The sequence below is a fragment of the Clostridium sp. JS66 genome (genome assembly GCF_033561535.1).
Lineage (GTDB): Bacteria > Bacillota > Clostridia > Clostridiales > Clostridiaceae > Clostridium_AM > Clostridium_AM carboxidivorans.
In genome coordinates this window covers 6,170,851-6,286,193 of record NZ_CP131467.1, presented here as the reverse complement: position 1 = coordinate 6,286,193, position 115,343 = coordinate 6,170,851, and the positions used below count along the sequence as shown (strand labels likewise).

Below are 115,343 nucleotides of genomic sequence, written 5' to 3'. Positions count from 1 at the left end.
AAAATAAAACTTATACTAAAAAACCTACTGGTACAGGATTGGGACTTTGTATATGCAAAGGGCTAGTAGAATTAATGAATGGAAAAATAGAAGTAAAAAGTAGAAAAGATGTTGGAACTTTATTTTCATTTAATTTATTTTTACAAAAGTGTGGAAAGTCTACAATTATAAATATAGATGATAGAAAAGATAAAGTTAAAAGAATAAATAAAAAGTTAAATATTTTAATTGTAGAGGATGATAAAGCTAGTCAAATTGTAATGTATAATTTATTTAAAAAATATGGGCATATATGTGATATTACAAATAATGGACAAGAAGCATTAAATGTATTAAAAACAAAACAGTATGATTTAATTCTTATGGATATACAGATGCCTATAATGGATGGTGTTCAGGCAACTAAATTTATAAGAAAATCTGAGGAAGGTAATGATAAACATATACCAATTATAGCTCTTACAGCTTATGCACTAAAAGGAGATAAAGAACACTTTTTAGGGTTAGGTATGGATGAATATATATCAAAACCTTTTAATGTAGAAGAATTGCTGCAAACCGTGTATAAAATAGTTAAAAAAGATGAAAGTGATTTAAATATTGTAAATAGGCAAAATAATATAGATAGGGAAGCATTATTTTTATATCTATTATAGTGCTTAAAGATAACAATATTATTAAAAATGAGGTGTTTTATATGACAGGAATTATTGACAGATTTGAAGGGGAATTTGCAGTAGTAGAGCTAGAAAATATGAAAATGATAAATATAGAGAAAAACAAAATTCCTAAAGAAGCTGAAGAAGGATATGTAATAAATATAGAAGATGTAATAACAGTAAATTATGTTGAAACAGAAAAAAGAAAAAGTAACATAGAAAGCTTGACAGAAGATTTATGGAAGTAGAAAATTAGAAGGGATTTCATTCCCTTCTAATTTTTTTATAATGTAAAGTTAAATATGTTTTGGAAGAATATAATTGATAAATTAGAAAAGTTAGAACGAATTTTATTAAGTTTTAAAGTTAAAATATTCGTATTTGTTGTTGACTGAAACTTATACTTTTGATACCATAAGATAGTAGGATTAGCCTTAGAAAATCAGTAATCTTATTTTTAATTGTCATAAATACATTTATATAGTAAAGCTGAGTATTAGTTAAATAATGTTTAGCTTAATTAAAAGAGGAGGAAACTTTTATGTCAGCATTTATTGTTTTAGGAGCTCAATGGGGAGACGAAGGAAAAGGTAAGATGACAGATTACCTTGCTGAAGATGCAAATGTGGTAGTAAGATTTCAAGGAGGAAACAATGCAGGTCATACTGTAGAGGTTGGTGATAAACAATATAAACTTCATTTAATACCTTCAGGTATACTTTATAAGGATAAATTAAATGTAATAGGAAATGGTGTTGTACTTGATCCTAAAGCATTATTTGAAGAAATAGATTATTTGAAAGGTGTTGGGGTTAATGTCACTCCAGAAAACTTAATAATAAGTGACAGAACACAACTTATAATGCCATATCATAGAGTTTTAGATGGAATAAAGGAAAAGTGCAGAGGTAAAAAGGATATTGGAACTACAGGAAAAGGAATAGGTCCTTGTTACACAGATAAAATGGAGAGAAGTGGAATAAGGGTAAGTGACCTTATGCATAAGGAAGTCTTTATAGAAAAATTAAAAGAAAATGTTGAAATGAAAAATGATATAATAACAAAGGTTTTTAATGGAGAAGCATTAAGTTTTGATGATATATGTGCTGAATATTTAGGATATGCTGAAAAGATGAGAGCTTTTGTAAAGGACACATCAGTAATAGTATATGATAATATTAAAGCTGGAAAAAAGGTATTATTTGAAGGGGCTCAAGGTACATTACTTGATATAGACTATGGAACATATCCATATGTTACATCATCAAATACAATTGCTGGAGGAGTATGTATTGGAGCTGGTATTGGACCTACTTTAATAAATAGTGCAGTAGGTATAGCTAAAGCTTATACAACAAGAGTTGGTAAAGGTCCATTTCCAACAGAGTTATTTGATGAAACTGGAGATTGGATAAGAGAGAACGGTCATGAATATGGTGTAACTACAGGAAGAGCTAGAAGATGTGGATGGCTTGATCTTGTAATACTTAAAACTAGTGCTAGAGTTTCAGGTCTTACAAGCTTTGCTGTAACTAAAATAGACACTATAGCTGGCCTTGAAAAAGTTAAAATGTGTGTAGGCTACAAGCTTGATGGAAAAGTTATAGATTATTTCCCAGCAAGTTTAGAGGATTTAGCTAGATGTGAACCTGTATATGAGGAATTTGATGGTTGGGATAAAGGTATAGAAAATGCAAGAAGTTACAATGAGATTCCTGAAAATGCAAAAAAATACCTCAAAAAAATAGAGGAATTTACAGGAACAAAAATATCTATAGTTTCAGTAGGACCAAGAAGAGATCAGACTATAAATGTAACAGATATATAATTAGTAAAAATTAAGTAAATAATGAACATTATGAAAAACCTTATGCTTTGCATAGGGTTTTTTTATAATTTACGATATAATGTTATTAGATTAAAATGCAGCTTATTGTAAAGAAAGGTTAAATGGTAAATGATCTTTAATAAGTAGGTTACTAGGAGAAGCTGGTAGGATTGACTATTCCATGTTGCAACTCAAAGGAGGAATGTGAAATGAAAAAAGTAGAGACAGAAAAACAATATGAAATTCAATATTACGAAATAGATTGTAATAAGAAATTATTATTAACAAGTCTTATGAACTATTTAGAAGATGTTTGTACTATGCAATCTGAAGATATTGGTATAGGTTTAGATTACATGAAGAGTAAAAAGGTTGCTTGGGTACTGTATAAATGGAATATACATATTTATAGGTATCCTTTATACAGGGAAAAAGTAAAAGTTAAAACTATTCCTGAATCTTTTAGAAAGTTTTATGCCTATAGAAGTTTTCAAGTATTTGATTCAAGGGGAAATGTTATAGCTGATGCTAATTCTATATGGTTTTTAATAAATACAGAAAGAAGAAAGGCTATGACAGTAACAGAGGATATGTATGAGGCTTTTGGACTTACTAAAGAGGATAATAAACCTTTAACTGTAAAGAAAATTCGAAAACAAGAAAGGGTAGATAACGAAAAAATATTTAGTGTAAGATATAGTGATATAGATACAAATAGGCATGTAAACAATGTAAAGTATGTAGATTGGGCAGTTGAAACAGTACCTTTAGATATAGTTACTAACTGTTACATTGTGGATGTAATCATAGCTTATGAAAAAGAAACAACTTATGGTGATATGATAAAAGTATTAACCCAAATAGATAAAAAAGAAGAAGGTTTTGTATGCTTGCATAGAATAGTAGATGAAGAAGATAAGGAATTAGCTTTAATAGAAACACTTTGGGAAAATGAAAAATAAGCTGCTGATTTTTTACTCAGCAGCACTTTTAGCAGCTATAAAACCTGAACTCCAACACCATTGAAGATTAAAACCGCCACAATCTCCATCAACATCTAGTATTTCACCAGCAAAAAATAAGTTGCTAACTATTTTAGATTCTAAAGTTTTTGAATTTACTTCTTCTGTATTTATGCCTCCAGAGGTTACCTGAGAGTTTTTAAATGAATTGGTATCATATACCACAAAGTCCCAATTTTTCAGAAGAAAAAATATTTTGTCTTTCTCTTTCCATGTAAGTTCGCAGCAAGGTTTATGTATATTAGTTATGGATGCTTCTTTCAAAAGAGTAGGAATAATTTTTTTGTTTATTAGGCCTATAAACGAATCTAATATACTTCTGTAGCTAAATAATGCCCAATGGTTTTCTAAAAATTCTATTAAGGCTTCTTTATTCAAGTTTGGCATCATATCTATAGTAAGCCTTACTTCTTTCCCTTTAGCTAGTGCACGTGAAGCAATACCACTTATTTGAAGAATAGGGGGACCAGATATTCCGTAGTCGGTAAATAATATTTCTCCAAATTCTTTTCTCTTAGGAGCGTCATCTACATATATTTCCGCAAAACTATTAAATTTTACTCCTGATAAAGCTTTTAGGTGATTATACTTTAATTTAAGCTGTACAAGCGATGGAACAGGAGTAATTATGTTATGGTGCAATCTTTGGGCTAATTCAAAGCCAGAGCCATCAGAACCCGTATTAGGGGCAGATTTTCCACCACAACATAAAATAAGTTTTTTACATTCATAAGTGTCACCAGATTGTAAAAGTACTTTAAAACCTGAGGACAACTTTTTTATGGTATTTACTTTTTGATTTAGATAAATAGGAACACTACGATCGTCTAATGCCATTCGCAATATATCAAGAACTGAAGATGCTTGAAGAGACAATGGATAAAGTTTACCATCATCTAATTCAGTAAGTGGAAGACCTAAGGAGTAAAAGAAATTTATGGTATCATCTACTGTGAATTTATTTAAAACATGGTTGTAAAATTCCGGATTTTTACTATGGTACCTTGAATAATTAATGTTTTTGTTAGCTATATTACATCTGCCATTTCCCGTAGTTAATATTTTAGAACCTATTCTATTAGAACCTTCTATTAGTCCTATGTCTTTTCCCATGTCTTTTAAGGCAATAGAAGCCATAATCCCAGAAGCCCCACCGCCAATTACTAGTATTTCATGAAACAATTTTAACAACTCCCCTTAAAAGATACTATATACTATTTTACCTTAAATATAATATTTTAAAATAGAATTTTTTATATTTAAGATTATTTTGTATATAATATTATTATAAATTGATGAAAGGAGAAAAAAATTATGATAGCTCATGAATTATTAAATTATAAAAATTGGGTGGTAGTAGGTGATGTGTTAAAGGAGGAGAAGTATGCCTTTAAAATATTGAATCAATTAAAGAATGCGGGGTTTAATGTGGAAGGTGTTAATCCTAGGGATACTACAGGTAAGGTTTACAAGTCTCTTGGCGAAGTACCTTTTGACATAGATGTAATAGATTTATGTATAAATCCTGTAGCTGGATTAAGAATAGTACAAGATGCAGAAAGTTTAAATATTAAAAAAATATTAATACAACCTGGAGCTGGTAGTACTGACATATTGAGTTTATGTAAAAATAAAGGTATTATAGCTATAGAGGGATGTGCACTTGTGGAACTTGGAAATTTATAAGTGTTAAAAGGGGGAAAATTAATTTATGTTGACAATATATGCGGTGTCTGATTCTATAGGAGAGACAGCTGAGCAAGTTGCAAAAGCAACTTCAAGTTTATTTTCTGAAGATGTAAAGGTTAAAAGGGTACCTTATATAAAAAGCTTTGAGCATGTAAATGAGTTTATAAATAATTTAGAAGACAAAAAAAATATTATGATAATATCTACTATAGTTTTAGTAGATGTTAGGGAGTTTCTTGTACAAAGGTGTATAGAAGAAGGTATACATATAACCAATGTATTGGGCCCTTGTATAAGTATGGCATCAATGATATTAAACAAAATACCTAATTATAGACCTGGAGCTATTTGGGAAATGGATTCTGAGTATTATAAAAAAATAAGGGCTATGGAATTTGCCATGCAATATGACGATAGTAAAGATAATGCAGGTATAAAACATGCTGATGTAATTTTAATAGGGCTTTCTAGAACTTCAAAAACTCCTTTATGTATGTATTTAGCTAATAAAGGAATAAAGGCTTTAAATGTTCCATTGATGCCAGAAGTACCTATACCAGAAGAATTATTCGAAGTAGATAGAAGGAAAATAATAGGTCTTACTATAGATCCTATGCAGCTTATTGAAATTCGAAAACATAGATTAGATAAGTTTTCTTCAGCTTCAAGGGAAATACAGTATGCTAATGCAGAAAGAGTGCTTCAAGAATTAGAATTTGCAGATAAACTTATGAGTAGATTTAATTGTAAAATAATAGATGTTACAAAGAGAGCAATAGAAGATACTGCACTTATAATTATGGAGCATATAGGACATATTGGTTCAAAAGATTATTAGTATTAAAAAATTAAAATGACTTAAAGTGTTGATATATAAGGGATTTTAACAAAAATATAAAAAAAATAAAAAAAGTTTTAAAAAATATGTTGACACTTTCGTGAAAATCTTGTATTATAGTCTATGTCGGGTCGCTAAGTAATAGCGAATGACTGATAAAAATATGAATAAGGCCCCTTGGTCAAGCGGTTAAGACACCACCCTTTCACGGTGGTAACAGGAGTTCGAGTCTCCTAGGGGTCACCATATATGGGCGCATAGCTCAGCTGGGAGAGCATCTGCCTTACAAGCAGAGGGTCACAGGTTCGAGCCCTGTTGTGCCCACCATATATGGCCTAGTGGCTCAGTTGGTTAGAGTGTCGGCCTGTCACGCCGAAGGTCGAGGGTTCGAGTCCCTTCTAGGTCGCCATATATTCGCTGGCATAGCTCAGTTGGTAGAGCAACTGACTTGTAATCAGTAGGTCGAGGGTTCGAAGCCTTCTGCCAGCACCAAAAAATTTAATAAGGCCCCTTGGTCAAGCGGTTAAGACACCACCCTTTCACGGTGGTAACATGGGTTCGAATCCCGTAGGGGTCACCATATATGGGCGCATAGCTCAGCTGGGAGAGCATCTGCCTTACAAGCAGAGGGTCACAGGTTCGAGCCCTGTTGTGCCCACCATATATGGCCTAGTGGCTCAGTTGGTTAGAGTGTCGGCCTGTCACGCCGAAGGTCGAGGGTTCGAGTCCCTTCTAGGTCGCCATATAGTTTGCTGGCATAGCTCAGTTGGTAGAGCAACTGACTTGTAATCAGTAGGTCGAGGGTTCGAAGCCTTCTGCCAGCACCAAAACATTGAATGTCGTATGATATTCAATGTTTTTTTTGTTATAATAACTTTAATATATTAAAGCAATAATAAAAAATATCTTTTGCCATTAAAGCAAAAGATATTTTAAAATTAATATTTTCTATTTTTAATATTTTGACCTATTCTTATATCATCACCATAAAATTTGCATAGTGTGAATTCTCCTAAAAGTCTTGACGAAATTCTTTCTGAATAATTTTTTAATAGTTCTTCTAAACCACAGTTTGTGGAAATTAGCATTTTGCGATTTTTAAGCAATTTTATATTTAGAAGATTAAATAACTCTGTTTTAGAAAAATCAGTAATTTGTTCAGAACCTAAATCATCAATTATAAGAAGATCACAATTTATAAGCAAATCTTCAAGTTCATCAGAATTGTTAAACCTAATCTGCTTTAAGTCATGAATTAATGTTTCAGCAGTTCTATATACTACTAAATGGCCTCTATCTAAAAGTTCTTTAGCAATACAATAGGATAAGAAACTCTTTCCAGTGCCCGAGTTACCCAAAAACAGCAAATTTTCATTGGCAGAAGAAAAGCTTTCTATGAAACTCCAGGATTTTGAAACTATATCTTCAAGGTTTTTTCTAGGGCTTTTACGTACATCATCACTTTTATGAGGTGAATAAAGTTCAAAATTAAAATTGCTAAAATTATTTTTTTCAAGTATAGTTTTTAATTCAGAGTTTTCATAGTACAGTTCTACAAGTTTGTGCTTATAGCAGCTGCATTTTTCAGTTCCAATAAATCCAGTATCCTTACATTTATTGCACATGTAATGCATGTCTAAGTAGTCTAAAGGATAGTTATTACTTACTAACATTTCAGATTTTTTTATCCTAAGATCAGTAATTTTTTCTTTTAATTGCTTTAATTCATTCTCTTTATTTTCTGAATTGTTAAGTATAGTTATTGAAAGCCTAACACATAGTTTTCCTATTTCACGCTCTATATCTATAATTTGAGGAATTTTATTTTGAATTTCTTCTCTTCTTTTATTGAGAGATTTTTCTTCAAATTTACGTATATTTTCATATACCTTAATTATGTTGCTTTGATATCCTTTAACCATTATTTATCCCATCCTAGCAGTTTTTTTTCTAAATCCTCAAAATCATAGTTCCTTTGTTCGAAATTATTAAATGTACTATTAGAAGAATTATTTTTATAAGTTGGATTATTTTTATGGTAAATTCTTTTAGTGTTTTTTTTGTTTACATCATCTACAGTTTTAATATTATCTTTGTTCCAACTTGTAAGTATACCATCAATATATTTAAAGTCTGTCTTATTTATACGCTGAAAGCATATTTCACAGGCTTTATATATAACATCAATAGGAAACTTATAAGTGCTAATCCACTTGTTTAACATATCTTCTTGTGGCTTCATAATTTCTGCATCCTTTATCCCTAAGTAGTTCAATATTTTTCTTATATTAATCCACTTGTCTTCATGCTTTTTTATAAAGGCTTGGGCGTCATCTATGTTTTTAATTTTTGAATCAAACCAAGCTAGAGCAATTTTTTCAATATATCTACAATCTGTTTTTCCCTTTGATGCACAATATTGAATAAGTAAAAGTATAATTTCAGGAGAAAAATTAAAATCTTTTAGCCATCCTATGTACATGGTCATTTCCTTTGAGGATAGAGGTCTTCCAAGGAGTTTTTCTATATCTTGAAGCATATCCTTTGTGGAATTTTTATTTAATTCCTCCAGTAAATTTATGTTTTCTGGATTTTCCTCAGGAGAATCAGATAAATTAATAAATTCAATATTGTAATTGCCCATGTTGTCTATAGGGACCATCCTAATTACATTTTCATCATTCCAATAGTTCCATGCATTTAATACATCTGTTTCAAGGAGATGCAAAGCACCTGCCATTATTTGTGAACTAACCCCTAATTCACCAGATACGCAATACTTTAGCCCTAGAAGATATACTTTTACAAATTCTCCTCGGGCCTTTGGCATAAATTTATCTATAAAAATATTACTTACAGGAGTGTAATTAGAGTTCTTACTTTTAAATACAAAAGTACTCATATTTGCTATAACCTACCTTCAATATGGTTTAATTTTAAAAAAGTTCTTCTAATAAATAATTATAACAAAATAAAATTTGTATAACAATGAAAAAACTTTTTTAAATTAGGTAATATTTTTTACAATTTTAGGAACAATAAATAGGTAAGGGTAAAAATATAATGTCTAAGAAAGGAATGATAACTTTGCATTCAAGTACTAGAAGTAAAATATATTTAAGCTTACTAATAATTATTATTACTTCAGCAGTGGTAATCAGATATTCATATAATAATAAGCCTAATTGTTATGAAATACATATTAATGGTAAGGTGGTAGGTTATGTTACAGATAAAGAAGAGTTTTACAGCATGGAAGGTAATGTAAAAAAGGACCTAGAAAAGAGATTTGGAAAGGTGAATTTTAAAGATGATATAAAATTTATAAAAAAACATTTTGATAATATTAAGAGTCTACAGAGCTCTGCAGATATTAAGAAGCTTATTTTGGAAAATAGCAATACAAAGGTAAATGCAGTTTTAATGAAATCTGATGGAAAAGAAGTTGCTGTGCTTGCTAATGAAGCAGAGATTAGGAAGACATTAGATGAAATAAAGAATTCATATAAAGAAGAAAAAGATGACCTAAAACTTGTAAATCATATAACATATATAAATGAAAGTATAGAAATAGGAAGAGTAAATACTGTAGAACAAACTATTAAAAAAATAGAGACTAATTCTAAAAATCCAATTATAAAATTTTCAAACAATATAGAACAAAGTTCATTAGAAAGTGATGAAAGTAATTCAACTCTTTCAAGAGGTGTTTCTAGTAAAGCTAGTCTTATGGGTATACCCTCTCAAGGTACTATAACATCACCTTTTGGTGCAAGATGGGGAACTGTGCATGAGGGGATAGATATAGGTGCATCTATGGGAGCACCTATTTATGCCGCTATGGACGGCAAAGTTTTTTGTACAGAATGGGAAGATGGATATGGTAATGTAATAAAAATAGATCATGGTAATGGCATGCAAACTGTTTATGCTCATTGCAGTAAAATATGTTCTAATGTAGGGGAATATGTAAAGCGTGGAGAAAAGATAGGAGAAGTTGGAAGTACGGGAAGGAGTACAGGACCTCATGTACATTTTGAAGTTAGGGTAAATGGAAAACCTGAGAATCCATTAAAATACTTGCAGTAAACAGTTAATTTTTAAACAAAATAAGCATATTGTAGATGATATGCTTATTTTAATTTTTTCATGTTGAAATAAATTCCATAAAGTTAATTTTATGTAAAAAACGTTGACAGTTAAATTGTTTTAATATATACTTTGACTATCAAAATATTTGATAGTGAAAAATCATTTTAAAGGAGACGATTAGATGAAATTACCACCATTAGTCATAGGAGAACTAAAAGCTGAAGTACCTATTATTCAAGGCGGTATGGGAGTAGGTATTTCCGGTTACAAACTTTCATCAGCAGTAGCAAATGAAGGTGGTATCGGTGTAATATCTTCAGTTCAGATAGGATATAGAGAACCAGATTTTCAAACAAATACAAAAGAAGCTAATATTAGAGCTTTAAGGCAGGAAATAAAAAAGGCAAAAGAAATAAGTCCAAAGGGTATTATAGGAGTCAACATAATGGTAGCCATTAACAATTATGATGAAATGGTAAAAGCTTGTGTGGATGAGAAAGTAGATGTAATTATATCTGGTGCAGGACTACCTTTATTATTGCCTAAGCTTGTTGAAGGAAGTAATGTAAAAATAGCGCCTATTGCTTCTTCAGGAAAATCAGCTTCAGTTATTATAAAGCATTGGAGTAAAAAATATAATAGAATTCCTGACATGGTTGTAGTTGAAGGGCCTGAAGCTGGAGGACATTTAGGATTCCATCCAGAACAGTTGCTAGAAGAAAATAAAAGATCTCTTGAGGAGATTGTAACTGAGGTAATAGAGGCAGTAAAACCTTTTGAAGAGGAATGTGGAAAACATATACCTGTAATAGCAGCAGGTGGAGTGTACACTGGAGCCGATATTGCTAAATTTTTAGAACTAGGAGCTTCAGGAGTTCAAATGGGCACACGTTTTGTAGCAACAGAGGAATGTGATGCTGATGAAAGGTTTAAAAAAGCCTATGTGGATTCAAAAAAAGATGATATTAAAGTTATACAAAGTCCTGTAGGTCTTCCAGGAAGAGCTATAAGAAATGAACTAATAAAGCGAGTTGAAAAAGGTAGAATAGCACCTACAAGCTGCTTTAATTGCTTAAAAAAGTGTAATCCTAGGAGTACTCCTTATTGTATATCAAAGGCATTAGTTCAAGCAGTAAGAGGAAACCTTGAAGAAGGACTTATTTTTACGGGTAGTAATGCTTATAGAATAGATAAAATTGTTACTGTAAAAGAATTAATAGATGAATTGGTAACAGAAGCTGAAAAAAATTATAAAGGCTAATTAAAATTAGATTTATAGGGTGATAAAATCATTAAAATGGCCCAAGTTATTTAAGAGCTTTTTATAAATATAAATTTAAAGTGGTGATTTAATTGAATAGGAGAATAGATGTCTTGAATGAACTTTTAGTAGATACTTTTAATGATATACTAGAAATAGAACAAAAAGCTCTTCAGTCTGGTGTTTTTAAGGATTTATCTGTTACAGAAATTCATACTATTGAGGCCATAGGAATGTATAAGCCTAGAACTATGACAGAAGTAGCAGTTGAATTAAATATAACTTTAGGCACGCTAACGACAGCTATAAGTCACTTAGTTAGAAAGGGTTATGTTGAAAGAAAAAGAAGTGAACAGGATAGAAGAATAGTTTTTATTAGATTAAATAAAAGAGGAAAATTAGCTTATAGAATCCATGGAAAATTTCATCATGACATGGTAAAACAAGCGATAGAAGGACTTAATGAAGAAGAAGAAGAAATTTTGATTAAATCCTTAGAAAAGCTTAATGTTTTTTTTAAATCTAAGTATAATTTAAAAACTAGCTATAAGGAGAAAATTAATGAATAAGGTACAAATTATAGGTACAGGAAGTTATGTACCACCAAGGATTGTAACTAATGATGATTTATCTTGTATTGTAGATACAAGTGATGAATGGATAAGTAGTAGAACAGGTATAAAAGAGAGAAGAATATCTGAAGGTGAGGATACTTCAGAAATGGCATCTAAAGCTGCTTCAAAAGCGTTAGAAGAATCAAAAGTAAAGCCAGAAGAAATTGATCTAATTATTGTGGCTACATCTACTCCAGATAATTTTATTCCTTCTACAGCATGTTTGGTTCAGAAAAATATATTAGCAGTAAATGCTACTTGTTTTGATATATCAGCGGCTTGTTCTGGATTTGTTTATGGAATTAATATAGCTACTCAATTTATAAGAACAGGAAGTGTAAAGAAGGTTTTAGTTATAGGAGCAGAAACACTTTCCAAAGTATTAAATTGGGAAGATAGGAGCACTTGTGTATTATTTGGTGATGGAGCGGCAGCTGCTGTGTTAAGTGAATCAGATAGAGAAAGTATACTGGCTATATGTAATGGATCTGATGGCAGCAAAGGTCAGTATCTAGTTTCAAAAGCCGTACCAGTGGTAAATCCATACACTGATAAAAAGGATATAGATGTTAATGTAAATAGCTATGTGGAAATGAACGGAAGAGAAATATTTAAATTTGCAGTTAAAACTATATTGCAATCAACAGAAGAACTTTTAGAAAAGATAAATTGTTCAATGGATGAAATAAAATATATAGTTCTTCATCAAGCAAATTATAGAATAATAGAATTTGCAGCTAAAAAATTAGGAGTAAGTGAAGATAAATTTTATGTTAATTTAGACAAATTTGGAAATACTTCTGCAGCTACTATTGGAATTGCTTTAGATGAAATGAATCAGAAAAACTTATTAAAAACAGGAGATAAAATTTTACTTATAGGCTTTGGCGGTGGACTCACCTATGGAGGAATAGCAATTGAATGGTAGCATAAAATTGGGAGAGAATTAAATGGTATTTGACAAAATAAAAAAGATAATAGAGGAACAACTGGGAATGCAGCAAGATAAAATTACAATGAATACATCTTTTGAGGAATTAGGAGTAGATTCATTGGAATTTTTTCAAATAGTAATAGAGATAGAAGAACAATTTGGAGTACAGATAGAAGATGCAGAAGATATAACAACTGTAAGTGAAGCTGTAAGGTTTGTTGAAGAAAAAACAAAAGTTATGTAACGTAATAAAAAATTATTGATGTTTAGGAGGAAAAACTATGATTAATTCCAAATTTGCGCAAATGGTGAAGATAAAATATCCTATTATTCAAGGTGGTATGGCTCGAATTGCTGATAGTTCTTTGGCAGCAGCAGTGTCTAATGCTGGAGGTCTAGGAATTATTACAGGTAATGCACCAGTAGAATGGGTGAGAGAAGAGATACGTAAAGCAAAGAAGCTTACAGATAAACCATTTGGAGTAAATATAATGTTACTTGGAGAAACTGCAGAGGCAGTAGCTAAAATGGTTTGTGAAGAAGGCGTTAAAGTAGTAACTACTGGAGCTGGAAACCCCGGAAAGTATATAGATATGTGGAAAGAATATAATATAAAAGTTATACCTGTAGTTGCATCTGTAGCATTAGCTAAAAGAATGGAGAGAGCTGGTGTAGATGCTGTTATAGCAGAAGGATGTGAATCAGGAGGTCATGTAGGTGAACTTACTACTATGGCGTTAGTTCCACAAGTTGTAGATGCTGTAAGCATACCAGTAATTGCAGCAGGAGGAATAGGAGATGGAAGAGGAGTAGCAGCAGCATTTATGCTTGGAGTTGATGGAATACAAGTGGGAACAAGATTTTTAGTTGCTCATGAATGTATAGTTCCAGAAGCTTATAAGCAAAAAGTATTACATGCAAAAGATATAGATACTCAAGTTACAGGAAGGCCTACTGGACATCCTGTTCGTGTTTTAAGAAACAAACTTACAAGACAATTTCAGTTGCTTGAAAAAGAAGGAGCTCCACTTGAAAAGTATGAAGAATTAGGAAGAGGAGCACTTTCAAGAGCGGTAGTAGATGGAGATGTAGATAATGGTTCTGTAATGGCAGGACAAATATCAGGCCTAGTATGCAAAGAACAAAGTTGTGAAGAAATAATACAGGAAATGTTTAGTGAAGCAGAAAAACATATATCAAGAGTAGAAAAGATGTTTGGAATTGAATAAAAGAGGTGGAAAAAATGAATAAAGTAGCTTTTTTATTCTCTGGACAAGGAGCACAATATGTAGGAATGGGCAAAGAGTTATATGATAACTTTGATGTTTGCAAGGATATATTTAATAATGCAGACAAAGCACTAGGATTTTCTATAAGTAATATGTGTTTTGAAGGACCAGAAGAAGAATTAAATAAAACAGAAAATACACAGCCAGCAATTTTAACTACAAGCATAGCTGCTTTGAGAATATTAGAAAGCAATGGAATAAAGGCAGATGTTACTGCAGGACTAAGTTTAGGAGAGTATTCAGCACTTGTTGCTAGTGGTGTATTAGAGTTTATAGAGGCAGTAAGCTTAGTAAAAAAAAGAGGAAAGTATATGCAGGAAGCAGTACCAGAAGGTGTAGGTGCCATGGCTGCTATTATAGGATTAGATGAAGATGCCATAAGAAAAGTATGTAATGATTGTAGAAGTATGGGTATAGTTGAAATAGCTAATTTAAATTGTCCTGGTCAGGTAGTAATTGCGGGAGAAGCAAAGCCATTAGAAATTGCCTGCGAAAAGTTAAAAGAAGCAGGAGCTAGAAAAGCTATAATGCTTTCTGTAAGTGGACCTTTCCATACATCTATGTTAAAGCCAGCAGCAGAAAAATTGGAAAAGGAATTACAAGATGTATCTATAGGAAACTTTTCTATTCCTGTTATAACTAATGTTACAGGAGAAGTTGTAGATAATAAGGATGAAGTAAAAGGTTATTTAAAGAAACAAGTTATGAGTACAGTGTTTTTTGAAAAAAGTATAAAAAGAATGATAGATATGGGTGTAGATACTTTTATAGAAATTGGACCTGGAAAAGTATTAAGTGGCTTTGTTAAGAAAATAGATAGAAAAGCTACAATTTTAAACGTTCAGGATGTAAAATCACTAGAAAGTACTATTGAAAAGTTAAAGGAGAATAGCTAATGGAAGATTTAAAGGGTAAAACTGTAGTAGTTACAGGTGCAAGCCGAGGCATTGGTAAAGCTATAGCACTTAAATTAGCTGGGCTTGGAGCTAATATAGTAATTAACTATAGAAGTGAGTCAAAGTCAGCAGAAGATTTAGTTGAAGAAATAAGAGCTCTAGGTGTTAAAGCTGAAGCAGTTCAGGCAGATATTAGTTCCTTTGAAGGAGCTAAAAGCCTTATGGAGAAGGCTGTTGAAGTTTTTGGGAGAATAGATGTTCTTGTAAATAATGCAGGAATAACTAAAGATGGATTACTTCTTAGAATGAAAGAAGAAGACTTTGATAAAGTAATAGAAGTAAACTTAAAAGGCGCATTTAATTGTATAAGGCATGTTAGTTCTGTAATGTTGAAACAAAAATGTGGTAAAATAATAAATATATCTTCTGTAGTAGGAATAGCAGGTAATGCTGGTCAAGTAAATTATTCTGCTGCAAAGGCAGGAATAATAGGAATGACTAAATCTGTAGCAAGAGAGCTTGCCTCAAGAAATATAACTGTGAATGCTGTAGCACCAGGGTTTATTAAAACCAATATGACAGAAGTTTTATCTGATAAAGCAAAAGAAACAACATTAAAAGGTATACCACTAAAACGATTTGGAACTGCTGAAGATGTAGCAAATGTAGTAGCATTTTTATCACTGCCATATTCAGATTATATTACTGGTCATGTGATAAATGTAGATGGCGGAATGGTTATGTAAATTAAATTAGAGGTTGGTGAATTAATTATGAAAAGAAGAGTAGTAGTTACAGGAATTGGAGCAATAACTCCAGTTGGAAATGATGCAAATACATTCTGGGATAATATAAAAAATGGTGTTTCAGGTATAGATTTCATAAAATGTTTTGATGCAGAAAATTATAAAGCAAAAGTTGCAGCAGAAGTTAAAGATTTTGACCCAAGTGAACATTTAGACAGAAAAGAATCAAAAAGATTTGATAGATTTTGTCAATTTGCTATGGTTTCAGCAATGGAAGCTGTAGAAGATTCTAAACTTGATATTGAAAGTGTAGAGAAAGAAAGATTTGGAGTAGTTATTGGTTCAGGTATAGGTGGAATAGGAACTATAGAAAAACAACATTCTGTGTTAGAGGAAAAAGGACCTAACAGAATAACTCCTTTATTTATACCAATGATTATAAGTAATATGGCTGCTGGAAATATAGCTATAAAATTTGGAGCTATGGGACCATGCAGTAATATAGTTACAGCCTGTGCTACAGGTACAAATTGTGTGGGTGAAGCTTTTAGAATGATTAAAAATAATCTTGCAGATGTAATGATAGCAGGTGGAACCGAAGCATGTATTACACCATTGTCTATGGCTGGATTTGCTGCAGCAACTACTTTAACTAAGAGTACAGATCCTAAAAGAGCATCTGTTCCTTTTGATAAGGAAAGGGATGGATTTGTAATGGGAGAAGGTTCTGGTATATTAATATTAGAATCTTTAGAGCATGCTCAAAAAAGAGGAGCTAAAATATATGCAGAATTAGTTGGATATGGTTTTACATGTGATGCATATCATATGACATCACCAGCACCAGGTGGTGAAGGTGCAGCAAGGGCTATGAGCCTTGCTATAGAAGAAGCTGGAATTGAAAAAGAAGAAGTATCTTATATAAATGCTCATGGAACAAGTACAAAAATAAATGATAAAGTTGAAACAGAGGCAATTAAAAAAGCTTTTGGAGATTATGCTAAGAATGTACCTATAAGTTCTACAAAATCAATGACTGGACATTTATTAGGAGCAGCTGGAGCAATAGAAGCTGTAATAAGTGTTAAAGCTTTAGAAGAAGGAATCATACCTCCTACAGTAGGATATGAAGTTCAAGATGAGGAATGTGATTTAGATTATGTTCCAAATAAAGCAAGAAAAGCTGATCTTAAATATGTCATGTCCAATTCTTTAGGTTTTGGTGGACATAATGCAGTAATTTTATTAAAAAAGTGGAGTGAGTAAGATGGACTTTAAAGCAATTGAAGAAATGGTTAAAACTATGGATAATTCTAAATTAGGTTATTTAGAAGTTAACTGGCATGGAATTTCTATAGTTATGAGAAAACAGGGAGAACCTGATTGTACAAGACACACAGAAAACAGTAATACATTAGTGGAAGAAAAAAAATTAGCTGTAGATGAAGTTGTAGAAGAAAAAAAATCAGAAGAAAAAGTTAAAAGTGAAACTGAAAAGTTAAAGGAAAACAAAGAGGATGAAATTGTAATAAAGGAAGACTTAAATGTAAAAGAAGTTGTATCACCTATAGTAGGAACTTTTTACAGATCATCAAGTCCAGATAAACCAGCTTTTGTAGAAGTAGGAACTAAAGTTAAGAAGGGAGATACTCTTTGCATTGTAGAAGCTATGAAACTTATGAATGAAATTCAAAGTGAAGTAGATGGCGAAGTTGTTGAAATTTTAGTAGAAAATAATCAAATGGTTGAATACGGTCAGCCTATGTTTAAAATAAAGGCTAATTAGTTCCTAAAAAATCGCTAGGAGGAAAAATAATGGACAATAACATAGAGTTTAATGTTAATCTAGGAATAAAAGAAATAAAAGAAATTATTCCACATAGATATCCTTTTTTATTAATAGATAAGGTAACGTATATGGAGCCAGGTAAAAAGGTAGTAGCTTATAAGAATGTGACTATGAATGAATACTTTTTTCAGGGACACTTTCCACAAGAACCTGTAATGCCTGGGGTACTTATTGTGGAATCATTGGCTCAAGCAGGAGCAGTTGCTATATTGAGCCAAGAGAATTTTAAGGGTAAAATTGCTTACTTTGGAGGAATAAATAAGGCTAAGTTTAGAAAAAAGGTAGTGCCAGGAGATATACTAAGATTAGAAGTAGAAATGATAAAAATTAAAGGACCTGCAGGTATAGCTAAAGGCATAGCATATGTGGATGATAAGAAGGCTTGTGAAGCTGAAGTAATGTTTATGATAGGTGATGCAAGTGTTTAGTAAGATATTAATTGCAAATAGAGGCGAAATAGCGGTTAGAATTATAAGAGCTTGCAGAGAGATGGGTATAGAAACTGTAGCGGTTTATTCTGAAGCAGATAGAGATGCACTACATACTCAACTAGCAGATGAAGCTGTATGTATAGGTCCTGCTGCAGCAAAGGATAGCTACCTAAACATACAGAATATTATAAGTGCTACAGTACTCACAGGAGCAGAAGCCATTCATCCAGGCTTCGGGTTTCTATCTGAAAACAGTAAGTTTGCAAAAATGTGTGAAGAGTGTAATATTACATTTATAGGACCAAATGCTGATTGTATAGATGATATGGGAAATAAGTCTAATGCTAGAGATATTATGATAAAGGCAAAGGTACCTATAGTTCCAGGATCTAAAGGTGCAATAAAAGATGAAAAGCAATTGTTAAAGGTTGCGAAAGAAATAGGATATCCAGTAATGGTAAAAGCATCTGCTGGAGGTGGAGGAAGAGGCATAAGAGTAGTCTATGAAGAAAAAGATCTTATAAAAGATTATGAAAATGCTAAGGCTGAAGCAGAAGCTTCATTTGGTGATGGTACTATATATGTTGAAAAGTTTATAGAAAAACCAAGACATGTAGAGATTCAAATATTAGGAGATAATCATGGTAATGTAGTATATCTTGGAGAAAGAGATTGCTCTATGCAAAGAAGAAATCAAAAGGTACTAGAAGAAGCACCATGTCCTATAATGACAAAAGAACTTAGAGCAAAAATGGGAGAAACAGCAGTCAGAGCAGCAAAAACAGTAAAATATAATAGTGCAGGTACTATAGAATTTTTGCTTGATAAAAATATGGATTTTTACTTTATGGAAATGAACACTAGAATACAAGTGGAGCATCCTATAACAGAAATGGTAACTGGAGTGGATTTAATAAAAGAACAGATTAAAATTGCAGCAGGTGAACCATTAAGCTTTTCTCAAGAAGATATAGAGATAAAAGGCCATGCTATAGAGTGTAGAATAAATGCTGAAGATGCTTCCAGGAACTTTATGCCATCTCCAGGAAAAATTGAAGGTTTATATTTACCAGGTGGCTTTAATGTTAGGATTGATAGTGCGGTATATTCAGGATATAAAATACCTCCATACTATGATTCTATGATAGCAAAACTCATTGTATATGGTAAGGATAGAGAAGAAGCTATATGGAAAATGAGAAGAGCTTTGGGAGAATTTATTATAGAGGGAGTTAAAACAAATATTGATTTTCAGTTTGAACTTATAAATGATGAAAATTTTATAAAAGGAACTTATGATACAAGATTTATTGAGAATAAAGTTAAGAGTTCATAGCAATTTTTTTGCTATGAACTTCTAACTGGAGGTGACTAACTTGTTAAATAATCTATTTAAGAAGACAAAATATATTACTGTAAGTCAACAGTCATTAAGAAAAGCAGATGAAGAAACTAAGCCTAGTATTCCTAATGGTATGTGGGTAAAGTGTGATGGTTGTGGAAAAGTTTTGTACAAAAATGATCTTGAAGATAGCAACCAAGTATGTAAGCAATGTGGGCACCATTTTAGGATGGATGCAAGGGAAAGAATAAAATTTATAATAGATAGAAATACATTTGAAGAATTTGATAAGAATATAACTTCAGCAAACCCATTAAATTTTAAAGGATATGAAGAGAAAATAAAAAAAATGCAAAATGCTACAGAATTAAATGAAGCTGTGGTTACAGGCAAAGGAACTATTTTTGGTGAAGAAGTAGTTATTTGTGTTATGGATAGTCATTTTATGATGGGAAGTATGGGGTCTGTAGTTGGTGAAAAAATTGCAAGAGCTGTAGAAATGGCGATAGAACTTAAACGACCTATAATAATTTTTACTACTTCTGGTGGTGCTAGAATGCAAGAAGGTATGTTTTCACTTATGCAAATGGCTAAAGTAAGTGCAGCACTAGGTAAATTAAGTGAAGCAGGACTTTTATATATAACTGTACTTACAGATCCAACTACAGGAGGTGTAACAGCTAGCTTTGCTATGCTTGGAGATATTATACTTTCTGAACCAGGGGCTTTAATTGGTTTTGCAGGTAAAAGAGTTATAGAGCAAACTATAGGTCAAAAATTGCCGGAGGGTTTCCAAAGAGCAGAATTTTTATTGGAACATGGATTTATAGATAGTATAGTTCATAGAAATGATTTAAAGGGAACTCTTAAAAAAATACTTATGATTCATGATAAGAATAGGTAGTTTTAGAAAAGTTATATTTTCTAAGGAAAGGAAGCTTGCTTTATGGAGAAATTAGAAAAAGTACAGCGTATTTTAAGTAAAAAACTTGATAATAAAACTGCTTGGGAAAAACTATCTTTAGCTAGGATGATAGAAAGACCTACAGCGCTAGACTATATAGAAAGAATATTTGATTCCTTTATAGAATTTCATGGAGATAGATGTTTTGCAGATGATGCATCAGTAGTTGGAGGTATAGCATTATTAGATGGAATGGCTGTAACTATAGTAGCACACCAAAAAGGAAGAAATACAGCAGAAAATATAAAACGAAATTTTGGATCTCCACAGCCTGAAGGGTATAGAAAAGGTTTAAGGCTCATGAAACAAGCTGAAAAGTTTGGAAGACCAATAATATGTATGGTGGATACTCAAGGGGCTTATTGTGGAAAAGGAGCAGAAGAAAGAGGTCAGGGAGAAGCTATAGCTAAAAATCTTTTGGAAATGTCAAAATTAAAAACTCCCGTAATTTCAATTGTAATTGGAGAAGGTGGAAGTGGTGGTGCATTAGCATTTGCAGTAGCAGATGATGTATGGATGCTAGAAAATTCAGTGTACTCTGTACTATCTCCAGAAGGATTTGCAAGTATATTATGGAAAGATGCTTCACGTGCTAAGGAAGCAGCAGAAGTTATGAAAATAACAGCTAAGGATTTAAAAGAATATGGTATTATAGATAAAGTAATAAAAGAACCTTCAGGAGGAGCACATAAAGATGTAGAAAAAATGGCTACATCTATAAAAGAAGAGTTGGTGGAAAAGATTGGTGTACTAAAAAAGCAATCTATAGAAGAACTATTAGATAAAAGGTACAGCAAATTTAGAAATATGGGAAAATACGTGGAGTAGTAATTAACTAATTAACTAATTAAACTATTTAAAATAATTTATTTGTTTAGAGTGGCTTTTGGTAGAAAAGGCTACTTTATTTTTAAAATTGGGGTGTAATTATGAAAAATAAGGTTCTATTTACTTATGATTATGGTACAGATAAAATGGAAGAAATCAGGGGCTTAGGTTATGATGTAAAAATAATTAATGAAAAAGATGCAAAGTATAGTAACGATTTAGAAGATGTTGAAATTTTAGTTTGTTATAACCCATTTAAAACATTAGATATATGTAAAATGAAGAAATTAAAGTGGATTCAACTTTCTAGTGCAGGAATAGATCAGCTACCAATTGACTATATAATAAATAGTTCCATTAGTATAAGTAATAATAGAGGCGGATATAGTATTCCTATGGGTGAGTGGATTGTATTAAAGGCGTTGGAATTGCTAAAGCGCAGTAGCAAATTTTATGAAAATCAGAAAAATAAAGTATGGAAAATAGATACTACGGTATTAGAGTTATTTAGTAAAACAATTGGATTTATAGGTACAGGTAGTATTGCCCGGGAAGCAGCAAAAAGATTCTCAGGATTTGGTGTGAAAATATTAGGATTAAATACTAATGGCAGACCTGTTGATAATTTTCATAAATGCTTTTCAAACAAGAATATTGATGAAATGTTAGGATTATGTGATGTAGTGGTTATTACAATACCGTATACTGATGAAACTCATCACCTTATTAATGAAGATAAGTTTAATAAAATGAAGAATGGAGTATATTTAATAAATGTAGCAAGAGGTTCTATAATAGATGAAAATGCGTTAATAAAAAATATTGATAAAGGCAAGATAGGTGGAGCTGCATTAGATGTAGTAGAAAAAGAGCCTTTAGATATAAATAATCCTTTATGGAATTTTGATAATGTTATAATAACTCCACATAATTCATGGATATCGGAAATGAGAAATGCTAGAAGATTTAATTTAATATACGAAAATTTAAAAAGATATAAAAATAATGAAAAGCTAATAAATTTAGTTGACTTGAATAAAGGATATTAGTATTGCTTAAATAAGCATACTTAGATTGTAATTTTAAAATCAGTCTAAATATGCTTATTTTAATTTTTTACAAGTTAACATTGCAAAAGTTTTAAGATAACAGTCTATCTAGATCTAGTATTCCAGCTCCTTGAAGCCATTTAGGTAATTCTAAAAGATTACAGCATGTTTTTATAAGAGAAATTAAATCTTTAAAAGTTAAGTTAGGATTGCTTTCGTATAGTAGAGCGCAAATGCCACTTATATAAGCAGCTGCACAGGATGTGCCAGTATAGCAAGTGTAAGGAGTTTCTAAAGATTGAGGATATACTTTCGATCCATTTCTTTCTGATATATAAATTTTATTTGTATTTAATGAGCATATATTTACAGCTGCTGCACATGTATCAGGTTTTTCTAATTTAGAAAATGGTCCACTAGATGAATATTTATATGGTTTAAAGTTATGTTTAGTGGTATCTATACCACCTACTGTAATACAGTTATCTAAAGTAGCGATACCTGAAATACTGCATTCTGAATTACCATTATGACCTGATGGAACTACAATTGTTAAATTGTAATTATTAGATGCTATCATAAAAAGTTGTTGAAATAAGGAAAGCTTAAAATAATCATTTGATGTTAGTTCAAATGGAAGGCATAGTACTTTTATATTATATTCCTCACTTTCAGAAATAATAGTTGCTATAGAAAATAAGATATCAGATATATAACCTTTACCTAGTCCATTAAAAGCCTTGATACAATATAAATGGCTATTTTCAGCTATTCCTTTATAAACACCTTTTGATAAATAACCACTGCCAGATATTATACCGCTCATGAAGGTTCCATGTCCATTATCATCATACGGATAATTATAATTATTTAAAAGATCTGTGAATTTTTTGATTTTATTATTAGGGGTCAATAGATCAGTATGAGGATAAACACCACTATCAACTAATCCTATGCCTATATTCTTACCAGTTAATTTATATTTTTTTTGAAATGATATTTTATTAGAAGAAGCTATGTCATTACCACACAATAGTGCATAGTCATCAAAAGTTACATAATCTACTTCAGGATATTCTATAATTCTCTCTATAGCATTAGATGAGAGAATAGTAGAAATACAATTGATGTAAGGAATAAAGTGAATTAGATTCCCTTTATATGTTCTTATTTTCTTTTCAATAACTTCTGGTAGAGATTTACAATGTATTATGATTCTATAATTTTTATAATGTTTATTGGCTATGGCAACTTTTAGGTTTTTATCTAATTTATTTTTTATAGAAAACATCTAAAGCTCCTTAAAAATTAATTCCATATATATATTATAATGTTAACATTAAATATGTGTGCTTAAGAATAATTAATTTTTAGGAGCATATGTGCTAATCAAATTTAAAGTAGTTTTTACATAAATTAAAGAAAGCTTTAGATGTTGGAGTAAGTGTTCTTTTAGAACTTAATATTAAATAAATGTATCTTTTTAAATATAAATTTTCTATAGAGGTTTCTTTTATAAGGCCATAGGATATATAATCTCTAAACACTTGGCTAGATACTACAGATATACCTAAACCTTGCTTAACAAATTGAAGTAAGCTATCCAAATTATTAACTTCAAAGCATATGTCCATGCTAGATGTATCAAATCCTTGTTTTTGCAGAGCATCTTCAAAGGTTTTTCTTGTAGCAGAACCTTCTTCTCTTAAAACAAATTGATACTTTAACAGTTCTTCTATTTTCATACAACTTGGTAAGTTAAATTCTGGTGCTGATATTACGATTAAATCATCTTCAATTAGTTTATAGCTTTTAATTTTTTCATCATTAACTAATTCACCAATAATGCCTAATTCACAGTCAAATTTAATAATGTTTTCAATTATTTCTCTAGAGCTTCTTTCCATTACATCAAAAGAGACCTCAGGATACAAAGTGTGAAATTTTTTTATTAAAATAGGTACTATTGTATTACAAGGAGTAGTACTAGAAGCTAATTTAAGTTTTCCGCTAACTGTTTCATTGAATTTGGCTAGATTAGAAATAGCTTTATCACGTGCATTTAAAATGTCTATAGCATAATTTAGAAATGAGCTTCCAGCTGGTGTTAAAAGCACTTCTTTTGAAGTTCTATCAAAAAGCTGTATTTTAAGTTGCTTTTCTAAACTAGATATATGCGAGCTAATAGCAGGTTGTGATAAAAAACAAGCATTTGCAGCTTTAGAGAAGCTTTTAAATTTTGCCACATTTATAAAAGCTTCTATTTGTTTAAAATCCATATAGATTATCCCCCCGTAATAGATGTTGTCTTAATATAATAATATTGAGTAAGATTTATTAATTGGTATAGAATGTATCATCACTACTTTTAGAAGTGGGAAAATCATTATAATACCAATTACATTATACATTATATCCTTATATTTCGTTTAAGTCTAATATATTTAACCTTTCCATTTAAATATTACAATACCTAAAATCATTATACAAATTCCAATTATTTTAGTAATGTGAAATTTAACTTGAGGTGCACCAAAGAATCCAAAAGCATCTATTAAGGCGGCAGCAGTTAATTGGGCTACTAGTATTGTTGCAATGGAGTAAGTAGCACCTAAGCTTGCAATACCCTCCATTACGGTAAAAGTAATAATAACTCCGAGAAAACCACCTAATAAGTATATTTTATTACAATGCTTTATGTTGCTAAGGCTTCCATTACCTAAAAGAAATAAAGTAATTAAAGTTAAAGCAAAACCTGTGCCTTGAACTATGGCATTTGTTTCCCATAATCCTATTTTTTCTCCGAGTCTTGTATTGAAAACTCCTTGAAGACTCATAGATATACCTGCTATTATTGAAAATATTATACCAAGCATTTTAAAATCACCACCCTAAGATTATTTTAACCATAATTAATTAGCATTATTAATTATGGTTAAAATAAAAGACCTATAATACTTATAGGTCTTAATAGAGATATATTAATATCCCTTATCCTGTCTTTTGTGATTAATAGAATTTTTAATAAGGTAAGCATTTTCTATATCTTCTATGTTAAAATCAAGGCTTTTTCCTAGAGCAAGAAAGTCTTCAAATAAAGTTATGTAATTATCTTTAGAAGAACAAATAAAAAAATCATTTATATCTACATAGAGATTTAAAAATTGAGCAACTATATCATATTGAGAGTCTTTAATAGCTATATTGTTTATGTTTTCAAAGCTTTTTTCCAACCCTAGGCTTAGTATAAAATGAAGACAATCAACAAATTCTTCTAAAACAATGTTCCGATTTGAGGCAGATTTAGAGCTCCAATATTTAAAACATTTAGTTTCATTAGCAAGTTCTGCAAGTTCTACTTGAAGTGCTAATACTTTTTTCGACAACAAAGAAGTTTGATCAAGTTCATGTTCTTTTTCTATACGTTCATTTAAATTTTGTTGTAAGTGAAATAGTTTTTCCAGATTCATATAATAAGGCCGCCTTTCCATATCCTTATAATTAAGTATAATAACATTAAGTTACCTTTAGATAAATACTTCCTACTTATATATTTTATCGAAAATTAATAAATATTGAAATGACCAGCAAACGGTTACATGAAATTTTTTTTAAATTGTTAAAAAAATTTGATTTTTTAGGATAATTAGACTCAATATTCAAGTAAAATGAAAGAGAGAGCTGCCTAATTTATACAGAAAACTCTCTCTTTAAACTTAATTATATATTAAATTTCATTTTATTTAAACAATACTTTCATAGTATTGATATAAATTCCATAAGGCAATTTCAACTTTTAGTTTTTTAACAAACCTTATCTTAGTTATTTTAACAATAATGAATTATCTTGCTTTTCTCCAAAATGAAGATTTATTTCCTTGTTATAGCAGACTTTACATTAACGCCTTCAATTTTACCTAGTTTACCAGTCATAGCACTTATGTTGTCTGACGTACCATCAACAATTAATGATATAACTGATATGTTCTTTTCCTTATAAGGAATTCCCATTCTTCCAACGATTATGCTTGCAAAAGAATGAAGTATGCTATTAACTTTTGATGCGTTTTCAAGATCTTCTATAACTATGCCTACAACACCAATTCTTTTTTCCATGTTATTACCTCCGAGTTTATTAGAACTCAGCAGAACCTGTTGTTCTTGGGAATGGAATTACATCTCTTATGTTAGACATTCCAGTTATATACATTAAAATTCTTTCAAATCCTAAACCAAAGCCTGAGTGTTTTGTTTCACCATACTTTCTTAATTCAAGGTACCACCAGTAGTCTTCCTTGCTAAGTCCCATTTCATCAATTCTCTTTTCTAATATATCTAATCTTTCCTCTCTTTGACTTCCACCTACTATTTCACCAACACCAGGTACAAGTAAGTCAGCAGCAGCAACTGTTTTTCCATCCTCATTTGCTCTCATATAAAATGCCTTTATATCTTTTGGATAATCTGTTACAAATATAGGCTTCTTAAATACTTTTTCAGTTAAATATCTTTCATGTTCAGTCTGAAGGTCAATTCCCCATTCTACTGGGTATTGGAATTCATGACCAGATTTTTTCAATATATCTACAGCTTCTGTATATGAAATTCTACCAAAGTCTGAATTTGCAACGTTATCTAATCTATCAAACAATCCTTTGTCAATAAATGAGTTAAAGAATTCCATTTCTTCAGGTGCATTTGCAAGCACATATTTTATTATGTACTTAACCAAGTCTTCAGCTATGTCCATATAATCTTTTAATTCAGCAAAGGCCATTTCAGGTTCTATCATCCAGAATTCAGCAGCATGTCTTGCTGTATTTGAATTTTCAGCTCTAAATGTTGGTCCGAAAGTGTAAACATTTCTAAATGCAAGAGCAAAAGTTTCTGCAGATAATTGGCCGCTTACTGTAAGATTTGTCTCTTTTCCAAAGAAATCTTTTGAATAATCTACTTTGCCATTTTCGTCTTTTGGCACGTTTTCTAAATCTAAAGTGGTTAATCTGAACATTTCTCCAGCACCTTCACAGTCACTTCCAGTTATTAATGGCGTATTAGCGTATACGAAACCTTTTTCTTGAAAGAACTTATGAACAGCAAATGCAGATACAGAACGAACTCTAAATACTGCTGAAAAAGTATTACTTCTAGGTCTTAAATGAGCTATAGTTCTTAAATATTCAAGTGAATGTCTTTTCTTTTGTAATGGGTAATCTGAAGAAGATTTTCCTTCTACAGTTATTTTAGTAGCTTTCATTTCAAAAGGTTGTTTTGATCCAGGTGTAAGTACTATAGTGCCTTCAACTGACAAAGAAGAACTAATAGCAAGTTTTGTTATATCCTTAAAGTTTTCAAGACTATCATCAAAAACTACTTGGATATTCTTAAAAAATGATCCATCATTTATCTCTATAAAACCAAATGATTTAGAATCTCTTACGGTTCTTATCCAACCAGATATTTTTACAGGGTTATTGGCAAATTTTTCAGTTTCCCTATATAAGGATTTTACTAATGTTATTTTCATAAATTAAATTCCTCCTAAAAATATAAAATTTAATTATTATTTAAATAAATACATGTAAAAAACCTTCCATCCATAAAGGGACGAAAGGCTTCAATTTAGCAGTAACACCTAATTTGTCAAAAATGACTAACTTAAACAGTAAAGAAAATTTCTTTACTTACCAGTAGTAAGGCATTGACTACTTCTAAGCCTACTATCCAATGAGGAGTTAGATCAGAAACTTAAGGTTGTTATTAAATGTAAACTAAATATTTATGATTTAACTTAATAAACTGCTAAAAATAAAGGCTACATTTGCTAGTCTCGTCATTACTTTTTATTATACACTTTATTCTAAAATTATAATATCTATACAATTATATGTCAACGTTTATATTATAGATACTTAAACCAATATGTAGGTCTAAAGGCTATAGCATGTTCCTTTAATTTCTATTATTGCCAGTGGGTGTTATAATATGCTTTAAATAAAGTGATTTTCACTTTTTTATTAAAGTACATAGTTTGAAAAATGTATGTAGTATTATTGCCCTGTAAATATTAATTTTCTTTTTCAAGGTTAGTATATCATAGAACAGAAGAATTGGCTATTAAGTGGATTAATGTATAAATATAATTAGTTAAATTGCATGGATTTACATAATTGTATCTATAACGTAGATATAGTGTATCTACAAAATAAGCTTATGAAAATAATTTTTTACAATATTTGCATAAAAAGTAATTGATTTGCACCTACATTTAGAGTACAATGTAGATACGAAAATAATTTAGAGGAGTGATGAAAATGGCTGAATACATAATGGCATTAGATGCTGGAAAATATGCTGTTAAGGCTGTTGGAAGAAATTCTAAGGGGTTAACTTCTGATATAAAGAAGGTGAACATTAGAACTAAGATATACGAGCTAAAAAATGGATATATAGATGCAGAGGGAAAATCATATAAGGTAGTGTTTAATGGTGAAGAATTAATTGTAGGTGAACAAGGTGAAACTAAAAGCTATGAGACATCAAAGACGTTGTTCATACATAAAGTGTGCACTTATACAGCCATTACTCAATTTTTAGAACCCGATACTAAGGATAACAAAATAAGTATGGTTCTTGCGTGTCCTATAAGTGTGTTGAAGGTTGAAAAGGCTAAACAAGAATATAAAGATTTCATAAAGGGTAGCGGAATTATAGAAATAAATGTAGATGATAAGGATTATAGCTTTGAAATTTCTAATGTAATGATAAAGGCTGAGGGGTCTGGAATAGTTTATTTATCTCCTCATTTGTTTAAGAACAAAAAAATAGGAGTAGTGGATTTTGGAGGATTAAATTTTACATTTTCCCTTTATACTGATGGTATTTGTATGTCGCCTTCATCTGATCGTTTTGTGGAGGAGTTTGGTGCAATAAAACTAATTAATTATGTAGCTGATGATTTAACAGGTTATAAGAGAGGTAATATAGTTAAATTCGAGGTGGCAGAAAGAGCACTTAATGTTGGATATTTATCTAATTTTGGACAGATAGATAAGGGAAGTCAGGAAGTTATTGAGGAGAGCAAAAATCGTTTTTTTGATGAAGCTTGTGATCAGATTAGTAGGCATGGATTTCGTATTGAAGAATTAGATGGTTTAGTATTTATAGGTGGTACTACCCAGAAGTTAGTTGAAGCTATAACAAAGAAAATTCCTAATTCATTTATAACAGCTGATCCACAATGGTCAACTGTAGAAGGTTTATATAAAGTGGCATACAAGAAATATATTACCTAGGGAATAATAGGGGGGATATATTATGGCAAAACGACCTGGATCATTGGTTCTCACATTTTCTAAGAAAAACATGGATATAAGGAGGTTACTAGAAAATAAAAAGCTTAATAATGAAAGCTTTGTAACAACTGATTATATTTGTGAATCTATAAGATTTTATGAAAAATATAAGGATTCTATTGGAAACAATAATTTAGAATCTATAAAAAAATTAATAGATGACAGACTGAAAAAGTTCATTCAAGCTAATAGTACTGTGACACTTGGATTAGCAGAAACTAAAAATGATGTAGAAAATGAGAAAACAATTATAAATGAAATAAAAACAAACATAAGTGCTTTAGAAAGTGATTTAGATGATATACCTATTGATGAGGATTAGAAGAATTCAAATAAAAAGTTAAATGTTACTTATGGTATGGTTCACCACTAATGATTCTATAGCTTCTGTATATTTGTTCTAATAAAATTACCCTCATAAGTTGATGAGGAAATGTCATTTTAGAAAAACAAAGCTTAAAATCAGCTCGCGATAATACTTGACTTGAAAGGCCAAGGGAACCACCAATTATAAAAGCTAAGTTGCTATTTCCATTAATACCAGCATCTTTTATAAAAGACGCTAATTGTTCAGAGGAAAGCATAGAACCTTTTAGGTCTAAAGCAGTAACAAACATATTACTTTTTATGTGTTTTAGAATACTTAAGCCTTCTTTGTCTTTTATTTGAAGTTCTTCTTTTTCAGAAGCATTATCAGGTGTCTTTTCATCAGGAACTTCTATTATATCTAATTTACAATATCTGCTTAAACGTTTAGAGTATTCATTTATAGCTTCCTTTAAGTACTTTTCTTTAAGTTTACCAACGCATATTATGGATATGTTCATTATAAAATCTCCTAATCATTATATATAGTGTATTTTAACAAAGAAAAAAATCCTTACACTGAAGTGTAGGGATTTAATTTCAAACTAAGCATTTTTTCCACAGCAGTGTTTATATTTCTTTCCACTGCCACATGGACATGGGTCATTTCTGCCTACTTTGTTTTTGTTTACTACAGTTTTAGAGTTAGCCCAATCTTTATGTATTTCTTTTCTCTTTTCTTTAGAGAATATAGATTCCCATTGAGGAAGAGTGTAAAGATAATCAGCTTTAGCATCTAACATATTAAAATATAATTTTTCAAAATCTATTTTTATTTCAATGTTAGAATCCTCTTCTAGAGTATTAAGATCAAAAGATTCAACAAGACTGTCATTAATTCCATCTAGAAAACCCATAAAAAATATTGTTGAAGTTTCAAATTTATCTGCCAAATCTTTAATGCTTCCACTTATAGTATGATTATGTTCTGCCAAAACTTTTGTATAAATACTTTTTTCAATAGAACCATATTCTTTCCAGAATGCAGCTTCTCCTCTAGTTTTAACAAAATCTACAACCATATCTGTCCAACTTTTATACAAACTCATAGTTTTATCTCCTTTTGAAAATATATTACTAACTTAAAAATGCATACTACTTCAAATATTATAATAAAAAACCTAATATTTTTCAATAATCTTTTTATACCACTTTTTATTATAATTTACTTTTTCTTAGTATTTGATATAGTATCTTTTCCAAGTGGGGATGTTAAGTTAAAATTATTTCCCCACATATTAGTATCCTTGTTGTCTATAAAAATTTTAACCTTTTGTATTGAAGGCAATTCAGTTAAAGAAAAAATGATGCTTTTTAAGCAAGTTTCTTCTTTATATGCATTCATAGATATATTTGCCTCTTTACTAAAATTTACATAAGCAGTATTGTCTTTAATGGAAAAACTTAAAAGCTTTGTATCTTTAGGTAAAACCGGGTTTAAATTACTTTTTACACCGGGACCTTTTATAATCTCATTAATAATGGTTTCGCCTAATAATTCATCTTTTTTTATAACGCGTTGTTCTTTAGATAAATCAGTAGAATTATTAGAAGATCCAAAATATATATTTAAATCCAAAGCATTTTCCTTTTCCTTTGATAGAGCAATTTGCTTTTCTTTATCACCAGAACTTATAGTGTCCTTGTTTTTACACCCTGTTAAGCCTACCATAGAAAATATAGTCATGGAACATATGAATATCGAAAGAGTTTTTTTCATATCCCTCACCTTTTTATTAAAATTCTATATAATTACTAGGCATATCCCTTTTAGCTACAGAAACAGTTAAATCTTTATTCAGATCAATTTTAGCTTCATTTAGTATGTTTAATACTGTTTGATATGCAAGTTCAGGGTAATTATTTGTTTTACTTAAATGTCCTAAAATAATTTTCTTAAATTTACCATTTGCTATATTAACAATAGCTTTGCCACAATCATCATTAGATAAATGGCCTATATTACTTAAAATTCGCTTCTTTAAATTATAAGGATAAGGACCGAATTTTAACATTTCAACATCATGATTGCTCTCTAATAGAACTACATCTGCATCTTCTAGAGTTTTGCGAATCTCTGTAGAAAAAAATCCTAAATCAGTTGCTATACAAGCTTTTTTATCTTCACAACTCAGAGAATATCCAGAAGGAGCAGCTGCATCATGAGAGATTTTGTAACTAGTTATATCCATATCTTTAATGCTTATGCAATTGCTTTGCAATACTTTAATATTTTTATCTTTTATCTTACCAATGGTTTTTGACATAGAATCCCATGTAGGAGCATTTGTGTATATAGGTATATCATATTTTCTAGATAATACACCTACTCCCTTTGTATGATCTATATGTTCATGAGTAACAAATATGCCATCAATGTCAGCAGGATTTTCTCCAATACGCTCAAGTGCTTTTTCTATGCTTTTTCCTGGAAGTCCTGCATCTACTAAAACTTTAGTGTTATTAGAAGATACAAATATACTATTTCCACTACTGCCACTATACAAAGGACAGAAAATCATAATAATTCTCCTATCTTAAATTAATACTATTCTGAGCAACTAACTCTTTTTATATCTGCACCTAGAGCCTTGAATTTATCTTCAATATTTGGGTAACCTCTATCAATATGTTCAATACTTAGAACTTCCGTAACTCCATCAGCAATAAGACCAGCAATAACCATGGCAGCACCTGCCCTTAAATCAGTTGCTTTAACTACTGCCCCTGTAAGTTTATCAACACCATCTATTATAGCAGTTCTACCTTCTACTTTTATATTGGCACCCATTTTTTTTAGTTCATCAACATGCTTGAATCTACTTTCCCATATGCTTTCAGATATAATGCTTCTACCTTTAGCCACTGTTAATAGGGTACTCATAGGTTGCTGTACATCTGTTGGAAACCCTGGATAAGGTTGAGTTTTTATGTTTACTCCTTTAAGCTTTCCGTTAGATTTTACAGTAATACAGTCACCATCTTCAATTATTTCAGTACCTGATTCTATGAGCTTTGCTGAAATAGATTCTAAATGTTTGGGTATAATATTTTCTAAACGCACTTCACCACCACATGAAGCAGCAGCAATCATATAAGTTCCAGCTTCTATTTGATCAGGTATTACACTGTAGGAGCATCCTTGAAGTTCTTTTACACCTACAACTCTTATTACATCAGTACCTGCACCTTTTATATTAGCACCCATACTATTTAAAAAGTTTGCTACATCTACAATGTGAGGTTCTTTTGCTACATTTTCTAAAGTAGTTACACCTTCAGCAAGAGTTGCTGCAAGCATGACATTTATAGTAGCTCCTACACTAACTACATCAAAGAAAATATTAGTTCCTATTAATCGATCAGCTTCTACTACAACACAGCCATGTGTTATATCTACTTTAGCACCTAAAGCTTCAAAACCCTTTATATGTTGATCAATAGGCCTAACTCCAATAGGACATCCTCCAGGAAGTTCTACTCTGGCTTTTTTAAATCTACCTAAAAGAGCACCTATAAGATAGTAAGAAGCTCTCATTTTTCTTACGTCTTCAGTATTAGCATTTACATTATTTATAGTAGTGCTATCTATAACAACTGAATTTTTTCCTACTTCTATTTTACAACCTAAGCTTTCAATTATTCTTTCTAAACAGTGAACATCCTCAATGTTAGGTATATTATCTATATTGCAAACATTTTTACTTGCGAGTATAGCAGCAGGAAGTATTGCTACAGCAGCGTTCTTAGCACCATTTATTTCTATAGAACCAAAAAGAGGTTTTCCTCCGTTAATTACCAATTTATCCATTCCCGATCCATCCTTATCATATTAATAAAATTTATATTAAATTAAAAATCTTAAATTCATATTACTACACAAAGTTTATTATAACATAATTCTATAATATTTTAACATTAATTTTAAAAATGTGAAGAGGATGTTTTATGTAATTTAATTGAAAAAGTTGAGAAAACATTATATTATTAAAAATATAGATTATATTTATATCAAAAAATCACATTTTATACTATTTTATTAAGATTAATTTGGGGGATTGAACAAATATGAAATATTACTTAGTGGCGCTATTTAACAAGGATTCTTATTCTTCTATTGAAGAAATACAAAAAAATATATGTAGAAAGTACAAATTATACAAAAATATGCCTGTTTTACATATAACATTAGAAGTTATAGGGGATCCGGATATTGAAAAGTTAAATAAAATAGTCGGAGATATATTAAAGCCTTATAAAAAATTTAAAGTAAAGATAAATGGAGCTATATGTTTTGACCCTCCATATAAGTCTGTTAATTTAAAAATAGAAAATAAGGGTTATATTATTAGAATTGCAAGACAGGTAAATGAAAGTTTAAAGCTGCATGGATTTGATGTTAGAGAAAATATAGATAACTGGGACTTACATGTAGCAGTAGCTAATACTAATTTTGCATCAAGACAATGGAGTAGCAAGGAATATGTTACAGCGTGTGAAAATACTAAAAACTTGAACTTCCATAAGATGGGCATAATAGATAGAATAGAACTTTGGAAACCTATAAATAATAAAAAAGATATGGTAATAAAAACTTTTCAATTAAGAGAATTTTAAAAGTAAGGACCTTATATAAACTTTATTAGTAAATATAAGGTCCTTATTTTTTTGCGTGTGAAAAAGTTTACAGAAAATTATTGACATATATTAAAAGATAATATAAAATGAGATTAACCGGTTAACTAAACCGGTTAACTAAAAAAGAGGTGATATTTAGATGCAAAATATTTGTATTTTAGGAAGCATAAATATGGATTTAGTTTTAAGAGTAGATAGAATGGTAAAATCAGGAGAAACTATTTTATCAAAGGGTTTTCAAAAAATACCAGGTGGCAAAGGAGCTAATCAAGCTGTAGCAGCAAAAAGGTTAGGTGCTAATGTATGTATGCTAGCTAGTGTGGGTAATGATGAAAACGGTTTCTCATTAGTGGAAGCTTTAAAAAAAGATGATATAGATGTAAGTAATATAAGTTACAGTGACACTAATCCTACAGGAATGGCTATTATAACTGTAGATGATCTTGGAAATAACTCTATCATAGTAGTTCCAGGAGCTAATATGGAGATAGATACAAAATATGTTGAAGAATTAGAAAAGGTTATAAAAAATTCAAAAATATTAGTAGCTCAATTTGAAACACCAATAGAAGCTACTATACAAGCTTTCAGAATAGCAAAAGAAAATGGAGTACTTACAGTTCTAAACCCTGCACCAGCAAAGGATATACCAGAAGAACTACTAAAGAGTACAGATATTATAGCACCAAATGAAACTGAGGCATTTGAACTTACTAATATAGAAGTTAAGGATGAAGAAAGTATAAGAAAAGCTTCAAATAAATTCTTAGAAAAAGGTGTAAAGTTTGTAATAATAACTTTAGGAGAAAAAGGTGCGGCTATACTAGATAAGGATAGATTGAGCATTGTACCTGCTTATAAGGTAAAGGCGATAGATACTACAGCTGCAGGAGATAGCTTTATAGGAGCACTTACAAGTAAGTTAGTAAACAGCGATGTAATTAATTTTAACTCTATTGAGAATTCTATAAAATTTGCAAATAAAGTTTCATCTATAGTAGTACAAAAATCAGGTGCACAGCCTTCACTTCCTTATTTAGAAGAGGTAAAGGAAACATATGGGGAGGAATAAACAATGAAAAAGATTGGTATGTTAAATTCTAATATTTCAAGTATTATATCACAAATGGGTCATACAGAGACTCTAGCTATTGGAGATTGTGGACTACCTATTCCAAAGGAAACAGAAAGAATAGATATAGCACTTATAAAGGATGTACCTACTTTTATACAAACACTAAAAGTAGTATTGCAAGAACTACAAATTGAAGAGGTTGAAATAGCTAAGGAAACAGTAGATGTTAGTCCTAAATTATATGAAGAAATAAAAAATGAAATTGGAGATGTAAAAATAACATTTATTACTCATGAAGAGCTTAAAGTTAAGCTAAAGGAGTGCAAGGCAGTTATAAGAACAGGAGAACAGACTCCTTATGCAAATATAATTTTAAAATCAGGAGTTATATTCTAATAAAGTATTAGGAGGATAAAGTATGGAAAGTAAAAAGCCTATTTTGGAAATGGTGGGTATATCTAAATCATTTCCAGGAGTAAAGGCGTTACAAGATGTGCATATAAAAGCTTACGGTGGAAAAGTACTGGCCTTACTTGGAGAAAATGGAGCTGGAAAGTCCACATTAATGAAGATAGTAAGTGGTGTATATAAAAAAGATGAAGGAAAAATTATTGTAGATGGTGATGAAATAGAAATCCATGGAATAAAACATGCTGAAAGTTTAGGAATAACAATCATACATCAAGAACTTAGTGTTCTTCCTAATTTAACAGTAGCTCAAAATATATTTTTAGGTAATGAAAAATTTAGCAAAGGTACCAGAAAAATAAATAAAGTTTGGATGAAAGAAAGAAGTAAATATTTCTTAGATCAAATCGGATGCAACATAAATCCCAATACATTAGTCAAGGATATAAATCTTGGAGATATGCAAATGATTGAAATTGCAAAGGCATTAACTAAGAATTCTAGTGTTATTATTATGGATGAACCTACTACAGCACTAACGGATGTGGAAACTCAAAAGTTATTTGAAGTAATTAGAAAACTAAAAGAAAAGGGAATAGCAATTATATATATATCTCATAGAATGGATGAAATATTCCAAATTTGTGATTCCATAACTGTTTTAAGAGATGGTAAGTATATAGGTTCTGTTGAAACTAAAGATGTAACTAAAGATGATTTAATTACCATGATGGTAGGAAGGAAACTTGAAGAACAGTTTCCTTATAAAGAAGTAGAAAAAGAAAATGTTTTACTTAAAGTTGAAAACCTATCCATGAAGGATAAAGTAAAGAATGTAAGTTTTGAGATTAGATCAGGAGAAATATTAGGTGTTTCAGGTCTTATGGGAGCAGGAAGAACTGAGCTTGCCAAAACTATATTTGGAGATTATAAGAAGGATTCTGGAGAAATATATGTAGATGGCGAAAAAGTAAACATTACTTCACCTAAAGATGCCATTAAATATGGTATATGTTATTTATCAGAGGATAGAAAACAAGAAGGTCTTATTTTAAATATGTCTGTAGCTGAGAATATGACACTTCCTAATCTGACTAGTTATGAAAACAAAATGAAAAGAATAGATAAAAAGTCAGAAAAAAAGGAAGTAGAAGAGTATATTAAAAGGTTGTCCATAAAGACACCTAATCAGCAACAATTAGTTAAAAACCTTAGTGGAGGAAATCAACAAAAGGTAATTTTAGCTAAATGGCTAATGCGTTCACCTAAAGTATTAATAGTTGATGAACCTACAAAGGGTATAGATGTAGGTGCAAAAAAGGAAATTTATGAAGTATTAAACAAGCTAAAAAGTATGGGAAAAGCTGTTATAATGATTTCTTCTGATATGGCAGAAATATTGGGAGTTAGTGATAGAGTAATGGTAATGCATGAAGGAAAAGTAACAGGAGAATTAAAGAGAGAGGAAGCAACTCAGGAAAGCATAATGAAGTATGCTATTGGAGTTTAAAGTATCAATTAGATACAGGAGGAGAGGGAAAAATGGAAAAAGATATTAAAAGTTTGCTGTTTAAATACAAGTCTTTAATAGGATTATTAATATTATGTATAGTTATATCGCTTGTAACACCTAGATTTTTAACTGTTCCAAACATATTAAATGTATTTACTCAGGTTTCAGTTAATGCAATTATTGCGGTAGGTATGTGTTTTGTAATACTAACAGGTGGAATAGATTTATCAGTTGGATCTACTCTTGCAATAGCAGGTGCAATTGCCGCATCTTTAGCGCAAAAGAATGTTAATATAGTTTTGATTTTAGTTTTAACTGTAATAATTGGAGGATTAATTGGATTAGTTAATGGAATAATAGTTGCAAAGGGAAAAATTCAAGCTTTTATAGTAACATTAGCTACTATGACGGTGTTTAGAGGAGTAACTTATGTCTATACTAATGGAACTCCAATATCTGGACTTGGAACTAACTTTACTTTCATTGGAAATGGAACCATACTTGGAATACCTTTACCAGTTATTATAATAGCCATTGTAGCTTTAATAGCTTGGTATGTATTGACTCAAACTAGATATGGTAGATATGTATATGCTGTTGGAGGAAACGAAGATTCATCAAGATTATCAGGTATAAATACAGATAAAATTAAAGCTTTAGTTTATGTTTTATCTGGAGCAGCAGCAGCATTAAGTGCTATTGTAGTAACCAGCAGAATTGGTTCTGCATCACCTAATGCAGGAAGTGGTTTTGAATTAGATGCTATCGCAGCAGTTGTACTTGGAGGAACTAGTCTTTCAGGTGGAGAAGGTTCTCTTACTGGAACAATAATAGGTGCAATGATAATAGGAGTATTGAATAATGGTTTGAACTTAATGAATGTATCTCCTTTTTATCAATCAATAGTAAAAGGACTTGTTATATTGTTAGCAGTTATGCTTGATAAGAAAAATAAATAAAAAATTTATTTATATAAAATAAGGGAGGAATATTATTATGAAAAGAACACGTTTAAAAATGATGTCACTTATGTTAACAGGTGTACTTGCAATTGCAGGGCTTACAGGATGTGGTAACAGCAATCAACAACAATCATCTAACCAAGGTGGTAAAAAGAAAATAGGAATGGTAATATCAACTTTAAACAACCCATTCTTTGTTACAATGAAAGATGGAGCAACTAAAAAGGCAAAAGAATTAGGTTATGATTTAGTAGTTGTTGATTCACAAAATGATGCAACAAAAGAAAGATCAAATGTAGATGATCTTGTACAACAAGGTGTTTCAGCATTAATTATAAATGCTACAGACAGTGATGCTGTTGGAAATTCAATTAAAGTAGCAAATGATAAGAAAATACCAGTTATAACTGTAGATAGGCAAGCAAATAGTGGAACAGTTGTTACTCATATAGCTTCAGACAATGTTAAGGGTGGAAAAATGGCAGCAGAGTTTATACTACAACAATTGGGAGGAAAAGCAAATATAGTTGAACTTCAAGGACAACCAGGAGCATCAGCTACAAGAGATAGAGGTAAGGGATTCCATGAAGGCGTTGATGGTAAAGCTAACGTTAAGGTAGTTGCAAGTCAATCAGCAGATTTTGACAGACAAAAAGGATTAAATGTAATGCAAAACATAATGCAGTCTACACCACAGTTTGATGCTGTTTTTGCTCATAATGATGAAATGGCATTAGGTGCAGTTAAAGCATTACAAGGTAAAAAGATTATAATAGTAGGTTTTGATGGTACTGATGATGCTAAAAAGGCAGTTGCAAATGGCGAAATGACAGCTACAGTTGCTCAACAACCAGATTTAATGGGAAGTTTAGCTATTGAGAATGCTGTAAAGGTTATAAAGGGTGAAAGCGTTCCAAAACAAATACCTGTAGATTTAAAACTTATAAAAAAATAATAATTTAAAATTGAAAATCCAGGATGCAAATCCTGGATTTTATTAAACAAGTATTAATTGTATTCAAATTGATTACTAAATAAAATACAGTTATAATTAAATACAAATTAGTTTTACAAGGGGTAATTATGAAAAAGGTAACAATGTTGGACATTGCTAAAAAGGCAGGAGTATCTAAGGCAACTGTTTCTATGGTTTTGAATAAGAGAGATGGAAATATAAGTGAAGAAACTAAAAGTAGAATATTAACCTTATCTAAAGAGATGAACTATATTCCCAACCATTTAGCGAGAAGTTTAAGTACTAAAAAAACAGATACTATAGGAATAGTTTTACCGGATATAACAAATCCATTCTTTGCATCTATTGCAAGAGCTATTGAAGATAGGGCAAGTTATTTAGGATATAATGTTATTTTTTGCAATACAGACAATGAAATTAATAAAGAACAAAAGTATATAAAGGTTCTCATAAGCAAATTAGTTGATGGAGTTATTTTTATAGCTGGAGGAGAAAGCAGTGTTAGTATAGAAATGTTAAAAAACAACAATGTACCTTTTGTGCTTGTAGATAGATATATAGATAGTTATAAAGAAGCTTATGGAGTATATTGCTTAAATAAGAATGGAGTTATTCAAGGAATAGATTATTTATATAATAAGGGAAAAAGAAATATAGCGTTTGTAAAAGGACCTGATACATTAGAAATTTCAAATCAGAGATTAGAAGGCTATAAAAATGCTATGAATAAATATGGTATATATAATGAAAATATTATTTTTAAAGGAGCTTTTAACATAGAAGGTGGAATGAAATCTACAAAATTGATGTTGGAAAGTAATGAGAAAATAGATGCTGTATTTTATAGTAATGACATAATGGCTTTAGGTGGGATAAAGGTATTGAAAAGAAGAGGTATTAGTATACCTGAGGATATAAGTATCATTGGTTTTGATAATATACATATATCGCAGGTAATTGAGCCAGAATTAACTACTATAGCTCAGCCTATTTATGAAATGGGAAGAGAGTCTTGCAATTTGCTAATAGATATAATAAATAGTAAAGTTATACCAAATAAACAAATTTATTTTGAAACACATTTAATAATAAGAGGTACAACTTAATAAAACCCTACATAAATTTATGTAGGGTTTTATTTTTTAGATATCTAATAGATTTTTCTTATAATTAGAATATAATTCTCTTAATTCTTTTATCTTTTCATCAAGTTCTATTTGAAGATTTGAAACTTCATCATATTTCTTTATATCAGTAGCAACTTTTATTCTTGTAAATAAGCTTTGCTTTGAGTATGAATCTTTCATTAAATAATGTCTTAATTCATTTATCTTCATCCAATTAGCTACATCAAGGTCTAAAGCTTTGTCTATAGAATGAAGAGGCTTACAAGCTCTTATTTCATCTGAGTAATTTGCTATAATCCTGTTGTTTATTTCAACAATCCATCTTTTAGTAGTACCAAGTACAAAGCTGTTTATAAGTTTTTCATTTAAAACATCACCTTGCATAAGAACTGCTTTTTTATCTGGATATTTATCAAATGCAGAAAGATTTTCGTAAACAGTAGCAGGAGCTTTACCAAAGAATTTTTCTCTTTCTTCATCAGAGAAGTCTTCAAATACATCTTCTTCACTTCTATAAGCTCTTCCCAATTCTAGATAATCGGCATTATCTTCTGGTTTCTTTGAAAGTTCAGCTAAAAGTTCATCTTCAGTTTTTTCATCAGTTACTGCATACTTAATACCATCTAACATAGACATGTATAGTGCAGTTACAGCTAAGTAAGTATTTGTATGTGGGTTTGGAGCTCTAAGCTCAAATCTTGTTGATAATGAGTTTTGTAAGTCTCTTATAACACCTATAAGTACTGTTCTGTTTCTAGAAGGAATTTCTACAGAATTACCTATAGAAGTTACAATACAAATTGGAGCTTCAAATCCAGGTTTTAATCTTCTTAAAGAATCATTAGTAGAAGATACAAATGGATTTACTACTTCATAATTTTTAAGTATTCCCATTATAGAAGCATATCCAAAAATGCTTAAGAAATGTTTCTTTGGTGATGAGAATAAGTTAATTCTCTTTCCATTTTTAAGTTTTAAAGCTATTCCAATATGAGTATGTTCACCACTACCTGCAACACCGTCTATAGGTTTAGCAAGGAATGTAACATCTAATCCATTTTTTCTAAAAGTTTCTTTAACTAAGCTCTTAACTAAAAGTTCATTATCAGCAGCCTGTACTGCAGTAGAGTATTTCCAATCTATTTCAAGTTGTTCCATTATGTGAGTAAGTTTTCCTGATTCATCTATTTTTGCTTTTACTCCACCAACTTCTTTATGGCCCATTTCAGGTTCTAAACCATATGCATCCATAATAAGTAAAGATTCTTCAAGACATGTTCTTACAACACCTTTTGTTCTAGTCCAATATTGCTCTTGCAATACTTGAGAAGTAGAAAGTTCTTCAACTTCAGCTTTATCGTTAGGAGTTTTAACCCAAAATTCTAATTCTGTAGCACAAGTAGCAACTACATCTTCTATGTCATCATATTTTATGTCAAAAGCTGCTAGTGAACTTGGATGTGCTTTAAATAAGTCCAAAAGAGTTGATTTGAAGTGTTCTATAGCATGTTTCAAAATGTGTCTGGAGTCTACAGCAACATTTTCATGATATAAGAAGCAAGGAATTCTTAAAGTTCCGATAGGTTTTCCAGTTTCACCGTCTATATGCTCATAGTTGTATTCTACGTACCAGTTTACATCGACATCAGCTAGCATATCAACTTTAGCATTGTTTAAGCTTGCTATTCCAGGGAGAACAACAGATGAACCATCAGTTTGAATTGCTCCCTTCAAGAATGTGTCTATATCGTCTAAGAAGACTTTCATAGGGATTTTTTCGTCAGTATCATTTCCTGATAAGTCTATGCCTATAAGGGACACAAATTTTATTTCAGGATGAGAAGTTAAGATTGCCTTTAATTCTTTTTCTGAATGATTTTCTTTTGAAATGGTGTAGATTAAATCTTTTATCATACAATTTCCTCCTATAAAAATAAAAAAAGAGTTTTTTTTTACTCTTTTACTTTGTAATTTAAGAAAATGATATTAATAACGTGTTTTTGTGAATTTTTTTATATTCAAGATTTTATAATTAATATGCCCATATGTCAATAGGAAAAATGAAAGTTTATTAAAAAAAAACTTCACTTAGCAATTGAAAATTTTTATTCTGTAAAAAATATTGCATTATTTTTTACAAAAATTCAATTTTATATCTAATTATTGCGAAAATATTAAATGCAATGTATATTTATGCAATGAACTTTCATAATTTGTATAGTTCAATTCTATATTATATAATATTAAGCATATATATTAACTAACTATAATGAAGGTGGTAGAGTGAAAGTGGAATGTAGACCAATAGGTTTTTTTGATTCTGGAGTTGGAGGAATTAGTGTATTAAAAGAAGCGGTAAAACTTTTACCAGGAGAAGATTTTGTTTATTTTGGAGATTCTAATAATGCACCATATGGTATAAAAACTGTAGAGGAAGCTAGTAGATTAACCTTTGAAGCTGTAGAATTTTTAATAAGTAAGAATATTAAGGCAGTAGTAATTGCTTGTAATACAGCAACCAGCGCCGCTATAATAGATTTAAGAAAGAAATATAGTAGTGTAATGCCTGTAATAGGTATAGAGCCAGCATTAAAGCCTGCTGTTGAATTGAAAAGAAAAGGACAAATAGTTGTAATGGCCACACCTATGACTTTGGCTGAGAGGAAATTTAATAATTTAATGAACAGATATAAAAATCAGGCACAAATGTATCCTATGCCATGTCCTGGTCTTGTAGAATTAATAGAACAAGGCATGGTGGAAGGAGAAGAGGTGGAGAAATATCTAAGAGATAAAATAGAATCATTAAAAGAAGAAGGAATAGCAGCTATAGTTCTTGGATGTACCCACTATCCTTTTATAAAAAAGACTTTATCTAAGTTACTTAATAATGAAGTTCCAATTATAGATGGAAGCTTAGGAACTGTAAAACAATTGAAAAGAGAACTTATAAAAAGTAATTTGGCAAGTAAAAAAAGAGAAGGTGGAAAGGTAACTGTATATAATTCATTAGATAGTGATGAAATTATAAAGTTAAGTTATAAGCTATTGGAATGTGAGTAGATAATGTAACATTAATGATAGTTAGTATTAATAGTTTTTAAATAAAGTTTTTTATGTGAATAATATTTATGTATTATGATATAATTCAAATAGATGATATATATGAAAGACGAAGGGAGATTACTAAATATGAATCCATTAGTTACGATTAAAATCAAAGATGGGGGAGTAATTAAAGCTGAATTATATCCCGAAATTGCACCTAATACTGTGAATAATTTTATAAGTCTTATAAAGAAAGGCTTTTACAATGGAATAGTATTTCATAGAGTTATTCCAGGATTTATGATACAAGGAGGATGTCCTTTAGGAAATGGAACAGGAGGTCCAGGATATTCTATAAAAGGTGAATTTACAAGTAATGGCTTTAAAAATGATTTAAAACATACCACTGGAGTATTATCTATGGCTAGAACTATGCAGCCTGATTCAGCAGGAAGCCAATTTTTCCTAATGACAGAAAATGCACCTCATTTAGATGGTCAATATGCTGCATTTGGAAAGGTTACAGAGGGTATGGATATAGCTCAAGAAATAGTAAATACTAAAAGAGATTTTAGGGATAAACCTTATGAAGATCAAGTCATTGAGGAAATGACTGTAGAAACTTATGGAGAAGAATATCCAGAACCAGAAAAACTTTAAGCAGTATTATAACGTTTAATATAATAAGTATGTAAAATCATGAAAAACATAATGCATAAAAGCGGGGTTATAGTATGAGTAGAGTAGGCGAAAAAATAAAGAATATAAGAAATAGTATTGGAATGACCCAAAAACAACTAGGCAAAAAGTTAGGGGTAAATGAGAGCTTTGTTAATGAAGTTGAGAATGGTAGAAAAATTATAAATCAAAATTTGATAGATAGAATTTCCAAAGTATTAGGAAAAGATATAAATGATATTACTATGTCTTTTGAGGAACAGGTATTTGAAGAAGAAAAAGATAAAAAGTATTCTGCAGCACCTAAGAAAGAAGCTGTAAAAGATGTTTGGAATGAAGCATTTGGATCAGTGTTGAAAAATATACCTATTTATGGGTACGACTTACAAAAAGCTGTATCCTTCAAACAATTACCTTTAATAAATAATAAAGTAGAAGGACATTCTCAAGATAAAGTGTTCTATTTGCAAATAGAAGATGATGATATGTTAGGATTTAGAATAGCAAAAGGAGACTTAGCTTTTGCATATAGTACACATGAAATTGAAAACAATAGTATATGTTTAATAGAACATGGAAGCAAAAGAGTAATAAGACAAATAAAAAGGTTAGATAACAATAAAGTTCTACTTATCAGTAATAAAGGCAGCTTTAGAACTGAAACTGCAGAAATAAAAGAAATTAACATAATAGCTAAATTAAATAGAGTTGAAATAAAGCTTTAGAAAATTGCACTGCATTAAAAAATGCAGTGCAATTTTTAATTAATAGCCTTTGTAAAAACAATACTGATGTTGTATAATATTTATAATCTTGTGAAATTACTGGATTTACTTAAAGATTGACTCTTCATTAATAATGAAATATAGAACTTTAGTGAATATAATAAGGAGGATTAAAAATGAAAGGAACAGTAATAGCTACGTGGATGAAAACTTGCAGAAAATTATATGGTGATGATAGTGTAAATAAAGCCATGGAACATGTAGGGTGGAGAGCGTCAAAAATTTTTTTGCCAGTAGAAAATGTAGAGGATACAAAGGTTAAAGAAGTTATTGCTGATATAGCTAAAAGTAATAATATAGATATTAAGCATTTATGGCGGGAAATAGGATTAGATAATATAAATGCTTTCTATAAGGATTTTCCAGCATTTTTTCAGCATGAAAATTTATATTCATTTTTAAAATCTATGTTTGATGTACATGTGGTTATGACAAAAAAATTGCCAGGTGCAAAACCTCCTCTAGTATCCATCAAACCAATATCACAAAGAGAAGCTATATTTGAATATAAATCAGAAAGAGGCATGTTTGACTATCTTAAAGGAATGATAGAAGGTAGTGCTAAGTTTTTTAATGAAAAAGTTAAAGTAGATGAGCTTGAAAAGAGTAATAACTATGTAAAATTCAAGTTTACCTTTGAGAAAGATATATACTACAAGAAGGTATATAAGTTTAATAAAATACTTTCTTTAGGATTCATGAAAAGTTTAGGATCAAAAACAGCATTATTTACATTAATAGTTTCTTTAATAACATCTATACCATTGATAGGACTTGATCAAGCCTTTAAGGCTATTATTGTTTCAATTATATCTTCTATAGCAGCATATATAGCTGTATCTCTTCTTATGAAGCCAGCTTTAATTATAGAACAAGATATTAAAAATGTCATAAGTAATAATTATATAGAAGAAGGAGATATAGAAACTAATGATCTATTTGAAGATATTTATAAACTTTTAAAAGAGAATAAAAAAGATATAAGTGCAGATTTTGTAGGATTTAAAGGTGTTACTGATGAGATGAATACTTTTATGAACAATATAAGTGTTATATCAGATTCTATGAATCAAGCATCTAATGAAATATCAGAAGTGGTAGAACAGGTAGCTAGTTCTTCAGTGGATCAAGCAACTAATACAGAAAAAGCTGTTTCTATATTAAATGATAATATACAAGGATTGAAAAATATAGTAAGTAGTGAAAATGGTAATAAATTAGAATTGGAAAAAGCTTTGAATAAAATTAATAATAGTTATGAAAATATCGATGGAACAAGTAAGAATATAATGAGTACTCTTGAAAAGTTTCAGCAGGTCAAGGATAAAGGATTTGAACTTGAGGGAAGGGCAAAAGATATTACAAATATAGTTTCAATAGTATCTGATATTTCTGAACAAACTAATTTGTTAGCGTTAAATGCTTCTATTGAAGCTGCACGTGCTGGAGAATTGGGAAAAGGCTTTGCTGTTGTAGCAGAAGAAGTTAGTGATTTGGCAGAACAGTCTAAAAATGCTGTTGAAGAAATAAACTCCAACCTGGTTAGTTTTTCAGAAGAAATAAAAGCTTTAGCAGAAAAAATAGGATCACAGTACAATGTACTACAAGTAGAAACTAAAAACTTACAAAATGTAAGAGATATAAGTTATGAAGCTACTACTTCAGTGCAAACAGTGTCATCATCTATGATAGAAACTATAGAGCGACTTAATAAGGAAACTGACTCCATAGCAACTATCTATGATACAATAGAATCTTTGGCCGCTATTGCTGAAGAAAATTCAGCTTCTTCTGAGGAAGTAAGTGCTAATGTGGCAAATTATACTAATGAAATTAAAAAACTTATATATAATATTAACCAATTTAGAACAATTACAGAGCATTTTAAAGTAGAATTGAGTAAATATAAAATTTAAAAGTTCTAAACATATTAAAAGGTAATTGTTTTAGTATATAATTGATAAAATGGACAGCTTTTAGATTTTATAAAGCTGTCCATTAAGTTTATACCCCGTTTAAATCAAAATCTGGAATAAAGCTTTTAGAAGCAGTTCCTTCCTCTTGAATAAATGCATTTTTTATACCTAAACTTAGGCAATAGTCTATCATACTATCATAGTGCTTAGAGTTTAAAGGCTTATTAATTTCGGGAAATTTACAAGCGTTATACATAGGAACATATTGATTCATTAGGCTTAAATAAATAGAATCACCAAAAGTACTATATATATAATCTATAATTTTTTTAGAATCAAATAAAAGCCCAGGTAACATTAAGTGTCTTATGATAACTCCTTTTTCAATTAAGCCTTCCTTGTTGAGTTTTATTTTTCCAACTTGGGAGAACATTTCTTTTACTGCATTTGAAGCATGTGCAAAATAGTTTTCAGCATTAGAATATTTTTTCGAATATTTGTTGTTAAAGTATTTAATATCAGGAAGGTACACATCAATATATCCCTTTAGCAATTTTATTGTTTCTATATTTTCATATCCACTGGTATTAAATAAAATAGGAATATTAAGACCTGATGCTTTTGATATTTTTAAAGCTTCTATTATTTGAGGAACATAATGTGTTGGAGTAACTAAATTTATATTATGAGCTCCTCTTTTTTGCTGTTCTAAAAAGATTTCACTTAGCCTTTCTATAGATACTTCTTTACCTACATTTTCAGAACTTATTTCGTGATTCTGACAAAAGACACATTTTAAGTTACAGTTGGAGAAAAATATAGTGCCAGAACCATTTTTCCCTGATATGCAGGGCTCTTCCCAATTATGTAATGATACTTTTGCAATTTTTACATTTTTTCCTGAATTACAATATCCTAATCCACCTTTTAATCTATTTACACCACAGTTCCTGGGACATAATTTACAACTTTCAAGAACTTCTAACATTTTATAACACCTCTATATAATTAAAGTAATTACTATAAAAATTATTATACTTTATATTTTGTTTTATGTGTATGTCTAATGTACAGATTTATTTTTATTTCCCAGGTAAAAGGCTAAACATTGAATTGTAAATATAAAACTTACTACTGCAAAAGCAGGATATAAGATGGATATAAGTTTTACGAATCCAATTTGCGATATAGGTATGGATATAATAATTATTAAAATTATAGCTTTTTTATAAGAAATATTGAATAACTCTTCAAGATTTTTGCTTACGCTATAGATATTAGAAACTTCTGTAGAGAACATTTCCATCCAAATTATGCTTAGCAACATGATTTGAATTATATTTCCAAAGCGATTAGCAATATATAATAATGGTATTTCATATTTAAAAATATAGGGTATGTTTAAAATTAGTAAGGCATTAATTAAAAATGATAGTACTGTTAAACCTATAGAGCCTAGAGCAACACCCAATATTAAAGTTTTTTTGTTTCTTATTTCAGTACTTAGAGGTACAAGTACTCCACAACAGCATAGAATGTTGAAACCTCCATATATAAGAGAAGATAATAGCCAATTATGTTTGTAAGCAGAAATATTTTTTAAATAAGATACATTAATGTCTTTGTAAAATGATACATATAAAATAAATATAGTCACTATAACAATAATTAGAGAAGGTACTATAAAAGAATTTATTTCAATCAGTCCTTTGGTTCCTCTTAAAAGCACAATTACTGATATAAATATCATTATAATTATTCCCACCCATTTTGATACATGAAAGTATTGGTTTAAAAGAGAGCCACTTCCGGCTAAGATTACAGCAGAGGTACTTATAAGAAATATAGTTGTAAACAGGTTAGTAACTTGTCCTAGGAATCCTGGACTAACCAAGGATATAAGTCCATCATAAGAGGTTAATTTATACCTTAAACTTAGTTGTATAACTATATAACCCATTATTATGTAAATGATACAGCATATAAGTATACCTAGAAAGCTTTTGTAACCATAAACTGTGAAAAACTGGCTTATTTCTTGTCCAGAAGCCAAACCAGCGCCAACAATAGTACCTATAAAAACAGCACTTATTTGTAATACTAAAAATAAGTTTTTCATAAATTATTTAAATCCCCCTATACAATTGATTAATGTAAAAAAAGTAAATATCGTTTAAGCAAGCTAAAGAGTCTAGATATAATAGTATATAAGTAAATTTTTAAAATAATGATTTATAAATTAAATTTTTGTTTTGAGGAAAAACTAAAGATAAATCAGTATCTTATAAAAGATAAGGAGGAGAAAATATGAAAAGAAGAAATTTCAAAATTATTAGTAAAATTTTAATAGTAATTATGGTTACAGTTGTTTCAAATACATTGATTGGATGCTCAAAGAGTAAAAAAAATGAGAAAACAGAAAGCAGTAGTAATTTTGACATAAAAGCAGCAGGGAATGTGGCAGATACATATATGAAGTATTTAATGAAGGATGATTTAGAAAATAGCAAAAAGCTTTATTCTAAGGAGCTTTCAAAAAGTCCTTCATCACAGGAAAATAAAAATTTGAAAATACTAGGCTATAATGTATCAGAAACTAATGAAGTAGGTAAAGCTGGTCTATTTAAAGTAAAAGTATCAAGGTCAGATTTAACTAGTAGTTATGCTTCTTTAGATGAATATTCTATAAGAATAGCCAAGGAAGATAATGATTATAAAATAAAAGAAACAAATAATGTGGTTCAAAAGGAAGTGTTTGGTGGGGGTGAACAAATAAGAGTAAAAAATAAAAATAATGCCAATACAAATTTAGTTGTAGATATGGAGGGCCTTCCTAATTATGTATTTTCTAAAGATGATAAAAGAAATGTAGATAAGATAAAGGTGCCTAAAACCAAATTTGGAATTATGAATTTAGGATATAGTGGAGAAAGTTTAGCCATATCCAGTTATGATAAAGATGTTTTTGTGGGTGTAATAAAAATGGATGAAAGCTTGGCAGTGCAAGGTGGAGATAACAAAGATGAAGAACAAAAGGGAGGTGGGAAGGACAAACAAAGTCAAGGTGGTGCTATGGGTAAAGAAAAACCTATAGGAAAGGAAATTACAGCAATAGATATATTAAAGAATTGTAAAGTAGAAGTTATAAATTTTTCACCAGAAGAAAAATTTATAACAGTACAGTATGCAAAATCACCTTCAGGTAGATGTATAAGAGTTTATAAAATAGATGGAGGAGATATTATACCTTTTAAATTTGAAGAAAAATATCCATTAGATAAAGTAGATGTAGTATTTTCTTCCTATGATAAGGAAAGTTTAAATTTTGATGTTGTACCTAAAGTAGAAGGGGATAAATCAGCTTCAGATGTAATAGGTAAATGGCAATTAAGTTTGAAAGATTTTAAAGCAAAGAAAATGTGATATAATTAAATAAAAAACAGTTATGGAGAAAAATATGCAGTGGGCAGATAAAAGATATTATAGTTTAAATTATTTTTTAAGGAATAAATTTGATTGCAAGGTTTTTAAAATATCAATAGATGCAGGCTTTTCCTGTCCAAATAGAGATGGGAAAGTAAGTACTGGTGGATGTGTATTTTGCAGCGAAAGAGGTTCTGGAGATTTTGCTGGAAATAGACGTTTTTCTATAAAACATCAATTTCAAGATATAAAGCAAATCATGAGTAAAAAGTGGAAAAACGGAAAATATATAGCTTATTTTCAGGCTTATACTAATACATATGCACCTGTAGAAGTATTAAAAGAAAAGTATAATGAAGCAATAAATGAAGAAGATGTAGTAGGATTGGCTATAGCTACAAGACCTGACTGTCTTAGTGAAGAAGTTTTAGACCTTTTGGAAGAGTTTAATAAAAAAATTTATACTTGGGTGGAATTGGGACTTCAGACTTCTAATGAAAATACTGCGTCAAAAATAAACAGAGGATATAAACTTAATGTATTTGAAGAAGCTGTTAGAAATTTGAGAAAAAGAAATATTGATGTAGTAACCCATGTTATATTTGGATTACCAGGAGAAACAAGCAAGGATATGCTAAATACAGTAAAATATGTTTGTGCACAAGATATACAAGGTGTTAAATATCACCTTTTACATCTTATGAAAAATACACCTCTTGAAGACCTTTATAATAGAGGAGAACTTAGATTTTTAGAATATGAAGAGTATATAGCTATAATATGTTCTGCTATATCAATTACGCGACCTGATATAGTTATTCATAGGCTTACAGGTGATGCTCCAAGAAATCTCCTTATAGGACCTATGTGGAGTTTGAAAAAATGGGAAGTTTTAAATGCTATAGATAAAACGTTACAGGAAAGAGGAATATATCAGGGGTGCAAATATCAAATTGAGGATAATAAAGCTTTATAAATGATTTAAATGTAATAAAGAGTATTAAACTTTTGTGAAAGGTTTAATGCTTTTTATTAATTAAAGAAAACAAAAGTTTGATGGGGGAATTTAAAATGAAAATTGATTTAATAATTTCTGCAGATGATATAAAAAAAGATAAAGTGCAGGGTAAGGCTGTAGTAGTTATAGATATGCTAAGAGCTACATCAGTAATAACAACAGCAATAAATAATGGTTGCAACAGTGTGATACCTGTGCTCACAATAGAAGAGGCTCTAAAAATAAGTAATGAGGATAGGGATAAATATATACTTGGAGGAGAAAGAAAAGCACTTAAAATAGAGGGCTTTGATTGTGCTAATTCGCCTTTAGAATATAAAGAAGACTTAGTTAAAGATAAAATTTTAGTTATGACTACTAGTAATGGGACAAGAGCAATTAAAGGAAGCATAGGTGCTAAAAATATCTTAATAGGTGCGTTAATAAATGCTAAAGCTGTAGCAAATAAGCTTCTTGAGCTGGATGCTGATGTGCAGATAGTAAATGCAGGAACTTATGGTCAGTTTTCCATAGATGATTTTATATGTTCAGGATATATTATTGATTGCTTATTAAAAATGTCAACAGATATAGAACTTACAGATATAGCGAAAACTTCTCACTATATTTATACTGAAAATAAGGATATAACTAGTTTTATACATTATGCAAGTCATTATAAAAGAATTAAGGAATTAAATTTAGAAGATGACTTAAAATATTGTTGCACTAAAGATATAATTGACGTTGTACCTGAATATAGAAATGGCGTTATAAAAGTTTTCGATGAAATGTATAAGGAAAAAACTGTGGTTTAAGAGAAGCTATTGTCTCACATGATAAGCAAATTGCAAAGCAATTTGCTTATTGTATGAAGTTATTTTATACAACTTGGAATATATAAAACTTTAAGTAATAAGATTCATCAGAATTCCAAAGTATTGGATGGTCTGAGGCTTGTGTTCTGAATTCCACTTGTCTTAACATTCTTCTTGCATCTTTTGCAGCATCTGCAATAGTATCTTTAAAAAGTTCAGGGGCCATAAAATGAGAACATGAACAAGTAACTAAGAAGCCACCTGGTTTTACCATTTTGATACCTCTTAAATTAATTTCTTTATATCCTCTAACAGCACTTTTTATAGTTGATCTTGATTTTGTGAAAGCAGGGGGATCAAGGATAACTACATCATATTGTCTTCCTTCCTTTGCCCATTCATGAAGAACATCAAAAGCATTGTGACATTCGAATCTAACTGTGTCAGATAATTTATTAAGTGCAGCATTTTTAGATGCATCGTCTATAGCAAGCTGTGATATATCAATTCCTAAAACACTTTTAGCACCAGCAACGCCTGCATTTAGAGCAAAAGAACCAGTATGAGTAAAGCAATCTAAAACATCAGCATCTTTACAAATTTTATGTATAGCATGTCGATTTTCTTTTTGATCTAAAAAGAAGCCTGTTTTCTGACCATTTTCTATATCAACATAATATTTAACGCCATTTTCAATAATTTCGAATGTAGTATCAAAAGGTTCTGTTAGGAAGCCTTTTGTTTGTTCCATGCCTTCAAGTTCACGAACTTTTACGTCACTTCTTTCGTAAACACCTTTTGCACCAAAGTCTTCCGTTAACAATTCAACTATAATAGATTTATATTTATCGATTCCAAGAGCCAAAGATTGAATAACATAATAATCTTCATATTTATCAATTATAAGACCAGGTACAAAGTCAGCTTCTCCAAATAGAAATCTGCAGCTTGAAGTGTCTATAATCTTTTCCCTATAATTCCAAGCATTGTGTAGTCTTTTCCTAAAAAAGTCTTTATCTATTTCCTCATTTATGTCTTTAGTCATAATTCTTATTGTGATTTTTGATACATCATTTATATAACCTTTACCTATAAAGTTTCCCTTAAAATTGTATACTTCTACAATATCACCATTTTCATAGGTTCCTTCATAACCCTCTATTTCTGTAGTATATATCCATGGGTGACCATTTTCAGCTTTTCTACCCATACCTTTATATAAATAAAACTTACAAGCCATTAACTTTTTACCTCCCTGATTTTGTTCCTTATGTAGTATACCACAACTGAAAAATTAATAATATACAAAAATGTAACTAAAAATCTTTTGACATAATACACAAGAATAAATTAAACTATTTCTATATGTTTAAATTCGAAAGATTTGAGGAGATGAAAAATGAGTATATTAACTGTTAAAAATTTAAGTCATGGTTTTGGAGATAGAGCCATATTTGAAGATGTATCATTTAGATTATTAAAGGGAGAACATGTAGGACTTATAGGGGCTAATGGAGAAGGTAAGTCAACATTTATGAATATAATTACAGGAAAGCTTATGCCTGATGAAGGAAGTATAGAATGGTCCAATAGAGTTAGGGTTGGATATATGGATCAACATGTACAATTACAAAAAGGACAAACTATAAGGGATGTATTAAAGCAAGCATTTGATTATCTTTTCGATCTTGAAAAAGAAATGATAGAAATAACAGATAAGATGGGAGAGGCATCACCAGAAGAATTAGAAAAGCTTTTAGATCAAATGGGTACTATTCAAGACCTGCTTGATAATAATGGGTTTTATGTTATAGATGTTAAGGTTGAGGAAGTAGCAGGAGGACTTGGACTTAAAGATGTGGGATTAGATAGAGATGTAGCAGATTTAAGTGGAGGTCAAAGGACAAAAGTATTACTTGCAAAATTATTACTTGAAAATCCAGACATATTACTTTTAGACGAGCCTACAAATTACTTGGATGAACAACATATAGAATGGTTGAAAATATATTTACAAAATTATGAGAATGCATTTATTCTTATATCTCATGATATTCCTTTTTTAAATAGTGTAATAAATTTAATATACCACATGGAAAACAAACAGCTTACAAGGTACGTAGGTGACTATGATAATTTCATGAGAGTGCATGAAGCTAATAAAAAGCAGTTAGAGGCAGCTTATGATAGACAGCAGAAGGAAATAGCTAAACTTGAAGATTTTGTCGCTAGAAATAAAGCAAGAGTAGCTACGACTGGAATGGCTAGAGCAAGGCAGAAAAAGTTAGATAAAATAGATAGGATAGAAATTGCTAAAGAAAAAGTAAAACCTGAATTTAACTTTAAAGCAGCTAGAGCTTCTGGAAAAGTTATATTTGAAACTACAGATTTAGTAATAGGTTATGACGAACCTCTTTCAAAACCTTTAAATTTAAGAATGGAGAGAGGAGATAAGATAGCTTTAGTTGGAGCTAATGGGCTAGGTAAAAGTACTTTGCTAAAAAGTTTGTTAGGACAGATAAACCCTATATCAGGTAAAGTTGAATTAGGTGATTATCAGTATATAGGATATTTTGAACAAGAAAGTAAGGAGGCCAATTATAATACTTGTATAGAAGAATTATGGCAAGACTTTCCTTCATTTAGTCAATATGAAGTTAGAGCAGCTTTAGCTAAATGTGGTCTTACAACTAAACATATAGAAAGTAAGATAATGGTTTTAAGTGGTGGAGAGCAAGCAAAGGTAAGATTGTGTAAAATGATAAACAGAGAAACTAATATATTAATATTAGACGAGCCTACAAACCATTTGGATGTAGATGCAAAGGAAGAATTAAAAAAAGCTCTAAAAGAATATAAAGGAAGCATTTTATTGGTATGTCATGAACCAGAATTTTATAGTGATGTGGTTACTGATATTTGGAATTGTGAAGAGTGGACAACTAAGATATATTAATTAGTAAATAGGTTCAATTTATATAACTTTATAAATGCAGAGAGGAGTGTGTCCAATACTCCTCACTTACTTTTTATTTATGTAAGATTTAGTGCTGTTTCAGTTGTCTGCATATCTACTTTATATTGCTCATTTAAATTATAAGCATTGTAATATCTTTTTTTTACCATATAGTTGAAAATTGTTTCATGAGCAATAATAGCATCATTTAGTTGTTCTCTTAATACTGTTCTGACATTTTGCGAAGTTGTTTCAGTTAATGCTATTGAATAGTTTCTAACAGCACTTTTAGCAGATATCAAAAAGTCTGTTGCTATAACTTGATCGCTCATTTTATCCATTCCAGTGAGACTTTCAATTATTGCATTCATAAATCTACCTTCTTTCTATATTAAATTAATATTTAGTAGTTTCCGAATTCATTACGGGAGAATGTGACATTAGTTCACTTAAGTCTTTTATATGCTGTTTTGATTTAGAAATATCATTTTGCAAAATAGACTTTAATTCATCATCACTAATTAATAAAGACATAGTAACTGATTTGGTCAGGCATAGATTTTTTAAGTTTAATAGTTCATGTAATTGCATAGTTTCATTTGGTGTAATTGTTTGTTGATCCATACTTTTTAGGCCTCCTTGGTGAATTATAAAATTTTTATGGTTTGAGTATAACTTTAATACAGTTTTCAGTTTTAGTATCAAAAACTTCATATCCATGAGATGCTTTATTAAGTGGTAATTTATGAGTAACAATATCACTAGGATCAATTTTATTTTCAGCAATTAAATTATAAAGAGTTGTCATATAAGGGATTACTGGTGCCTGACCAGTCCTTATATTAATGTTACGATTTATTATATCTCCAAAAGGAAATCCATTATATCTACCACCGTAAATTCCTGTTACTTGTATCATACCTCCTTTTCTGACTGCTTGAGTAGCTATGATGAAACCACCTAATGCTCCACTTTGAAGCTTTACACCTGTTCCCAAAAATTCTAGAGGTGTCATTTTTCCATCCATTCCTACACAGTCTATAACAATATCAGCACCACCATGAGTAAGCTCTCTTAAATATTCACCAGTGTTATCATGTTGCTCAAAGTTTACTGTTTCAACTTTATTATGTTTTTTAGCATGCTTTAATCGATAATCTATGTAATCTACTGCAATAACTCTTTCTGCACCTTTAAGCCAGCAAAATTTTTGAGCTAAAAGTCCTACTGGACCACATCCAAGTACAATAACTGTATTTCCGCTTTTTACTCCTGCATTTTCTACGCTCCAATAAGCAGTAGCCATAGCATCCGACATTAATACTAATTTTTCATCTTCAATCTCACAATCATCAGGAATACGGAAAGGAGTAAAATTGGCATATGGAACTCTCATATATTCCGCTTGTCCTCCTGGGTATCCTCCAAAGGTATCTGAATATCCAAAAAAACCTCCATTTTCACCGTGTGGGTTGGAGTTATCGCACATTGATGTTAGGCCATGTTTACAGTAAAAACATTCTCCACAGCTTACATTGAAAGGTACCACTACTCTATCTCCTTTTTTTAGCTTTACAACTTCTGGTCCAACTTCTTCAACAATGCCCATAGGTTCATGACCTATAATGTATCCTTGAGGTAGATTAGGAACCATATCATGAAGAAGATGTAAGTCCGATCCACATATGGCTGAGTTTGTAACTTTGATAACGATATCATCGGGCTTTCGAATTTTAGGCGATGGTACCTCTTTGACTTCTACTCTTTTTATACCTTGAAAAGTTACAGCTTTCATTATTTTTTAGTCCTCCTTAATTATTTTTCTGGAGTTGCAAAATTACCAATTCTGCTTGTATTGCCAGGAAATAAATTTAAACCAGCAATTTGAGCAGCTGTTTGTGATGTTTCCAAATCCATTTGAAATTGTTTATCCAGATTAACCGGATTAAGCCATCCTTTATGTATCATGAGGTTGGATAATTTTTCATGCATATTAAGTCCATTATCTAGTTGAGTATGTAAAATAGATCTTACTTCTGGGCTGGCAGCTTCAGTTAATGCAATAGCACAGTTTCTTATTCCACTTTTTACATTTAATAAGAAAGCCATTGACATACTAGCATCAACAAGTTTTGGCATTCCTTCTGCATTTCTAACCTCTAAGTAGTCATTAATCATTTTTTTACCTCCTGTATTTTTATTATAATTAAGGAACTATCTTAATTTTGGAGCCTTCTCATATAAGCTTTGTAAGGTTTTAATATCCATAATAGACTGCTGTACATCGTGTTCTAACAAAGCTTTAAGGTCTTGGTCAAATACTACACCTTCCATGAGTTTAGAAGTAGTCATACAAACGGTTTTAAAATTTAAAATTTCATGTACTTGCATGAATTCATTTGGTGCCAGTTTTTCTTGCCCCATATAATCACCTCCCCGTATAATTTTTATAGTATATAGTGTTCCAACTATAAACATGGATTATACAATGAGATTTAATTGAACATATTTAGTAGAGATAAATTGTATGTTACAATAAATATGTGTAGCCAAAAAATGGAATGTTTTTATAGAAGGTATATTTTAAATAAAATAGAAATGATAGAAAAGTAGAAATTAGAAGAGCTTCATACTTTGCGGAGAATTATTTTCATTTCTAGTAGATTACAAATATGATAATTTTTACTTTGATTACTTATGGGTATCTACCCTCCTTTTAAAATGCAATAAGTTACAACTTTTTAGAAAGCAAGTCACACCAATGGAAATGTTTGTAGGTTGGTAAGCTATCTTATTGTTTTAAGGAGGGCAAATTTTTAGCTTAGTTTTTTATTTTCAAGTTAGTTTACAGCACTGTTAATAAATTTGTCTTTTATCCATCCCCTATTATTAACATTTCTAGTACTTGTAATAGAAATTTCATACCACAATTCATTTTTGATTTTTACACTACATAGTATTTTTACACTAGTATTTTTGGATAATGAGTTAAGTGTTATTGAATTATCCATTGGGCAAATGTATAATTCACAATTATCGTTAACGAATGCTTCAGTAAAATTAGGGGTTATATATTGGGCAATTAAGTTTGAATCTTTATTCCATTTTACTTTCTTTGTTAAATTATTATTCTGTTGCTTTAGTAATAGTATTTGTTTTTTCTGATTGTATATTTGATTAGTAAAATAGTATGCCATAAATAAAGCTCCACCTACAAGAAGCACAAATAGCAAAAGTAACATGAAAAATACTCCCTTCAAAATTTATACATTAATATTATATTCACAGGTTTAATAAATCTACACATTAATATTTATTAGAACAATCTATTCATTACATTTTTATGACTTGTTAATACAACTTGGTGAAATTTATGAAGTAATTTACGATATAAACAAGTGAAATAAGATATCATAATTATTCAAAATTATAGTAAAGGAGTGGTATTATGCAAATAGGTTTTTCATCAAACAATAGTAGGTCAGTGACAAACTTATATAATACTGGTAATACAAGTATAGAGCATAATGTTAATGAAAAAAGGTCAATACACAGAGGGGATACTAGTATTGGGAAAACAAAAAAGAAAAGTCCTTTGGAATTGCTAATGGATCAAAAATCGAAATTAGAGGATAGTAAAAATGCTATTATGGCAGAAGGACTAAAAAAAGGTGAGGATTCATTGTCCATAAAACAAAAAACTGCAGATATTGATAAACAAATTGAAGAAATTGATAACCAAATCAGCAAGCTTCAGTTAGAGGGCAAACAAAAAGCTCTTGGTAAAGATAAAAATAAAAGTTCTAAAGAGCAAAAATTAAATAATAATTGTGAAACTGATTCAAACAAATCGGCTTCTTTAGATGGTATTTTAAATCTTTCTACTGACTTAAATAATTTCCGTAATTTATCCAATATAAGAAATAGCATAAAAGGTAATATAAAAGAACTAAAAGCCGATATAGATTATGATATAAATTTTAGACATATTGATCCTATTTTTAGCAAAAAACAATTAAATAAAATGGAAGATGGTATGAAAAATCTAGAAGAAAAAGTTAATGAATCTCTTAAAGATATAAACAATAAAAGCAAAGAAAATGCAAAAAATCAAAATCCAAAGGCTAATATACCTATAACTAAAAAAATTCAACAAATAAATAGTGGTTCTAATTCAAAAGATGAGAATAAAATATTTATAGAACAGTGCAAAGGTGAGCAAAATGTTAAAAATTATATAGTGAATATTGAAGATAAATTTGAAAGTAGTGGTGGAAATATTAACAATATAGCTTAAAAATTGTCTCTATGCGTATTAAACTTGTGGAAAGTTTAACCACAGGTTTAATACATGTTATAATTGGTATGAGGTGGTTTAATGCTAAAAATAGCTATTTGTGAGGATGAAATTAATCAAAGGCAAGGAATAGTTAATATAATAGAAAAATATTTAAGTTTAGCACGAAAACAGCATGAGATAGTTGAATTTTCTAACGGTGAAGAGTTAATGATATCAGTTTTAGATTTTGATATATATTTTTTAGATATACTCATGAATAAAATTACAGGTATAGATGCTGCAAAAAAAATTAGGTGTGTAAATGAAAAGGCTATTATTATATTTATATCGGGAATTAAAGATTATGTTTTTGAAGCTTTTGATGTAAGAGCTTTTAATTATATTTTAAAACCTATTAATGAAGAAAAATTTAAAAAAGTTTTGTATTCAGCTTTAGAATCAGTTTATAAAAGGGATAAGTTTATAATTGCTAAAACTATTAGTCAAAAAACGAAGATTTTTTTAAAAGATATAATGTATATAGAATCAGAAAAAAGAAAGCTAAAGATACATACAACCTATGATATTATTGAATATTATTATAAACTTTATGACATAGAACAAGAACTTTCTGGAGGTAATTTTTTTAGATGTCATAAAAGCTACATTGTGAATTTTAATTACGTTTATAGTTATGATAATACTTTTATAACTTTAAAAAATTTAGAGAAAATATATGTTTCTAAATATAAATTAAATGATTTCTCTAAAGCATTTATGTATTATTTAAAAAATGAGGGACAATAAATATGGATAAACAACAAATTGTTAAAAGCATAGAAATTTTATCACAATGCTTATCGATAATTTTTTTATATGCAGTGCAATATTACTTTTATAAAAGGTTTTTAGGATTTAAAGTAAAGGTTGAAAAATTCATTATATACATGTTGCTTTTTTCAATTATTAGTTTTTATATTTCGAAATTTCAATCTGAAATATTAACTAAAATGATAAGTGATTTAATTTGGCTATTTATAATATATTTTTTATGTAAAGGAAATTTTATAATTAAACTTTATGCAGTTGCTGTTGAGAATACAATACGATTGCTTATTAGTATGGCTTTTTTAATAATTGATTTTAAAGTACTTCCTATGACTCATAATAAAAATATGTCTTTTAATGAACATATGGTTATTAGCTCATTTAATATTATATTCAGTGATTTTACTAGAGTTATTTTATTATTTATATTTTTAAAGATTATTTGTAATTTATTAAGCTTAAAAGGGAAAAGAATAGACTTATATGAAAGTTTATGTCTATTAATTCCGTGCTTGTCTATTTATAGTTTAGTAGCTATTTTTTATTTTATTCAAGTAATTAAGATTAATAATAAAGAATATTATTTAGCTTATTTGTTTCCGAAAATTTATTACATTTTACCTTGTGCAAGTTTTGCACTTATGATATCAATATTGATTACAGCATATATATTTCAAAAAATGCTTCATGGAAAAGAAGAAATGCAAAAGAATATGCTTATGCAGCAGCAGTTTAATTTACAGTGTAACTACAATAAAAATGTTGAAGGGCTTTATAAAGAAATAAGAAGTGTAATGCATGATATGAATAATCATCTTAACTGCTTAAAAAGTTTAGCTATAAATAATAATATAGAAGAGATGAAAGGATACATTGATAATATAGGACAAACTATGGGTAAGCTTGATTTTAAAATAAAAACAGGAAATCCTGTATCAGATGCAGTCATGAATGAAAAATATAATATAGCTAAAGTTGAAGGAATAAAATTTAATTGTGATTTTATTATGCCTAAGAAAACTTTAGTAGAACCTATGGATTTATGCGTTATTTTAAGTAATGCTTTAGATAATTCAATTGAAGCTTGCAGGAGGATTAATGATACTAGTATTGATAGAAAGATATTTATAAAATCTTATATTAGGCAAGTATATTTAATAATTGAAATTTCTAATACATGTATGGATAAAATTCAGTATGTTGAAGATAAAATTATTACCCAAAAGTTAGATAAACTTAATCATGGTATAGGAATTTCTAATATAGAGGCTACTGTAAAAAAGTATAATGGTATAATCGATATAATACAAGAAAAGAATAAGTTTGTTGTTAATCTTATGCTAAAGATAAAATGAACATGTGTAAATAAATTATCCTAATGTAGTAGCATCTATGTGTGTTTGATAAAAGATCCCAAATTTATTTTTATGCAAAAAACTGTCACACTAATTATTTTAGTGTGACAGCCACTTAATTTTAGACAACTTTATTTAATTCATCATATCTAGAGATATAAATATCGGCTAAATTAATTATATCTTTTTTCTGATATTCGGAATAAAGATCATGGACACCTACTACTTTCATTCCTGCGCTTTTAGCACCTTTTACGGCAGGTAATATATCTTCAAACACTACACATTGATCAGGTTTTAAGTTTAACTTTTGTGCAGCTAATAAGTATACATCAGGAAAATCTTTACCACGCTGAACTTCATCTGTAGTTGTTATACAATCAAAAAAGTTATAGATATTATTTTTTTTAAGAGCAGCCTCTATAAGAAGGTTACAATTACTTGTAGCTAAAGCCATTTTTACATTTTTTGATTTTAATAATGATAAAAATTCTCTTGCGCCAGGTTTTAAAGTAACATCATGAGAATAATGATATAATGCCATGTCATTCCATTCTTTTTGTATTTCCTCTATAGAGTCTGAAATATTAAATTTTTTTTGAAAATAGCAAGCAACCTCTGAAAAACTCATATGTTCAATATCTTGCTTTAAATTTTTAGGTACAGTTAAATTCCTTTTAGCTAAATATTCTTCGTCAATTTTACTCCAAACCCACATAGAATCAATAAGTGTACCATCCATATCAAAAATAGCACCTTTAATGTTTTTTAGCATACAATCACCTCGTATTTCAGTATAGCATACAGCATAATGAAAGTACTATGAAATAAAAAAAGATTAAACTTATTTCTTATTACAAGTTTAACCTTTTGCTCTAAATATTTTAGTTAAATATTAAATTAATCAAAGCTTCTTTCAAATATTTCAATTTTATTTTTAGATTTAAAATCTTCAGCGGAATCAATTCCTATTTTTCTTAGTATATCTTTCATACAAGAACTATCTACAGCTACTTTTATAGAGGAACTTTCAGCAAAAGAGTTTACATGTTCTGTGCCTTTGTCTTTAGAAATAATAGCCTTAGGGCCACCAACACAGCCGCCTATGCAGCCCATACCTTCTATAAAATTAGCAGTTACTTCTCCGGATTGAGCTTTTTCAAGCATATCTTTACATTCTCTTACACCATTGGACTGAACAGCTTTAAATAATTTGTGCTTTTCAGGAAACAATCGTTCAGTGGCATCTGATACAGCAATTGAAACACCACCTGTGCGTGCATAAAGCCTACCTCCTTTTGATGCATACTCGGAGGATAAGTCTTCTTCCATGGTTGAAGGATCTATATTTAATGCTTCAAAAATATCTTTTACTTCAGCAAAAGTAAGTACAAAATCTATATCTCCTAATAAGTCTTTTTCTTTAGCTTCAGCTTTTTTAGCTATACAAGGACCTATAAATACAACTTTGCAGTTTGAATTTATCTTCTTTAAGACCCTACCAGAAGCAATCATAGGTGAAACAGAAGGGGAAACGTGCTTTACCAAGTTACTATAAACTCGTTTAAGCATACCTACCCACATAGGACAACAACAAGAAGTTATCATTAAGTCTTTTTCGTTTTTTACATGATGATCGAATTCTACAGCTTCTTTTAATGTAAGCATGTCAGCGAAAAAAGCAACTTCTATCATATCTGTAAAACCAATTTTTTTAAAGGCAGCTCGTAATTGATTTATAGTAACATTTTCTCCGAATTGTCCAGAAATAGCAGGAGCCACTGCAGCTATAACAGGTGAATTACTTTTTAATAAGTTTACCAAAGGAATAAACTCTACTTTGTCAAGGATTCCACCTGTAGGACAGGCTTCTACACAAAAACCACAATCTGTGCACCTATCATTATCTATGTAAGTGCTTTTACTTTCTTTATCAACAAAAATAGCATTGAAAGGACATGAAGCTTGACAAAGAGGTTTTTGAGATGTATTCACGCAGTCCATAGAACAATGTTTAATTTTATTAACTACTTTATGAGAGATTTCATAAGATGCAATGGCATTCTTTAAATTGCTAATAAAATTAGGACTATAGGGAACACTTGTTCCACAAAGTGAAGAAATAACTTTACAAAGCTCTTCTTTATTTATGTCTTCTTGTGATAAAATCTCTTTTACCTTTTCCTCAAAATTATCAGCATAGTAAGCGCTTACTATGCTTTTAAATAAGTTGCTATATTTTGCTTTCATATTACCATCTCCTTATAGATTCAATAAATAATATTCTAAGCAATATTATAACATAGAATATTGTAGTAATATTACAATTACTTACATTATATGACTAATATAAAATTAAAAATTATTTTTATTATCTCCTTCACCTCTTGTTGGCACAGTGGACATAAAGAATCCCACTAGTATTGATACTGCGGCAGGAGCTATTATATTTAGATAAGATATGAAACGGGTTCTATAGGATATATAAGCAACAATTGAAGTTAAAATTACTGTTGCGACAAAGATATATATAACAAATTTAGCAAAAGAACTAAAAATTTTTTCATATAATCTATGTCTTACAGGACCGCTTATTGCTTTTCTAAACAAGAAATAAGAAGCAAAAATCAAAATAATATCTACTGAAGCTGATATTAAAAAATTTTTCATATAAAAAACACCTCCAACAGGTTATAAGTGTATTATTACCATGTTGAAGGATTTTACACATAATAAAAATTATTTAAGGTACATTTCGCCTACTTTAAATACATCTCCAGCACCAACAGTTAAAATAACATCTCCATTTTTTGCATTTTTATTTAAATAAGAAACAATTTCTTCAAAACTGTGAAAATTAAAACATGCTGATTTTGTTTCTTTAATTTTATCTGCAAGCATAGAAGAACTTACCACACCTGTATCTTTTTCTCTAGCAGCATATATGTCCGCTAAAATTAATTCATCAGCATCATCAAAAGCTTCAGTAAACTCTTTAAATAAATTTAACGTTCTTGAATAAGTATGTGGTTGGAATACACAAAAAATTTTATTGTGTGGATAATTTTTTGCAGCGCTTAAGGTGGCTTTTATCTCAGTTGGATGGTGTGCATAGTCATCTACAACTGTAATTCCATTTTTAACTCCTTTGATTTCAAATCTTCTATGGGTTCCTTTAAAGCTTTCCAATCCTTTAGATATAAGGTTTGTTGGAATATCCAGACTTAATGATACACATATACTTGCAAGTGCATTTAAAATGTTATGCTTACCAGGAACATTTAATTTAACGGACGTTATCATTTCATTTGAAGCGTAAACATCAAAAGAAGCGCAACCTTTTTCGTCAAATTTCATATTTTTAGCTAATACATTTCCATTAGTTAATCCATAAGTCAACACATTGCAGTTACACTCAGAAATTACCTTGCTCATCCTTGGATCTTCTCCATAACATATTAGATAGCCGTTTTTAGGAATTAGTTTTGCAAATTTTATAAATGCATTTTGTATGTCATCTATATCTTTATAAAAATCTAAGTGATCTGCATCTATATTTAAAATTACCCCTATATAAGGGAAAAATTTAAGAAAAGATCCTTTATATTCACAAGCTTCAGTTAAAAAATACTCGCTGTTACCAGTGCGAACATTACCATTTATGGCATCTAATTGACCGCCTACAAGTATAGTAGGATCAAGATTTGCATTTAAAAATATATGGGATACCATAGAGGTTGTAGTAGTTTTACCATGAGTACCAGCTATAGCTACATTAAATTTATGACCTTTCATTAAATGTCCTAAAAATTCAGCACGACTCATTATTGGTATATTTAATTCTTTAGCTTTTAGTAATTCAGGGTTATCTTTAGAAACAGCAGCAGTATAAACTACTAGATCTATATCTTCAGATATATTTTCTTCAACCTGTCCTATATTAATTAAGGCCCCATTATTTGCTAACTTGTTTGTTACTGGGGAAGTTTTTATATCAGAACCAGCTACTTTAAAGTTTTTTTCTAAAAGTATTTCGGCTAAGCCACTCATGCTTATTCCGCCTATACCTATAAAGTATATTTTTTTATCTTTGTCTTTTATGAAATCAAATGACAATGTAATCATCTCCTTAATAATTAACCTTATTTATTAATTATATACAAAAATAATAAGAAAAAACACAGTTACTAAATTTTATTTTATATAATTGATAAATAATCTGTATAAAATAAAATTTCCTGTTGTATATCACTAAATATGATGACATAGTATTGATTAAGTATGGCTTTTAGAATAGAATATGAATATTAGAATATATTTTTAAAAAAATATTCGTAAAATTTATATAGATAATAGGTGATATAATGGAGAAATTTACTAGAAATCAAAGGGTTGCGGCTATAACTAAAGTATTAATAGAAAATCCAAACAAGATAATAAACTTAAACCATTTTACAGAAATGTTTAATGCGGCTAAGTCTACAATAAGTGAAGATTTGGTGGTTGTAAAGGATACCTTAAATAAGCTTTCTATGGGAAGAATAGAGACTATATCTGGCGCAGCAGGTGGAGTGAAATATGTATGCGGGTTATCATATGAAAAAAGTAAGGAATTTGCTGAAAAACTATGTATTATTTTGAAAAATAGAGAAAGAATAATACCAGGGAATTTCTTGTATGTAACAGATATAATGTTTAATCCACAAATAATACATACGGCAGCTATAATACTTGCATCAGCCTTTAATGATAAGTGTGTAGACTATGTTGTTACAGTTGAAACTAAAGGAATACCGTTAGCTTACCAGGTAGCAAAAATGCTTGGAGTACAGTTAGTTGTGGTGAGAAGAGAAACAAAGCTCACAGAGGGATCTACTTTAAGTATAAATTTTGTTTCAGGTTCAAGTGGTAGAATACAAAATATGTCGTTATCAAAAAAAGCAATTAAGAAAGGAAGCAAGTGTGTATTTATAGATGATTTTATGAAGGCTGGAGGCACTGCTATGGGTATAGTTGATTTACTTAAGGAATTTGATAGTGAGCTTTTAGGAATTGGAGTATTAATAGATAATGTAGAAACTCCTAAAAAATTAATTCATGATTATGTATCCATAGTAGATTTTGAGGGAAGTGATGAAAAAGGAGAGGCATTATTATTTCCTTCTAAAATGTTTAAATAGAAATTTGAAAAAATTTATTGATTTTTCAAAAAATAAGAAGGAAAATTATAAGTTATAGAGAATACTATATAAATAAGCATCTTGGAGGTGGATTTTATATGCAAATTACAGACGTTAGAGTAAGAAAAATTGCTGCTGAGGGTAAAATGAAAGCTATTGTTTCAGTAACCTTTGATAATGAATTCGTTGTTCACGATATAAAGGTTATAGAAGGTCAAAATGGGCTTTTTATAGCAATGCCAAGCAGGAAAACTCCTGATGGAGAATTTAAAGACATTGCGCATCCAATCAATACTCAAACAAGAGAAAAAATTCAAAAATCAATTCTAGACGAATACGAAAAAGTAAAAAGTGAAGAAACTGTTTCTGCTGAAAAAGTAGAAGAATAGTAAAAAGGAGTAGTTAATACTCCTTTTTATTATTGTAAATTTTACATAAAAATTCTGTATAAGGTTGAAAATAAATTTTATATAAAATATAATATTAGAGGATGTTTTATAATTATAAAGTAGAAAAATGTAATTTTATAACCATAAAGAGGTGTTAAAATGTATAAATGTGCTATAATATTAGCAGCTGGAGAAGGAAAAAGGATGAAATCTTCCCTTCCCAAAGTTATTCATAAGATATGTGAAACAGAAATGGTAAATGTAGTAATAGATGTTATGAGAAATTCAGGAATAGATGAAGTAAATGTAGTAGTTGGAAAAGGTGCGGATAAGGTAAAGGAGGCTACTTCATCAAGAAATGTTATATATTCTTTTCAAGATAAGCAATTAGGAACTGGCCATGCAGTAATGTGTGCTGAGGAATTTTTGGAAGAAAAGAAAGGAACAGTAGCCATATTTACTGGAGATGCTCCTTTAATTACAGAAGATACTGTTAAGAAACTAATTAATTTTCATGAAGATGGAAATTATAAAGCTACTATTTTAACATCCATAGTAGATAATCCTACTGGATATGGAAGAATAGTAAGAGAAAAAAATAATAATGTTTCCAAGATAGTAGAACATAAAGATTGTAATGAAGAAGAAATTAAAATTAATGAAATAAATTCAGCTATGTATTGTTTTGATATACAAGCGTTACTTGAAAGCATTAAGAAGTTAAATAATAATAATGCACAAGGAGAATACTATTTAACAGATGTTATTGGAATTTTAAAGAATCAGGGAGAAAAGATAGGTGCACTTCCTGTGCCATTTGAAGAAACTATGGGAGTTAACTCTAGAATACAACTTGCAGATGCAGAAAAAGTTATGAGAAGACGAATAAATAGAAAACATATGGAAAATGGAGTTACTTTAATTGACCCTGATAATACATACATAGGTAAGGATGTAGAAATTGGCAATGATACAGTGATATATCCTGGCAATGTTCTACAAGGAAAAACAATTATAAAAGAAGAATGCATATTATATCCAAATTCAAGAATAGACAACAGTACTGTAGAAAAAGGAGTTACTATTCAAAGCTCTGTAATATTAGATAGTAAGATTGGTGAGAATACTACAGTTGGACCATTTGCTTATATAAGACCATTAACCGTTATAGGAAAATCAGCAAGAATAGGAGATTTTGTCGAAATTAAAAAATCTACTATAGGAGATAATACGAAGGTTTCACATTTAACTTATATTGGAGATGCAGAGGTTGGAAGCGGATGTAATTTCGGATGTGGAACTGTTGTAGTTAACTACGACGGAACAGCTAAGTATAAAACTATAATTGGAGACAATGCCTTTATAGGTTGTAACACAAATTTAGTTTCTCCAGTTACAGTAAAAGATAACTCATATATAGCAGCAGGATCTACCATAACAAAAGAAGTTCCTGAGGGTGCTTTGGCGGTTGCAAGGGCTAGACAAAAGAACATAGAAGGTTGGGTAGAGAAAAAAGGGCTAAAGAAATAAATTTTAGGAGGATTATATAATGATAACCCATGGTAAGAACATTAAAATTTTTACAGGTACTTCTCATCCTGAATTAGCTAAAGATATTGCTAATATATTAGGACTATCCGTTGGAAGCGCAAAGGTTTCAACTTTTAGTGATGGTGAAATATCAGTAGATATTAACGAGACAGTAAGAGGAACAGACGTATTCGTAGTACAATCAACTAATAATCCAGTAAACAGCAACTTAATGGAACTTTTAATCATGATTGATGCATTTAAAAGAGCGTCTGCAGGAAGAATAACTGCAGTAGTGCCTTATTATGGTTATGCAAGACAGGATAGAAAAGCAAAGGCAAGAGATCCAATTACAGCAAAATTAGTAGCAGATATTTTAACTGCTGCAGGAGCTGATAGAGTATTAACTATGGATTTACATGCAGCTCAAATCCAAGGATATTTTAATATACCACTAGATCATTTGTTAGGAGCACCTATTCTTGCAAAATACTTTATACAAAAAGGATTTGCAGATAGAGAAGACATAGTTGTGGTTTCTCCAGACCTTGGAAGCGTAACAAGAGCTAGAAAGTTTGCAGATAAATTACATGCACCAATAGCTATAATAGATAAAAGAAGACCAAAGGCTAATGTATCAGAAATAATGAATGTTATTGGTGATATAAAGGATAAAACTGTAATATTAATTGATGACATGATAGATACTGCAGGAACTATAACTAATGGAGCAAATGCTTTAGTAAAATTAGGAGCAAAAGAAGTATATGCTTGTTGTACACATGCTGTTTTATCAGGACCTGCTATAGACAGAATAAAAGAATCTGCTATAAAAGAGTTAATAATGTTAAATACTATAAACTTACCACAAGATAAAATGCTAGATAAATTTAAGATTTTATCAGTAGCACCTGTATTTGCAGAAGCTATAAAGAGAATATATGAGGATATATCAGTAAGTAAGTTATTTGAAGACTAATAATTAATTGGAAGAGTATGTAGAATTAAATTCTGCATACTTTTTTAATATAGTAAATTATTTGTAACTTTTTTACGTATATACTGTTACTATTTATAGTATGTGTGGTAAATTTAATAGTAAGTATACTGACATAGAATTTTAGTAGTATACTTAATATTGAACATTAAAAAGTTTCTATATAATAAATTTAAAGTGCGAAATTTGATTAAATGAAGGAGATAGTACAATGGAAGGTTCTATAGGAAAAATATTAATTGTAGATGATGATGAAAACATATGTGAAGTAATAAAAATGTATGTTGAAAACTCAGGTTATAATACTGAAGTTTGTCATGACGGAAGAGAAGCACAGGAAGTTTTTTTAGAATATAAACCTGACTTGGTTTTATTAGACATTATGTTGCCTCATGTTGATGGTATAGATGTATTAAAGTGGATAAGAAAAGAATATGAAACACCAGTTATTATGCTAACTGCTAAAGGAGAAACTTTCGATAAGGTACTTGGATTGGAGCTTGGAGCAGATGACTATATAGTTAAACCTTTTGAACCTAAAGAATTATTAGCTAGAGTTAAGGCTGTCTTGAGAAGATACAATGTAGATAATGAAAATAAAGAAGTATTAAGTTTTGAAGACCTAACAATAGACATAAATTCTTACACTGTAGTTTATAAAGGACAGGAGATAAAAATGCCTCCTAAAGAATTTGAACTGGTATATTATCTAGCAAATAATAAAAATAGGGTATTTACAAGAGAGCAGCTTTTATGTGAGGTTTGGGGATATGATTATCCAGGAGATTCAAGAACAGTAGATGTACATGTAAAAAGACTTAGAGAAAAATTACAAGGAGGACCTAATTGGCAAATAGAAACAGTATGGGGTGTAGGCTATAAGTTTGAGGTGAAATAGCATGAAGAAAGGTTTAGTCTCTAAACTTGCAGCTACATTTATAGTAATAATTTCAGTTAGCTTTATCATGACAGCTGCATTTCTATCATATTGGTTTGAAGGATACTATTTTGAACAGAGAAAGACGCAGCTTATGTCAGATTCTCAGCTTATAGCTACTGCAGCTGTTCAATATATAGATGAAAAAATAACTGCTGATAAATTTAATGATGCCTTAGTTTATGTTGGTAAGTATCTATCTGCCAATATATGGTTAACGGATAATTATGGAATTGTTTATGCTGTTTCTGATAATGAACATAAAAATATACTTGGCAAGCAAGTCTTAACTAATGATTTAGAACAATTAAGAGAAAATCATGTTGTGGAGAGTAGAGGAAAGTATGGAAAACTAATTACAGCTCCAGTCCATACTATTGAAATTCCTATTTTCCATAATGAAATGTTTAAAGGTGTAATAATAATGCATTCATCTTTAAGTGAAATAAGTGGAGCTTTAAAGAGAGTTTATGAAATAATATGGATTTCTGCTATATTTGCCATAATGGTTTCTTGTATTGTAATATATTACATTTCACGAAAAATAATAATAAATCCTCTTGCGCAAATTAACTATGTAGCAGATAAAATATCTAAAGGAGAAGTGGATAGAAGGGTTAAAATAAATTCTAAGGATGAAATAGGTGTCTTGGCAAAATCATTTAATTCTATGGCAGATTCTTTGGAAAAAGTAGAAAAAAACAGAAGAGAATTTATTTCAAATGTATCCCATGAAATAAGATCTCCTATAACATCTATTAAAGGGTTTATAGGAGGGATTTTGGATGGAGTTATTCCAAAGGAAAAGGAGAATTATTATCTATCTATAACTTATGAAGAAATTCAAAGACTTACAAGACTTGTAAATGACCTATTGGATTTGTCGTCAATTGAAGCAGGTCAATTTAAATTAAGAATTGAAGAAATTGATATAAATGAAATTATAAGATTGTGTGTAATAAAGTTTGAAACCAAGATAAAAGAAAAAAAGCTTACAGTAGATGTATTAATGCAAGATGATAAACTTTTAGTAGTTGGAGATAGAGATAGAATAACCCAAGTAGTGACAAATCTTACAGATAATGCAATAAAGTATGTAAATGAAGGCGGAAATGTAAAAATTAGTACCAAGGCAAAAGGGGAGAAGGTAATAGTATCAATATTCAATGATGGACCAGGAATATCAGAAGAAGGACTAAAGCATATATGGGATAGATTTTACAAAGAAGATAAATCTAGAACTTCAAAGGTGAGTACAGGACTTGGTCTTCCTATAGTAAGCTGTATACTTACACAATTAGGAGAAGATATATGGGCAGAAAATCAACAACCTCAAGGAGTTACGTTTACATTTACTCTAAAAAGGATTTAAAAAATAATAACAGTTTGTTCATAGTTACGTAAAAAAAATTTACTAGTATATATATAATGGATTAAATATATTTTTATGAGGTGCAATTTTATGGACGATAATAGAGAGAATAGGATTAAAGATGTGAAATGGCAAAGTGTAGATAATGCTACAGGAGGAATAAAATTTACTAATAGTAGAAAAAAAGCTAGATTAAAAAGTTTAGCAAAGGGAGTTACTTTTATATTAATAGCAGCAGTTTCAGGAGGAATATCAGGAGCATATATATCGGGTAAAAGATATTCTGATAAGTCTTATACACAAATAAACCAATCTTTAATTGAACCTAAAAGCCAAGATAATCAAACTAAAATTGCAGATACCTCTAAGAATTCTATAACTAAAGTGGCTGAAATGGTAGGACCTACAGTAGTAGGTATAAGCAATAAAGCTGAAGGATATTTTGGCCTGCAGGATGTAGGAAGTGGTTCAGGAATTATATTTGATCCTAATGGATATATAGTAACTAATAATCATGTAGTAGAAGGTGCTTCTAAAATTACTGTTAAGTTTTCAAGTGGAAAAGTTTTACCTGCAAAGCTAGTTAAAGCAGATAGCAGATCAGATTTAGCCATTATAAAAGTTGAAGCACAAAATTTACCTACAGCTAAATTTGGAGATTCATCTAAAGTAAAAGTGGGTGATACGGCTATTGCTATAGGAAATCCATTAGGTCAAGAGTTTTCTGGTTCTGTTACGGCGGGAATAATAAGTGCTTTAAATAGGAAGATACAGTATGGTGGTGCTATATACAAAGTTTTACAAACTGATGCAGCTATAAGTCCAGGAAATAGTGGTGGTCCACTTTGCAATAGTGCAGGTGAAGTTATAGGTATAAACAGCTTAAAGCTAGGTGCAGATCAAAATGCAGAGGGTATGGGGTTCGCAATATCTATAAATGAAGCAAAGAGTATAATAAACTCACTTATGAGCTATGGTAAAGTTTCTAGGCCTTTTTTAGGAATATATGGTCAAAGTGTAGTTTCTAAGGAAAATAAAGTTGAAGGTGTATATGTTAGTGAGGTAGTACCAGAAAGTGGTGCAGCTTCAGCAGGAATAAAACCAACAGATATTATAGTAGAATTAGATAATAAAAAAATCTTACGCTTTGAAGATTTATCTGATGTTTTAGATAAACATAAAATTGGAGATTCTATAAAGTGTAAAGTTTGGAGAAATGGCAAGACTATAGAAGTAAATATAGTTCTTTCCGATGTGAAAGAAAAAAATAAGTAAAGAGACATTTAGTCTCTTTATTATTTATGTCTTTTAGTATAATATATACTTTAGTGAATAATTAGTGTGGGAAAGGTAGTTAGGAGTGAAAAAATGTTTTTAATAGTTGGTTTAGGCAATATAGGAAAACAGTATGAGCATACCAGACATAATGTAGGATTTGATATTATAGATTTAGTAAGTGACAAGTATAATATATCTATAAACAGGGAAAAGTTTAAAGGAATGTATGGAGAGGGAAATATAGCTTCTGAAAAAGTTATATTATTAAAACCAAGTACATATATGAATTTAAGTGGAGAAAGTATAAGGGAAGTAGTAAATTTTTATAAAATCAGCAATGAACAAGTAATAGTATTATACGATGATATAAGTTTGGAAGTAGGTAGGCTTCGAATAAGAGAAAAAGGAAGTGCTGGTGGCCATAATGGAATAAAAAGCATTATAGCTAACTTAGGTACTGATGTTTTCCCAAGAATTAAAGTAGGAGTAGGACAGCCTAAGTCAGAATTAGTATCTCATGTTTTAGGAAGATTTAATGTAGAAGACAGAGAAAAGGTTATTAAGGTTTTTGATGTTAGTGTAGATGCTGTAGAAAATATAATAAAATATGGAGTAGATGAGGCTATGAATAAATTTAATAGTTTTAAGGTGTAGAAACTATACCTAAATTTGACCAAAATTTTTAAAGTTTATAGGGTGGTTGTTAAAATGAGATTAGAAGGGCTTTTAAAACCTCTTAAAAGTAGTAGGGAATTTAAAAGTATAATTAATAGTATAGAAAAAAGTAAATTTCCTGTAGGGATATTTGGACTTTCTGAGTCGGCTAGGGGATATTTAATAGATGGAGTGTATGAGGAACTAGACAAGCCTTTTCTAGTACTTACTCATAGTGATGTAGAGGCAAAGAGGTTATATGAAGATTTATCTTTATATCTTACTAATGTTTATTATTTTCCTACAAAAGAAGTGGTTTTTTATAATATTTATGCCATATCGGGAGATCTTAGATGGGAAAGACTGAAAGTTATTAGGGAAATGCTTAAGAGTGGTAAAAAGATTATAGTTACATGCATAGAGACGTTAGCTTCTAGCTATATACCTGTAAACCTTTATAGAAATTATACCTTTAATATTTCTATAAAGGATATTTTAGATATAGAGAATTTAAAGCAAAAGTTAATACAATGTGGATATGAGAAAGTAGAGATTATAGATGGTAAAGGACAGTTTTCTATAAGAGGAGGGATAATAGATATATATTCTCCTATAGCTGCAGAGTCATATAGAATAGAACTTTTTGGTAATGAAGTAGATTCTATCAGAAGCTTTAATTTGCAATCACAAAGAAGTATTGAGAAAGTAAAAAGTATAGAAATTTTTCCAGCCAAAGAAATGATTTTGGATAATGAAAGTATAGAAAAGGGACTTCAAGGCATGGAAAGTGATTTGAAACTTGTATGTGATAGGCTAAAAAAGAGAAAAGACAATGATGCATTAGAAAATGTTCAGCAAGAAGTTAAAAAAAATTTAGAGTCTTTAAGGGAAAATTGGACTTTTGAAACTATAGATAGCTTTTTGCCGTATTTTTATGATAAGACTTCTTCTTTCTTAGACTATACAGAAGGATATTTTATAATTTTAGATGATTTACAAAGGTGTAAGGGAAAACTAGATAGTGTTTACTTTGAATTTGAAGAAAATTATAAAAGCTTTTTGCAAAGAGGGAATATTTTATCAAAGCAAAGTGAGTTATTACTAAATAAAGCTCATGTGTTTGAATCTTTAGAAGAAAAAGAAGTTATGACTATGGATGCTATACCTAAATCTACAAAAATCCTAGCACCAAGATCTATAATTAATTTTTCTCAAATAACATTGCATAATTACCATGGACAAATGGACTTACTTATACAGGATATAAAGGATAAGAAAAGTAAGGGAGTTAAAATAGTTATTCTTTCAGGAACCAGGCCAAGAGGAGAAAGATTAGTAAATACTTTGCGAGATAACGATATAGAAAGTTCTTATAAAGATGTAATACATGATATTCAACCAGGAGAGGTAGTAATAACATTTGGAAGTCAATTAAATGGTTTTGAATATCCAGAGTTAAAAGTATGTGTTATTTCAGATAAGGAGGTTTTTGGAGAGGCAAAAAGAAAATCTGCTAGCAAGGCATCTAAGAAAGGAATAAATAAGATTAAAAGCTTTGCAGAACTTAAGCCTGGCGACTATGTGGTTCATGCAAATCACGGAATAGGAGTATATAAAGGAATAAAGCAGCTAGAACTTCAAGGACATAAAAAGGATTATCTTGAGTTAATTTATGAGTCTGACGATAAATTGTATGTTCCTGTAGAACAACTGGACATGGTTCAAAAGTACATAGGAACTGAAGGAAAAATACCTAAGATAAATAAACTAGGAAGTACAGAATGGGCAAAAGCAAAAAAGAAAGTTAAAAAGTCTATAGAAGAAATAGCTGAAGATTTAGTAAAGCTTTATGCTGTTAGATCAACATTAAAGGGATATAAATATTCAAAAGATACTGTTTGGCAGAAGCAATTTGAAGAAGAGTTTCCTTATGAAGAAACTCCAGATCAGGTTACGTCAATAGAAGACATAAAATCAGATATGGAATCAGATAAACCTATGGACAGACTGTTATGTGGTGATGTAGGATATGGAAAAACAGAAGTTGCTGTAAGGGCAGCTTTTAAGGCAGTAATGGACGGAAAGCAAGTAGCGCTTTTAGTTCCAACTACAATACTTGCACAGCAGCACTATAATAATTTTGTACAAAGATTTTCTGATTTTCCTGTAAAGATAGACATGATAAGCAGATTTAGAACAACATCACAGCAAAAAGCTACTATGAAGGCTTTAAAAGCAGGAGAAATAGATATACTTATAGGAACACATAGAATTATTCAAAAAGATGTTCAATTTAAGGATTTAGGGCTTTTAATAGTAGATGAAGAGCAAAGGTTTGGAGTTACGCATAAAGAAAAAATAAAAAAGATGAAAAAAAATATAGATGTATTAACTTTAAGTGCTACACCTATACCTAGAACATTACACATGTCACTAGTAGGTGTAAGAGATATAAGTGTAATTGAAACGCCTCCAGAAGAAAGATATCCAGTACAAACTTATGTAGTAGAATATAATGATCAGTTAATAAGAGATGCTATATTAAGAGAGTTAAATAGGGGAGGACAGGTTTACTTCGTATATAATAGGGTTGAAAATATCAAAGAAATGGCTTCCTATATGGCTAAATTAGTTCCAGAAGCGAGAGTAGCTGTTGCACATGGTCAGATGCAAGAAAGAGAATTAGAAAATATTATAGTGGATTTTATGAAGAATGAGTATGATATTTTAGTGGCTACTACAATAATAGAGACAGGAATGGATATCCAAAACGTAAATACTATGATAATATATGACTCAGATAAAATGGGGCTATCTCAATTGTATCAGCTAAGAGGAAGAGTTGGAAGAACCAATAGAATGGCTTATTGTTATCTCACATATAGAAAAGATAAAATCTTAACAGAAGTGGCTGAAAAAAGGCTTAAGGCTATAAAGGATTTTACAGAATTAGGATCAGGATTTAAAATAGCACTAAAGGATCTTGAAATAAGAGGAGCAGGAAATATGATGGGATCCTCTCAACATGGCCATATGGCAGCTGTAGGATATGACTTATATTGTAGGATGCTAGAGGATACTATAAAGCTTGTAAGAGGAGATATAGATAAAGAGCCAGTAGAAACAACTGTAGAATTAAAGGTAGATGCATATATTCCAACAAACTATGTAAAAGATGAAGTACAAAAGATAGAGATATACAAAAGGATTGCAGCTATTGATTGTTATGAAGATATGGAAGATATTGAAGAAGAATTGAAGGATAGGTTCTCAGATATTCCACCTTCTATATATAATCTTATGAATATAGCCTATATAAGAAGCATAGGTAAGAAACTAGGAATTCAAGAAATCAAGGAAAAGAAGGATGAAGTTGTATTTAAGTTTGACAGTAAAGAAAGAATGGACGAAAATATGCTCAAAGGGCTTATAAAAGATTATAACAAAAAAATAAGTATAAAATTATCGGATAATCCGGGATTTGGATACAAAATTAAGGAGGTAAAGAGAGAAAATTTAGTTTATACTATAAAAGAAATTATGGAGTATATGGCTAATATATGTCATAAAAAATAATTTTGTAGTAGGATAGTTTTTGTGTTAAAATTAATTTGTATTGCTAAAAAGCATTAAGATGAATGGAGGAATAAGTTGTGAAAAGTGTAAAAAGATTAGTAAGCGCAGTTTTAATATCTGCATTTGCGTTTTCGACAGTTGGTTGTAATATGATAGCTAAAACGCCAGAAGCTATAAAAAATAGTGTTGTGGCAACAGTAAATGGAGAAAAAATCACTAGAGGTGAATTAGATAGTAATCCTAATTTAATGGGAGTTGTGGCTCAAATTAAGCAACAATATGGTGAAGACTATGAGAAGAATGATGATGCGAAAAGCATTTTAAAAGAGCAAAAGTCACAAGTACTTGATACTATGGTAGAGGCAAAGGTTATTGAACAAAAGGCTAAGGAATTAAAAGTGCTTCCAGATGATGCAAAATTAAAAGCTGAAGTTGATAAGCAGATTAGTAATATAAAACAACAACAATTTGGAAATGATGCAGCTAAATTTCAAGCAGCTTTAAAACAACAAAATCTTACAGAAGAAACTTTAAAGAATATGTATTATACCCAAATGAAAAATCAAGAAATAGTTACAAATGTTACGAATAATGTAGGCAAAGATGTTAAGGTTGATGATAAAAGTATTCAAGATTATTATAAAAATAATCCATACAAGTTTGCAGAAAAACCTGATAGAATACATACAGCTCACATATTAGTAAAAACTGAAGATGAAGCTAAAAAAGTAAAAGCTAGATTAGATAAAGGTGAAGATTTTGCTAAAGTTGCAAAAGAAGTTTCAACAGATACAGCTACTAAGGATAAAGGTGGAGATTTAGGATTTGTAAATTATGTGGATTCAGGTTTTGATGCTGCATTTATGGCTGGTGCTATAGCGTTAAAAAAAGGAGCTGTATCAGCTCCAGTTAAAAGCCAATTTGGATATCATATAATAAAATGTATAGAAAAAGAAGAATATCCTGTTAAAAAGCTTGATGCAGTGAAGGCTCAAATAAAAACACAACTTGAAACTGAACAAAAACAAAAGAAATATCAGGATAAAGTAGCTGAGTGGAAAAAGAGTGCTAAAATAAGTAAAAATGAAAAAAATCTTATATAAAAAATGAAAAAAACACAGTATTTTGTATACTGTGTTTTTTTTTACACAAGTAAATTCTAATTTAAATAACAATTGTGTATAAAATTTCATATTTAGAAAAATAATATTAACACAAGTTACATTTAAATTAGATTTTAGGAGGTAAGAAATAATGAAAGCAACAGGTATTGTTAGACGTATAGACGATTTAGGTAGAGTAGTTATACCAAAGGAAATAAGAAGGACTCTTAGAATAAGAGAAGGGGATCCATTAGAAATTTTTACAGATAGGGAAGGAGGAGTTATACTTAAAAAATATTCTCCTATTGGAGAATTAAGTGACTTTTCTAAAGGATATGCAGAATCATTGCAGCAAGTTATAGGAAATATAATAATGATATGCGATAAGGACAGTATAATATCTATAAGTGGCGCAACTAAGAAGGAGTACTTGGAGAAAAAAATAAGTGATGATCTTGAAAAAATAATAGAAGATAGAAAGACTATAAATTTTGCAACTGACAAGGAAAAGCCAGTGGCTTTATATGATGATGAAGAAGTTGAAGGAAAGTATTCAGCACAAGTAATTTCACCAATAATAGCAGAAGGTGATGCAATTGGCGCCGTAATTATAGTATCAAAAGATGAAGGAAAAAAATTTGGGGATGTTGAAACTAAATTGGCTGAAACTGCATCATCTTTCATAGGAAAGCAAATGGAACAATAAATAATGGCAGCATATGCTGCCATTATTTATTTGTTTTTTGCTCCATAGGTGATTATTGACATAAATATAAAAAATATTCATGTAATTAGAGTAATAATACCCTTTAAATTTAAATAATTATAAAAATGTAAAGTATTATTTAGAAAAGTTTGCTCTTAAAAAAGAACAATCGGGGGTATTTTTATGAAAAAGCAATCACTAATTAAAGGAACACTTATCTTAGGACTTGCGGGAATAATATCAAAATTTTTAGGATTATTTTTTAGATGGCCATTACAAATGCTTATAGGAGACGAGGGAGTAGGATATTATCAAATGTCTTTTCCATTATATATGTTTTTTATTGCTGCAGCATCAGGGATACCTGTAGCTATATCTAAAATGGTATCAGAAAGAAATGCTATAAATGATCATGAAGGGGTAATTCAAGTTTTAAGAAAGGCAATGCTCCTTATGTTTATTTTAGGCGTTGGGTTTACGGCAATATTACTTATCTTTTCCAGACCAATTATAGCATTTTTAAAATGGGATGAAAAATCTTATTATTCACTAGTTTCCATTGCCTTTGCACCTATATTTATATCTGTAATGAGTGCATTTAGGGGCTTTTTTCAGGGATTACAGAATATGAACTGTACTGCAATTTCGCAGATAATAGAGCAGATAGGAAGAGTTATAGTTGGAGTTGGACTTGCTTACATACTTCTACCAAAGGGGATAGAATATTCAGCTGGAGGAGCAGCACTTGGAGCGGCTGCAGGAGGACTGTTTGCAGGAATTTACTTATTAGCAAAATATATAAAAATAAGAAAAGAATTTAAAGTTAATATAATGCATGATGATATAGATATTATGAATAAGTTGCTATATATAGCTATACCAGTTTCATTGGGTGCAGCAGCAAGCAGTATAATGAGTCTTATAGATTCTGCAATAGTTCCTCAAAAGTTATTACAAGCAGGGTTTAATTATAAACAAGCAACTATATTATATGGACAACTTACGGGAAAGGCCTTTATCATGATCAATGTTCCATTAACGCTTTCAGCAGCATTGTGTGCTTCTTTAATGCCTATAATTGCAGAGGCATACATATTGAACAGAAGATTTGAGGTCATAAATAAAGTGGATTTGGCTATAAAACTTTCAATGGTTATAGCATTGCCATCCTGTTTAGGACTATATAACCTTGCTTATCCAATTTTAAATTTAATATTTCCAGGACAATCTGATGGTTTTAAAATATTACAGTATTCAGCTATATCCATACCATTCATAATTTTGGCACAAACTTCAACAGCTATTCTTCAAGGAGTAGGAGAATATGTAATGCCAATAGTTAATTTAGCCATTGGATGTGCCATAAAAACAGCAATTACAATACAAATGGTTTCTATGCCTGGTATTAATATCTATGGTGCTGTAATAGGGAGCATATGTGGATATGTAATAGCTTCTATGTTAAATATGATGTTGCTTAGAAGAAAATTGAAGATTAATATAAACTATTTTCAAACAGTTATAAAACCTGCATTTGCCTCTACTTTAATGATAATAATTGTTGTAATTATTTATATGAATGTCTATAATTATACCATAAGCAGTAGAATAGCCTGTATTGCGGCTATATTTTCAGGTATTATTGTATATAGTATATTTATATTTATATTTAGAATATTTAAATATGATCATGTTAAAAATAGGATTTTTAGAAGATAGAGGTGGGAAAATATAAATGATAAAGATAGTTGGTCTAGGACCTGGAGCTAAAGAAGCTATAACTATAGGTACTTTAGAAGTTTTAAAAAATAGTGATAAAATTTATTTAAGAACAGAAAAGCATCCTACAGTACAGTTTTTAAGAGAATATGGTATAAAATTTGAAACTTATGACCATAAATATGAACAAGGTGAAAATTTTGACCAAGTATATGAATCTATAGCTGATGATTTAATCAATAAGGAACTACAATATGGAACTATTGTATATGCAGTACCAGGTCATCCATTAGTAGCTGAAAAATCCGTTAATTTATTAATACATTTATGTAAGAAAAAAGGAATAGAAACGGAAATATTCACAGCTGTAAGTTTTATAGATGTTCTTATGGAAAGTTTAAAAATAGACCCTATAGAGGGAATAAAAGTAATAGATGCTTTTGATATGAAGAGTCAAGTTTTAGACAAAAGAGTAGGAACCATAATAACTCAGGTGTATGATAAACTTATAGCTTCTGAGGTTAAATTAGCTTTAATGCAATACTACCCTGATGATAGTGAAGTTTATTTTGTAAGAGCAGCAGGGGTTAAAGGATTAGAGAGCATTAGAAAGATGCCATTATATGAAATAGATAGGCAGGAAGATATAGATTATTTAACTTCAATATATATTCCTAAAAGTTTGGAGGTAAGAAAAGATTTTAATGATCTATTAGATATAATAAGCGTATTAAGGTCAGAAGATGGGTGTCCCTGGGATAAGGAACAAACTCATGAAAGTATAAAGAAATGTCTTATAGAAGAGTGCTATGAAGTATTAGAGGCTATAGATGAAAAAGATGATGATAAACTTATTGAGGAACTAGGAGATGTATTACTTCAAATAGTTTTCCACTCACAAATTGGTAAGGAAGAAGGATTTTTTAATATCAATGATGTAGTGGAATGTATTTGTAAAAAGATGATTGACAGGCATCCACATGTATTTGGTAATATAGATTTGAATACATCTGAACAGGTTTTGGTAAATTGGGATAAGATAAAGAAAAAAGAACAGGGTCTTACTAGTTATACAGAAGAGTTAAAACATGTGCCTAAAAATCTACCAGCATTAATGAGAGCAGAGAAAATTCAAAAAAAGGCAGCTAAGGTTGGATTCGATTGGGATAAAGTGGAAGATGCAATGGATAAGGTTTTAGAAGAATATTATGAAGTAAAGAATGTATATAAAGGGAAAGAAAGGGTAAAAATAGTAGAAGAAATAGGGGATTTAATATTTGCTTCAGTAAATATTGCTAGATTCCTTGACATTAACCCTGAATTTGCATTAAATTATACTATAGAGAAATTTATTAAGCGTTTTGCATATATAGAAGAAAAAGCAAAGTCTAAAGGTGTCGATATGATAAATATGACATTAGAACAAATGGATGACCTTTGGGAAGAAGCAAAAGTAAAAAATTAAAGTTTTTTTATGCAAAAACGATGAAAAAAAAGGATTTTTCAAATTAATGAAGAATAAGCTAGTATGCAAACTAAAGCATACTCAATATTAAGGAGGTAAAAAAGGTGAACAAATCAGAATTAATCGCAAGTATAGCAGAAAAGTCAAAACTAACAAAGAAGGATGTAGAAGTAGTTTTAAAGGGTTTTATAGAAAGTGTTGAAGAAACACTTGAAAAAGGTGATAAAGTTCAACTAGTTGGATTTGGAACATTTGAAACAAGAAAGAGAGCTGCAAGAGTAGGCAGAAATCCAAGAACTAAAGAAGAAATAGAAATACCAGAATCAACAGTTCCAGTATTTAAAGCTGGTAAAGAATTTAAAGATAAAGTAAACAAATAATACTAAAAAAACCTGGGTGTAAATCTGGGTTTTTTGTTTTAAAAGAGGGGAATTAAAATGAGGTTAGATAAGTATCTTAAAGTTTCGAGAATAATAAAGAGAAGAACAGTGGCAAAAGAGGCTTGTGAAGGTGGAAGAGTAAGTATAAATGATAAAATAGCAAAGCCTAGCACAGAGGTTAAGGAAGGCGATATTATAGAGATTAGATATGCTAGTAAATCCCTTAAAGCTAGAATTGTAAATATTGCACAACATGTTACAAAAGAAAATGCACAGGCAATGTACGAAATTATATCAGGACAAGAGGATGAAGAATAGATTAAGGATTAAAAGTAGTACTTCAATTTAGTAATATCCCATTAAATATAAACATATATTTAAATATAAGTGGAGGGGATGTTATGGAAAAAAAAGAAGTAAAGGTAGTGGAAGATAAAAAAAGTATATTGCATATTGAAAATAGAAAAAGGTTAGTATTAAATGGAGTTGTAGAAGTTATAAGTTTTAATGAAGAACAAATAGTATTAAATACCAACCTAGGTACACTTAATATAAAAGGGCAAGGTCTTAAGATGAACAAACTAGATGTACAAAATGGAGATGTTACCATAATCGGAATGATAAGTTCCTGCATATATACAAATAATCAAGAAAAAAAACAAAAAGAAAAACTAATATCAAGATTATTTAAGTAGGAATAAATGATTTTATCAATAACCCAACAATTAAGATGTATTATATTTAGTCTTATTGCAGGAATTATGACAGGAATATTATTCGACCTATATAGAATAATAAGAGGATTAAATAACATAAATAAAGTATTAACTTTTGTAGAGGATATTTTATTTTGGATCTTAGCCTCTATAATTATATTCATATTTTTACTTTTAATAGATTGTTTATATGTAGGTGTATATATATATGCGTGGATAACTTTAGGAGCATATTTATATATAAAAATTTTTAGCAATACTTTGATAAAATTTCAATATAAGTTAATTGAAAATGTAAGAAGGACATTTAGAGTGTTAAAAAATATAGTATTTTACCCTTTTATGCTAATAATTTATATTATTAAAACAAAAAATAAAAGAAATTATAAAAAATAACTTGAAGAAAATTGAAAATCAAATTAGAATATAAGTAAGGTGTTTTTAAAAATACATTTCTAAAATGGAAATGGTGATGATTATGAAAAAAAAGATAAAATTTAAAAATGTGATTTTATTGTTTATAATTTTTTATGCATGTTATGTTTTTATAAATCAACAAATAACTATGTATAAAATAAAACAACAAATATCGCAAAAAAATTTAGAAGAACTGAAGGTTAAAGATCAAAATAAGAAATTACAGGATGAGGTTAAGATGTCTAAATCAGATATGTATATAGAAAAACTGGCAAGAGAAAGATTAGGTCTTATTAAACCAGGCGAAACCCCTGTAATAAATACAAAACGCTAAAATTATTTAGTTTCAAATTTAAAATTTACTATATAACATTATTTTTATTAAGGAGGAGTCTTTTTAATATGACCTTAAAGGCAGGAAGCATACTAGAGGGTACAGTGGTTAATATTACTAGTTTTGGAGCTTTTGTAGAAATCGATGGGAAAACCGGCTTAGTTCACATATCTGAGGTATCAGATACTTATGTGAAAAATATAAGGGATTACTTGAAAGAAAAAGACAAAGTAAAGGTTAAAGTAATTTCAGTTGATGAAAATGGAAAGATAAGTTTATCAATAAAGCAGGCTACACCAGAGAGAAAAAGTGTAAAACCAGTAGAAATTGATTGGAACAAAGAGAAAACTAGGAATTCACAAGGAGGATTTGAAGATAGGATATCTAAGTTTTTAAAAGATAGTGAAGAAAAATTTCAAGATCTAAAAAAACACCAGGATTCAAAAGGTAGAGGATACAGAAAACAATCCAGTTAATAATAATTTATTTTGAATATGGAGAGGCTATAAATAGCCTCTTTTATGTTAAATAATTTATTTAACATAAAAATTTATAAAATAGTTGACAACAATATATATATCATATATAATAAGTTATGTTGTCAGGTTGTCAGGTATTTAGGTAGCTGATAAAAAATGCTGGAGTGGCGGAACTGGCAGACGCACAGGACTTAAAATCCTGCGGGCTTTAAAACCCGTACCGGTTCGATTCCGGTCTTCAGCACCAATATCGCGGGGTGGAGCAGTTGGTAGCTCGTCGGGCTCATAACCCGAAGGTCGTAGGTTCAAGTCCTACCTCCGCAACCAAATTAAATAATAAGGCGGAATAGCTCAGCTGGCTAGAGCATTCGGTTCATACCCGAAGTGTCGTAGGTTCAAGTCCTATTTCCGCTACCATATAATTTTTAAGATGCTGGAGTGGCGGAACTGGCAGACGCACAGGACTTAAAATCCTGCGGGCTTTAAAACCCGTACCGGTTCGATTCCGGTCTTCAGCACCAATATCGCGGGGTGGAGCAGTTGGTAGCTCGTCGGGCTCATAACCCGAAGGTCGTAGGTTCAAGTCCTACCTCCGCAACCAAATTGAATAATATGGCGGAATAGCTCAGTTGGCTAGAGCATTCGGTTCATACCCGAAGTGTCGTAGGTTCAAGTCCTATTTCCGCTACCAGTACCTGTGGTTTATACCACAGGTTTTTTAGTTTTTTGAAAAACTTATTCTACAAGTAATTTTCAACTTATTTCTTCAAAATTTCTCTATAACTGTCTAAAGAAAATCTTTTAAAAGAAACTTAGAATTAAATGTCCTAAAAAAAATAAATAGACATATCACCTTATGACATTTATTTCCAAAAGACTTTGTTATAATAGAAGCAGTAATTTATAAGGTGGGTGGTATGAATGCAATACGGAGTTGAACTTTTCCCGTATAAGAGAGTTAAGGATTCAAAAGATGAATTAAAAAAACAAAAGATTAAAAGTTTACCCCGATTAATTAAGCTTGTTGCTTACTTTATAGCTGCATTTTTAATTAGTAGAGTGATCATGATAAATTTGATGGCTCCATTCGGTATAGCTTTTTTGGTTGCAGTTATGACTTGTGAAGAAAATAAAGTTATATTGATATCAGGAATTGGAAGCATACTAGGGTATATTTCTCTTTATAATAGTGTAAAAAGTTTGCCTGTATACATTATAACTGCAGGAACTCTTATAATTATTAACTACATACTAAGAACGGTTGAACAAAACAAGAAAATAATGATGATATTTTTCACTTTGTTTATAGAAATTTCTTTTTATAAGCTATTAATACTTAAAGTAACTTTAGGTATGTCATTTTTACTTTCTTTTTTTGAAGTAAGTGCTATATTCCCAGTATATTTTATTATTAACTATTCTATAATATGCTTTAAACAATACAAAACAAGGCATTTATATAGTAGTGAGGAAATAATAAGTATGGCAGTTACTATATCTTTAGTAGTAGCAGGAACCTGGGGAAGTAATATAAGAGGAGTATCTTTAAGAAATATTATAGCTTTAGCATTTATACTTATAGTAGGATATACAAAGGGAAGCTCCTCAGGAGCAGCATCAGGAGTGGCAATGGGAACTATAATAGGGATAACGTCCAATAATATGATAGCTTTTGTAGGAGTATATGGTGTATGTGGACTTATATCTGGTATATTTAGAGAAACAGGTAAATGGATGAGTGGATTAGCTTACCTTTTGGCATTTGCTGTATTAAAAATGTACTCTGATATAGGGACTCAGTTTAAATTAATAGAGGTAATTATAAGTGCCATATTTTTTTTGATGATACCTGGAAAAATTTTGAAAAAGATTGAAATAGAATTAGATTGGCAGAGAAAGCAGGAACATTTTAAAGAAAACTATGCAGAAAAGATTAAAGAATTATTAGTAAATAAGTTAGAAAACTTTTCAGAAGTATTATTTGATATGTCAGGAATTTTGGGTAATTTGGTATATAACGATAAGTTGCTTATGAAAAATAAAAGTAGTGCATTAGTAGAAAATCTTGCAGATCGGGTTTGTAGTACATGCTCTATGCAGTCTATGTGCTGGAAAAGGGAAAATTATTATACTTATAATGCTTTTAGTGAATTAATACAGAATTACCAGGATAATCGAAAACAGGTTCCTCATGAGATAGAGAGAAAGTGTGTGAAAAGGTCCGCTATTATAAAAAATACTGAAGAAATTGTTAATAACTATATAATTAATGAAATGTGGAGGAATAGATTAAGTGAGTGCCGACAGCTGCTATCTAGTCAAGTGGAGAACGTAGGAAACTCTGTATCAGAAATTATTGATGAATTTAATTATAATATAAAATTTAATACTGAAACTGAAAATACTATAAGAAGAGTTTTAAATAAGAATGGTATACATTATAGAGATGTATTCTGTTATAATAACAAAAATAATAGATTAATAGTTAATTTATCTATGGAGGCATGCGGAGGAAAGCAAATTTGTATAAAAGACGTACTTCCATTGGTGAATGGGGTAACAGGAAAGTGTATGTGCATTAGTGAAGATGGATGTAATTTAAATTCTGAATTTGAGGTATGTACTATTACCTTTGAAGAAACACCTAAATATCATGTAGCAGCTTATACAAGTAAATGCTGTAAAGATGGAGAAAAATATAGTGGTGATAGCCAGAGCTTTGGAAAATTACCAGATGGAACTTATTTGACTATTATAAGTGATGGTATGGGTTCAGGTCCGCAGGCTGGACAGGAAAGTAATGCAGCAGTAAGATTGATAGAAAGGTTTTCCAAATCAGGTTTTAATAAATTAACTGCTATAAATATAATAAATTCTATAATGACTATGAAATTTTCTGAAGAAGAAAAGTTCTCAACTCTAGATTTAAATAGTATAGACTTATATAAAGGTGAGGTTGATTTTATGAAAGTAGGGGCTGTAGCTAGTTTCATAAAAAAAGGAGAAGATATTGATGTAATAAAGTCGAAAACTTTGCCAATTGGTGTATTGGACAAACCAGATATAGATATAGTCAGGAAAAAAGTTGAAAATGGTGATGTTATTGTTATGTTAAGTGATGGAGTATTAGATTATGAAAATGAACAAGCTGGTAAATATGAATGGATAGTAGATTTTTTAAAAAATAATAATTGCAATGATCCTAGACAATTAAGTGAAGAAATTATGAGTAATGCAAAAAAATTAAGTAAAGGAAAAATAAAAGATGATATGACAGTAATTGTAGAGAAGGTATATAGTTTGTATTAAAATTATAATGGCTTAAGTTTAGAGTGTTATATATTCTGAATTTAAGCCATTGAAAATTTGAATTGAAGTTTGCTTTAAACTTAAAAGTTAAGTAATATATTATTTATAAAACAAAATTTTCTTTAGGAAGTGTTAAAATTGATAGAGACTGTTTTAAAAACTATAAATAGGTATAAAATGTTTAATAAAGGCGATAAGGTAATAGTTGCAGTATCTGGTGGACCGGATTCCATGAGTTTACTGCATATCTTATACTCTTTAAAAAAGCAACTCAGCATAGAATTATATGCAGCACATGTAAATCATTGTTTGAGAGGGAATGAATCAGATAAAGATGAACAATATGTAAAGGAATTTTGTAAAAAATTAAATATAGAATTCAGGAGTAAATCAGTAGATATAAATAGAATCATGAAAATGCAAAATATTTCATGCGAAAGTGCAGGAAGAAATGCTAGGTATGATTTTTTTAATGATTTAAAAAAAGAATTAAATGCGCAGAAAATAGCTATAGCTCATAATGCCAATGATCAGGCAGAAACTATACTAATGAGGATTATGAGAGGAACAGGTTTGGAAGGATTAGTAGGAATAAAGGCGGTAAGAGATAACATATTTGTAAGGCCTTTAATAGATGTTACAAGGCATGAAATTGAACAATATTGCTGCAAAGAAAATATTAATCCAAGAATAGATAAAACCAATTTAGAAACCATATATTCTAGAAATAAAGTGAGATTAGAACTTATACCTTATATACAAGAGAATTTTAATAAGGATATTATAAAAGTTCTCAATAGATTATCAGATACTATAAAAATAGATAATGAGTACTTAGAAACAGTTGCTAAAGAAAAATTTAAAAAATATTGTGATATACAGGGAGAAAAGGTTATAATATCAAAGGAGGCATTTTTAGAAAACGAAGCTATAATTACTAGGATTATAAGAAAAGCCTTGTATGAAGTAACTGGAAATTTAAATAACTTTGAAAAAATTCACATTTATGACATAATTAATATTCAATCAAGATCCACAGGAAAAAACATTGATCTTCCAAATCATGTTGTAGTATCAAATAAATATGGAGATATATACATATTAAAGAAAGTTAAAAAAAATAAAGAGGTTAGTAAGGAAGAATATATTATACATAGTGGTAATAATTACGTAAAGAAATATAACTTAGAAGTAATAACCAGAATTATTGATCAAAATGAAAAGGTAAACTTTAAAAGCAACAATTTAATAAAATATTTTGATTATGATAAGTTTGAAAAAGAAATAACTATAAGGCATAGAAAAGAAGGCGACAAATTTATACCTTTAGGGATGGGTGGAAGTAAGAAGTTAAAAGATTTCTTTATGGATGAAAAGGTAGCTAAGGATCAAAGAGACTATATTCCTATTATATGCTTTGATGATAAAATTGCATGGATAGTAGGATATAGAGTGAGTGAACTTTTTAAAGTTGATGAAAATACAAAAAATATATTAGAGATAAAAATTGAAAGAGAGGAAACAAAAATATGAGCAGTATGAAAGAGGACATAAAAGAAATCTTATTTTCAGAGGAAGAATTGAGGAAAAAAATAAAAGAAATTGGAACACAAATAAGTAAAGATTATGAAGGCAAAGAACTAATGCTAGTAGGAATATTAAAAGGATCTGTGCCATTTATGGCAGATTTATTAAAGGAAGTTACAATTCCATGTACTATGGACTTTATGGCAGTTTCGAGTTATGCTAATTCTACAAAAAGTTCAGGAGTAGTAAGAATTTTAAAAGATTTAGATTTTGAAATAGAAGGTAAACATGTTCTTATAGTAGAAGATATAATAGATTCGGGTACAACTTTATCATATCTAATTGAGTATCTGAAAGGTAGAGGAGCTGAAAGTATAGAAATAGCTTGCCTTTTAAGTAAGCCAGAAAGGAGAAAAGTTGAAATCGATGTTAAATACACAGGATATGTAGTTCCAGATTATTTCCTAGTGGGTTATGGACTTGATTATGCAGAAAAGTATAGAAACTTACCTTATGTAGGCATACTAAAAGAGGAAGTTTATAAATAATTAACTAAATTTATTGTAAAGGAATTTTCCTTGTGATACAATTTTACAGTATAAACTTAAAAGAGAGGGGGGCCTGTAATGAAAAAATTTTCAAGTGCAACGGCCTGGGTTATAGTGTTTGTATTAGTTATTCTTGCAGCGTTAATGCTTGCTAGGACAAATGAAAGTTCAACAACTATTAATTTTAATGATTTTCAAAAATATTGGATAGATAACAATGTAAAGAGCTTTCAAGTAAAGGAAGACAAGATGACTGTAGATGGTACTTTGAAAGATGGTAGTGCATATGAAACAATAGTTCCATCTGAAAGACTATTTCAGTTCATTGCTGAACATCCTAAAAATGGAGATGTTAAGGAAGTTTATGTTAAACCCGCGTCAATTCCTATGTGGGTACAATACTTACCAACAATACTTTTAATATTAATGCTTGTAGCTTTTTGGTTTATGTTTATGCAGCAATCTCAAGGTGGTGGTGGAAATCGAAATGTAATGAATTTCGGTAAGAGTAGAGCCAAAATGGCCACGCCTGATAAAAAGAAAGTAACTTTTGCTGACGTGGCAGGAGCTGATGAAGAAAAAGCGGAACTTGCTGAAATTGTAGATTTTTTAAAGTTACCTAAGAGATATATAGAAATGGGAGCTAGAATTCCTAAAGGAGTATTACTTGTAGGACCTCCAGGAACAGGAAAAACCCTTCTTGCTAAGGCTATAGCTGGGGAAGCTGGGGTGCCGTTCTTTAGTATATCTGGTTCAGATTTTGTTGAAATGTTTGTTGGAGTTGGTGCGTCAAGAGTTAGAGACTTATTTGATCAAGCTAAGAAAAATTCACCATGCATTATATTTATAGATGAAATAGATGCAGTTGGAAGACAAAGAGGAGCAGGTCTTGGTGGAGGACATGATGAAAGAGAACAAACTTTAAATCAGTTATTAGTTGAAATGGATGGTTTTGGTGCAAATGAAGGTATAATAATGATTGCTGCAACAAATAGACCTGACATTTTAGATCCTGCACTTTTAAGACCAGGTAGATTTGATAGACAAATATTAGTTGGAGCTCCAGATGTTAAAGGAAGAGAAGAGATTTTAAAGGTTCATTGTAAAAATAAGCATTTGGCTCCGGAAGTTAAGCTTGATGTACTTGCAAAAAGAACTCCAGGATTTACTGGAGCTGACTTAGAAAACTTAATGAATGAATCTGCTCTTTTAGCAGTTAGAAAAGATAAAAAAGAGATAGATATGGAAGAACTAGAAGAAGCGGTAACTAGAGTTATAGCTGGACCTGAAAAGAAGAGTAGAGTAATTGATGAAGAAGATAGAAGGCTTACAGCATACCATGAAGCAGGGCATGCTGTGGTTATGAAGTTATTGCCTACAGCAGACCCAGTTCATCAGATTAGTATAATACCAAGAGGAATGGCTGGAGGATATACTATGCATCTTCCAGAAAAAGATAGTTCTTATATGTCCAAAACTAAACTTGAAGATGAAATAGTAGGATTGCTTGGAGGTAGAGTAGCAGAAAAGCTTATAATAGGAGACATAAGTACTGGTGCTAAAAATGATATAGATAGAGCAACTACTATAGCTAAGAAAATGGTTATGGATTATGGTATGAGTGGCTTAGGACCAATAGCTTTTGGTTCAGGACATGATGAAGTATTTTTAGGTAGGGACTTAGGAAAAGGAAGAAGTTTTAGTGAAGAAGTGGCTTTTGAAATAGACAAAGAAATAAGAAAACTTATAGAAGAAGGATATAATAAAGCAGAAAATCTTCTTAATGAAAATATAAATAAACTTCATGCTGTTGCTAAGGCTCTTTTAGAAAAAGAAAAACTGGAAGCAAATGAATTTGAAGAAATATTTGAGCAAGCATAAAATGACAATTTAATGAAGTCAATAGAATAGAGGTTAATAGCCTCTATTTTATTGTAAATATATATTAAAAGTTTATTAACAATGATATAATAATTATATGTTTTTAAGCTTTCAAAATAAAAATTACGATGAAATGAGATGGTTTTATGGAGTTTAATGTGAGAGAAGGAATGGCATCTACAAGAGAAATATATGTAACAGAAAATGATGTAGCAAGTAAATTAGGCTCGGGAAATATAGATGTATTTTCAACACCTTCTATGATAGCACTTATGGAAAATACATCTAAGAGTTGTGTAGATTTGCATCTTCCATTTGGATATACTACAGTTGGAATTGAAGTTAATGTAAAGCATATTAAAGCGTCACCTATTGGAATGAAAATAAGATGTGAAGCATCTTTAGTAAAAGTAGATAAAAAGAAACTAGTATTTAATGTAGAAGCATGGGATGAAAAAGGAAAGATAGGAGAAGGAAATCATACAAGATACATAGTAAATAGTGAAGAATTTATGAAAAAGGTACAAGAATAGTTTCAAAAATCAAACGTATCTTGACAAATAAAATTTAACTGATAAAATTAAGTTGTTAAATTGACAAAATAGATTATACTAAGGGGCAGCTTTAAAGCTGCTCTTTAATTATGTATATGCACTTTTTATATAGAAAGGAGCGGTGTGCGAAGTGATTTTAGTTTTAGATGTTGGAAACACAAATATAGTTTTAGGAGTGTACAAAGATAAGGAGCTTATTGCATGTTGGAGATTGTCCACAGACTCAGAGAGGACAGCTGATGAATATGGTATTCAGGTTGTTGATTTGTTTTTACATAATAAATTAGATCCATCAGATGTTGAAGGAGTTATAATATCTTCAGTTGTTCCTAATATTATGTATTCATTAGAACACATGATATTAAAATATTTTGAAATTATGCCAATAATAGTTGGGCCAGGAGTAAAAACAGGTATAAACATTAAATATGATAATCCTAAAGAGGTAGGGGCAGATAGAATTGTTAACGCTGTTGCTACCAGGGAAATATACAAAAGGTCTGCTATAATTATAGATTTTGGTACAGCCACTACTTTTTGTGCTTTGACTGCAAAGGGAGATTATTTAGGAGGAACTATCTGTCCTGGAATAAAAATATCCTCTGAAGCACTATTTGAACGAGCAGCTAAACTTCCAAGAATAGAATTAGTAAAGCCTGCTGGTGTCATATGTAAAAATACGGTTGCTAGTATGCAAGCGGGTATAGTTTATGGATATATAGGTCAAGTTGATTATATAATTAGTAAAATGAAAAAAGAAATGATGGATCTTGGAGAAAATGAACCACTTGTAGTTGCAACAGGAGGATTGGCAAAGCTTATTAATCAAGAATCAAAGTTTATGGATTTAATAGATCCAACCTTAACTCTTAAAGGTCTAAGAATAATTTATGAAAAAAATAAAGAACAGGTGTAATTAATGAGAATAAAAAATTTGGAGTTTAAAAAGAATGTATTTTTAGCTCCGATGGCTGGTGTGACAGATATGGCCTTTAGAGAGTTATGTAAAGAGATGGGATGCGAGCTCGTTTATACAGAGATGATAAGTGCTAAAGCATTGTTTTATGGTAGTAAAAACACAAAAGATATGCTAGTAATATCTAAGCAAGAAGCTCCTGTAGCAGTTCAGATTTTTGGTAATGATCCACTTGTAATGGCCAAAGCTTGTGATTTTTTTAATGATAATGAAGATATTTGTTTAGTGGATATAAATATGGGATGTCCTGCTCCTAAAATAGTTAAAAATGGAGAAGGATCTGCTTTAATGAAAGATCCTAAATTAGCAGCACAAATAGTAAAGGAAGTAAAAAAAGCTTCATCAAAACCTGTAACTGCTAAATTTAGAAAAGGATTTGATTCTGATAACATTAATGCTGTAGAGTTTGCAAAAGAATTAGAGCAAGCAGGTGTGGATGCTATTACTGTTCATGGAAGAACTAGAGAGCAAATGTATGAAGGTAAGGCAGATTGGGATATGATAAAGAAGGTAAAGCAAGCAGTTTCTATTCCTGTTATAGGAAATGGAGATGTTGTAACTCCAGAGGATGCAGTAAGCATTTTTAAAATTACTAATTGTGATGCAATAATGATTGGTAGAGGAGCTATGGGTAATCCCTGGATATTTAATCAGATTGATGAAAAAATGAAAAATATAAATATAACTTATCCTTCTGAAGAAGATAGAATAGATATGTGTATAGAACATTATAGAAGAGCTATTTCTTATGAAGGAGAGGCAAAGGCTGTAAGAGAGATGAGAAAACATGTAGGATGGTATTTAAAGGGCTTAAGTAACAATAAAGAAATAAAGGATGCTGTAAATTATGAAAAATCCAGTGAAAAAGTAATCTCAATTTTAAAAGAATACAAAAGCTATATTAAAAGTAGAAGTAATTTTTGATAGAAAAGCAGAATAAGCTATAATGTAAACAATTTTTGAGGAAAATTATTAAGTAAGTGGTACATGTTAACTCTAATATAAAAATTTTTTATGAGAATAATAAAATTTAACAATGATATTTTAGTATTTAGTTATTATTTGATAACATGCATAAAGTAAATGGAAGTGTAAATGTTGACATTGGAATAAGCCTGTTTTATAATTACTTAAATGATTATTAAGGTGATTTTTAATATAAATGCATAAATGTTGAAAAATGCTCTTATAGAAGGTTTCTTAGTAAATTATTAAAAGGGGATAGTAAGATGAGTGAAGCAAAAAAGAAGTATATAATGACTTATGAAGGTGTAAAGAAATTAGAAAGCGAACTTGAATATTTAAAGACAGTTAAAAGAAAAGAAATAACAGAAAAAATAAAAGTTGCACTTTCGTTTGGTGATTTAAGCGAAAATTCAGAGTATGATGAAGCTAAAAATGAACAAGCATTTGTCGAAGGAAGAATAATTCAGCTTGAAAATATGTTGAAAAATGCTACTATAGTAGATGAGAGTGAAATTCCATTGGATGTAGTAAGTGTAGGTTCTATTGTTAAAGTTAAGGATTATGATTTTGATGAAGAAGTAGAGTATACTATAGTTGGTTCAGCAGAAGCAGATCCTATGAACAATAAAATATCTAATGAATCACCAGTTGGAAGAGGCCTTGTAGGCAAAAAAATAGGGGATATAATTGAAGTGCAAGTGCCAGATGGAGTAAGTAAGTACGAAATACTTGGCATAAGAAGATAAATTGGAGGGCGTATAAATGGCAAATGATGAAAAGAATTTAAACCAGTTAGAAGAAGATTTTAATCAACTTATAAAGGAGAGAAGAGAGAAGTTCTTTAAACTTCAAGAACAAGGAAAAGATCCTTTTGATGTATATAAAGTAGAAAGAACACATGTTTCTAGTCAAATAAAGGATAACTATGAAGAACTTGAAGGTAAAAGTGTTACTGTTGCAGGAAGACTTATGTCCAAAAGAGTTCATGGAAAAGCTGGATTTTCAGATCTTCATGATAGATATGGGAAAATACAGTTATACATAAAGATAAATGATGTTGGAGAAGAGAGACTTAAAGAATATAAATCCTTTGATATAGGAGATATTTTATCTATAACAGGAAATGTATTTAAAACTAAAACAGGAGAGGTTACTCTTCATATTACAGAGTTTGAACTTTTAGCTAAGTCCTTAAGACCATTACCAGAAAAGTGGCATGGCTTAAAAGATCCTGATTTAAGATACAGACAAAGGTATGTAGATTTAATAGTGAATCAAGATGTTAAGGATACATTTATAAAAAGAACTAAAATAATAAAAGCTATAAGAACCTTTTTAGATGATAAAGAATATCTCGAAGTAGAAACACCTATTCTTTCGACTATTGCAGGTGGTGCTGCTGCAAAACCTTTTATTACACACCATAATGCATTAAGTTTAGATATGTATTTAAGAATAGCTACAGAATTATATTTAAAAAGACTTATAGTTGGTGGATTTGAAAGAGTATATGAAATAGGTAGAAACTTCAGAAATGAGGGTATGGATGTAAGACATAACCCAGAATTTACTTGCATGGAATTATATCAAGCTTTTGCAGATTATAATGACATGATGGAGCTAACTGAAAACATGGTAGCTTTTGTATGTGAAAAAGTATTAGGAACTACAAAAGTAACGTATGAAGATGCAGAAATAGATTTTACACCACCATGGAGAAGAATAACTATGGTAGATGCAGTTAAAGAATATACAGGAGTAGACTTTAATGTTATAAATGATGATGAAGAAGCAAGAGGGATTGCAAAAGAAAAGCATATAGAGATGAAAAAACAATTAAAGGACTGCACAAAAGGAGATATACTTATTGCATTGTTCGAAGAATTTTGTGAAGATAAGTTAATGCAGCCTACATTTGTTTGCGACTACCCAGTAGAAAACTCACCTCTTACAAAGAAAAAGAGAGGAAATGCAGCATTTACTGAAAGATTTGAAGGCTTTGTATATGGTAGAGAGGTATGTAATGCATATTCAGAACTTAACGATCCAATAGTTCAAAAAGATAGATTCCTTCAACAATTAAGGGAAAGAGAACTTGGTGATGATGAAGCTTACATGATGGATAATGACTTTATAAATGCATTAGAAATAGGAATGCCTCCAACAGGGGGACTTGGTATAGGTATAGACAGATTGATAATGTTCCTAACTAATACTTCTTCTATAAGAGATGTTATATTGTTCCCAACAATGAAACCAGAACAACAATAAATAATGAATTATTAATCCTAAGTATTTATACTTAGGATTAATGTTTTCTATGTATTAAGTTAAATATTCATACTAAGGATTAATAATAAATCCTTAATAAAATTGATAAATGAACATGAAATCTAAATAAAATTTAAAAAAGTGCAAATAAAATTAAAAAAACTATTGCATTTTAGAAAAAACTTGGTATAATAATAAATGTAGTTAAGACATTCCGCGATAGCTCAATGGTGGAGCACTCGGCTGTTAACCGATAGGTTGAAGGTTCGAATCCTTTTCGCGGAGCCATTTTTTTATTTAAATGTATTTTACGTTTTTAAGAATTGAATATTTTGTAATGATGAAGAACAGTAATAATGAAAATCTTTTAAGAGAGATTGTGATAGGTGAAAACAATTAAGGTTTAATTATGAAGGAGCTTCTGAACAAGGATTGATAAAGCAGGGCTTGTGCCAAGAAGGGTGGAACCGCGGAAATAAGTTTTCGTCCCTTTAAGGTGTAGGGTCTTTTTTTATTATATTAATACTTTCACAATGATAAAGAAAAAGTAATGAATAAAAACTTATTTAAGAGAGATTGTGGATAGGTGAAAACAATTAAAGTTTTATTTATGAAGGGAACTTTTGAGTGGAATTTTTTTAGAGCAGGGCTTATGCCAAGAAGAGTGGAACCGCGGAAATAAATTTTCGTCTCTTCAAAGGTAGAGTCTTTTTTTATACTTTAATTTTCAATTAGAAAATAATACATAAGTGTGATTATGCAAGTATTAATAGGGTTTATTTAGTTAATAGTATTATAAAAATAAATAAGAAATTTTAGGAGGTAATTATAATGGCAGTAGAAAAGACTATGGATAAAGTAGTAGCTTTAGCCAAAAGTAGAGGTTTTGTATATCCAGGTTCAGAAATATACGGAGGTCTTGCAAATACATGGGACTATGGTCCTTTAGGCGTAGAATTAAAAAACAATGTAAAAAAAGCTTGGTGGCAGAAATTTATTCATGAAAGCAAACATAATGTGGGAATAGATTCAGCTATTCTTATGAACAGTGAAGTTTGGGTTGCATCAGGTCATGTTGGTAATTTTACAGATCCACTTATGGATTGTAAAGAATGTAAGTCAAGATTTAGAGCAGATAAAATAGTTGAAGAGCATATGACTAAAAATGGAGTAGAAAAAGCTAGTGCAGATGGTTGGAGTAATGAAAAGTTAAAGCAATATATAGTAGATAATGAAATAGAATGTCCTAATTGTGGTAAAAAGAATTTTACTGATATAAGACAGTTTAATCTTATGTTCAAGACATACCAGGGAGTAACAGAAGATTCTAAGTCTGAAATACATTTGAGACCAGAGACAGCTCAAGGCATATTTGTTAACTTCAAAAATGTTCAAAGAACTTCAAGAAAAAAGGTACCATTTGGAATAGGCCAGATAGGAAAATCTTTTAGAAATGAAATAACTCCAGGTAACTTTACATTTAGAACTAGAGAATTCGAACAAATGGAGCTTGAGTTTTTCTGTAAACCAGGTACAGATTTAGAATGGCATAGTTATTGGAAAGAACAGTGCTGGAACTTCTTGTTGAATCTTGGTATTGAAGAAAAAAATATAAGATTTAGAGATCATGATAAAGAAGAACTTTCACATTATAGTAATGCAACTTCAGATATAGAATATTTATTCCCATTTGGATGGGGAGAGCTATGGGGAGTAGCTGATAGAACTGATTATGATTTAACACAACATCAAAATCACTCTGGTAAGGATATGTCATATCTTGATCCAGTTACACATGAAAAATATATACCTTATTGTATAGAGCCTTCTGTAGGAGCAGATAGAGCAGTACTAGCATTTTTGGTTGATGCATATGATGAAGAAGAACTTGAAGGTGGAGATTCAAGAACAGTGATGCATTTTCACCCAGCTATTGCACCAGTAAAAGCTGCTATACTTCCATTAACTAAAAAATTATCAGAAAAAGCTGAAGAAGTTTATGATGAATTAAGAAAAGATTTTAATGTAGAATATGATGAAGCAGGAAGCATAGGAAAAAGATATAGAAGACAGGATGAAGCAGGAACTCCTTATTGTATAACTATAGACTTTGACACATTAGAAGATAATACAGTAACAGTAAGAGACAGAGATACTATGGAACAATTTAGAATGAAAGTAGATGAACTTAAAAAGTTTATAAAGGAAAAGATGGAGTTTTAGTTTATAAAAGAGTGTGTATTTCATAAATAAATGATAAAGTGTGCCCTTTGTCAAGGACAATAAAAAAAGAGTTATTTTAAATTAAGAAGATGATTTCTGTATTGTACAGGAGTCATCTTTTTTAGTCCCCATTGATATCTATAGTTATTATAGTAAAACATGTAGTTTTCGATTTCTTCCTTAAGTTCACTTAAAGTTTCACATGACTTAATGTACGATTCATCTTTAAAGTGTCCAAAAAACGATTCCTGCGGCGCATTATTCCAGCAATTACCGCGCCTTGACATGGATTGTCCTAGGCGGTAGCCTTTCACTAGGCTTTGAAACTTAGGACTTGTATAGTGAGCGCCTTGATCAGAGTGAATAAATGCATCTATAGTAAGTTTAACTTGTCCTTCATTTATTAGTTTGTCTATCGTATCTGTAGCTATGTCAAGCGTCAATTTATCTGATAGATTATATGAAAGAATTTCATTAGTAGATCCATCCTTAATTGTTGATAGATATGCTTTCTTACCATTGCCGTAAAATAAGTAAGTTATATCAGTGAGAAGCACCTTCCCAGGTGTATTTTGTTTAAAATTCCTATTTAATAAATTAGGCAGGGTGGTATGTTCTTTAGTAGCTTTCATTATTCTTCTATAAGGATTTGCTTTTCTAATAGGACAAATAATTCCGTACTTTATCATTATCCTTCGAATACGTTTTAAATTGTATACGATTCCAAATTCACCTTCTAATGTCATTTTTATTTGCTTAGCTCCTTTTTTGCGTCCTTTAAAGTTATATGCTTTTAGAATGATATCTCTCGACATCTCATCCTTACCAGTGCGTTTATTCCTTGCTCTATGGGATTTTGATGAAAAATAATTATAGTATCCAGAACGCGATACACCTACTATTTTGCATAAATAACTAATCAAGTTTTTCAACTTATGCTTTGTAATTACCAACTTAATAAGATTGAACTTCTGTTCAGCCGGTAGGCTTATTTCTTTTTCATCATCCCCCTTTCTAACATATCGAGTTTTTTTAACAATTCATTCTCAGCTTTAAGCAAACTAATTTGCGCCTTAAGACGTTCATATTTTTCTTCGATGGAGAGTTCCGTATCTCTAGGCCTCCCTGAATTATCTTTTCTGGTATCCTGTAATCCTAATACACCTTCCTTATTGTACGCAGTACGCCATCTATAAGCTGCCATTTCTATGCGCTTTTTCCCCAAAATATTTATGTCAAATCCGCATTCTTCGAATATTAGCCTTGGAAACTTGCCTTTTCCGTCCTCACTTATAAAGATGCGCTTAAATTCATCAGTATAGGTTATTCCCTTCGCGCTGACGCGCTTAACTGTTATTAAGCAATTTATTTGCTTAATAACAGGTTCAAAAAAAGTAAATTATAATAGCCTTTCTTTTTACGTCAGATTAAATAATCTGACACAAAAAGAATAAGATTATTTAATCTGACTATAATTTAAAAATATAAAAAAATTTTATAGGACTGAAAAAAAGTGATAGAAATAATAAAGATGCCTTACGGCATAAGAAAATATAATAAGCTTAATAAGTATAATAGGTTTCCCATAAAATATGGATGCGAAGCATGCGGATATGAAGGAAAACTATATAGACATGGATTCTACTATAGAAATTTGATTACATTTAACAAAGCTTATAGAGTAGTTATCATTAGATATAGGTGCAAATCATGCCATAAGACGTACTCTCTTATTCCAAGTTTCATAATACCTTATAGACAATACACCTATCATGTTATATTAACTTGCCTTATTATTATGTTTAAATTTAATTACTCATTTAGCAAAATTATTAAGTTTGTTAACTCTATAAATTGTATGTTATCCATAAACAAAACTCATTTATCATTTTGGAAAAGCAGACTAATAACTTCTTTAACGGCTATTCGCCTATTTTTTGCACAACTTAAAATATTTTGCCCTGATACCAAAAATGTTTTTCCATCCAATTTACTTACAATGATTACTGATTTTTCACGTTTAAGATATGATTTTAATTTAAGATTTTTCTTAGATATGCCTAAATATTTTTTCTGTAAACCTTAATTACAGAAGCTTTAGTTTTTTTGCCCTTTATCAAATTAAACACTTCTTATTTTTTTAATGCTTATTTACTTAAAACTTGTCTCAACTTTTAAATTTTATTTTGAAGTTCTTATATTTTTCCACACAACTTTTAACGGTTAAGGCTGATTATTGAGGTACATAATTAAAAATGAAAATAAACTCAAAGTTGAAGGAGGCATTTAATTATGATATCTCATGAATTAAGCCAAAAAATAGCTCTGTTTAGATACTCTCTAATTGCACCTATAATCACTAATACTTTTACTCAATCTTCTGTTAAAGAATATTTATCAGAAATTGCTGCTAAATCTTATACTATGCCTAACGGCGGAAGAAAAGAGTATTCTCCGGCTACAATTAAAGGTTGGTTAACCTTATATAGGAAACATGGTATAGACGGTTTATATCCTAAAACAAGAGATGACAAAGGTTGTTCAAGAAAAATTTCGCAAGAAACAAAGCAGTTCATTATAAACTGCAAAATTAATTCCCCCAAAAAAACTGCTAAACATATATATCATGAAGTTATTGCCAAAGGATTTGAAAATGAAAACAATATATCTCTTTCTACAATAACTAGATTCATAAAACAGGCTAATATAGCACCTCAAAAGCTGGCGCCTCAAGATAGAAGAGCCTTTGAATTTGAATATGCGAATGAATGTTGGCAGTCTGATGTATCTGTTGGACCTTATCTCACTATTCAAGGCAGAAAATATAAAACTTATATTATAGCTTTCCTTGATGATGCTAGTAGGCTTATTGTTGGATGTAAAGTATTTTTTAAAGATGATTTATTGTCTCTTATGGCTGTTTTTAAAGATGCGGTAGCATCTAAAGGTATTCCTAAAAAAGTTTTTGTTGATAACGGAAAGATATATAAAAGTGAACAGTTTCAACTTATATGTGCTTCACTTGGGTCTATTTTAAGCTTTGCTAGGCCATATTCTCCTCAATCGAAAGGTAAAATTGAAAGGTGGTTTCAAACAATGCAAAAACAATGGATGAATTCAATAAACTGGGGTGATTTTAAGTCAATAGACATTTTGAATGAATCTCTATTGACTTATGTTAATCACTATAACAAAACCTTTCATTCATCAATAAATTCTACACCCTTTGATAAATATATGAATAATATTGAAAATTTAAGGTTTGTTTCCTCTAAAAGTGAACTTGATCATTTATTTTTATATAAAGTTCAACGTACTGTTAAAAATGACTCCACAGTATCCATAGGAACTAAATTATTTGAAGTTCCATTAAAGTATGTAAGAGAAAAAATAAATATTCGTTATGATCCTACTTCACTTGATAAAGCATACATCTTCTCTGAAGATGCTAAGCTTACAGATACTATTTTCCCACTAAAAAAAATTGATAACTCAAAGGTTAGAAGATCTAATAATGATTCTGTTGATTTTTCTGCCTTTAAAGCTAACTAACCGGAGGTTGATATTATGTATAAAACTTTTTATGGGTTAACCTTTGACCCATTTGATAAAAATATTGATTTAACACACAGCTTTAAATTCCAAGACTTTAATCACGCATTAAGCAGATTAGAATTTTTAAAATCTGTTTTGGGCATTGGTGTACTTACTGGTGAACCCGGAGTAGGTAAGTCTTTCCTACTCCGTTATTTTGTAAATTCACTCAACCCCAATTTATATAAATGTATATATATTCCTATTTCGACCTTAACGGTCATGGATTTTTACAGAGCTCTTTGTGATGGTCTTGGAATAATTCCTGCCTGTAAAAAAGTTACTATGTTTAAACAAATACAGGAAGCTATATACACTTATAGTCATAGTAAAAATATAACCCCAGTCATTATATTAGATGAATGTCAGTTTTTAAGCAATTCCATCCTTGATGATTTAAGAATTATATTTAACTTTAATATGGATTCAAAGAATTATGCTATGCTAATTCTTTCAGGTCAACCTAACTTTTTACTTCAACTCAGCAGACAAATTCATGAAGCGCTGCGCCAGCGAATTTTAATGAATTATTGCTTACGAGGGCTAACGCCAGAAGAATGTAAACCCTACATAATTTCAATGCTTAAAGCCGCAGGCTGCATAGAACCTATTTTTACTGATGATGCATTTGAACTTATGTATTCAACCACAAATGGCTCTATAAGACCTTTAAATTCTCTAACGAGAATGTGTCTTATTTCTGGTGCTAATCAAAAACTTTCCTCTATTAATGCTGAAATAGTTTATAAAGCTCAAAGCGAAATTGACCTTACAATTTAATTTTAAACACTGCTTACTTGGCAGTGTTTTTTTATACCTATATTAATTGTCTAATTTTCATATTTTATACATTGTGGATATTGTGAAGAAAGGTTGATTTAATTTGACTTTTTACATATTTTTTTCTATCGTAAGATTATTTAATCTGCATTTTTACCATATTATTACTTAATTTAGGTTGAAATAATTTGACTTTGAATAGCTTAAATAATTTGACGCGTAACACTTAACATATTTGTTCTTAGATAGTATTTCTAGTTCTTCATTTGTGAATATTTTCTTGCTCATTCAACCTACCCCAATCTCTCAATCTCAGCTTGTTTTATTATAACAAAAATATCCTATAGGGTAGACTCTTTTTTCTTTGTCTACTCTATAGGGTACATTTTATGAAATACACACTTTTTTAATTTTTAAGTTACCTTTTATGAATAAAAAAATACCGGATAAAAATCCGGTAAAGTAGGGTTTAATCATGGGGATATGTTATATGTTTAATTAAAACTTGGGGAATTATATCAATATTCCTTACGGCACTTGTTAAGTATATCACAAGAAAATATAAGGTTTCAATACCTAACAAAAAAGTTTTTAAATTAAATATTTTCTTACAATTTCGACTATATTCAACAAATAGCCTGTTTGCTATTTTGTAATATGTTTGTAAAATAGCATATTTAGTTATTTAATATTAAAACAAAATGATTTTAATTTTATAATGAAGTGGTATAATTGAATAGTAAATTGTAAAAAGATTACTTAAAGATAGTTGATTGTGGAGGGCTTTAATAATGAAAAAGAATTTTGCAGATTTTAAAAAATTTATAAAGGATAAAAATACTGCTGTGGTTGGCATAGGTATAAGCAATAAGCCTTTGATAAATTTTTTGCTAAAGTTAGGAGCAAAAGTTAGTGCTTTTGATAAAAAAAGTGAAGAACAGTTAGGGGATACAGCTAAAGAGCTTAGGGAAAAAGGAGTTAACCTTGTATTAGGAGAAAATTACATGGACAGTTTAAATGGGTTTGATGTAATATTTAAAACTCCATCTATGAGAATAGATACTCCAGCACTTGTAAATGCAAAAAAACAAGGAGCTTATATAACTTCTGAAATGGAGGAATTTATAAAGTATTGTCCTGCTAAAGTATATGGTGTTACTGGTAGTGATGGTAAGACAACAACTACTACATTAATATATAATATACTAAAGCAGCAGGGATATAAAACTTGGGTAGGTGGTAACATAGGAACACCTTTATTTACTGAAATAGAAAAAATGAAAAGTGATGATAAAGTAGTATTGGAATTATCAAGTTTTCAACTTATGACTATGAATGTTTCTCCAGAGGTTGCAGTTGTTACAAATTTAAGCCCAAATCATTTAGATATACATAAAGATATGCAAGAGTATATAGATTCAAAAAAGAATATTTTCAAATATCAACAATCAGAAAGTTTATTGATACTAAATAGGGATAATAATTTAACTAACTCTATGTTTAATGAAGCTAAAGGAAGAGTATTGGGATTTAGTATAAAAGAGAAGGTTAAAGATGGAGCTTATTTTGAAGAAAACAAATTATACATAAAAGAAAAAGAAGTTTGTAGGTTAAATGAAATTCAAATAAAAGGAATGCATAATGTAGAAAATTTACTTGCTGCTTTTTGTGCAGTTAGTGATGACGTTAATATAGAAAATATGAGAAAAACAGCTATAAGTTTTACAGGAGTAGAACATAGGTGTGAATTTATAAGGGAAATAGATGGAGTAAAGTATTATAATGATTCAATAGCTACAAGTCCAAGTAGAACTTTAGCAGGACTTAAGGCATTTGAGAAACCAGTAATTTTAATAGCAGGTGGATATGATAAAAAAATTCCTTTAGATGTATTAGCGGAAGAAGGATATGAGAATATAAAAGCGTTAATATTAGTTGGAGCAACTAAAGATAAAATAAAAGATGCATTTTTGAAAGTTATGAAGAAGAAAAATATAGAAATACCTATGGTAATTGAGGAAAGCTTAGAAAAGGCGCTTTCAAGTGCTAGGGGCTTTGCTAAGGAAGGAGATATAATAACTCTTTCGCCTGCTTGTGCTAGTTTTGACATGTTCCCTAATTTTGAAGCTAGAGGCAATAAGTTTAAGGAATTAGTTAAAGAATTATAAAAAGTATATAATGATGTTTGCTTAGTATTAGTATTTAAAATAAGTTTCAACTGAGGTTTAGTTTATTATCTACAGTTGAAACTTATTTGTTTATTTTTAAAAATAACATGTCCTGGTGTATCTATATGTAAATAACTTAATTAGAGCTAGCATTTAGGAGTAAACTAGGAATAATTTAATCTAATTATGAGAATAATATTTGATGATGTGAAAAATCATGATATAATAACACATGTCGCTTGAGAGAGTAGACAGTTACTTAGAAAATGAAACATAAAAAGTATGTTGACAACTTCTTAGGTAACATGGTATTATGTTAAAGCTGTGTGATGCAGCAAGCTTAACAAAAAAGAATTTGAAAAAAGTTCTTGACAAGGCTAAGCAAACATGATAAAATATAAAAGCCGTCGAGGTACGGCAAGGTCTTTGAAAATTAAACAGAGTGAAAGTAAGATATAAATCTTATTTTAAATAAGCCAGTATTAGTTAAACTAATAAGTTTAACGTCAATAATTTGAGTACAGATTAAGCTTTTAAATTGAGAGTTTGATCCTGGCTCAGGACGAACGCTGGCGGCGTGCTTAACACATGCAAGTCGAGCGATGAAATCCCTTCGGGGATGGATTAGCGGCGGACGGGTGAGTAACACGTGGGCAACCTGCCTCAAAGTGGGGGATAGCCTTCCGAAAGGGAGATTAATACCGCATAACATTAGTTTTTCACATGAATTACTAATTAAAGGAGTAATCCGCTTTGAGATGGGCCCGCGGCGCATTAGCTAGTTGGTGAGGTAACGGCTCACCAAGGCCACGATGCGTAGCCGACCTGAGAGGGTGATCGGCCACATTGGAACTGAGACACGGTCCAGACTCCTACGGGAGGCAGCAGTGGGGAATATTGCACAATGGGCGAAAGCCTGATGCAGCAACGCCGCGTGAGTGATGAAGGCCTTCGGGTTGTAAAGCTCTGTCTTTGGGGACGATAATGACGGTACCCAAGGAGGAAGCCACGGCTAACTACGTGCCAGCAGCCGCGGTAATACGTAGGTGGCGAGCGTTGTCCGGATTTACTGGGCGTAAAGGATGCGTAGGCGGATGTTTAAGTCAGATGTGAAAATCCCGAGCTTAACTTGGGAACTGCATTTGAAACTGGATATCTAGAGTGCGGGAGAGGAGAATGGAATTCCTAGTGTAGCGGTGAAATGCGTAGAGATTAGGAAGAACACCAGTGGCGAAGGCGATTCTCTGGACCGTAACTGACGCTGAGGCATGAAAGCGTGGGTAGCAAACAGGATTAGATACCCTGGTAGTCCACGCCGTAAACGATGAATACTAGGTGTAGGAGGTATCGACTCCTTCTGTGCCGCAGCTAACGCAATAAGTATTCCGCCTGGGAAGTACGATCGCAAGATTAAAACTCAAAGGAATTGACGGGGGCCCGCACAAGCAGCGGAGCATGTGGTTTAATTCGAAGCAACGCGAAGAACCTTACCTAGACTTGACATCCCCTGAATTACCTGTAATGAGGGAAGCCCTTCGGGGCAGGGAGACAGGTGGTGCATGGTTGTCGTCAGCTCGTGTCGTGAGATGTTAGGTTAAGTCCTGCAACGAGCGCAACCCTTATCATTAGTTGCTACCATTAAGTTGAGCACTCTAGTGAGACTGCCCGGGTTAACCGGGAGGAAGGTGGGGATGACGTCAAATCATCATGCCCCTTATGTCTAGGGCTACACACGTGCTACAATGGTGAGTACAGAAAGATGCAAGACCGTGAGGTGGAGCAAAACTTTTAAAACTCATCTCAGTTCGGATTGTAGGCTGAAACTCGCCTACATGAAGCTGGAGTTGCTAGTAATCGCGAATCAGCATGTCGCGGTGAATACGTTCCCGGGCCTTGTACACACCGCCCGTCACACCATGAGAGCTGGCAACACCCGAAGTCCGTGAGGTAACCGTAAGGAGCCAGCGGCCGAAGGTGGGGTTAGTAATTGGGGTGAAGTCGTAACAAGGTAGCCGTAGGAGAACCTGCGGCTGGATCACCTCCTTTCTAAGGAGTCGACAAAGTAGGTAATTCTACTTTGAAGGTTTATTTAATAGCTCTGTTTAATTTTGAGGGATTGAAGATCTTATTCGATCTTTAATATCCAGTGCAAACAACGTAAGTTGTCTAAATTGAACTGGATCAAATGAGTCTAAGATACATCACCTCAAACTAAGGGCTTATAGCTCAGCTGGTTAGAGCGCACGCCTGATAAGCGTGAGGTCGATGGTTCGAGTCCATTTAAGCCCACCAAATTGTCCTTTGAAAATTGCATAGTGAATATAACTTTTAAATAAAAGTAAAGCTGAAGGTATACAAAATACCTTTGTAGATTAAAGGTCAAGCTACAAAGGGCGCATGGTGAATGCCTTGGCACCAGAAGCCGAAGAAGGACGTGATAAGCTGCGATAAGCTTTGGGTAGGCGCAAATAGCCTGAGATCCAGAGATTTCCGAATGGGGAAACCCACAATGCTAACGCATTGTACTGTAAACTGAATACATAGGTTTATGGAGGTAAACCCGGGGAACTGAAACATCTAAGTACCCGGAGGAAGAGAAAGAAAAATCGATTTTCTGAGTAGCGGCGAGCGAAAGGGAAAGAGCCCAAACCAGGAACTTGTTCCTGGGGTTGCGGATAGATCATAAATACTGTGATTTCTTAATTGAAGAGAGCTGGAAGGCTCCGCCGTAGAAGGTAACAGTCCTGTAAGTGAAAAGAAATAGCAGTCAGATCTACTCCAGAGTACCACGAGACACGTGAAACCTTGTGGGAAGCAGGGAGGACCACCTCCCAAGGCTAAATACTAACTGGTGACCGATAGTGAAGCAGTACCGTGAGGGAAAGGTGAAAAGAACCCCGGAAGGGGAGTGAAATAGAACCTGAAACCGTGTGTCCACAACCGGTCGAAGCACTTTTATGTGCGACGACGTGCTTTTTGTAGAACGAGCCAGCGAGTTACGGTATGTAGCAAGGTTAAGTACTTAAGGTACGGAGCCGAAGGGAAACCGAGTCTGAATAGGGCGAAAAGTTGCATGTCGTAGACCCGAAACCGGGTGACCTATCCATGGCCAGGATGAAGCGGAAGTAAAATTCCGTGGAGGTCCGAACCACGTTGGTGTTGAAAAACCATGGGATGAGCTGTGGATAGCGGAGAAATTCCAATCGAACTCGGAGATAGCTGGTTCTCCTCGAAATAGCTTTAGGGCTAGCGTTGAGATTGAGTAGTGGAGGTAGAGCACTGAATGGGCTAGGGGCTGACAACAGTTACTGAACCCTATCAAACTCCGAATGCCATATACTTGTATCTCAGCAGTCAGACTGCGAATGATAAGATCCGTAGTCAAAAGGGAAACAGCCCAGATCATCAGCTAAGGTCCCAAAGTGTAAGTTAAGTGGAAAAGGATGTGGGATTTCTAAGACAACTAGGATGTTGGCTTAGAAGCAGCCACTCATTTAAAGAGTGCGTAATAGCTCACTAGTCAAGAGATCCTGCGCCGAAGATGTCCGGGGCTAAAACTTACCACCGAAGCTATGGGCTCGAAAGAGCGGTAGAGGAGCTTCCTGTATGGAGTGAAGTCGTACCGAAAGGAGCGGTGGACTGTACAGGAGTGAGTATGCTGGCATAAGTAGCGAGAAATAAGTGAGAATCTTATTGGTCGAAAATCTAAGGTTTCCTGAGGAAGGCTCGTCCGCTCAGGGTTAGTCGGGACCTAAGCCGAGGCCGAAAGGCGTAGGTGATGGACAATCGGTTGATATTCCGATACCGCCAACTGACGTTATTACAAATGGGATGACGCAGGAGGATAGGATGTGCACACTATTGGATGTGTGTCTAAGCACTTAGACAGATCAGACAGGCAAATCCGTCTGGTTAATGTTGAGGTGTGATGGGGAGTGGCTTTATGCCGCGAAGTATCTGATTCCACGCTGCCAAGAAAAGTCTCTATGGAGGATGTTGGTGCCCGTACCGCAAACCGACACAGGTAGGTGAGGAGAGAATCCTAAGACCATCGGAAGAATTGTTGTCAAGGAACTCGGCAAATTGACCCCGTAACTTCGGGAGAAGGGGTGCCTATGAAAGTAGGTCGCAGAGAATAGGCCCAAGCAACTGTTTAGCAAAAACACAGGTCTCTGCTAAAGCGAAAGCTGAAGTATAGGGGCTGACGCCTGCCCGGTGCTGGAAGGTTAAGGGGAATACTTAGCGCAAGCGAAGGTATGAACTTAAGCCCCAGTAAACGGCGGCCGTAACTATAACGGTCCTAAGGTAGCGAAATTCCTTGTCGGGTAAGTTCCGACCCGCACGAATGGCGTAATGACTTGGGCACTGTCTCGACAACAAATCCGGCGAAATTGTAGTGCAAGTGAAGATGCTTGCTACCCGCGATTGGACGGAAAGACCCCGTAGAGCTTTACTGCAGCTTAGCATTGAGTTTCGATATTGTCTGTACAGGATAGGTGGGAGACTGCGAAACAGGGGCGTCAGCTTCTGTGGAGTCATCCTTGGGATACCACCCTGACAGTATTGGGATTCTAACCGGCGGCCATGAAACTGGTCACGGGACATTGTTAGGTGGGCAGTTTGACTGGGGCGGTCGCCTCCAAAAAAGTAACGGAGGCGCCCAAAGGTTCCCTCAGAACGGTTGGAAATCGTTCGAAGAGTGCAAAGGCAGAAGGGAGCCTGACTGCGACACATACAGGTGGAGCAGGGACGAAAGTCGGGCTTAGTGATCCGGTGGTTCCTCGTGGGAGGGCCATCGCTCAACGGATAAAAGCTACCTCGGGGATAACAGGCTGATCTCCCCCAAGAGTCCACATCGACGGGGAGGTTTGGCACCTCGATGTCGGCTCGTCGCATCCTGGGGCTGAAGTAGGTCCCAAGGGTTGGGCTGTTCGCCCATTAAAGCGGCACGCGAGCTGGGTTCAGAACGTCGTGAGACAGTTCGGTCCCTATCCGTCGCGGGCGTAGGAAATTTGAGAGGAGCTGTCCTTAGTACGAGAGGACCGGGATGGACTGACCTCTGGTGTACCAGTTGTTCCGCCAGGAGCATGGCTGGGTAGCTATGTCGGGACGGGATAAACGCTGAAAGCATCTAAGCGTGAAACCCACCTCAAGATTAGATTTCCCATAGCGTAAGCTAGTAAGACCCCTTGAAGAACACAAGGTTGATAGGTCAGAGGTGTAAGCATGGTAACATGTTCAGCTGACTGATACTAATAGGTCGAGGGCTTGACCAAATAAATTCACTATGCAATTTTGAGATGATAATTTAAAAATGTTTAAAAAAGTATTGACATTTTTAAAAATATCATGTACAATATTAAACTGTAATGATTAATAAATCTGGTAATTATGACATAAAGGTAACACCCGTTCCCATTCCGAACACGATGGTTAAGCTTTATAGTGCCGATGGTACTGCAGGGGAGGCTCTGTGGAAGAGTAGGTCGTTGCCAGGTAATGGATCTTTAGCTCAGTTGGTTAGAGCAACCGGCTCATAACCGGTAGGTCCGGGGTTCGAGTCCCTGAAGGTCCACCATATGGGGGTATAGCTCAGTTGGGAGAGCATCTGCCTTGCACGCAGAGGGTCAAGAGTTCGAGTCTCTTTATCTCCACCATAAAAGAAGCAATAAATGTTGCTTCTTTTTTTATGTTTTTTGATATAAATATATAATTATCAACTTTTATTGACCAAGGTGAAAGTACAAGAAAGAAATACTTTAGAATATATAATATTCTAATTTAAAATACATATTTAAATGTCTTCAGGATTTTTAAATGCGTATTTTATCCTTTTTCTTAATTAGTTCTTAACTTACGAATCTTTCTTCACATTATGCTTATTATATTAAATTAAAATTTTGTATGTATGATAGTTCAAGAAAAGATAAAGGTAAAACTACAGTCCCAGGTGTGTCCGTATAATTAAAAGTGAGTAAAACTTAAAAAAACATATGAAATATAATTTAATTACAATTAACGAGTAGTTTAGATTATATTCTACAGTAAATTTGTGATACAATAACACATGTCGCTTGAGGTAATAGTAAATACTTAAGAAAATTAAGTGTAAGTGAATAGCTTAAATTTTAATTTTCTAAAAAATCTTCTGTTTTTTAATAAAAAAAGATATTAAAAAAGTATTGACAAAATCTTAAGTAACATGGTATTATGTTAAAGCTGTGTGATGCAGCAAGCTTAGCAAAAAAGAATTTCAAAAAGTTCTTGACAGGGTTAAGCAAACATGATAAGATATAAAAGTCGCTGAGATGCGGCAAGATCCTTGAAAATTAAACAGAGTGAAAGTAAGATATAAATCTTATTTTAAATAAGCCAGTATTAGTTAAACTAATAAGTTTAACGTCAATAATTTGAGTACAGATTAAGCTTTTAAATTGAGAGTTTGATCCTGGCTCAGGACGAACGCTGGCGGCGTGCTTAACACATGCAAGTCGAGCGATGAAATCCCTTCGGGGATGGATTAGCGGCGGACGGGTGAGTAACACGTGGGCAACCTGCCTCAAAGTGGGGGATAGCCTTCCGAAAGGGAGATTAATACCGCATAACATTAGTTTTTCACATGAATTACTAATTAAAGGAGTAATCCGCTTTGAGATGGGCCCGCGGCGCATTAGCTAGTTGGTGAGGTAACGGCTCACCAAGGCCACGATGCGTAGCCGACCTGAGAGGGTGATCGGCCACATTGGAACTGAGACACGGTCCAGACTCCTACGGGAGGCAGCAGTGGGGAATATTGCACAATGGGCGAAAGCCTGATGCAGCAACGCCGCGTGAGTGATGAAGGCCTTCGGGTTGTAAAGCTCTGTCTTTGGGGACGATAATGACGGTACCCAAGGAGGAAGCCACGGCTAACTACGTGCCAGCAGCCGCGGTAATACGTAGGTGGCGAGCGTTGTCCGGATTTACTGGGCGTAAAGGATGCGTAGGCGGATGTTTAAGTCAGATGTGAAAATCCCGAGCTTAACTTGGGAACTGCATTTGAAACTGGATATCTAGAGTGCGGGAGAGGAGAATGGAATTCCTAGTGTAGCGGTGAAATGCGTAGAGATTAGGAAGAACACCAGTGGCGAAGGCGATTCTCTGGACCGTAACTGACGCTGAGGCATGAAAGCGTGGGTAGCAAACAGGATTAGATACCCTGGTAGTCCACGCCGTAAACGATGAATACTAGGTGTAGGAGGTATCGACTCCTTCTGTGCCGCAGCTAACGCAATAAGTATTCCGCCTGGGAAGTACGATCGCAAGATTAAAACTCAAAGGAATTGACGGGGGCCCGCACAAGCAGCGGAGCATGTGGTTTAATTCGAAGCAACGCGAAGAACCTTACCTAGACTTGACATCCCCTGAATTACCTGTAATGAGGGAAGCCCTTCGGGGCAGGGAGACAGGTGGTGCATGGTTGTCGTCAGCTCGTGTCGTGAGATGTTAGGTTAAGTCCTGCAACGAGCGCAACCCTTATCATTAGTTGCTACCATTAAGTTGAGCACTCTAGTGAGACTGCCCGGGTTAACCGGGAGGAAGGTGGGGATGACGTCAAATCATCATGCCCCTTATGTCTAGGGCTACACACGTGCTACAATGGTGAGTACAGAAAGATGCAAGACCGTGAGGTGGAGCAAAACTTTTAAAACTCATCTCAGTTCGGATTGTAGGCTGAAACTCGCCTACATGAAGCTGGAGTTGCTAGTAATCGCGAATCAGCATGTCGCGGTGAATACGTTCCCGGGCCTTGTACACACCGCCCGTCACACCATGAGAGCTGGCAACACCCGAAGTCCGTGAGGTAACCGTAAGGAGCCAGCGGCCGAAGGTGGGGTTAGTAATTGGGGTGAAGTCGTAACAAGGTAGCCGTAGGAGAACCTGCGGCTGGATCACCTCCTTTCTAAGGAGTCGACAAAGTAGGTAATTCTACTTTGAAGGTTTATTTAATAGCTCTGTTTAATTTTGAAGAATCTAATTCTTCAAATTGTTCTTTGAAAATTGCACAGTGAATATAACTTTTAAATTAAAAGTAAAGCTAAAGGTAAAACTACTTATTATATAAGTAAAAAAACCTTTGTAGATTTTAACTAAGAAAATTGTTGAAAGACAATTTTCACATGAATGGTCAAGCTACAAAGGGCGCATGGTGAATGCCTTGGCACCAGAAGCCGAAGAAGGACGTGATAAGCTGCGATAAGCTTTGGGTAGGCGCAAATAGCCTGAGATCCAGAGATTTCCGAATGGGGAAACCCACAATGCTAACGCATTGTACTGTAAACTGAATACATAGGTTTATGGAGGTAAACCCGGGGAACTGAAACATCTAAGTACCCGGAGGAAGAGAAAGAAAAATCGATTTTCTGAGTAGCGGCGAGCGAAAGGGAAAGAGCCCAAACCAGGAACTTGTTCCTGGGGTTGCGGATAGATCATAAATACTGTGATTTCTTAATTGAAGAGAGCTGGAAGGCTCCGCCGTAGAAGGTAACAGTCCTGTAAGTGAAAAGAAATAGCAGTCAGATCTACTCCAGAGTACCACGAGACACGTGAAACCTTGTGGGAAGCAGGGAGGACCACCTCCCAAGGCTAAATACTAACTGGTGACCGATAGTGAAGCAGTACCGTGAGGGAAAGGTGAAAAGAACCCCGGAAGGGGAGTGAAATAGAACCTGAAACCGTGTGTCCACAACCGGTCGAAGCACTTTTATGTGCGACGACGTGCTTTTTGTAGAACGAGCCAGCGAGTTACGGTATGTAGCAAGGTTAAGTACTTAAGGTACGGAGCCGAAGGGAAACCGAGTCTGAATAGGGCGAAAAGTTGCATGTCGTAGACCCGAAACCGGGTGACCTATCCATGGCCAGGATGAAGCGGAAGTAAAATTCCGTGGAGGTCCGAACCACGTTGGTGTTGAAAAACCATGGGATGAGCTGTGGATAGCGGAGAAATTCCAATCGAACTCGGAGATAGCTGGTTCTCCTCGAAATAGCTTTAGGGCTAGCGTTGAGATTGAGTAGTGGAGGTAGAGCACTGAATGGGCTAGGGGCTGACAACAGTTACTGAACCCTATCAAACTCCGAATGCCATATACTTGTATCTCAGCAGTCAGACTGCGAATGATAAGATCCGTAGTCAAAAGGGAAACAGCCCAGATCATCAGCTAAGGTCCCAAAGTGTAAGTTAAGTGGAAAAGGATGTGGGATTTCTAAGACAACTAGGATGTTGGCTTAGAAGCAGCCACTCATTTAAAGAGTGCGTAATAGCTCACTAGTCAAGAGATCCTGCGCCGAAGATGTCCGGGGCTAAAACTTACCACCGAAGCTATGGGCTCGAAAGAGCGGTAGAGGAGCTTCCTGTATGGAGTGAAGTCGTACCGAAAGGAGCGGTGGACTGTACAGGAGTGAGTATGCTGGCATAAGTAGCGAGAAATAAGTGAGAATCTT

The 115,343-nt window shown here is 31.3% G+C and carries 103 protein-coding genes, 18 tRNA genes, 5 rRNA genes and 1 other annotated feature (2 of these 127 only partly in view); of the genes, 97 read left to right on the top strand and 29 right to left on the bottom strand.

From position 1 onward, the window contains the following. From Q6H37_RS29300 to Q6H37_RS29285, 4 genes are all read left to right on the top strand, one after another. Positions 1-656, top strand: the end of a protein-coding gene (locus Q6H37_RS29300) for an ATP-binding protein (protein ID WP_318738590.1). Its footprint begins 979 nt before the window's first position; only the last 656 of its 1,635 coding nucleotides appear in the window; its start codon lies off the left edge, out of view; its stop codon occupies positions 654-656. A gap of 41 nt (positions 657-697) precedes the next feature. Beyond that, complete coding sequence (locus Q6H37_RS29295; protein WP_318738589.1) at positions 698-907, top strand: DUF3006 domain-containing protein; 210 nt, start codon at positions 698-700, stop codon at positions 905-907. A gap of 293 nt (positions 908-1,200) precedes the next feature. Continuing rightward, entirely contained in the window at positions 1,201-2,487 is a 1,287-nt protein-coding gene (locus Q6H37_RS29290; RefSeq protein WP_318738588.1) for an adenylosuccinate synthase, read from the top strand. Positions 2,488-2,696: 209 nt separating this feature from the next. Then, positions 2,697-3,449 (top strand): acyl-[acyl-carrier-protein] thioesterase, encoded by a 753-nt coding sequence (locus tag Q6H37_RS29285; RefSeq protein WP_318738587.1) that lies wholly within the window; start codon positions 2,697-2,699, stop codon positions 3,447-3,449. 12 nt (positions 3,450-3,461) lie between these two features. Here the strand turns inward: Q6H37_RS29285 and Q6H37_RS29280 are convergent, their stop codons facing one another. Beyond that, complete coding sequence (locus Q6H37_RS29280) at positions 3,462-4,691, bottom strand: NAD(P)/FAD-dependent oxidoreductase (protein ID WP_318738586.1); 1,230 nt, start codon at positions 4,689-4,691, stop codon at positions 3,462-3,464. Between the two features lie 132 nt (positions 4,692-4,823). On the opposite strand from Q6H37_RS29280, the gene Q6H37_RS29275 reads away from it, so the two are divergent. The 10 genes from Q6H37_RS29275 to Q6H37_RS29230 all read left to right on the top strand — a co-directional run bounded on the left by Q6H37_RS29275 (position 4,824) and on the right by Q6H37_RS29230 (position 6,863). Further along, positions 4,824-5,195, top strand: coding sequence for a CoA-binding protein (locus Q6H37_RS29275; RefSeq protein WP_318738585.1), 372 nt, complete (start codon positions 4,824-4,826; stop codon positions 5,193-5,195). Between the two features lie 25 nt (positions 5,196-5,220). Further along, positions 5,221-6,036, top strand: coding sequence for a pyruvate, water dikinase regulatory protein (locus Q6H37_RS29270; RefSeq protein WP_318738584.1), 816 nt, complete (start codon positions 5,221-5,223; stop codon positions 6,034-6,036). Between the two features lie 171 nt (positions 6,037-6,207). Further along, positions 6,208-6,282, top strand: a tRNA-Glu gene (locus Q6H37_RS29265). A 5-nt stretch (positions 6,283-6,287) separates the two neighbouring features. Beyond that, a tRNA-Val gene (locus Q6H37_RS29260) sits at positions 6,288-6,363 on the top strand. Between the two features lie 5 nt (positions 6,364-6,368). After that, positions 6,369-6,445 (top strand) — tRNA-Asp (locus Q6H37_RS29255). A gap of 7 nt (positions 6,446-6,452) precedes the next feature. Further along, positions 6,453-6,528, top strand: a tRNA-Thr gene (locus Q6H37_RS29250). Between the two features lie 13 nt (positions 6,529-6,541). Then, a tRNA-Glu gene (locus Q6H37_RS29245) sits at positions 6,542-6,616 on the top strand. 5 nt (positions 6,617-6,621) lie between these two features. Beyond that, positions 6,622-6,697, top strand: a tRNA-Val gene (locus tag Q6H37_RS29240). 5 nt (positions 6,698-6,702) lie between these two features. After that, a tRNA-Asp gene (locus tag Q6H37_RS29235) sits at positions 6,703-6,779 on the top strand. A gap of 8 nt (positions 6,780-6,787) precedes the next feature. Continuing rightward, positions 6,788-6,863, top strand: a tRNA-Thr gene (locus Q6H37_RS29230). A gap of 111 nt (positions 6,864-6,974) precedes the next feature. Here the strand turns inward: Q6H37_RS29230 and Q6H37_RS29225 are convergent. Both Q6H37_RS29225 and Q6H37_RS29220 read right to left on the bottom strand, forming a co-directional pair. Beyond that, positions 6,975-7,958: an ATP-binding protein gene (locus Q6H37_RS29225; RefSeq protein ID WP_318738583.1), complete on the bottom strand. Its 984-nt coding sequence runs from the start codon at positions 7,956-7,958 to the stop codon at positions 6,975-6,977. Beyond that, positions 7,958-8,938 (bottom strand): DnaD domain protein, encoded by a 981-nt coding sequence (locus tag Q6H37_RS29220; RefSeq protein ID WP_318738582.1) that lies wholly within the window; start codon positions 8,936-8,938, stop codon positions 7,958-7,960. The genes Q6H37_RS29225 and Q6H37_RS29220 overlap by 1 nt, the downstream gene beginning before the upstream one ends. Before the next feature lie 161 nt (positions 8,939-9,099). Here Q6H37_RS29220 and Q6H37_RS29215 point away from each other — a divergent pair, with 161 nt between their 5' ends. From Q6H37_RS29215 to Q6H37_RS29145, 15 genes are all read left to right on the top strand, one after another. Further along, on the top strand, positions 9,100-10,125 hold the full coding sequence (locus Q6H37_RS29215; protein ID WP_318738581.1) for a M23 family metallopeptidase: 1,026 nt from the start codon (positions 9,100-9,102) through the stop codon (positions 10,123-10,125). A 184-nt stretch (positions 10,126-10,309) separates the two neighbouring features. Then, on the top strand, positions 10,310-11,389 hold the full coding sequence (locus tag Q6H37_RS29210; protein WP_318738580.1) for a nitronate monooxygenase family protein: 1,080 nt from the start codon (positions 10,310-10,312) through the stop codon (positions 11,387-11,389). Positions 11,390-11,481: 92 nt separating this feature from the next. Then, complete coding sequence (locus Q6H37_RS29205) at positions 11,482-11,958, top strand: MarR family winged helix-turn-helix transcriptional regulator (RefSeq protein WP_318738579.1); 477 nt, start codon at positions 11,482-11,484, stop codon at positions 11,956-11,958. After that, on the top strand, positions 11,951-12,931 hold the full coding sequence (locus tag Q6H37_RS29200) for a beta-ketoacyl-ACP synthase III (protein WP_318738578.1): 981 nt from the start codon (positions 11,951-11,953) through the stop codon (positions 12,929-12,931). Before Q6H37_RS29205 ends, Q6H37_RS29200 begins: the two co-directional genes overlap by 8 nt. Positions 12,932-12,953: 22 nt before the next feature. After that, positions 12,954-13,181 carry an acyl carrier protein gene (locus Q6H37_RS29195; RefSeq protein WP_318738577.1) on the top strand — a complete coding sequence of 76 codons (228 nt, stop codon included), beginning with the start codon at positions 12,954-12,956 and terminating at the stop codon, positions 13,179-13,181. A 37-nt stretch (positions 13,182-13,218) separates the two neighbouring features. Beyond that, positions 13,219-14,166: an enoyl-[acyl-carrier-protein] reductase FabK gene (gene fabK / locus Q6H37_RS29190; protein ID WP_318738576.1), complete on the top strand. Its 948-nt coding sequence runs from the start codon at positions 13,219-13,221 to the stop codon at positions 14,164-14,166. A 14-nt stretch (positions 14,167-14,180) separates the two neighbouring features. Beyond that, entirely contained in the window at positions 14,181-15,122 is a 942-nt protein-coding gene (gene fabD / locus Q6H37_RS29185; RefSeq protein ID WP_318738575.1) for an ACP S-malonyltransferase, read from the top strand. Continuing rightward, positions 15,122-15,868, top strand: coding sequence for a 3-oxoacyl-[acyl-carrier-protein] reductase (gene fabG, locus Q6H37_RS29180; protein WP_318738574.1), 747 nt, complete (start codon positions 15,122-15,124; stop codon positions 15,866-15,868). The genes fabD and fabG overlap by 1 nt, the downstream gene beginning before the upstream one ends. Before the next feature lie 27 nt (positions 15,869-15,895). Further along, a complete protein-coding gene (gene fabF, locus Q6H37_RS29175) occupies positions 15,896-17,134 on the top strand; it encodes a beta-ketoacyl-ACP synthase II (protein ID WP_318738573.1) in 1,239 nt (412 codons plus the stop codon). A 1-nt stretch (position 17,135) separates the two neighbouring features. Then, a complete protein-coding gene (gene accB / locus Q6H37_RS29170; protein WP_318738572.1) occupies positions 17,136-17,654 on the top strand; it encodes an acetyl-CoA carboxylase biotin carboxyl carrier protein in 519 nt (172 codons plus the stop codon). 29 nt (positions 17,655-17,683) lie between these two features. After that, entirely contained in the window at positions 17,684-18,145 is a 462-nt protein-coding gene (fabZ, locus tag Q6H37_RS29165) for a 3-hydroxyacyl-ACP dehydratase FabZ (protein ID WP_007059828.1), read from the top strand. Next, on the top strand, positions 18,138-19,484 hold the full coding sequence (locus tag Q6H37_RS29160; protein ID WP_007059829.1) for an acetyl-CoA carboxylase biotin carboxylase subunit: 1,347 nt from the start codon (positions 18,138-18,140) through the stop codon (positions 19,482-19,484). Before fabZ ends, Q6H37_RS29160 begins: the two co-directional genes overlap by 8 nt. Before the next feature lie 40 nt (positions 19,485-19,524). After that, positions 19,525-20,394: an acetyl-CoA carboxylase, carboxyltransferase subunit beta gene (gene accD / locus Q6H37_RS29155; RefSeq protein WP_318738571.1), complete on the top strand. Its 870-nt coding sequence runs from the start codon at positions 19,525-19,527 to the stop codon at positions 20,392-20,394. Positions 20,395-20,436: 42 nt separating this feature from the next. Then, positions 20,437-21,282, top strand: coding sequence for an acetyl-CoA carboxylase carboxyltransferase subunit alpha (locus tag Q6H37_RS29150; protein ID WP_318738570.1), 846 nt, complete (start codon positions 20,437-20,439; stop codon positions 21,280-21,282). A gap of 101 nt (positions 21,283-21,383) precedes the next feature. Next, complete coding sequence (locus Q6H37_RS29145) at positions 21,384-22,331, top strand: phosphoglycerate dehydrogenase (RefSeq protein WP_318738569.1); 948 nt, start codon at positions 21,384-21,386, stop codon at positions 22,329-22,331. A gap of 91 nt (positions 22,332-22,422) precedes the next feature. Here Q6H37_RS29145 and Q6H37_RS29140 read toward each other — a convergent pair whose 3' ends face one another. From Q6H37_RS29140 to asnS, 6 genes are all read right to left on the bottom strand, one after another. Then, positions 22,423-23,622, bottom strand: a complete 1,200-nt coding sequence (locus Q6H37_RS29140) for a S8 family serine peptidase (RefSeq protein ID WP_318738568.1) — start codon at positions 23,620-23,622, stop codon at positions 22,423-22,425. A 94-nt stretch (positions 23,623-23,716) separates the two neighbouring features. Further along, positions 23,717-24,610 carry a selenium metabolism-associated LysR family transcriptional regulator gene (locus Q6H37_RS29135; protein WP_318738567.1) on the bottom strand — a complete coding sequence of 298 codons (894 nt, stop codon included), beginning with the start codon at positions 24,608-24,610 and terminating at the stop codon, positions 23,717-23,719. A gap of 165 nt (positions 24,611-24,775) precedes the next feature. Next, on the bottom strand, positions 24,776-25,207 hold the full coding sequence (locus Q6H37_RS29130) for a DMT family transporter (protein WP_007059837.1): 432 nt from the start codon (positions 25,205-25,207) through the stop codon (positions 24,776-24,778). 105 nt (positions 25,208-25,312) lie between these two features. After that, a complete protein-coding gene (locus tag Q6H37_RS29125) occupies positions 25,313-25,801 on the bottom strand; it encodes a dUTP diphosphatase (RefSeq protein ID WP_318738566.1) in 489 nt (162 codons plus the stop codon). A 400-nt stretch (positions 25,802-26,201) separates the two neighbouring features. Further along, a complete protein-coding gene (locus Q6H37_RS29120) occupies positions 26,202-26,447 on the bottom strand; it encodes a TM1266 family iron-only hydrogenase system putative regulator (RefSeq protein ID WP_318738565.1) in 246 nt (81 codons plus the stop codon). 19 nt (positions 26,448-26,466) lie between these two features. After that, positions 26,467-27,858: an asparagine--tRNA ligase gene (gene asnS / locus Q6H37_RS29115; protein ID WP_318738564.1), complete on the bottom strand. Its 1,392-nt coding sequence runs from the start codon at positions 27,856-27,858 to the stop codon at positions 26,467-26,469. A gap of 787 nt (positions 27,859-28,645) precedes the next feature. Between asnS and Q6H37_RS29110 the strand changes: the two genes are divergently transcribed. Together Q6H37_RS29110 and Q6H37_RS29105 are read left to right on the top strand one after the other, a co-directional pair. Then, the gene (locus Q6H37_RS29110) at positions 28,646-29,626 is read left to right on the top strand and encodes a ParM/StbA family protein (protein ID WP_318738563.1); all 981 of its coding nucleotides are present in this window, start codon (positions 28,646-28,648) and stop codon (positions 29,624-29,626) included. 22 nt (positions 29,627-29,648) lie between these two features. Next, positions 29,649-30,008, top strand: a complete 360-nt coding sequence (locus Q6H37_RS29105; protein WP_318738562.1) for a hypothetical protein — start codon at positions 29,649-29,651, stop codon at positions 30,006-30,008. Positions 30,009-30,033: 25 nt separating this feature from the next. On the opposite strand, the gene rlmH is transcribed toward Q6H37_RS29105, so the two are convergent. The 5 genes from rlmH to Q6H37_RS29080 form a co-directional block, all read right to left on the bottom strand. Next, the gene (gene rlmH / locus Q6H37_RS29100; protein ID WP_318738561.1) at positions 30,034-30,513 is read right to left on the bottom strand and encodes a 23S rRNA (pseudouridine(1915)-N(3))-methyltransferase RlmH; all 480 of its coding nucleotides are present in this window, start codon (positions 30,511-30,513) and stop codon (positions 30,034-30,036) included. 84 nt (positions 30,514-30,597) lie between these two features. Beyond that, positions 30,598-31,101: an SEC-C metal-binding domain-containing protein gene (locus tag Q6H37_RS29095; protein ID WP_318738560.1), complete on the bottom strand. Its 504-nt coding sequence runs from the start codon at positions 31,099-31,101 to the stop codon at positions 30,598-30,600. Between the two features lie 116 nt (positions 31,102-31,217). Continuing rightward, on the bottom strand, positions 31,218-31,772 hold the full coding sequence (locus tag Q6H37_RS29090; protein ID WP_318738559.1) for a GerMN domain-containing protein: 555 nt from the start codon (positions 31,770-31,772) through the stop codon (positions 31,218-31,220). Positions 31,773-31,788: 16 nt separating this feature from the next. Then, a complete protein-coding gene (locus tag Q6H37_RS29085; protein ID WP_318738558.1) occupies positions 31,789-32,574 on the bottom strand; it encodes an MBL fold metallo-hydrolase in 786 nt (261 codons plus the stop codon). Between the two features lie 26 nt (positions 32,575-32,600). Beyond that, a complete protein-coding gene (locus Q6H37_RS29080) occupies positions 32,601-33,863 on the bottom strand; it encodes a UDP-N-acetylglucosamine 1-carboxyvinyltransferase (protein ID WP_007059847.1) in 1,263 nt (420 codons plus the stop codon). A gap of 257 nt (positions 33,864-34,120) precedes the next feature. Between Q6H37_RS29080 and Q6H37_RS29075 the strand changes: the two genes are divergently transcribed. The 7 genes from Q6H37_RS29075 to Q6H37_RS29045 all read left to right on the top strand — a co-directional run bounded on the left by Q6H37_RS29075 (position 34,121) and on the right by Q6H37_RS29045 (position 40,730). Further along, complete coding sequence (locus Q6H37_RS29075) at positions 34,121-34,669, top strand: 2'-5' RNA ligase family protein (protein WP_318738557.1); 549 nt, start codon at positions 34,121-34,123, stop codon at positions 34,667-34,669. A gap of 160 nt (positions 34,670-34,829) precedes the next feature. After that, positions 34,830-35,762 carry a ribokinase gene (gene rbsK, locus Q6H37_RS29070; RefSeq protein WP_318738556.1) on the top strand — a complete coding sequence of 311 codons (933 nt, stop codon included), beginning with the start codon at positions 34,830-34,832 and terminating at the stop codon, positions 35,760-35,762. Between the two features lie 3 nt (positions 35,763-35,765). Then, the gene (rbsD, locus tag Q6H37_RS29065) at positions 35,766-36,161 is read left to right on the top strand and encodes a D-ribose pyranase (RefSeq protein ID WP_007059851.1); all 396 of its coding nucleotides are present in this window, start codon (positions 35,766-35,768) and stop codon (positions 36,159-36,161) included. A 22-nt stretch (positions 36,162-36,183) separates the two neighbouring features. Beyond that, complete coding sequence (locus Q6H37_RS29060) at positions 36,184-37,683, top strand: sugar ABC transporter ATP-binding protein (RefSeq protein ID WP_318738555.1); 1,500 nt, start codon at positions 36,184-36,186, stop codon at positions 37,681-37,683. Between the two features lie 32 nt (positions 37,684-37,715). After that, on the top strand, positions 37,716-38,645 hold the full coding sequence (locus Q6H37_RS29055) for an ABC transporter permease subunit (protein ID WP_318738554.1): 930 nt from the start codon (positions 37,716-37,718) through the stop codon (positions 38,643-38,645). Between the two features lie 37 nt (positions 38,646-38,682). Further along, on the top strand, positions 38,683-39,603 hold the full coding sequence (gene rbsB / locus Q6H37_RS29050) for a ribose ABC transporter substrate-binding protein RbsB (protein ID WP_318738553.1): 921 nt from the start codon (positions 38,683-38,685) through the stop codon (positions 39,601-39,603). A gap of 128 nt (positions 39,604-39,731) precedes the next feature. Then, positions 39,732-40,730, top strand: a complete 999-nt coding sequence (locus tag Q6H37_RS29045) for a LacI family DNA-binding transcriptional regulator (protein ID WP_318738551.1) — start codon at positions 39,732-39,734, stop codon at positions 40,728-40,730. Positions 40,731-40,766: 36 nt separating this feature from the next. On the opposite strand, the gene Q6H37_RS29040 is transcribed toward Q6H37_RS29045, so the two are convergent. Beyond that, positions 40,767-42,665: a glutamine synthetase gene (locus tag Q6H37_RS29040; RefSeq protein WP_318738549.1), complete on the bottom strand. Its 1,899-nt coding sequence runs from the start codon at positions 42,663-42,665 to the stop codon at positions 40,767-40,769. Between the two features lie 369 nt (positions 42,666-43,034). On the opposite strand from Q6H37_RS29040, the gene murI reads away from it, so the two are divergent. The 4 genes from murI to Q6H37_RS29020 all read left to right on the top strand — a co-directional run bounded on the left by murI (position 43,035) and on the right by Q6H37_RS29020 (position 47,178). Further along, a complete protein-coding gene (gene murI / locus Q6H37_RS29035; protein WP_318738547.1) occupies positions 43,035-43,814 on the top strand; it encodes a glutamate racemase in 780 nt (259 codons plus the stop codon). Between the two features lie 129 nt (positions 43,815-43,943). Further along, on the top strand, positions 43,944-44,459 hold the full coding sequence (locus Q6H37_RS29030; protein ID WP_029161117.1) for a peptidylprolyl isomerase: 516 nt from the start codon (positions 43,944-43,946) through the stop codon (positions 44,457-44,459). Between the two features lie 74 nt (positions 44,460-44,533). After that, positions 44,534-45,202 carry an XRE family transcriptional regulator gene (locus Q6H37_RS29025; RefSeq protein ID WP_007059859.1) on the top strand — a complete coding sequence of 223 codons (669 nt, stop codon included), beginning with the start codon at positions 44,534-44,536 and terminating at the stop codon, positions 45,200-45,202. A gap of 176 nt (positions 45,203-45,378) precedes the next feature. Continuing rightward, a complete protein-coding gene (locus Q6H37_RS29020; protein WP_318738544.1) occupies positions 45,379-47,178 on the top strand; it encodes a heme NO-binding domain-containing protein in 1,800 nt (599 codons plus the stop codon). Between the two features lie 88 nt (positions 47,179-47,266). Here Q6H37_RS29020 and Q6H37_RS29015 read toward each other — a convergent pair whose 3' ends face one another. Together Q6H37_RS29015 and Q6H37_RS29010 are read right to left on the bottom strand one after the other, a co-directional pair. Beyond that, the gene (locus tag Q6H37_RS29015; protein WP_318738542.1) at positions 47,267-48,166 is read right to left on the bottom strand and encodes a radical SAM protein; all 900 of its coding nucleotides are present in this window, start codon (positions 48,164-48,166) and stop codon (positions 47,267-47,269) included. A gap of 75 nt (positions 48,167-48,241) precedes the next feature. Beyond that, on the bottom strand, positions 48,242-49,297 hold the full coding sequence (locus Q6H37_RS29010; RefSeq protein WP_318738540.1) for a transporter: 1,056 nt from the start codon (positions 49,295-49,297) through the stop codon (positions 48,242-48,244). 188 nt (positions 49,298-49,485) lie between these two features. Between Q6H37_RS29010 and Q6H37_RS29005 the strand changes: the two genes are divergently transcribed. The 3 genes from Q6H37_RS29005 (at position 49,486) to Q6H37_RS28995 (ending at position 52,416) form a co-directional block, all read left to right on the top strand. After that, positions 49,486-50,601 carry a hypothetical protein gene (locus Q6H37_RS29005; RefSeq protein WP_318738538.1) on the top strand — a complete coding sequence of 372 codons (1,116 nt, stop codon included), beginning with the start codon at positions 49,486-49,488 and terminating at the stop codon, positions 50,599-50,601. Positions 50,602-50,635: 34 nt separating this feature from the next. Then, positions 50,636-51,577: a TIGR01212 family radical SAM protein gene (locus Q6H37_RS29000; RefSeq protein WP_412523895.1), complete on the top strand. Its 942-nt coding sequence runs from the start codon at positions 50,636-50,638 to the stop codon at positions 51,575-51,577. 95 nt (positions 51,578-51,672) lie between these two features. Next, positions 51,673-52,416, top strand: coding sequence for a 2-phosphosulfolactate phosphatase family protein (locus tag Q6H37_RS28995; protein ID WP_007059866.1), 744 nt, complete (start codon positions 51,673-51,675; stop codon positions 52,414-52,416). 64 nt (positions 52,417-52,480) lie between these two features. On the opposite strand, the gene Q6H37_RS28990 is transcribed toward Q6H37_RS28995, so the two are convergent. Continuing rightward, positions 52,481-53,656, bottom strand: coding sequence for a class I SAM-dependent rRNA methyltransferase (locus tag Q6H37_RS28990; protein WP_318738533.1), 1,176 nt, complete (start codon positions 53,654-53,656; stop codon positions 52,481-52,483). Between the two features lie 159 nt (positions 53,657-53,815). On the opposite strand from Q6H37_RS28990, the gene Q6H37_RS28985 reads away from it, so the two are divergent. Beyond that, complete coding sequence (locus Q6H37_RS28985; RefSeq protein WP_318738532.1) at positions 53,816-55,372, top strand: ABC-F family ATP-binding cassette domain-containing protein; 1,557 nt, start codon at positions 53,816-53,818, stop codon at positions 55,370-55,372. A 77-nt stretch (positions 55,373-55,449) separates the two neighbouring features. Here the strand turns inward: Q6H37_RS28985 and Q6H37_RS28980 are convergent, their stop codons facing one another. The 6 genes from Q6H37_RS28980 to Q6H37_RS28955 form a co-directional block, all read right to left on the bottom strand. Then, positions 55,450-55,743, bottom strand: coding sequence for a spore coat protein (locus Q6H37_RS28980; protein WP_318738529.1), 294 nt, complete (start codon positions 55,741-55,743; stop codon positions 55,450-55,452). A 25-nt stretch (positions 55,744-55,768) separates the two neighbouring features. Next, a complete protein-coding gene (locus tag Q6H37_RS28975; protein WP_318738528.1) occupies positions 55,769-55,996 on the bottom strand; it encodes a spore coat protein in 228 nt (75 codons plus the stop codon). A gap of 34 nt (positions 55,997-56,030) precedes the next feature. Next, positions 56,031-57,167: a zinc-dependent alcohol dehydrogenase gene (locus Q6H37_RS28970; protein WP_318738526.1), complete on the bottom strand. Its 1,137-nt coding sequence runs from the start codon at positions 57,165-57,167 to the stop codon at positions 56,031-56,033. 20 nt (positions 57,168-57,187) lie between these two features. Next, positions 57,188-57,550 carry a spore coat protein gene (locus Q6H37_RS28965; RefSeq protein ID WP_318738525.1) on the bottom strand — a complete coding sequence of 121 codons (363 nt, stop codon included), beginning with the start codon at positions 57,548-57,550 and terminating at the stop codon, positions 57,188-57,190. Between the two features lie 36 nt (positions 57,551-57,586). Further along, positions 57,587-57,796 (bottom strand): spore coat protein, encoded by a 210-nt coding sequence (locus tag Q6H37_RS28960; protein WP_318738523.1) that lies wholly within the window; start codon positions 57,794-57,796, stop codon positions 57,587-57,589. Positions 57,797-58,212: 416 nt separating this feature from the next. Next, the gene (locus tag Q6H37_RS28955; RefSeq protein WP_318738522.1) at positions 58,213-58,614 is read right to left on the bottom strand and encodes a hypothetical protein; all 402 of its coding nucleotides are present in this window, start codon (positions 58,612-58,614) and stop codon (positions 58,213-58,215) included. A 206-nt stretch (positions 58,615-58,820) separates the two neighbouring features. Here Q6H37_RS28955 and Q6H37_RS28950 point away from each other — a divergent pair, with 206 nt between their 5' ends. The 3 genes from Q6H37_RS28950 to Q6H37_RS28940 all read left to right on the top strand — a co-directional run bounded on the left by Q6H37_RS28950 (position 58,821) and on the right by Q6H37_RS28940 (position 61,834). Further along, positions 58,821-59,669 carry a hypothetical protein gene (locus Q6H37_RS28950; RefSeq protein ID WP_318738521.1) on the top strand — a complete coding sequence of 283 codons (849 nt, stop codon included), beginning with the start codon at positions 58,821-58,823 and terminating at the stop codon, positions 59,667-59,669. An 81-nt stretch (positions 59,670-59,750) separates the two neighbouring features. After that, positions 59,751-60,458 (top strand): LytTR family DNA-binding domain-containing protein, encoded by a 708-nt coding sequence (locus Q6H37_RS28945; RefSeq protein ID WP_318738519.1) that lies wholly within the window; start codon positions 59,751-59,753, stop codon positions 60,456-60,458. A 2-nt stretch (positions 60,459-60,460) separates the two neighbouring features. Beyond that, on the top strand, positions 60,461-61,834 hold the full coding sequence (locus tag Q6H37_RS28940; RefSeq protein ID WP_318738517.1) for a sensor histidine kinase: 1,374 nt from the start codon (positions 60,461-60,463) through the stop codon (positions 61,832-61,834). 121 nt (positions 61,835-61,955) lie between these two features. Here Q6H37_RS28940 and Q6H37_RS28935 read toward each other — a convergent pair whose 3' ends face one another. From Q6H37_RS28935 to murC, 4 genes are all read right to left on the bottom strand, one after another. Then, positions 61,956-62,609: an HAD family phosphatase gene (locus Q6H37_RS28935; protein WP_318738515.1), complete on the bottom strand. Its 654-nt coding sequence runs from the start codon at positions 62,607-62,609 to the stop codon at positions 61,956-61,958. Positions 62,610-62,734: 125 nt separating this feature from the next. Beyond that, on the bottom strand, positions 62,735-64,084 hold the full coding sequence (locus tag Q6H37_RS28930; protein WP_318738513.1) for a [Fe-Fe] hydrogenase large subunit C-terminal domain-containing protein: 1,350 nt from the start codon (positions 64,082-64,084) through the stop codon (positions 62,735-62,737). 105 nt (positions 64,085-64,189) lie between these two features. After that, entirely contained in the window at positions 64,190-64,504 is a 315-nt protein-coding gene (locus tag Q6H37_RS28925) for a hypothetical protein (protein WP_318738511.1), read from the bottom strand. A gap of 69 nt (positions 64,505-64,573) precedes the next feature. Beyond that, positions 64,574-65,950, bottom strand: coding sequence for a UDP-N-acetylmuramate--L-alanine ligase (gene murC, locus Q6H37_RS28920; RefSeq protein WP_318738510.1), 1,377 nt, complete (start codon positions 65,948-65,950; stop codon positions 64,574-64,576). A 248-nt stretch (positions 65,951-66,198) separates the two neighbouring features. Here murC and purR point away from each other — a divergent pair, with 248 nt between their 5' ends. The 36 genes from purR (at position 66,199) to Q6H37_RS28740 (ending at position 99,321) form a co-directional block, all read left to right on the top strand. Beyond that, positions 66,199-67,014: a pur operon repressor gene (gene purR / locus Q6H37_RS28915; RefSeq protein ID WP_007059878.1), complete on the top strand. Its 816-nt coding sequence runs from the start codon at positions 66,199-66,201 to the stop codon at positions 67,012-67,014. Between the two features lie 98 nt (positions 67,015-67,112). After that, entirely contained in the window at positions 67,113-67,403 is a 291-nt protein-coding gene (gene spoVG / locus Q6H37_RS28910) for a septation regulator SpoVG (protein WP_007059879.1), read from the top strand. 159 nt (positions 67,404-67,562) lie between these two features. Then, positions 67,563-68,933, top strand: a complete 1,371-nt coding sequence (glmU, locus tag Q6H37_RS28905; RefSeq protein ID WP_318738507.1) for a bifunctional UDP-N-acetylglucosamine diphosphorylase/glucosamine-1-phosphate N-acetyltransferase GlmU — start codon at positions 67,563-67,565, stop codon at positions 68,931-68,933. A 19-nt stretch (positions 68,934-68,952) separates the two neighbouring features. Continuing rightward, positions 68,953-69,912 (top strand): ribose-phosphate diphosphokinase, encoded by a 960-nt coding sequence (locus tag Q6H37_RS28900; protein ID WP_007059881.1) that lies wholly within the window; start codon positions 68,953-68,955, stop codon positions 69,910-69,912. A 229-nt stretch (positions 69,913-70,141) separates the two neighbouring features. Beyond that, positions 70,142-70,828, top strand: coding sequence for a response regulator transcription factor (locus Q6H37_RS28895; RefSeq protein WP_318738505.1), 687 nt, complete (start codon positions 70,142-70,144; stop codon positions 70,826-70,828). Position 70,829: 1 nt separating this feature from the next. Further along, a complete protein-coding gene (locus tag Q6H37_RS28890; protein WP_318738503.1) occupies positions 70,830-72,239 on the top strand; it encodes a HAMP domain-containing sensor histidine kinase in 1,410 nt (469 codons plus the stop codon). A gap of 90 nt (positions 72,240-72,329) precedes the next feature. Continuing rightward, a complete protein-coding gene (locus tag Q6H37_RS28885; protein WP_318738501.1) occupies positions 72,330-73,514 on the top strand; it encodes a S1C family serine protease in 1,185 nt (394 codons plus the stop codon). A 93-nt stretch (positions 73,515-73,607) separates the two neighbouring features. After that, positions 73,608-74,171 carry an aminoacyl-tRNA hydrolase gene (gene pth / locus Q6H37_RS28880; RefSeq protein ID WP_318738500.1) on the top strand — a complete coding sequence of 188 codons (564 nt, stop codon included), beginning with the start codon at positions 73,608-73,610 and terminating at the stop codon, positions 74,169-74,171. A 54-nt stretch (positions 74,172-74,225) separates the two neighbouring features. Next, positions 74,226-77,747, top strand: a complete 3,522-nt coding sequence (gene mfd, locus Q6H37_RS28875; RefSeq protein ID WP_318738498.1) for a transcription-repair coupling factor — start codon at positions 74,226-74,228, stop codon at positions 77,745-77,747. A gap of 77 nt (positions 77,748-77,824) precedes the next feature. Continuing rightward, positions 77,825-78,850 carry a peptidylprolyl isomerase gene (locus Q6H37_RS28870; protein ID WP_318738496.1) on the top strand — a complete coding sequence of 342 codons (1,026 nt, stop codon included), beginning with the start codon at positions 77,825-77,827 and terminating at the stop codon, positions 78,848-78,850. Positions 78,851-79,001: 151 nt separating this feature from the next. Beyond that, complete coding sequence (gene spoVT, locus Q6H37_RS28865; protein ID WP_318738494.1) at positions 79,002-79,556, top strand: stage V sporulation protein T; 555 nt, start codon at positions 79,002-79,004, stop codon at positions 79,554-79,556. A 183-nt stretch (positions 79,557-79,739) separates the two neighbouring features. Continuing rightward, complete coding sequence (locus Q6H37_RS28860) at positions 79,740-81,275, top strand: polysaccharide biosynthesis protein (protein WP_318738492.1); 1,536 nt, start codon at positions 79,740-79,742, stop codon at positions 81,273-81,275. Positions 81,276-81,291: 16 nt separating this feature from the next. After that, entirely contained in the window at positions 81,292-82,740 is a 1,449-nt protein-coding gene (gene mazG, locus Q6H37_RS28855) for a nucleoside triphosphate pyrophosphohydrolase (protein WP_318738490.1), read from the top strand. Positions 82,741-82,826: 86 nt separating this feature from the next. Further along, positions 82,827-83,120 carry an HU family DNA-binding protein gene (locus tag Q6H37_RS28850; RefSeq protein WP_158407996.1) on the top strand — a complete coding sequence of 98 codons (294 nt, stop codon included), beginning with the start codon at positions 82,827-82,829 and terminating at the stop codon, positions 83,118-83,120. A 57-nt stretch (positions 83,121-83,177) separates the two neighbouring features. After that, positions 83,178-83,438 (top strand): RNA-binding S4 domain-containing protein, encoded by a 261-nt coding sequence (locus Q6H37_RS28845; RefSeq protein ID WP_007059893.1) that lies wholly within the window; start codon positions 83,178-83,180, stop codon positions 83,436-83,438. Between the two features lie 83 nt (positions 83,439-83,521). Beyond that, positions 83,522-83,815 (top strand): sporulation protein YabP, encoded by a 294-nt coding sequence (gene yabP, locus Q6H37_RS28840; protein ID WP_007059894.1) that lies wholly within the window; start codon positions 83,522-83,524, stop codon positions 83,813-83,815. 6 nt (positions 83,816-83,821) lie between these two features. Further along, positions 83,822-84,232: a spore cortex biosynthesis protein YabQ gene (gene yabQ / locus Q6H37_RS28835; RefSeq protein ID WP_318738486.1), complete on the top strand. Its 411-nt coding sequence runs from the start codon at positions 83,822-83,824 to the stop codon at positions 84,230-84,232. 82 nt (positions 84,233-84,314) lie between these two features. After that, complete coding sequence (locus Q6H37_RS28830) at positions 84,315-84,587, top strand: septum formation initiator family protein (RefSeq protein WP_318738484.1); 273 nt, start codon at positions 84,315-84,317, stop codon at positions 84,585-84,587. Between the two features lie 68 nt (positions 84,588-84,655). Next, positions 84,656-85,063 (top strand): S1 domain-containing RNA-binding protein, encoded by a 408-nt coding sequence (locus Q6H37_RS28825; protein ID WP_007059897.1) that lies wholly within the window; start codon positions 84,656-84,658, stop codon positions 85,061-85,063. Positions 85,064-85,224: 161 nt separating this feature from the next. Next, positions 85,225-85,313, top strand: a tRNA-Leu gene (locus tag Q6H37_RS28820). Positions 85,314-85,317: 4 nt separating this feature from the next. Further along, positions 85,318-85,393 (top strand) — tRNA-Met (locus tag Q6H37_RS28815). A gap of 13 nt (positions 85,394-85,406) precedes the next feature. Further along, a tRNA-Met gene (locus Q6H37_RS28810) sits at positions 85,407-85,483 on the top strand. A gap of 15 nt (positions 85,484-85,498) precedes the next feature. Beyond that, a tRNA-Leu gene (locus tag Q6H37_RS28805) sits at positions 85,499-85,587 on the top strand. A 4-nt stretch (positions 85,588-85,591) separates the two neighbouring features. Then, positions 85,592-85,667: transfer RNA gene (locus tag Q6H37_RS28800), tRNA-Met, on the top strand. Between the two features lie 13 nt (positions 85,668-85,680). After that, positions 85,681-85,757, top strand: a tRNA-Met gene (locus Q6H37_RS28795). A gap of 230 nt (positions 85,758-85,987) precedes the next feature. Then, positions 85,988-88,375: a stage II sporulation protein E gene (spoIIE, locus tag Q6H37_RS28790; RefSeq protein WP_318738481.1), complete on the top strand. Its 2,388-nt coding sequence runs from the start codon at positions 85,988-85,990 to the stop codon at positions 88,373-88,375. A gap of 138 nt (positions 88,376-88,513) precedes the next feature. After that, on the top strand, positions 88,514-89,908 hold the full coding sequence (tilS, locus tag Q6H37_RS28785) for a tRNA lysidine(34) synthetase TilS (RefSeq protein ID WP_318738479.1): 1,395 nt from the start codon (positions 88,514-88,516) through the stop codon (positions 89,906-89,908). After that, positions 89,905-90,450, top strand: coding sequence for a hypoxanthine phosphoribosyltransferase (gene hpt / locus Q6H37_RS28780; protein ID WP_007063390.1), 546 nt, complete (start codon positions 89,905-89,907; stop codon positions 90,448-90,450). Before tilS ends, hpt begins: the two co-directional genes overlap by 4 nt. Positions 90,451-90,528: 78 nt before the next feature. Further along, positions 90,529-92,331, top strand: coding sequence for an ATP-dependent zinc metalloprotease FtsH (gene ftsH, locus Q6H37_RS28775; protein WP_318738476.1), 1,803 nt, complete (start codon positions 90,529-90,531; stop codon positions 92,329-92,331). Between the two features lie 146 nt (positions 92,332-92,477). Next, positions 92,478-92,864: a thioesterase family protein gene (locus tag Q6H37_RS28770; RefSeq protein ID WP_318738474.1), complete on the top strand. Its 387-nt coding sequence runs from the start codon at positions 92,478-92,480 to the stop codon at positions 92,862-92,864. Positions 92,865-93,015: 151 nt separating this feature from the next. Continuing rightward, the gene (locus tag Q6H37_RS28765; RefSeq protein ID WP_318738472.1) at positions 93,016-93,801 is read left to right on the top strand and encodes a type III pantothenate kinase; all 786 of its coding nucleotides are present in this window, start codon (positions 93,016-93,018) and stop codon (positions 93,799-93,801) included. Between the two features lie 3 nt (positions 93,802-93,804). Further along, on the top strand, positions 93,805-94,785 hold the full coding sequence (gene dusB / locus Q6H37_RS28760) for a tRNA dihydrouridine synthase DusB (RefSeq protein ID WP_318738470.1): 981 nt from the start codon (positions 93,805-93,807) through the stop codon (positions 94,783-94,785). A 305-nt stretch (positions 94,786-95,090) separates the two neighbouring features. Continuing rightward, the gene (gene greA, locus Q6H37_RS28755) at positions 95,091-95,573 is read left to right on the top strand and encodes a transcription elongation factor GreA (protein WP_318738468.1); all 483 of its coding nucleotides are present in this window, start codon (positions 95,091-95,093) and stop codon (positions 95,571-95,573) included. A 16-nt stretch (positions 95,574-95,589) separates the two neighbouring features. Continuing rightward, complete coding sequence (lysS, locus tag Q6H37_RS28750; RefSeq protein ID WP_318738466.1) at positions 95,590-97,098, top strand: lysine--tRNA ligase; 1,509 nt, start codon at positions 95,590-95,592, stop codon at positions 97,096-97,098. 213 nt (positions 97,099-97,311) lie between these two features. Continuing rightward, a tRNA-Asn gene (locus Q6H37_RS28745) sits at positions 97,312-97,386 on the top strand. Between the two features lie 40 nt (positions 97,387-97,426). Further along, positions 97,427-97,592, top strand: a binding site (T-box leader). A 337-nt stretch (positions 97,593-97,929) separates the two neighbouring features. After that, positions 97,930-99,321 carry a glycine--tRNA ligase gene (locus Q6H37_RS28740; protein ID WP_318738464.1) on the top strand — a complete coding sequence of 464 codons (1,392 nt, stop codon included), beginning with the start codon at positions 97,930-97,932 and terminating at the stop codon, positions 99,319-99,321. Between the two features lie 71 nt (positions 99,322-99,392). On the opposite strand, the gene Q6H37_RS28735 is transcribed toward Q6H37_RS28740, so the two are convergent. Further along, positions 99,393-100,699, bottom strand: a protein-coding gene (locus Q6H37_RS28735; protein WP_318743194.1) for an IS3 family transposase whose coding sequence is annotated in 2 segments (ribosomal slippage) — positions 99,393-100,328 and positions 100,331-100,699 — 1,305 coding nt in all. Because the reading frame shifts where the segments join, the coding sequence is not laid out codon by codon here. Positions 100,700-100,852: 153 nt separating this feature from the next. Here Q6H37_RS28735 and Q6H37_RS28730 point away from each other — a divergent pair. The 12 genes from Q6H37_RS28730 to Q6H37_RS28675 all read left to right on the top strand — a co-directional run. Continuing rightward, positions 100,853-101,407, top strand: a complete 555-nt coding sequence (locus Q6H37_RS28730; RefSeq protein ID WP_318742904.1) for a DUF6431 domain-containing protein — start codon at positions 100,853-100,855, stop codon at positions 101,405-101,407. A 206-nt stretch (positions 101,408-101,613) separates the two neighbouring features. Then, complete coding sequence (locus Q6H37_RS28725) at positions 101,614-102,873, top strand: DDE-type integrase/transposase/recombinase (RefSeq protein WP_318734736.1); 1,260 nt, start codon at positions 101,614-101,616, stop codon at positions 102,871-102,873. 15 nt (positions 102,874-102,888) lie between these two features. Continuing rightward, on the top strand, positions 102,889-103,695 hold the full coding sequence (locus Q6H37_RS28720; RefSeq protein ID WP_318733562.1) for an ExeA family protein: 807 nt from the start codon (positions 102,889-102,891) through the stop codon (positions 103,693-103,695). Between the two features lie 791 nt (positions 103,696-104,486). Continuing rightward, positions 104,487-105,863: a UDP-N-acetylmuramoyl-L-alanine--D-glutamate ligase gene (gene murD / locus Q6H37_RS28715; RefSeq protein WP_318738462.1), complete on the top strand. Its 1,377-nt coding sequence runs from the start codon at positions 104,487-104,489 to the stop codon at positions 105,861-105,863. A gap of 534 nt (positions 105,864-106,397) precedes the next feature. Beyond that, positions 106,398-107,909, top strand: a 16S ribosomal RNA gene (locus Q6H37_RS28710). A gap of 169 nt (positions 107,910-108,078) precedes the next feature. Continuing rightward, a tRNA-Ile gene (locus Q6H37_RS28705) sits at positions 108,079-108,155 on the top strand. Between the two features lie 85 nt (positions 108,156-108,240). Next, a 23S ribosomal RNA gene (locus tag Q6H37_RS28700) occupies positions 108,241-111,139 on the top strand. A 105-nt stretch (positions 111,140-111,244) separates the two neighbouring features. Further along, a 5S ribosomal RNA gene (gene rrf, locus Q6H37_RS28695) occupies positions 111,245-111,361 on the top strand. Positions 111,362-111,364: 3 nt separating this feature from the next. Next, a tRNA-Ile gene (locus Q6H37_RS28690) sits at positions 111,365-111,441 on the top strand. A gap of 3 nt (positions 111,442-111,444) precedes the next feature. Further along, a tRNA-Ala gene (locus Q6H37_RS28685) sits at positions 111,445-111,520 on the top strand. Between the two features lie 773 nt (positions 111,521-112,293). Further along, positions 112,294-113,805 (top strand): 16S ribosomal RNA (locus Q6H37_RS28680). Positions 113,806-114,028: 223 nt separating this feature from the next. Next, positions 114,029-115,343 (top strand): 23S ribosomal RNA (locus tag Q6H37_RS28675) (it continues 1,584 nt past the right edge of the window). The 16S, 23S and 5S rRNA genes sit together here with 3 tRNA genes alongside, the layout of an rRNA operon.

What these genes read in the sequence shown, in the direction of transcription:
- Q6H37_RS29295 (WP_318738589.1), top strand. Translation starts at nt 698, where the DNA reads ATGACAGGAATTATTGACAGATTTGAAGGGGAATTTGCAGTAGTAGAG.
- Q6H37_RS29290 (WP_318738588.1), top strand. Translation starts at nt 1,201, where the DNA reads ATGTCAGCATTTATTGTTTTAGGAGCTCAATGGGGAGACGAAGGAAAA.
- Q6H37_RS29285 (WP_318738587.1), top strand. Translation starts at nt 2,697, where the DNA reads ATGAAAAAAGTAGAGACAGAAAAACAATATGAAATTCAATATTACGAA.
- Q6H37_RS29275 (WP_318738585.1), top strand. Translation starts at nt 4,824, where the DNA reads ATGATAGCTCATGAATTATTAAATTATAAAAATTGGGTGGTAGTAGGT.
- Q6H37_RS29270 (WP_318738584.1), top strand. Translation starts at nt 5,221, where the DNA reads ATGTTGACAATATATGCGGTGTCTGATTCTATAGGAGAGACAGCTGAG.
- Q6H37_RS29225 (WP_318738583.1), bottom strand. Translation starts at nt 7,958, where the DNA reads ATGGTTAAAGGATATCAAAGCAACATAATTAAGGTATATGAAAATATA.
- Q6H37_RS29220 (WP_318738582.1), bottom strand. Translation starts at nt 8,938, where the DNA reads ATGAGTACTTTTGTATTTAAAAGTAAGAACTCTAATTACACTCCTGTA.
- Q6H37_RS29215 (WP_318738581.1), top strand. Translation starts at nt 9,100, where the DNA reads ATGTCTAAGAAAGGAATGATAACTTTGCATTCAAGTACTAGAAGTAAA.
- Q6H37_RS29210 (WP_318738580.1), top strand. Translation starts at nt 10,310, where the DNA reads ATGAAATTACCACCATTAGTCATAGGAGAACTAAAAGCTGAAGTACCT.
- Q6H37_RS29200 (WP_318738578.1), top strand. Translation starts at nt 11,951, where the DNA reads ATGAATAAGGTACAAATTATAGGTACAGGAAGTTATGTACCACCAAGG.
- Q6H37_RS29195 (WP_318738577.1), top strand. Translation starts at nt 12,954, where the DNA reads ATGGTATTTGACAAAATAAAAAAGATAATAGAGGAACAACTGGGAATG.
- fabK (WP_318738576.1), top strand. Translation starts at nt 13,219, where the DNA reads ATGATTAATTCCAAATTTGCGCAAATGGTGAAGATAAAATATCCTATT.
- fabD (WP_318738575.1), top strand. Translation starts at nt 14,181, where the DNA reads ATGAATAAAGTAGCTTTTTTATTCTCTGGACAAGGAGCACAATATGTA.
- fabG (WP_318738574.1), top strand. Translation starts at nt 15,122, where the DNA reads ATGGAAGATTTAAAGGGTAAAACTGTAGTAGTTACAGGTGCAAGCCGA.
- fabF (WP_318738573.1), top strand. Translation starts at nt 15,896, where the DNA reads ATGAAAAGAAGAGTAGTAGTTACAGGAATTGGAGCAATAACTCCAGTT.
- accB (WP_318738572.1), top strand. Translation starts at nt 17,136, where the DNA reads ATGGACTTTAAAGCAATTGAAGAAATGGTTAAAACTATGGATAATTCT.
- fabZ (WP_007059828.1), top strand. Translation starts at nt 17,684, where the DNA reads ATGGACAATAACATAGAGTTTAATGTTAATCTAGGAATAAAAGAAATA.
- Q6H37_RS29150 (WP_318738570.1), top strand. Translation starts at nt 20,437, where the DNA reads ATGGAGAAATTAGAAAAAGTACAGCGTATTTTAAGTAAAAAACTTGAT.
- Q6H37_RS29145 (WP_318738569.1), top strand. Translation starts at nt 21,384, where the DNA reads ATGAAAAATAAGGTTCTATTTACTTATGATTATGGTACAGATAAAATG.
- Q6H37_RS29140 (WP_318738568.1), bottom strand. Translation starts at nt 23,622, where the DNA reads ATGTTTTCTATAAAAAATAAATTAGATAAAAACCTAAAAGTTGCCATA.
- Q6H37_RS29135 (WP_318738567.1), bottom strand. Translation starts at nt 24,610, where the DNA reads ATGGATTTTAAACAAATAGAAGCTTTTATAAATGTGGCAAAATTTAAA.
- Q6H37_RS29130 (WP_007059837.1), bottom strand. Translation starts at nt 25,207, where the DNA reads ATGCTTGGTATAATATTTTCAATAATAGCAGGTATATCTATGAGTCTT.
- Q6H37_RS29125 (WP_318738566.1), bottom strand. Translation starts at nt 25,801, where the DNA reads ATGAATCTGGAAAAACTATTTCACTTACAACAAAATTTAAATGAACGT.
- Q6H37_RS29120 (WP_318738565.1), bottom strand. Translation starts at nt 26,447, where the DNA reads ATGGAAAAAAGAATTGGTGTTGTAGGCATAGTTATAGAAGATCTTGAA.
- asnS (WP_318738564.1), bottom strand. Translation starts at nt 27,858, where the DNA reads ATGAAAATAACATTAGTAAAATCCTTATATAGGGAAACTGAAAAATTT.
- Q6H37_RS29110 (WP_318738563.1), top strand. Translation starts at nt 28,646, where the DNA reads ATGGCTGAATACATAATGGCATTAGATGCTGGAAAATATGCTGTTAAG.
- Q6H37_RS29105 (WP_318738562.1), top strand. Translation starts at nt 29,649, where the DNA reads ATGGCAAAACGACCTGGATCATTGGTTCTCACATTTTCTAAGAAAAAC.
- rlmH (WP_318738561.1), bottom strand. Translation starts at nt 30,513, where the DNA reads ATGAACATATCCATAATATGCGTTGGTAAACTTAAAGAAAAGTACTTA.
- Q6H37_RS29095 (WP_318738560.1), bottom strand. Translation starts at nt 31,101, where the DNA reads ATGAGTTTGTATAAAAGTTGGACAGATATGGTTGTAGATTTTGTTAAA.
- Q6H37_RS29090 (WP_318738559.1), bottom strand. Translation starts at nt 31,772, where the DNA reads ATGAAAAAAACTCTTTCGATATTCATATGTTCCATGACTATATTTTCT.
- Q6H37_RS29085 (WP_318738558.1), bottom strand. Translation starts at nt 32,574, where the DNA reads ATGATTTTCTGTCCTTTGTATAGTGGCAGTAGTGGAAATAGTATATTT.
- Q6H37_RS29080 (WP_007059847.1), bottom strand. Translation starts at nt 33,863, where the DNA reads ATGGATAAATTGGTAATTAACGGAGGAAAACCTCTTTTTGGTTCTATA.
- Q6H37_RS29075 (WP_318738557.1), top strand. Translation starts at nt 34,121, where the DNA reads ATGAAATATTACTTAGTGGCGCTATTTAACAAGGATTCTTATTCTTCT.
- rbsK (WP_318738556.1), top strand. Translation starts at nt 34,830, where the DNA reads ATGCAAAATATTTGTATTTTAGGAAGCATAAATATGGATTTAGTTTTA.
- rbsD (WP_007059851.1), top strand. Translation starts at nt 35,766, where the DNA reads ATGAAAAAGATTGGTATGTTAAATTCTAATATTTCAAGTATTATATCA.
- Q6H37_RS29060 (WP_318738555.1), top strand. Translation starts at nt 36,184, where the DNA reads ATGGAAAGTAAAAAGCCTATTTTGGAAATGGTGGGTATATCTAAATCA.
- Q6H37_RS29055 (WP_318738554.1), top strand. Translation starts at nt 37,716, where the DNA reads ATGGAAAAAGATATTAAAAGTTTGCTGTTTAAATACAAGTCTTTAATA.
- rbsB (WP_318738553.1), top strand. Translation starts at nt 38,683, where the DNA reads ATGAAAAGAACACGTTTAAAAATGATGTCACTTATGTTAACAGGTGTA.
- Q6H37_RS29045 (WP_318738551.1), top strand. Translation starts at nt 39,732, where the DNA reads ATGAAAAAGGTAACAATGTTGGACATTGCTAAAAAGGCAGGAGTATCT.
- Q6H37_RS29040 (WP_318738549.1), bottom strand. Translation starts at nt 42,665, where the DNA reads ATGATAAAAGATTTAATCTACACCATTTCAAAAGAAAATCATTCAGAA.
- Q6H37_RS29030 (WP_029161117.1), top strand. Translation starts at nt 43,944, where the DNA reads ATGAATCCATTAGTTACGATTAAAATCAAAGATGGGGGAGTAATTAAA.
- Q6H37_RS29025 (WP_007059859.1), top strand. Translation starts at nt 44,534, where the DNA reads ATGAGTAGAGTAGGCGAAAAAATAAAGAATATAAGAAATAGTATTGGA.
- Q6H37_RS29020 (WP_318738544.1), top strand. Translation starts at nt 45,379, where the DNA reads ATGAAAGGAACAGTAATAGCTACGTGGATGAAAACTTGCAGAAAATTA.
- Q6H37_RS29015 (WP_318738542.1), bottom strand. Translation starts at nt 48,166, where the DNA reads ATGTTAGAAGTTCTTGAAAGTTGTAAATTATGTCCCAGGAACTGTGGT.
- Q6H37_RS29010 (WP_318738540.1), bottom strand. Translation starts at nt 49,297, where the DNA reads ATGAAAAACTTATTTTTAGTATTACAAATAAGTGCTGTTTTTATAGGT.
- Q6H37_RS29005 (WP_318738538.1), top strand. Translation starts at nt 49,486, where the DNA reads ATGAAAAGAAGAAATTTCAAAATTATTAGTAAAATTTTAATAGTAATT.
- Q6H37_RS29000 (WP_412523895.1), top strand. Translation starts at nt 50,636, where the DNA reads ATGCAGTGGGCAGATAAAAGATATTATAGTTTAAATTATTTTTTAAGG.
- Q6H37_RS28995 (WP_007059866.1), top strand. Translation starts at nt 51,673, where the DNA reads ATGAAAATTGATTTAATAATTTCTGCAGATGATATAAAAAAAGATAAA.
- Q6H37_RS28990 (WP_318738533.1), bottom strand. Translation starts at nt 53,656, where the DNA reads ATGGCTTGTAAGTTTTATTTATATAAAGGTATGGGTAGAAAAGCTGAA.
- Q6H37_RS28985 (WP_318738532.1), top strand. Translation starts at nt 53,816, where the DNA reads ATGAGTATATTAACTGTTAAAAATTTAAGTCATGGTTTTGGAGATAGA.
- Q6H37_RS28980 (WP_318738529.1), bottom strand. Translation starts at nt 55,743, where the DNA reads ATGAATGCAATAATTGAAAGTCTCACTGGAATGGATAAAATGAGCGAT.
- Q6H37_RS28975 (WP_318738528.1), bottom strand. Translation starts at nt 55,996, where the DNA reads ATGGATCAACAAACAATTACACCAAATGAAACTATGCAATTACATGAA.
- Q6H37_RS28970 (WP_318738526.1), bottom strand. Translation starts at nt 57,167, where the DNA reads ATGAAAGCTGTAACTTTTCAAGGTATAAAAAGAGTAGAAGTCAAAGAG.
- Q6H37_RS28965 (WP_318738525.1), bottom strand. Translation starts at nt 57,550, where the DNA reads ATGATTAATGACTACTTAGAGGTTAGAAATGCAGAAGGAATGCCAAAA.
- Q6H37_RS28960 (WP_318738523.1), bottom strand. Translation starts at nt 57,796, where the DNA reads ATGGGGCAAGAAAAACTGGCACCAAATGAATTCATGCAAGTACATGAA.
- Q6H37_RS28955 (WP_318738522.1), bottom strand. Translation starts at nt 58,614, where the DNA reads ATGTTACTTTTGCTATTTGTGCTTCTTGTAGGTGGAGCTTTATTTATG.
- Q6H37_RS28950 (WP_318738521.1), top strand. Translation starts at nt 58,821, where the DNA reads ATGCAAATAGGTTTTTCATCAAACAATAGTAGGTCAGTGACAAACTTA.
- Q6H37_RS28945 (WP_318738519.1), top strand. Translation starts at nt 59,751, where the DNA reads ATGCTAAAAATAGCTATTTGTGAGGATGAAATTAATCAAAGGCAAGGA.
- Q6H37_RS28940 (WP_318738517.1), top strand. Translation starts at nt 60,461, where the DNA reads ATGGATAAACAACAAATTGTTAAAAGCATAGAAATTTTATCACAATGC.
- Q6H37_RS28935 (WP_318738515.1), bottom strand. Translation starts at nt 62,609, where the DNA reads ATGCTAAAAAACATTAAAGGTGCTATTTTTGATATGGATGGTACACTT.
- Q6H37_RS28930 (WP_318738513.1), bottom strand. Translation starts at nt 64,084, where the DNA reads ATGAAAGCAAAATATAGCAACTTATTTAAAAGCATAGTAAGCGCTTAC.
- Q6H37_RS28925 (WP_318738511.1), bottom strand. Translation starts at nt 64,504, where the DNA reads ATGAAAAATTTTTTAATATCAGCTTCAGTAGATATTATTTTGATTTTT.
- purR (WP_007059878.1), top strand. Translation starts at nt 66,199, where the DNA reads ATGGAGAAATTTACTAGAAATCAAAGGGTTGCGGCTATAACTAAAGTA.
- spoVG (WP_007059879.1), top strand. Translation starts at nt 67,113, where the DNA reads ATGCAAATTACAGACGTTAGAGTAAGAAAAATTGCTGCTGAGGGTAAA.
- glmU (WP_318738507.1), top strand. Translation starts at nt 67,563, where the DNA reads ATGTATAAATGTGCTATAATATTAGCAGCTGGAGAAGGAAAAAGGATG.
- Q6H37_RS28900 (WP_007059881.1), top strand. Translation starts at nt 68,953, where the DNA reads ATGATAACCCATGGTAAGAACATTAAAATTTTTACAGGTACTTCTCAT.
- Q6H37_RS28895 (WP_318738505.1), top strand. Translation starts at nt 70,142, where the DNA reads ATGGAAGGTTCTATAGGAAAAATATTAATTGTAGATGATGATGAAAAC.
- Q6H37_RS28890 (WP_318738503.1), top strand. Translation starts at nt 70,830, where the DNA reads ATGAAGAAAGGTTTAGTCTCTAAACTTGCAGCTACATTTATAGTAATA.
- Q6H37_RS28885 (WP_318738501.1), top strand. Translation starts at nt 72,330, where the DNA reads ATGGACGATAATAGAGAGAATAGGATTAAAGATGTGAAATGGCAAAGT.
- pth (WP_318738500.1), top strand. Translation starts at nt 73,608, where the DNA reads ATGTTTTTAATAGTTGGTTTAGGCAATATAGGAAAACAGTATGAGCAT.
- mfd (WP_318738498.1), top strand. Translation starts at nt 74,226, where the DNA reads ATGAGATTAGAAGGGCTTTTAAAACCTCTTAAAAGTAGTAGGGAATTT.
- spoVT (WP_318738494.1), top strand. Translation starts at nt 79,002, where the DNA reads ATGAAAGCAACAGGTATTGTTAGACGTATAGACGATTTAGGTAGAGTA.
- Q6H37_RS28860 (WP_318738492.1), top strand. Translation starts at nt 79,740, where the DNA reads ATGAAAAAGCAATCACTAATTAAAGGAACACTTATCTTAGGACTTGCG.
- mazG (WP_318738490.1), top strand. Translation starts at nt 81,292, where the DNA reads ATGATAAAGATAGTTGGTCTAGGACCTGGAGCTAAAGAAGCTATAACT.
- Q6H37_RS28845 (WP_007059893.1), top strand. Translation starts at nt 83,178, where the DNA reads ATGAGGTTAGATAAGTATCTTAAAGTTTCGAGAATAATAAAGAGAAGA.
- yabP (WP_007059894.1), top strand. Translation starts at nt 83,522, where the DNA reads ATGGAAAAAAAAGAAGTAAAGGTAGTGGAAGATAAAAAAAGTATATTG.
- yabQ (WP_318738486.1), top strand. Translation starts at nt 83,822, where the DNA reads ATGATTTTATCAATAACCCAACAATTAAGATGTATTATATTTAGTCTT.
- Q6H37_RS28830 (WP_318738484.1), top strand. Translation starts at nt 84,315, where the DNA reads ATGAAAAAAAAGATAAAATTTAAAAATGTGATTTTATTGTTTATAATT.
- Q6H37_RS28825 (WP_007059897.1), top strand. Translation starts at nt 84,656, where the DNA reads ATGACCTTAAAGGCAGGAAGCATACTAGAGGGTACAGTGGTTAATATT.
- spoIIE (WP_318738481.1), top strand. Translation starts at nt 85,988, where the DNA reads ATGCAATACGGAGTTGAACTTTTCCCGTATAAGAGAGTTAAGGATTCA.
- hpt (WP_007063390.1), top strand. Translation starts at nt 89,905, where the DNA reads ATGAGCAGTATGAAAGAGGACATAAAAGAAATCTTATTTTCAGAGGAA.
- ftsH (WP_318738476.1), top strand. Translation starts at nt 90,529, where the DNA reads ATGAAAAAATTTTCAAGTGCAACGGCCTGGGTTATAGTGTTTGTATTA.
- Q6H37_RS28770 (WP_318738474.1), top strand. Translation starts at nt 92,478, where the DNA reads ATGGAGTTTAATGTGAGAGAAGGAATGGCATCTACAAGAGAAATATAT.
- dusB (WP_318738470.1), top strand. Translation starts at nt 93,805, where the DNA reads ATGAGAATAAAAAATTTGGAGTTTAAAAAGAATGTATTTTTAGCTCCG.
- greA (WP_318738468.1), top strand. Translation starts at nt 95,091, where the DNA reads ATGAGTGAAGCAAAAAAGAAGTATATAATGACTTATGAAGGTGTAAAG.
- lysS (WP_318738466.1), top strand. Translation starts at nt 95,590, where the DNA reads ATGGCAAATGATGAAAAGAATTTAAACCAGTTAGAAGAAGATTTTAAT.
- Q6H37_RS28740 (WP_318738464.1), top strand. Translation starts at nt 97,930, where the DNA reads ATGGCAGTAGAAAAGACTATGGATAAAGTAGTAGCTTTAGCCAAAAGT.
- Q6H37_RS28730 (WP_318742904.1), top strand. Translation starts at nt 100,853, where the DNA reads ATGCCTTACGGCATAAGAAAATATAATAAGCTTAATAAGTATAATAGG.
- Q6H37_RS28725 (WP_318734736.1), top strand. Translation starts at nt 101,614, where the DNA reads ATGATATCTCATGAATTAAGCCAAAAAATAGCTCTGTTTAGATACTCT.
- Q6H37_RS28720 (WP_318733562.1), top strand. Translation starts at nt 102,889, where the DNA reads ATGTATAAAACTTTTTATGGGTTAACCTTTGACCCATTTGATAAAAAT.
- murD (WP_318738462.1), top strand. Translation starts at nt 104,487, where the DNA reads ATGAAAAAGAATTTTGCAGATTTTAAAAAATTTATAAAGGATAAAAAT.